Source organism: Flagellimonas sp. (assembly GCF_965215805.1).
Lineage (GTDB): Bacteria > Bacteroidota > Bacteroidia > Flavobacteriales > Flavobacteriaceae > Flagellimonas.
In genome coordinates this window covers 115343-230685 of the sequence record NZ_OZ244124.1, presented here as the reverse complement: position 1 = coordinate 230685, position 115343 = coordinate 115343, and the positions used below count along the sequence as shown (strand labels likewise).

Annotated in this window: 110 protein-coding genes, 2 tRNA genes and 1 other RNA gene (2 of these 113 running past the window's edge); 58 read left to right on the top strand and 55 right to left on the bottom strand. The window is 42.3% G+C overall.

Features of this window, described 5'->3' with window-relative positions:
• Together ACOOE0_RS01010 and ACOOE0_RS01005 are read left to right on the top strand one after the other, a co-directional pair.
• Positions 1–282: the 3' portion of a T9SS type B sorting domain-containing protein gene (locus ACOOE0_RS01010; protein WP_420400635.1), read on the top strand. 2226 nt of this gene lie to the left of the window's left edge; only the last 282 of its 2508 coding nucleotides appear in the window; its start codon lies off the left edge, out of view; the stop codon is at positions 280–282.
• Positions 283–337: 55 nt separating this feature from the next.
• Complete coding sequence (locus tag ACOOE0_RS01005; RefSeq protein ID WP_420400634.1) at positions 338–970, top strand: 7-carboxy-7-deazaguanine synthase QueE; 633 nt, start codon at positions 338–340, stop codon at positions 968–970.
• 23 nt (positions 971–993) lie between these two features.
• Here ACOOE0_RS01005 and ACOOE0_RS01000 read toward each other — a convergent pair whose 3' ends face one another.
• Together ACOOE0_RS01000 and ACOOE0_RS00995 are read right to left on the bottom strand one after the other, a co-directional pair.
• A complete protein-coding gene (locus ACOOE0_RS01000; protein ID WP_420400633.1) occupies positions 994–1794 on the bottom strand; it encodes a hypothetical protein in 801 nt (266 codons plus the stop codon).
• Positions 1795–1839: 45 nt separating this feature from the next.
• On the bottom strand, positions 1840–2547 hold the full coding sequence (locus ACOOE0_RS00995) for a class I SAM-dependent methyltransferase (protein WP_420400632.1): 708 nt from the start codon (positions 2545–2547) through the stop codon (positions 1840–1842).
• A gap of 77 nt (positions 2548–2624) precedes the next feature.
• On the opposite strand from ACOOE0_RS00995, the gene ACOOE0_RS00990 reads away from it, so the two are divergent.
• Positions 2625–3119, top strand: a complete 495-nt coding sequence (locus ACOOE0_RS00990) for a YkgJ family cysteine cluster protein (protein ID WP_420400631.1) — start codon at positions 2625–2627, stop codon at positions 3117–3119.
• A 21-nt stretch (positions 3120–3140) separates the two neighbouring features.
• Positions 3141–3971 carry a sterol desaturase family protein gene (locus tag ACOOE0_RS00985; RefSeq protein WP_420400630.1) on the top strand — a complete coding sequence of 277 codons (831 nt, stop codon included), beginning with the start codon at positions 3141–3143 and terminating at the stop codon, positions 3969–3971.
• Here the strand turns inward: ACOOE0_RS00985 and ACOOE0_RS00980 are convergent.
• A complete protein-coding gene (locus ACOOE0_RS00980; RefSeq protein ID WP_420400629.1) occupies positions 3968–5194 on the bottom strand; it encodes an exo-beta-N-acetylmuramidase NamZ domain-containing protein in 1227 nt (408 codons plus the stop codon). The two genes, ACOOE0_RS00985 and ACOOE0_RS00980, sit on opposite strands and share 4 nt — an antisense overlap.
• 3 nt (positions 5195–5197) lie before the next feature.
• Here ACOOE0_RS00980 and ACOOE0_RS00975 point away from each other — a divergent pair, with 3 nt between their 5' ends.
• From ACOOE0_RS00975 to ACOOE0_RS00960, 4 genes are all read left to right on the top strand, one after another.
• A complete protein-coding gene (locus tag ACOOE0_RS00975) occupies positions 5198–6439 on the top strand; it encodes an ABC transporter permease (RefSeq protein WP_420400628.1) in 1242 nt (413 codons plus the stop codon).
• Positions 6440–6679: 240 nt separating this feature from the next.
• Positions 6680–7660: a PLP-dependent cysteine synthase family protein gene (locus ACOOE0_RS00970; RefSeq protein WP_420402189.1), complete on the top strand. Its 981-nt coding sequence runs from the start codon at positions 6680–6682 to the stop codon at positions 7658–7660.
• A 31-nt stretch (positions 7661–7691) separates the two neighbouring features.
• On the top strand, positions 7692–8993 hold the full coding sequence (locus tag ACOOE0_RS00965; RefSeq protein WP_420400627.1) for a M20/M25/M40 family metallo-hydrolase: 1302 nt from the start codon (positions 7692–7694) through the stop codon (positions 8991–8993).
• Positions 8990–9763, top strand: coding sequence for an aldose 1-epimerase (locus ACOOE0_RS00960; protein ID WP_420400626.1), 774 nt, complete (start codon positions 8990–8992; stop codon positions 9761–9763). The genes ACOOE0_RS00965 and ACOOE0_RS00960 overlap by 4 nt, the downstream gene beginning before the upstream one ends.
• A 278-nt stretch (positions 9764–10041) precedes the next feature.
• Here ACOOE0_RS00960 and ACOOE0_RS00955 read toward each other — a convergent pair whose 3' ends face one another.
• The 3 genes from ACOOE0_RS00955 to ACOOE0_RS00945 all read right to left on the bottom strand — a co-directional run bounded on the left by ACOOE0_RS00955 (position 10042) and on the right by ACOOE0_RS00945 (position 13524).
• Positions 10042–11424, bottom strand: coding sequence for an exonuclease domain-containing protein (locus ACOOE0_RS00955; RefSeq protein ID WP_420400625.1), 1383 nt, complete (start codon positions 11422–11424; stop codon positions 10042–10044).
• Between the two features lie 58 nt (positions 11425–11482).
• A complete protein-coding gene (locus tag ACOOE0_RS00950) occupies positions 11483–12502 on the bottom strand; it encodes a LacI family DNA-binding transcriptional regulator (protein WP_420400624.1) in 1020 nt (339 codons plus the stop codon).
• 71 nt (positions 12503–12573) lie between these two features.
• Complete coding sequence (locus tag ACOOE0_RS00945) at positions 12574–13524, bottom strand: ThuA domain-containing protein (protein ID WP_420400623.1); 951 nt, start codon at positions 13522–13524, stop codon at positions 12574–12576.
• Between the two features lie 350 nt (positions 13525–13874).
• Here ACOOE0_RS00945 and ACOOE0_RS00940 point away from each other — a divergent pair, with 350 nt between their 5' ends.
• The 6 genes from ACOOE0_RS00940 (at position 13875) to ACOOE0_RS00915 (ending at position 20744) form a co-directional block, all read left to right on the top strand.
• The gene (locus ACOOE0_RS00940) at positions 13875–15122 is read left to right on the top strand and encodes a PmoA family protein (protein WP_420400622.1); all 1248 of its coding nucleotides are present in this window, start codon (positions 13875–13877) and stop codon (positions 15120–15122) included.
• A gap of 14 nt (positions 15123–15136) precedes the next feature.
• Positions 15137–16513, top strand: coding sequence for a Gfo/Idh/MocA family protein (locus ACOOE0_RS00935; protein WP_420400621.1), 1377 nt, complete (start codon positions 15137–15139; stop codon positions 16511–16513).
• A gap of 9 nt (positions 16514–16522) precedes the next feature.
• Complete coding sequence (locus tag ACOOE0_RS00930; RefSeq protein ID WP_420400620.1) at positions 16523–17341, top strand: SDR family oxidoreductase; 819 nt, start codon at positions 16523–16525, stop codon at positions 17339–17341.
• 3 nt (positions 17342–17344) lie between these two features.
• Positions 17345–18544 carry a mannonate dehydratase gene (gene uxuA, locus ACOOE0_RS00925; RefSeq protein WP_420400619.1) on the top strand — a complete coding sequence of 400 codons (1200 nt, stop codon included), beginning with the start codon at positions 17345–17347 and terminating at the stop codon, positions 18542–18544.
• A gap of 49 nt (positions 18545–18593) precedes the next feature.
• Positions 18594–20000 carry a putative oxidoreductase C-terminal domain-containing protein gene (locus tag ACOOE0_RS00920; protein WP_420400618.1) on the top strand — a complete coding sequence of 469 codons (1407 nt, stop codon included), beginning with the start codon at positions 18594–18596 and terminating at the stop codon, positions 19998–20000.
• Positions 20001–20084: 84 nt separating this feature from the next.
• Positions 20085–20744, top strand: a complete 660-nt coding sequence (locus ACOOE0_RS00915; protein ID WP_420400617.1) for a hypothetical protein — start codon at positions 20085–20087, stop codon at positions 20742–20744.
• A gap of 3 nt (positions 20745–20747) precedes the next feature.
• Here the strand turns inward: ACOOE0_RS00915 and ACOOE0_RS00910 are convergent, their stop codons facing one another.
• Positions 20748–21635, bottom strand: coding sequence for an FkbM family methyltransferase (locus ACOOE0_RS00910; RefSeq protein ID WP_420400616.1), 888 nt, complete (start codon positions 21633–21635; stop codon positions 20748–20750).
• A 127-nt stretch (positions 21636–21762) separates the two neighbouring features.
• Positions 21763–21897, bottom strand: a complete 135-nt coding sequence (locus tag ACOOE0_RS00905) for a hypothetical protein (RefSeq protein WP_420400615.1) — start codon at positions 21895–21897, stop codon at positions 21763–21765.
• Between the two features lie 506 nt (positions 21898–22403).
• Here ACOOE0_RS00905 and ACOOE0_RS00900 point away from each other — a divergent pair.
• The 3 genes from ACOOE0_RS00900 to ACOOE0_RS00890 are packed head-to-tail and all read left to right on the top strand — an operon-like array spanning position 22404 to position 25584.
• A complete protein-coding gene (locus ACOOE0_RS00900) occupies positions 22404–23117 on the top strand; it encodes a hypothetical protein (RefSeq protein WP_420400614.1) in 714 nt (237 codons plus the stop codon).
• Positions 23117–24973: a tetratricopeptide repeat-containing sensor histidine kinase gene (locus ACOOE0_RS00895; protein WP_420400613.1), complete on the top strand. Its 1857-nt coding sequence runs from the start codon at positions 23117–23119 to the stop codon at positions 24971–24973. The genes ACOOE0_RS00900 and ACOOE0_RS00895 overlap by 1 nt, the downstream gene beginning before the upstream one ends.
• The gene (locus ACOOE0_RS00890) at positions 24970–25584 is read left to right on the top strand and encodes a response regulator (RefSeq protein ID WP_420400612.1); all 615 of its coding nucleotides are present in this window, start codon (positions 24970–24972) and stop codon (positions 25582–25584) included. The genes ACOOE0_RS00895 and ACOOE0_RS00890 overlap by 4 nt, the downstream gene beginning before the upstream one ends.
• A gap of 297 nt (positions 25585–25881) precedes the next feature.
• Here the strand turns inward: ACOOE0_RS00890 and ACOOE0_RS00885 are convergent, their stop codons facing one another.
• From ACOOE0_RS00885 to ACOOE0_RS00865, 5 genes are all read right to left on the bottom strand, one after another.
• A complete protein-coding gene (locus tag ACOOE0_RS00885; protein ID WP_420400611.1) occupies positions 25882–26655 on the bottom strand; it encodes a hypothetical protein in 774 nt (257 codons plus the stop codon).
• Between the two features lie 33 nt (positions 26656–26688).
• Complete coding sequence (locus ACOOE0_RS00880; RefSeq protein ID WP_420400610.1) at positions 26689–27033, bottom strand: hypothetical protein; 345 nt, start codon at positions 27031–27033, stop codon at positions 26689–26691.
• 2 nt (positions 27034–27035) lie between these two features.
• Positions 27036–27314 carry a hypothetical protein gene (locus tag ACOOE0_RS00875; RefSeq protein ID WP_420400609.1) on the bottom strand — a complete coding sequence of 93 codons (279 nt, stop codon included), beginning with the start codon at positions 27312–27314 and terminating at the stop codon, positions 27036–27038.
• A 22-nt stretch (positions 27315–27336) separates the two neighbouring features.
• On the bottom strand, positions 27337–28383 hold the full coding sequence (locus ACOOE0_RS00870; protein WP_420400608.1) for a hypothetical protein: 1047 nt from the start codon (positions 28381–28383) through the stop codon (positions 27337–27339).
• Positions 28384–28555: 172 nt separating this feature from the next.
• A complete protein-coding gene (locus ACOOE0_RS00865) occupies positions 28556–28867 on the bottom strand; it encodes a hypothetical protein (protein WP_420400607.1) in 312 nt (103 codons plus the stop codon).
• Between the two features lie 125 nt (positions 28868–28992).
• Between ACOOE0_RS00865 and ACOOE0_RS00860 the strand changes: the two genes are divergently transcribed.
• Positions 28993–29208 carry a helix-turn-helix domain-containing protein gene (locus tag ACOOE0_RS00860; RefSeq protein ID WP_420400606.1) on the top strand — a complete coding sequence of 72 codons (216 nt, stop codon included), beginning with the start codon at positions 28993–28995 and terminating at the stop codon, positions 29206–29208.
• Between the two features lie 74 nt (positions 29209–29282).
• Here ACOOE0_RS00860 and ACOOE0_RS00855 read toward each other — a convergent pair whose 3' ends face one another.
• From ACOOE0_RS00855 to ssrA, 3 genes are all read right to left on the bottom strand, one after another.
• Entirely contained in the window at positions 29283–29567 is a 285-nt protein-coding gene (locus ACOOE0_RS00855; RefSeq protein ID WP_420400605.1) for a DUF2188 domain-containing protein, read from the bottom strand.
• Positions 29568–29625: 58 nt separating this feature from the next.
• Entirely contained in the window at positions 29626–30045 is a 420-nt protein-coding gene (locus ACOOE0_RS00850; protein ID WP_420400604.1) for a GIY-YIG nuclease family protein, read from the bottom strand.
• Positions 29998–30397: a transfer-messenger RNA gene (gene ssrA, locus ACOOE0_RS00845) on the bottom strand. The genes ACOOE0_RS00850 and ssrA overlap by 48 nt, the downstream gene beginning before the upstream one ends.
• A gap of 383 nt (positions 30398–30780) precedes the next feature.
• Between ssrA and ACOOE0_RS00840 the strand changes: the two genes are divergently transcribed.
• Positions 30781–31986, top strand: coding sequence for an NAD(P)-dependent oxidoreductase (locus ACOOE0_RS00840; protein ID WP_420400603.1), 1206 nt, complete (start codon positions 30781–30783; stop codon positions 31984–31986).
• 83 nt (positions 31987–32069) lie between these two features.
• Complete coding sequence (locus ACOOE0_RS00835) at positions 32070–32345, top strand: hypothetical protein (RefSeq protein WP_420400602.1); 276 nt, start codon at positions 32070–32072, stop codon at positions 32343–32345.
• Here ACOOE0_RS00835 and ACOOE0_RS00830 read toward each other — a convergent pair.
• The 4 genes from ACOOE0_RS00830 to ACOOE0_RS00815 form a co-directional block, all read right to left on the bottom strand.
• On the bottom strand, positions 32342–33457 hold the full coding sequence (locus ACOOE0_RS00830; RefSeq protein ID WP_420400601.1) for an Sb-PDE family phosphodiesterase: 1116 nt from the start codon (positions 33455–33457) through the stop codon (positions 32342–32344). The genes ACOOE0_RS00835 and ACOOE0_RS00830 overlap by 4 nt on opposite strands.
• A 139-nt stretch (positions 33458–33596) precedes the next feature.
• The gene (gene creD, locus ACOOE0_RS00825) at positions 33597–34946 is read right to left on the bottom strand and encodes a cell envelope integrity protein CreD (RefSeq protein WP_420400600.1); all 1350 of its coding nucleotides are present in this window, start codon (positions 34944–34946) and stop codon (positions 33597–33599) included.
• 52 nt (positions 34947–34998) lie between these two features.
• The gene (locus ACOOE0_RS00820) at positions 34999–35295 is read right to left on the bottom strand and encodes a winged helix-turn-helix domain-containing protein (protein WP_420400599.1); all 297 of its coding nucleotides are present in this window, start codon (positions 35293–35295) and stop codon (positions 34999–35001) included.
• Position 35296: 1 nt separating this feature from the next.
• Positions 35297–35902 (bottom strand): hypothetical protein, encoded by a 606-nt coding sequence (locus ACOOE0_RS00815; RefSeq protein ID WP_420400598.1) that lies wholly within the window; start codon positions 35900–35902, stop codon positions 35297–35299.
• 91 nt (positions 35903–35993) lie between these two features.
• On the opposite strand from ACOOE0_RS00815, the gene ACOOE0_RS00810 reads away from it, so the two are divergent.
• The gene (locus ACOOE0_RS00810) at positions 35994–36359 is read left to right on the top strand and encodes a DUF1801 domain-containing protein (RefSeq protein ID WP_420400597.1); all 366 of its coding nucleotides are present in this window, start codon (positions 35994–35996) and stop codon (positions 36357–36359) included.
• Between the two features lies 1 nt (position 36360).
• Here the strand turns inward: ACOOE0_RS00810 and kdsA are convergent, their stop codons facing one another.
• Positions 36361–37179, bottom strand: a complete 819-nt coding sequence (gene kdsA, locus ACOOE0_RS00805) for a 3-deoxy-8-phosphooctulonate synthase (protein ID WP_420400596.1) — start codon at positions 37177–37179, stop codon at positions 36361–36363.
• Between the two features lie 70 nt (positions 37180–37249).
• Here kdsA and ACOOE0_RS00800 point away from each other — a divergent pair, with 70 nt between their 5' ends.
• A complete protein-coding gene (locus ACOOE0_RS00800) occupies positions 37250–37807 on the top strand; it encodes a hypothetical protein (protein WP_420400595.1) in 558 nt (185 codons plus the stop codon).
• A 4-nt stretch (positions 37808–37811) separates the two neighbouring features.
• On the opposite strand, the gene ACOOE0_RS00795 is transcribed toward ACOOE0_RS00800, so the two are convergent.
• Positions 37812–38534: a LytR/AlgR family response regulator transcription factor gene (locus tag ACOOE0_RS00795; protein ID WP_420400594.1), complete on the bottom strand. Its 723-nt coding sequence runs from the start codon at positions 38532–38534 to the stop codon at positions 37812–37814.
• Positions 38531–39589: a sensor histidine kinase gene (locus ACOOE0_RS00790; RefSeq protein ID WP_420400593.1), complete on the bottom strand. Its 1059-nt coding sequence runs from the start codon at positions 39587–39589 to the stop codon at positions 38531–38533. Before ACOOE0_RS00790 ends, ACOOE0_RS00795 begins: the two co-directional genes overlap by 4 nt.
• A gap of 184 nt (positions 39590–39773) precedes the next feature.
• On the opposite strand from ACOOE0_RS00790, the gene ACOOE0_RS00785 reads away from it, so the two are divergent.
• From ACOOE0_RS00785 to typA, 3 genes are all read left to right on the top strand, one after another.
• Positions 39774–42173, top strand: a complete 2400-nt coding sequence (locus tag ACOOE0_RS00785) for a TonB-dependent receptor domain-containing protein (RefSeq protein WP_420400592.1) — start codon at positions 39774–39776, stop codon at positions 42171–42173.
• 60 nt (positions 42174–42233) lie between these two features.
• Entirely contained in the window at positions 42234–42776 is a 543-nt protein-coding gene (locus ACOOE0_RS00780) for a hypothetical protein (RefSeq protein ID WP_420400591.1), read from the top strand.
• A gap of 96 nt (positions 42777–42872) precedes the next feature.
• Positions 42873–44672, top strand: coding sequence for a translational GTPase TypA (typA, locus tag ACOOE0_RS00775; protein ID WP_420400590.1), 1800 nt, complete (start codon positions 42873–42875; stop codon positions 44670–44672).
• Here typA and ppgK read toward each other — a convergent pair.
• Together ppgK and ACOOE0_RS00765 are read right to left on the bottom strand one after the other, a co-directional pair.
• Positions 44669–45442: a polyphosphate--glucose phosphotransferase gene (ppgK, locus tag ACOOE0_RS00770; protein WP_420400589.1), complete on the bottom strand. Its 774-nt coding sequence runs from the start codon at positions 45440–45442 to the stop codon at positions 44669–44671. The genes typA and ppgK overlap by 4 nt on opposite strands.
• A gap of 208 nt (positions 45443–45650) precedes the next feature.
• Positions 45651–46334, bottom strand: a complete 684-nt coding sequence (locus ACOOE0_RS00765; protein ID WP_420400588.1) for a cell division ATP-binding protein FtsE — start codon at positions 46332–46334, stop codon at positions 45651–45653.
• Positions 46335–46543: 209 nt separating this feature from the next.
• On the opposite strand from ACOOE0_RS00765, the gene ACOOE0_RS00760 reads away from it, so the two are divergent.
• From ACOOE0_RS00760 to ACOOE0_RS00740, 5 genes are all read left to right on the top strand, one after another.
• Positions 46544–49564: a tetratricopeptide repeat protein gene (locus tag ACOOE0_RS00760; protein WP_420400587.1), complete on the top strand. Its 3021-nt coding sequence runs from the start codon at positions 46544–46546 to the stop codon at positions 49562–49564.
• Positions 49565–49575: 11 nt separating this feature from the next.
• A complete protein-coding gene (locus ACOOE0_RS00755; protein ID WP_420402245.1) occupies positions 49576–51327 on the top strand; it encodes a TonB-dependent receptor in 1752 nt (583 codons plus the stop codon).
• 67 nt (positions 51328–51394) lie between these two features.
• A complete protein-coding gene (locus ACOOE0_RS00750) occupies positions 51395–52192 on the top strand; it encodes a helix-turn-helix domain-containing protein (RefSeq protein ID WP_420400586.1) in 798 nt (265 codons plus the stop codon).
• A 62-nt stretch (positions 52193–52254) separates the two neighbouring features.
• A complete protein-coding gene (locus ACOOE0_RS00745; RefSeq protein WP_420400585.1) occupies positions 52255–54051 on the top strand; it encodes an alpha/beta hydrolase in 1797 nt (598 codons plus the stop codon).
• Positions 54052–54153: 102 nt separating this feature from the next.
• Entirely contained in the window at positions 54154–55245 is a 1092-nt protein-coding gene (locus tag ACOOE0_RS00740) for an OmpA family protein (RefSeq protein ID WP_420400584.1), read from the top strand.
• 27 nt (positions 55246–55272) lie between these two features.
• On the opposite strand, the gene ACOOE0_RS00735 is transcribed toward ACOOE0_RS00740, so the two are convergent.
• Positions 55273–55614: a carboxypeptidase-like regulatory domain-containing protein gene (locus ACOOE0_RS00735; protein ID WP_420400583.1), complete on the bottom strand. Its 342-nt coding sequence runs from the start codon at positions 55612–55614 to the stop codon at positions 55273–55275.
• A 149-nt stretch (positions 55615–55763) separates the two neighbouring features.
• Between ACOOE0_RS00735 and ACOOE0_RS00730 the strand changes: the two genes are divergently transcribed.
• Both ACOOE0_RS00730 and ACOOE0_RS00725 read left to right on the top strand, forming a co-directional pair.
• Complete coding sequence (locus tag ACOOE0_RS00730) at positions 55764–56852, top strand: OmpA family protein (RefSeq protein ID WP_420400582.1); 1089 nt, start codon at positions 55764–55766, stop codon at positions 56850–56852.
• A gap of 137 nt (positions 56853–56989) precedes the next feature.
• Positions 56990–58612, top strand: a complete 1623-nt coding sequence (locus tag ACOOE0_RS00725) for an amidohydrolase (RefSeq protein WP_420400581.1) — start codon at positions 56990–56992, stop codon at positions 58610–58612.
• 45 nt (positions 58613–58657) lie between these two features.
• On the opposite strand, the gene ACOOE0_RS00720 is transcribed toward ACOOE0_RS00725, so the two are convergent.
• A complete protein-coding gene (locus ACOOE0_RS00720; protein WP_420400580.1) occupies positions 58658–59200 on the bottom strand; it encodes a DUF2911 domain-containing protein in 543 nt (180 codons plus the stop codon).
• A 245-nt stretch (positions 59201–59445) separates the two neighbouring features.
• Here ACOOE0_RS00720 and asnB point away from each other — a divergent pair, with 245 nt between their 5' ends.
• Positions 59446–61116, top strand: a complete 1671-nt coding sequence (gene asnB, locus ACOOE0_RS00715) for an asparagine synthase B (protein ID WP_420400579.1) — start codon at positions 59446–59448, stop codon at positions 61114–61116.
• Positions 61117–61354: 238 nt separating this feature from the next.
• The gene (gyrB, locus tag ACOOE0_RS00710) at positions 61355–63295 is read left to right on the top strand and encodes a DNA topoisomerase (ATP-hydrolyzing) subunit B (RefSeq protein ID WP_420400578.1); all 1941 of its coding nucleotides are present in this window, start codon (positions 61355–61357) and stop codon (positions 63293–63295) included.
• A 72-nt stretch (positions 63296–63367) separates the two neighbouring features.
• On the opposite strand, the gene ACOOE0_RS00705 is transcribed toward gyrB, so the two are convergent.
• The gene (locus ACOOE0_RS00705; protein WP_420400577.1) at positions 63368–65944 is read right to left on the bottom strand and encodes an alpha/beta fold hydrolase; all 2577 of its coding nucleotides are present in this window, start codon (positions 65942–65944) and stop codon (positions 63368–63370) included.
• A gap of 268 nt (positions 65945–66212) precedes the next feature.
• Here ACOOE0_RS00705 and ACOOE0_RS00700 point away from each other — a divergent pair, with 268 nt between their 5' ends.
• On the top strand, positions 66213–67223 hold the full coding sequence (locus ACOOE0_RS00700; protein ID WP_420400576.1) for a DUF6588 family protein: 1011 nt from the start codon (positions 66213–66215) through the stop codon (positions 67221–67223).
• An 82-nt stretch (positions 67224–67305) separates the two neighbouring features.
• Here ACOOE0_RS00700 and ACOOE0_RS00695 read toward each other — a convergent pair whose 3' ends face one another.
• Positions 67306–67677: a hypothetical protein gene (locus ACOOE0_RS00695; protein WP_420400575.1), complete on the bottom strand. Its 372-nt coding sequence runs from the start codon at positions 67675–67677 to the stop codon at positions 67306–67308.
• Positions 67678–67924: 247 nt separating this feature from the next.
• Here ACOOE0_RS00695 and mdh point away from each other — a divergent pair, with 247 nt between their 5' ends.
• Positions 67925–68851: a malate dehydrogenase gene (gene mdh, locus ACOOE0_RS00690; RefSeq protein ID WP_420400574.1), complete on the top strand. Its 927-nt coding sequence runs from the start codon at positions 67925–67927 to the stop codon at positions 68849–68851.
• 214 nt (positions 68852–69065) lie between these two features.
• Positions 69066–72035, top strand: a complete 2970-nt coding sequence (secDF, locus tag ACOOE0_RS00685; protein ID WP_420400573.1) for a protein translocase subunit SecDF — start codon at positions 69066–69068, stop codon at positions 72033–72035.
• Positions 72036–72085: 50 nt separating this feature from the next.
• On the opposite strand, the gene ACOOE0_RS00680 is transcribed toward secDF, so the two are convergent.
• From ACOOE0_RS00680 to folE, 10 genes are all read right to left on the bottom strand, one after another.
• Positions 72086–72409, bottom strand: a complete 324-nt coding sequence (locus ACOOE0_RS00680; protein WP_420400572.1) for a hypothetical protein — start codon at positions 72407–72409, stop codon at positions 72086–72088.
• 10 nt (positions 72410–72419) lie between these two features.
• Positions 72420–72938 carry a GNAT family N-acetyltransferase gene (locus ACOOE0_RS00675; protein ID WP_420400571.1) on the bottom strand — a complete coding sequence of 173 codons (519 nt, stop codon included), beginning with the start codon at positions 72936–72938 and terminating at the stop codon, positions 72420–72422.
• Positions 72935–73474 carry a DinB family protein gene (locus ACOOE0_RS00670; protein WP_420400570.1) on the bottom strand — a complete coding sequence of 180 codons (540 nt, stop codon included), beginning with the start codon at positions 73472–73474 and terminating at the stop codon, positions 72935–72937. Before ACOOE0_RS00670 ends, ACOOE0_RS00675 begins: the two co-directional genes overlap by 4 nt.
• A 7-nt stretch (positions 73475–73481) precedes the next feature.
• Complete coding sequence (locus ACOOE0_RS00665) at positions 73482–74726, bottom strand: ATP-binding cassette domain-containing protein (protein ID WP_420400569.1); 1245 nt, start codon at positions 74724–74726, stop codon at positions 73482–73484.
• Positions 74727–74755: 29 nt separating this feature from the next.
• Positions 74756–75280: a GNAT family N-acetyltransferase gene (locus tag ACOOE0_RS00660; RefSeq protein ID WP_420400568.1), complete on the bottom strand. Its 525-nt coding sequence runs from the start codon at positions 75278–75280 to the stop codon at positions 74756–74758.
• Complete coding sequence (locus ACOOE0_RS00655; protein ID WP_420400567.1) at positions 75281–75772, bottom strand: DUF192 domain-containing protein; 492 nt, start codon at positions 75770–75772, stop codon at positions 75281–75283.
• Positions 75773–75784: 12 nt separating this feature from the next.
• Positions 75785–76717 (bottom strand): prolipoprotein diacylglyceryl transferase, encoded by a 933-nt coding sequence (lgt, locus tag ACOOE0_RS00650; protein ID WP_420400566.1) that lies wholly within the window; start codon positions 76715–76717, stop codon positions 75785–75787.
• A 256-nt stretch (positions 76718–76973) separates the two neighbouring features.
• On the bottom strand, positions 76974–77201 hold the full coding sequence (gene yidD / locus ACOOE0_RS00645; RefSeq protein ID WP_420400565.1) for a membrane protein insertion efficiency factor YidD: 228 nt from the start codon (positions 77199–77201) through the stop codon (positions 76974–76976).
• Positions 77202–77220: 19 nt separating this feature from the next.
• Positions 77221–78702 carry a cysteine--tRNA ligase gene (gene cysS, locus ACOOE0_RS00640; protein WP_420400564.1) on the bottom strand — a complete coding sequence of 494 codons (1482 nt, stop codon included), beginning with the start codon at positions 78700–78702 and terminating at the stop codon, positions 77221–77223.
• 14 nt (positions 78703–78716) lie between these two features.
• The gene (folE, locus tag ACOOE0_RS00635; RefSeq protein WP_138835436.1) at positions 78717–79397 is read right to left on the bottom strand and encodes a GTP cyclohydrolase I FolE; all 681 of its coding nucleotides are present in this window, start codon (positions 79395–79397) and stop codon (positions 78717–78719) included.
• A gap of 132 nt (positions 79398–79529) precedes the next feature.
• Between folE and ACOOE0_RS00630 the strand changes: the two genes are divergently transcribed.
• Together ACOOE0_RS00630 and ACOOE0_RS00625 are read left to right on the top strand one after the other, a co-directional pair.
• Positions 79530–81338 carry a T9SS type B sorting domain-containing protein gene (locus tag ACOOE0_RS00630; RefSeq protein WP_420400563.1) on the top strand — a complete coding sequence of 603 codons (1809 nt, stop codon included), beginning with the start codon at positions 79530–79532 and terminating at the stop codon, positions 81336–81338.
• Between the two features lie 114 nt (positions 81339–81452).
• Entirely contained in the window at positions 81453–82904 is a 1452-nt protein-coding gene (locus ACOOE0_RS00625) for a T9SS type B sorting domain-containing protein (protein ID WP_420400562.1), read from the top strand.
• 57 nt (positions 82905–82961) lie between these two features.
• Here ACOOE0_RS00625 and ACOOE0_RS00620 read toward each other — a convergent pair whose 3' ends face one another.
• Both ACOOE0_RS00620 and ACOOE0_RS00615 read right to left on the bottom strand, forming a co-directional pair.
• Entirely contained in the window at positions 82962–84461 is a 1500-nt protein-coding gene (locus ACOOE0_RS00620; protein ID WP_420400561.1) for an OmpP1/FadL family transporter, read from the bottom strand.
• A 38-nt stretch (positions 84462–84499) separates the two neighbouring features.
• Positions 84500–85879, bottom strand: coding sequence for a hypothetical protein (locus ACOOE0_RS00615; protein ID WP_420400560.1), 1380 nt, complete (start codon positions 85877–85879; stop codon positions 84500–84502).
• Between the two features lie 95 nt (positions 85880–85974).
• Here ACOOE0_RS00615 and proS point away from each other — a divergent pair, with 95 nt between their 5' ends.
• The 4 genes from proS (at position 85975) to rpsT (ending at position 88137) form a co-directional block, all read left to right on the top strand.
• A complete protein-coding gene (gene proS / locus ACOOE0_RS00610) occupies positions 85975–87450 on the top strand; it encodes a proline--tRNA ligase (RefSeq protein ID WP_420400559.1) in 1476 nt (491 codons plus the stop codon).
• A 118-nt stretch (positions 87451–87568) separates the two neighbouring features.
• Positions 87569–87640 (top strand) — tRNA-Glu (locus ACOOE0_RS00605).
• 87 nt (positions 87641–87727) lie between these two features.
• A tRNA-Glu gene (locus ACOOE0_RS00600) sits at positions 87728–87799 on the top strand.
• 86 nt (positions 87800–87885) lie between these two features.
• Entirely contained in the window at positions 87886–88137 is a 252-nt protein-coding gene (rpsT, locus tag ACOOE0_RS00595) for a 30S ribosomal protein S20 (RefSeq protein WP_073175882.1), read from the top strand.
• A gap of 56 nt (positions 88138–88193) precedes the next feature.
• On the opposite strand, the gene ACOOE0_RS00590 is transcribed toward rpsT, so the two are convergent.
• The 6 genes from ACOOE0_RS00590 to rho all read right to left on the bottom strand — a co-directional run bounded on the left by ACOOE0_RS00590 (position 88194) and on the right by rho (position 96409).
• A complete protein-coding gene (locus ACOOE0_RS00590; RefSeq protein ID WP_420400558.1) occupies positions 88194–90113 on the bottom strand; it encodes an LruC domain-containing protein in 1920 nt (639 codons plus the stop codon).
• Between the two features lie 202 nt (positions 90114–90315).
• Positions 90316–92364: an LruC domain-containing protein gene (locus ACOOE0_RS00585; protein ID WP_420400557.1), complete on the bottom strand. Its 2049-nt coding sequence runs from the start codon at positions 92362–92364 to the stop codon at positions 90316–90318.
• A gap of 246 nt (positions 92365–92610) precedes the next feature.
• Positions 92611–93300 (bottom strand): hypothetical protein, encoded by a 690-nt coding sequence (locus tag ACOOE0_RS00580; RefSeq protein WP_420400556.1) that lies wholly within the window; start codon positions 93298–93300, stop codon positions 92611–92613.
• Positions 93301–93322: 22 nt separating this feature from the next.
• Positions 93323–94012 (bottom strand): hypothetical protein, encoded by a 690-nt coding sequence (locus ACOOE0_RS00575; protein WP_420400555.1) that lies wholly within the window; start codon positions 94010–94012, stop codon positions 93323–93325.
• Positions 94013–94017: 5 nt separating this feature from the next.
• Positions 94018–94692, bottom strand: a complete 675-nt coding sequence (locus tag ACOOE0_RS00570; RefSeq protein ID WP_420400554.1) for a hypothetical protein — start codon at positions 94690–94692, stop codon at positions 94018–94020.
• Positions 94693–94834: 142 nt separating this feature from the next.
• Positions 94835–96409, bottom strand: a complete 1575-nt coding sequence (gene rho / locus ACOOE0_RS00565; RefSeq protein WP_420400553.1) for a transcription termination factor Rho — start codon at positions 96407–96409, stop codon at positions 94835–94837.
• Positions 96410–96602: 193 nt separating this feature from the next.
• Between rho and ACOOE0_RS00560 the strand changes: the two genes are divergently transcribed.
• Positions 96603–97013: a DUF4293 domain-containing protein gene (locus ACOOE0_RS00560; RefSeq protein WP_420400552.1), complete on the top strand. Its 411-nt coding sequence runs from the start codon at positions 96603–96605 to the stop codon at positions 97011–97013.
• Positions 97014–97095: 82 nt separating this feature from the next.
• On the opposite strand, the gene ACOOE0_RS00555 is transcribed toward ACOOE0_RS00560, so the two are convergent.
• The 3 genes from ACOOE0_RS00555 to ACOOE0_RS00545 form a co-directional block, all read right to left on the bottom strand.
• Entirely contained in the window at positions 97096–97953 is an 858-nt protein-coding gene (locus tag ACOOE0_RS00555; RefSeq protein ID WP_420400551.1) for a hypothetical protein, read from the bottom strand.
• Between the two features lie 69 nt (positions 97954–98022).
• A complete protein-coding gene (locus ACOOE0_RS00550) occupies positions 98023–98961 on the bottom strand; it encodes an MBL fold metallo-hydrolase (protein WP_420400550.1) in 939 nt (312 codons plus the stop codon).
• A gap of 2 nt (positions 98962–98963) precedes the next feature.
• Positions 98964–99458, bottom strand: coding sequence for a metallophosphoesterase family protein (locus ACOOE0_RS00545; protein WP_420400549.1), 495 nt, complete (start codon positions 99456–99458; stop codon positions 98964–98966).
• Between the two features lie 89 nt (positions 99459–99547).
• On the opposite strand from ACOOE0_RS00545, the gene truA reads away from it, so the two are divergent.
• Entirely contained in the window at positions 99548–100300 is a 753-nt protein-coding gene (gene truA, locus ACOOE0_RS00540) for a tRNA pseudouridine(38-40) synthase TruA (protein WP_420400548.1), read from the top strand.
• Complete coding sequence (locus ACOOE0_RS00535; RefSeq protein WP_420400547.1) at positions 100287–102062, top strand: ABC transporter ATP-binding protein; 1776 nt, start codon at positions 100287–100289, stop codon at positions 102060–102062. Before truA ends, ACOOE0_RS00535 begins: the two co-directional genes overlap by 14 nt.
• On the opposite strand, the gene ACOOE0_RS00530 is transcribed toward ACOOE0_RS00535, so the two are convergent.
• From ACOOE0_RS00530 to folP, 3 genes are read right to left on the bottom strand one after another with little or no spacing between them, the layout of a single operon-like run.
• Positions 102059–102796, bottom strand: coding sequence for a DUF3667 domain-containing protein (locus ACOOE0_RS00530; RefSeq protein WP_420400546.1), 738 nt, complete (start codon positions 102794–102796; stop codon positions 102059–102061). The two genes, ACOOE0_RS00535 and ACOOE0_RS00530, sit on opposite strands and share 4 nt — an antisense overlap.
• A gap of 30 nt (positions 102797–102826) precedes the next feature.
• Entirely contained in the window at positions 102827–103612 is a 786-nt protein-coding gene (cdaA, locus tag ACOOE0_RS00525) for a diadenylate cyclase CdaA (protein ID WP_420400545.1), read from the bottom strand.
• Positions 103613–103656: 44 nt separating this feature from the next.
• Positions 103657–104490, bottom strand: a complete 834-nt coding sequence (gene folP / locus ACOOE0_RS00520) for a dihydropteroate synthase (protein ID WP_420400544.1) — start codon at positions 104488–104490, stop codon at positions 103657–103659.
• 94 nt (positions 104491–104584) lie between these two features.
• Between folP and ACOOE0_RS00515 the strand changes: the two genes are divergently transcribed.
• From ACOOE0_RS00515 to ACOOE0_RS00480, 8 genes are all read left to right on the top strand, one after another.
• A complete protein-coding gene (locus tag ACOOE0_RS00515) occupies positions 104585–105130 on the top strand; it encodes a DUF1599 domain-containing protein (RefSeq protein WP_420400543.1) in 546 nt (181 codons plus the stop codon).
• Between the two features lie 24 nt (positions 105131–105154).
• Positions 105155–105508 (top strand): four helix bundle protein, encoded by a 354-nt coding sequence (locus ACOOE0_RS00510; protein WP_420400542.1) that lies wholly within the window; start codon positions 105155–105157, stop codon positions 105506–105508.
• A gap of 119 nt (positions 105509–105627) precedes the next feature.
• Positions 105628–106722, top strand: coding sequence for a BT_3928 family protein (locus ACOOE0_RS00505; RefSeq protein ID WP_420400541.1), 1095 nt, complete (start codon positions 105628–105630; stop codon positions 106720–106722).
• 30 nt (positions 106723–106752) lie between these two features.
• Positions 106753–107157: a four helix bundle protein gene (locus tag ACOOE0_RS00500; protein ID WP_420400540.1), complete on the top strand. Its 405-nt coding sequence runs from the start codon at positions 106753–106755 to the stop codon at positions 107155–107157.
• 41 nt (positions 107158–107198) lie between these two features.
• On the top strand, positions 107199–107948 hold the full coding sequence (gene tpiA, locus ACOOE0_RS00495) for a triose-phosphate isomerase (RefSeq protein WP_420400539.1): 750 nt from the start codon (positions 107199–107201) through the stop codon (positions 107946–107948).
• A gap of 9 nt (positions 107949–107957) precedes the next feature.
• Positions 107958–108788 carry a 50S ribosomal protein L11 methyltransferase gene (prmA, locus tag ACOOE0_RS00490; RefSeq protein ID WP_420400538.1) on the top strand — a complete coding sequence of 277 codons (831 nt, stop codon included), beginning with the start codon at positions 107958–107960 and terminating at the stop codon, positions 108786–108788.
• Positions 108789–108808: 20 nt separating this feature from the next.
• A complete protein-coding gene (locus ACOOE0_RS00485; RefSeq protein ID WP_420400537.1) occupies positions 108809–109084 on the top strand; it encodes an ATP-dependent Clp protease adaptor ClpS in 276 nt (91 codons plus the stop codon).
• A 154-nt stretch (positions 109085–109238) separates the two neighbouring features.
• Positions 109239–109844, top strand: coding sequence for a hypothetical protein (locus ACOOE0_RS00480; protein ID WP_420400536.1), 606 nt, complete (start codon positions 109239–109241; stop codon positions 109842–109844).
• A 14-nt stretch (positions 109845–109858) separates the two neighbouring features.
• Here ACOOE0_RS00480 and ACOOE0_RS00475 read toward each other — a convergent pair whose 3' ends face one another.
• The gene (locus tag ACOOE0_RS00475) at positions 109859–111061 is read right to left on the bottom strand and encodes a serine hydrolase domain-containing protein (protein ID WP_420400535.1); all 1203 of its coding nucleotides are present in this window, start codon (positions 111059–111061) and stop codon (positions 109859–109861) included.
• A 141-nt stretch (positions 111062–111202) separates the two neighbouring features.
• Between ACOOE0_RS00475 and ACOOE0_RS00470 the strand changes: the two genes are divergently transcribed.
• Positions 111203–111748 (top strand): PepSY-associated TM helix domain-containing protein, encoded by a 546-nt coding sequence (locus ACOOE0_RS00470; RefSeq protein ID WP_420400534.1) that lies wholly within the window; start codon positions 111203–111205, stop codon positions 111746–111748.
• Between the two features lie 251 nt (positions 111749–111999).
• Here ACOOE0_RS00470 and ACOOE0_RS00465 read toward each other — a convergent pair whose 3' ends face one another.
• Complete coding sequence (locus ACOOE0_RS00465; protein WP_420400533.1) at positions 112000–112644, bottom strand: HAD-IA family hydrolase; 645 nt, start codon at positions 112642–112644, stop codon at positions 112000–112002.
• Between the two features lie 111 nt (positions 112645–112755).
• On the opposite strand from ACOOE0_RS00465, the gene ACOOE0_RS00460 reads away from it, so the two are divergent.
• The 3 genes from ACOOE0_RS00460 to iolB all read left to right on the top strand — a co-directional run.
• Positions 112756–113787, top strand: a complete 1032-nt coding sequence (locus ACOOE0_RS00460; protein WP_420400532.1) for a LacI family DNA-binding transcriptional regulator — start codon at positions 112756–112758, stop codon at positions 113785–113787.
• Positions 113788–113930: 143 nt separating this feature from the next.
• Positions 113931–114884: a class II fructose-bisphosphate aldolase gene (locus ACOOE0_RS00455; protein ID WP_420400531.1), complete on the top strand. Its 954-nt coding sequence runs from the start codon at positions 113931–113933 to the stop codon at positions 114882–114884.
• Positions 114884–115343: the 5' portion of a 5-deoxy-glucuronate isomerase gene (iolB, locus tag ACOOE0_RS00450; RefSeq protein WP_420400530.1), read on the top strand. Its footprint extends 416 nt past the window's final position; 460 of the gene's 876 nt are visible here — the first part of the coding sequence; the start codon lies at positions 114884–114886; its stop codon lies off the right edge, out of view. Before ACOOE0_RS00455 ends, iolB begins: the two co-directional genes overlap by 1 nt.

The window sequence follows — 115343 nt, the reverse complement described above, 5'->3', positions numbered from 1 at the left end:
GGGGTGGTTGGCATTTCCAAATTTATCACGCCCAACAATGATGAAGTCAATGATACATTGGAAATTCTAGGAGTTACTCCGGACGCTTACCGCAGTGCCTCCTTGTTTATCATGGATAGATACGGCAAACTTTTGGCACAAATCAATGCACTTGATTCGGGATGGAATGGGAATTATGGAGGGAAACAACTACCAGCTTCGGATTATTGGTATGTTCTAAATCTGGTAGATTCGGAAGGAATTGCCCATCGAAGAACTGGCCATTTTAGCTTGAAACGATAGCTAAACACGCGATTTATAAAGACTTTTTTGAATAGGGAAACACTATCTTTGCGCCATGATTTCAGAAGAAGTGATGCAATTGGTAGATAAAGGCGTAATGCTTCCCTTAATGGAGGAATTCTATACCATTCAGGGTGAAGGGTACCACAAGGGGACTGCAGCATATTTTATCCGGATTGGGGGATGTGATGTAGGCTGTCACTGGTGTGATGTTAAGGAAAGCTGGAATGCAGGCACCCATCCGCCAACGGATATCGAAAGTATTGCGACTAACGCTGCGAAAAATTCGGATACTATTGTAGTTACGGGCGGAGAACCCCTAACTTGGGATATGGGTCCATTGACTAATTGTTTAAAAGCTAAAAACTTAAAGACCCATATTGAAACTTCGGGTGCTTATGCCTTATCAGGTGACTGGGATTGGATTTGCCTTTCCCCTAAAAAGAATAAGTTGCCCGTATCTGAAATCTATCCCCTAGCGGATGAGCTTAAGGTCATTGTTTACAATAAGCATGATTTTATCTTCGCGGAAGAACAGGCAGCACAGGTAGGGCCAAATTGTATCCTGTATTTACAGCCGGAATGGAGTGTTAGGGACAAAATGGTTCCTTTGATCGTGGATTTTGTCATGCAGAACCCAAAATGGAAAGTATCACTCCAGACCCACAAGTACCTGAATATCCCGTAGCAGGCAGCTACCGCTACTTTGAATTACCTACCTCCATTATTCTGAAGGTCCAATATACATTCGGCATCCAAGCCGGGAACAGGGGCAGCGCCTTTGGCAGCATTACTTTCCAAAACTTTCATGGTAGGAACACCAAATTCCAAAGCGGCCCGCATAAGGCAACCCGAAACGTTACAGTGATTGGCGGCTTCCGAGTCTTCATGATCGTTGACCGCATCAGTACCCAAGTTTACCAGCCCCATTAAATGGGCAAACTCATGGTTTAAAGTTGAAGTCTCCACATCACTTATTGTGATAAAATTGCTTTGTGATGCCAATTGTCTGATGGTGGATTCGTAGATGACCATAGACGTATTTCTATAAACGGCACCTAGTGTAAACAAACCTTCATCCTCCTCGTCACCATCAGATGGTGCATCAGCAAAATAAATATACATGGCCAGAGTAGTACCGTTGTTATATGCCGTTCTATTTTCCTCTTCCAAATCAGCCACCTGTTGGGTAGTCAATGTCTCTTCCCCTGAAGAGGGCAAGCTTAGGTAAGTGAACTCAATATTGGTCTTAAAGGTTCTTTCCCGTATAAAGTTTTCAAAACTGGTTATTGCGGTCGTAGTCGGCCTAAAACCTTCCACATATGCAATTTCTATTAGCAAAGCATCAAAGTTGGCATTGGATAAAATGTCATTGGCAGAAGAACCGGTTGCCTGAAGATTGGCTGTTTTGTCTACAGTATTGTCCGGTGGGGTCGAATCATCTGAATCCTTGGAACAGCTAATGATTATTCCCAAGCAAATAAGGGAGTAAATTGCAATTTTCTTTATCATGGCACAAGTGTATTTAAATAGAACGCTATACAGCAACATCTATTATTATTGCAGCAAAAGTTTTGCCAAATAGTCGTAATGATTCCCCTCGCTTACAAGTTCACACTTCAAATTATTGGCAAAACATGCATTTTGCAAGGTATTGAAATCCAAATAAAGCCATGGAAACGGGTTGCTTTTTTCTTTTTTATACTCCATGGTAAAGGTCACTTCCCCATAATAATTTCCGTTGTCCGGAATCCAATATCCGCCATCATCGTCTTGATCAAACATGTAAATAATATCGCTTGAATCCAACAAGATTTGACCGTTAGGGAGTAGCAAAGACTTGAGATGCGTCAAAAAAGTGCTCAAATTGTTCAATTTTCCGGCTAGACCAATGCCATTCATAAGCAACAAAAGCGTATCAAATTGCTTTCCGGTAAAATCCAAGAACTCGGTACGGACCGTAGAATCTAGTCCTCTGGATTGACATACTTTGATAGCGCCTTCGGATGCATCCAGACCTGTCACCTCATAACCTTTGTTTTGAAGGTACAGTGCATGGTTTCCGGCGCCACAGCCTATATCCAATACGGTTCCTTGAGCCAAAGCCAAGGCCTTTTGTTCCAGCATGGGCATCTTATCAAAATCCCGAAACAAATAGGGCAAGGGAATATAATCTTCCTCATCCAAAGAGGAATAAGTTTTTATGTCCTCGGAATAGTTTCCAAAGTGATAATCCAACAAGGCTTTTCCAAAAATGTCCGCCATAAAACAGTAACTGTGGCAAAAGTGGGACTTTATTTGTAAACAAAGGTTTAATGGATTGGGTTTTCTAAGTTTGTGAAATGCAAGAAGAATTGGAAGGGCTGCCCAAAAAGGCCCAGGAAAAACATAGTGCCAACAAAAAGTTTTTTTCAAAACTCAAAAAGCGACCTCCCAAAAACCTGGACTACCTTATGTTGGAACTGCATGAGGAAGAATTTCAACGGACGGATTGTTTGGGTTGTGCCAACTGTTGTAAAACAACGGGACCCTTGTTTACCAACGCGGATATTGAGCGTATTGCAAAACGTTTCAGGCTTAAGCCTTCCCAATTTATATCAGAATATCTACGGGTTGATGAAGAGAACGACTATGTTCTACAGCGGGTGCCTTGTACTTTTTTGGATGCGGATAATTACTGCTCCATTTATGATGTGCGACCCAAGGCTTGCAGGGAGTTTCCGCATACGGATCGAAAAAAATTTCACCAGATTGGCAATCTTACCTTGAAGAATGTGGCCATTTGTCCCGCCGCTTTCAATATTGTGGAAGAAATGAAGAAAAAAATAAAGCTGTAGCTATTTTTTATATTTGAAATTATGGAGCAGATCATCACCTATTTTGAAAACATTCCCGCACTTCACCGAAGTCTCATTTTGGTTGGGGGCATCACTTTTTTTTGGATTCTGGAGGGGATAGTCCCATTATTCAGCGTCCCGTATAAAAAATGGAGGCATTCCGTTCCCAATTTCTTTTTTACGTTAACTACGATCTTGGTCAATTTTCCCTTGGCCTTCCTTTTTCTGATGACTTCGGATTGGGCTGTGGACAACGACTTTGGTATCATCAATTGGTTGCCAGAGATGCCGTTATGGTTATATGTAGTTCTTGGGGTGCTGTTTTTGGACTTGATCGGGGCCTATACGGCCCATTGGGTGGAACACAAGGTAAAACCTTTGTGGATGGTGCATTTGGTACACCACTCCGATCATAATGTGGATACCACCACGGCAAACAGACATCATCCTTTGGAGAGCCTCATTCGCTACTCTTTTACCTTGTTGGGGATTTTTCTTGTGGGCGCGCCTATTGGAGTCATTATGCTATATCAAAGCATGTCTGTGGTATTGTCCCAATTCAACCACGCCAATATTCAGTTGCCTAAAAACTTGGATAAGGCCATCAGTTGGGTCATTGTAAGCCCGGATATGCACAAAGTGCACCATCACTACAAATTACCCTATACCGATTCCAATTACGGTAACATCTTTGCGATTTGGGATAGGCTTTTCGGAACGTATATGTATTTGGATACCGAAAAAATTGTGTACGGGGTGGACACCTTTCCCGATGAAAAGGAAAACAGCAGCATTATCGGCCTGCTAAAGCAACCTTTTCATAAATATCGAAGACCAACTACGGAAAACTAATCGTACATCAAGTATTTCTCCCGTATTTTTTTGAATCGTTCCAGATCAGCTGACCAGGTGGCTTTTATTTCAGCCTCAGACAATCCCGCTTCAATTTGTTGTTGAAGTAATGGGGTGCCAGCATGCTTGGTAAAGGAATTGGTCCTAAAGAATTTGGACTTATCCGGACAATTTTTGTAGGCGTCCAGAATCCATTTCAAGGAAACAGCATTCATCCGTTCGGATTTTGCCAAATCCTTTCCAAAGCACTTTTTAGCTTTTTCTTTGGGATGTTTGGATCCAAAATTAGGTTGTGGAATATAGTTGAAGTTGTATTGGGTGCTATCCAAAAATGAAGCACCATAACGCTGAAACTGAAATTCTGTCCCCCTTCCCGCATTGATATGGGTGCCTTCAAAAAGCCCCAAACTGGGATAAAGCGTTATAGAGGTATCATTGGGAAGGTTGGGTGAGGGACGAATGGGCAAATGATAGTCCGAGGCGTGCGTATAGTTTTTCAAGGGAATAACGGTCAAATCCACCTTATTGTCTGCCTTCAACCACTTTTCTTCATTGATCATTTGGGCATATTCCCCAATGGTTAAACCATAGACCAGGGGTATCTGGGTCATTCCCAAAAAACTGGTATGCTCCTTTAACATGGAAGGGCCATCAACATAATGTCCATTGGGATTGGGACGATCTAATACGATAACGGGCACGCCTACTTCTGCACAGGCCTCCATAACCAGTTGCAATGTGGCGATATAGGTATAGAACCTAACCCCAACATCCTGGATGTCAAACAGGACAACGTCCGCATCAGATAACTGTTCTTGGGATGGTTTTCTGTTTTTTCCATATAGCGAAACAATGGGCAGAGAGGTTTTGGTATCCACCCCATCCTTCACCAGTTCTCCTGCATCTGCCTTACCCCTAAAACCGTGTTCCGGGGCAAAGACGGTTTTAATATCCACTTGTCTGGATAGCAAGGAATCCACCAGATGGGTATATCCATTCGCTTGAAAAATAACGCTGGTTTGATTGGCCACCACGGCCACTCTTTTATCTTGAAGCAGGGGAAGGTAGTTCTGGGTTCTATTGGCGGCAACCGTAATTTCCGGAACCAAGGCGGGTTCTTCATTTTCTGATGCAGCGGCTTTTTTGCCTTCCTGTCCTTTGCAGGAAGAAAGCAACAAAACCAACAATAAAACTGTACTTTTGAAAGGAGATAAAATGGGCATTCGTTGAATTTAGAATTGTTTATTGCCAAACGCCTGATAACAGGGAAGGAGCATAAAATTAGCATTTCCGCTCCTATAATAAAAATTGCCATAGCAGCCATTGCCATTGGTATTGTGATGATGCTTATAGCCATTGCCACGGGTGTTGGCCTTAAACACAAGATTCGTGAAAAAGTATCCGCGTTTAATGGGCATATCCAAATTTCCAACTACGATAACAATACCTCCGAAGTTTCCGTGATTCCAGTTTCCCTGGAACAAGATTTTTACCCCAAGTTCAGCGATGTGGATGGTGTACGGCACATTCAAGCTGTTGCCACCAAAGGTGGAATTATCCGCACAGAGGAAACCTTTGAGGGGATGTTGGCCAAGGGGGTGGGCACGGATTACGATTGGAACGTTTTTGAGGAATACCTTGTAGAAGGCCGGATTCCGAATTATACAGGAAGGTTGAATGATGAGGTGTTGATTTCAAGGCTTATGGCCAACCGTCTCCAAATGAAATTGGGCGACACTTTTTTCTCGTTTTTTCTTAAGGATGGAGATGCTTCAAGAGTACCCAATAATAGACGATTTGAGATTGTTGGAATTTACGACAGTGGATTTGAGGAGTTTGATGCCACCTACGTTTTTGTGGATATCCGACACATCCAACGCATGAACAAATGGACCGAGAATGAAATTGGAAACTTTGAGGTCTTTTTGGACGATTTTGACCATTTGGAGGAAAAAAGCAATGAAATTTATGGCAAAACCCCATCCAATTTGGATGCCATCAATATCAAATCCAAATACTTCAGAATTTTTGAGTGGATCGGCCTGTTCGACTTTAATATTGCCCTCATCATTGGGATTATGATTATTGTTGGGGGGATCAACATGATTACAGCACTTCTGGTATTGATTTTGGAACGTACCCAAATGATCGGGGTACTAAAAGCTTTGGGCTCCGAAAATTGGAGCATTCGCAAGGTGTTTTTGTACAATGCCGCTTATTTGATTGGTATTGGGTTGTTATGGGGCAATGGACTTGGTTTGGGATTACTTTATCTTCAGGATAAATACCGGTGGTTTAAGTTTCCAAATCCAGAAGAATACTATATTGAATACATTCCAGTTCATATTGATGTTCCTTCGGTGATTCTCCTAAATCTTGGTGTAATGTTATTGTGTTTACTGATGTTGTTGGTTCCATCATACATCATCACCAAAATAAATCCGGTCAAAGCCATAAAATTTGAATAAAAGCTAAAGTTGATTGTTATAGGTGGACGAATAAGGTTTGTCTAAATAATGAGTTCATTTATTACCAAACACCAAACACCAAACACCAAACACCAAACACCAAACACCAAACACCAAACACCAAACACCAAAGATCCAGCAATCCAGCAATCCAACAATCCAACAATCCAAGTTTACCGGAATCAAAATTTAGTTTCCGTATAGAACCCCGACAACCTTATGGCTATCTTTGCAGCGACTATGGAATATGCAAACAATATACTGGAGACTATTGGGAATACCCCTTTGGTAAAACTCAACAAACTCACGGCAGAACTACCGTGTTTGATACTGGCAAAATATGAAACTTTTAACCCTGGAAATTCCGTTAAGGATCGCATGGCTTTGCAAATGGTGGAGGATGCGGAGAAGCAAGGTCTGCTAAAACCTGGTGGAACCATTATTGAAGGTACATCAGGCAATACGGGAATGGGATTGGCCTTGGCAGCAGTAGTCAAGGGGTATCGAATGATCTGCGTGATAAGTGATAAACAATCCAAGGAAAAAGTGGATATATTAAAGGCAATGGGAAGTGAGGTTTATGTCTGTCCAACGGATGTAGCGCCTGATGATCCCCAAAGTTACTACTCAACAGCAAGGCGATTGTCCACTGAAATTCCCAACTCTTGGTATGTCAATCAATATGATAATCCAAGTAACACCAAAGCCCATTATTTGAGCACGGGCCCTGAAATTTGGGAGCAAACCAAAGGAAAAGTCACCCATTTTGTAGTGGGAGTTGGTACGGGCGGAACCGTTTCTGGGGTAGGAGGTTATCTCAAGGAACAAAATCCCAATGTAAAGGTATGGGGAGTTGATACCTATGGCTCTGTTTTCAAAAAATATCACGAGACGGGAATTTTTGATGAGAACGAGATCTATCCCTATATCACAGAGGGAATAGGAGAAGATATTCTGCCCAAAAATGTCAACTTTGATATCATAGATGGTTTTACCAAAGTAACCGACAAGGATGCGGCGGTGTTTACACAACGTTTGGCCAAGGAAGAAGGAATGTTCTTGGGGAATTCAGCTGGAGCAGCCATTAAAGGGGTGTTGCAGTTGAAGGAACAATTTACCAAAGACGATGTGGTGGTAGTGCTGTTTCATGACCACGGCAGCCGATATGTGGGCAAAATGTTTAATGATGACTGGATGCGGGAAAAAGGATTTATTGATTAAAATTTGATAAATTCACCCAAAGCCAAAAACCATGTATTTCAGAATCTTTATTAGCGTGTTAAGCCTGTTTATGGCAGGAACGCTTACGGCCCAAAAACTTTCCAGAACCGAGAAAAAAATTGTCAAAACCATTGCCCAGAACAACACGGATGCCATCGCTTTTTTGGAGAAGGTGGTGAACATCAATAGTGGTACCCTAAATGCCAAAGGAGTGAAGGAAGTGGGAATGGTTTTCAAAGATGCCTTTGAGAACATCAATTTTGACTCCAGATGGATTGAAATGCCGTCGGAAATGGGTAGAGCAGGCCACTTTTTCGCGGAAACCAGTGGAAATAAAGGCAAAAAGCTTTTGTTGATAGGCCATTTGGACACGGTTTTTGAAGAAGACAGTCCATTTCAAAAATTCAAAATGGTCAACGATAGCATTGCGCATGCACCAGGTGGAAACGACATGAAAGGTGGAGATGTTATCGTTTTGTACGCACTAAAGGCTTTACATGAGAACGGTCTTCTGGGTGATGCACAGATAATAGTGGCTTTCACAGGGGATGAAGAGAGTACGGGAAAACCACTTTCCATTAGCAGGAAGGATTTGGTGGAAGCAGCAAAACGCAGTGACATTGCCCTGGGTTTTGAAACTTCAACAGGGTTCAATTATGCGACCGTGGCCCGAAGAGGAGCATCAGGTTGGGCTGTGGAAGTAGAAGGAAAGCGGGCCCATTCTTCAGGAGTTTTCAGTGAGCGAACTGGAGCAGGAGCCATTTTTGAAATGTCCAGAATCCTGCATCAATTTTATACGGATGTGAAGGGTGAGGATTTATTGACCTTCAATCCCGGTACGGTCTTGGGCGGAACCTTTGTCAGTTTTGATGCCTCGACCAGTAAAGGAGATGTCTTTGGGAAAAGCAACGTGGTGGCCCAAAAGGCCATGGCCAAAGGAGGACTTCGTTTTATTTCCGAAGATCAGAAAGAACGGGCCAGAAACAAAATGCGGGAAATAGTAGGCAATAACCTTCCAATGACTTCCGCCAGTATTTCATTTACGGATAGCTATCCTGCGATGGGACTCACAGAAGGCAATCATGCCCTGCTAGGGATTTTGAACCAGGTGAGTTTGGATTTGGGCCAAGGAGAGGTTTTGGCATATGACCCTGGAAAAAGAGGAGCTGCCGATGTATCTTTTGTAGCAGAATATGTGGATTGTCTGGACGGATTGGGCACCATGGGAACGGGAGCGCATACCCCTCAGGAGACCGTGAATTTGAATACCATTGAAGCATTGACCAAGCGAACCGCCATTTTGATTTATCGACTAATCAATTCCGAGAAATGACAGTATTACAACAGGGCAATACCACTGCCTCCATTGAAGCTGGAGAACTTGTGGGTTTTAAAAACCAAGGGCACGAGTTCATCCACCAAAAAGGAAGTCCCGGATGGCGAAGTTCGGATACTGAAATGTTCCCGATCATTGGCCCGGTAAATGAGGCGGGTTTTAGGGTAGAGGTGTCCAAAGGAAATGCCATTCAAGATCAGCATGGATTGCTACGTGAATTGGACTATGTTTTGGAATCGACTACCGCAACTACTGCATCCTTTGTCAAGCATTATAAAGCGGGTGCGCCAGTAAAAAATTCGAAATTTCCCAAAAAGTCTACCGAAGAATGGTTGGTTTGGCCCTACGATTTCCGATTTGAAAAGACCTTTCAGTTAAGGGGCGATCAATTGGAGATTGGTTTTAAGATTTCCGGGGAAGAAAATATGCCCTTTATGCTCGGGTATCATCCGGCTTTTAAACTGCATTCAGACAGCCCAATCATTGTTGCAGGTCAGCAAGAGATTTCCCTAGACCAGGTGTTGGAAGTGGGCAGCCGTGCGTTCCAAGTGAAAGACACCACCTCAATCCTACTTCGGGATAAAAGGGATATTACCATTTCAACAGAAGGTTTTGGGCATTTTATGTGCTGGACTGAGGTTCGGAATATGATCTGCATTGAGCCCATTTCATTTTACCCATATAACGTGTCACAGGATCAGCTTCATCAGGGCTTTCAACAGCTCAAAGGAGAAGAGGCCCTGTTCAAGGTGGTACTTTCAGTCTAATTTTCGATGAAGTGCAGCTTTGCACACAATTTCAGTGTTAGGCGTATTCCTTTTCTTACTAACTTAGGCTTATAGCGGAAATGTACTCGCTTGGCTAGATACTTTTTCGTTAGAAAATATGGAATTCCGCTATGAGAATTCCAGTATTGGGGCAAATCAAATTTTACTTTGTTTATGGATATCCTCTTGCCCTATATCGTATTTGTTGCCATTATTCTGGTAGTTTGGATTGCTTTCATGATTAAAATGTATCGGAGGATAAACAAATAACCCAGGATTTATATGACATAGGATTCCAAGCGCGGTAGCAGGGATTCCACAATACGCTGGGTCTCCACAGTATTTTTTTGCGGAATGATGAAGGCCTCGATGTCTTCCATGGAGGTAATTTCCACTTGGTGGTCAATGAACCCATACCCCTTGTAAACTCCTTCCGAAATCAATACCACGGCATTTTCATTGGGCTCCCTTCCTTTTTCCTTGATGATGCGCACCTCGTTTTGGGCCAGTTTTACACTGGAAATGGCATGCTCCACTTTTTTGTTGTAATCAGATACGCTTTCCTCACCCGAGCAAATGCCTTCGCAGGTGGTAATTTCATGATGGGAGCAAACGGTGTTGGTTTGTTGCAGATGGCAGTATTTTGGGCAAAGCGCAAAGGTTTTGCACAGTTGTTCCAGAAAAGCCCGGCAATCCGTTTGGTTGTAGAAAACCTTGATGGGGTTGGGTGCACCCTTAAGGGCATTATAGGCCAAATGAAGAATACCTTTGCGGTCTTCGTAGGCAAACAGGGCATATTGTTTCCCAATTCGTTTTTGGGCACTATTGTAGGGAGGAAAAAGGCGTTTGATTTCAGCGGACTCCATAAGCAAGGCCACAAGTTCACTGCCGGATAGTTTGAAATCTATGGAAGCCGTTTCACTGCACATTCGGGTTTCCTTGGTGCTTTTATCATAAAAATGGCCCAACACCCGTTTTTTTAGGTTGATAGCCTTGCCCACATAAATGATTTCACCCTTTTGGTTTTTGAAATAATAAATCCCTGGTTTTTGTGGGATTCCATCAAAAATGGATTTGGGCAAATGCGGTGGAAGGGTGGCCTCTTGGCTTCGTGCGTTCAAAAACTTTTGGATGATTCCTTCGGCACTTGGATGATTCACCAATTTATGGAACAACAGAGTGGTGGCATGGGCATCCCCTCGGGCGCGGTGGCGATCGGTCAACGGAATCTGAACCGCCGAACATAGCTTTCCCAAGCTGTAGGACTGCAACCCAGGAATCAATTTTCGGGAGAGCCTGACCGTGCAGAGTTTTTTTCGAACAAAATCAACGCCCAACTGCCTAAATTCTTCCTTGATTACCCCATAATCAAAATTAACGGCATGGGCCACAAAAATGCAATCCTTGGTCATTTGTTGCACCCGCTCTGCTATCTCGGAAAAAATTGGGGCATCTTGTACCATCTGGTCATCAATCCCCGTAAGTCCCGTTATAAAACTTGGGATGGGGCTTTGCGGATTCACCAGCGTGGAGTATTCCTCAACAATTTCGACTCCATCAAATTTAAAAATGGCGATTTCGGTAATCTTGTTGCCTTTGATGCCGTTTCCGGTGGTCTCTATGTCGATTATGGTATACAATGCCTGAAAACAAATGGGCATTGAAGTTAGGAATTATGGAAAAAGATGGCAAATAAAGGAGATGGGTAAGAAGTTATAATCAATCATTGGAGGTGGATTCCCTAACTACCAACCTGTGCCTAAGGCTAATGGAATTGGCAGGAAGCAAATCAATATTTCCGTTTAGATGGCTGATCACCCCTTGGGCCGCCAAAACGCCCATTTGGTATCCAGGATAATCTATAGTGCTTAAGGTTGGGGTCATTAACTTGCAGATGGAATCGTTATTGAAACCGATTACCTTGATATCTTCTGGAATCTTATAATGTAGTTTTTGAAGTTCCTTGATGCAGGTTGCAGCAAATCGATCATTGGAAACAAAAATCCCGTCAACTCTCTCATTGACATGTTGCAGGTGGTTTATGAGTTCACCCACGCTATTGGGATCAAGGTCGCTCTCCAGCACGTTGGCATCCGTAAATTCCATCTGATGCTGCGCCATGGCATTTTTAAACCCCTGCAGTCGCTCTGCATAAATGCTACGGTTTAAGTGTCCCGAAACATGCAAAAGATTTTTGCAACCTTGTTGTATAAGGTGCTCCGTTGCATCGTAACCAGCTTGTTGGTTATCAATTACAATGGTGGAGCAGTTTTCCATGGGATATACCCTATCTACAAACAGTACTGGAATCCCAACTTTGGTGAAATTGCTAAAATGATCGTAGGTTGAGGTGTCGTAAGCCAGAGAAACGATGAGTGCATCCACTCCGCTTTGAAACAGGGCATGGGCATTCATCTTTTCCTTCTCCATCGATTCCAAAGATTGACTGATGACAAGATTGTACCCTGCTTCGTTCGCAATTTTTTCCACCCCGGCAAGGATGGTGGACATGAAAGCGGAATTCAGCTTTGGAACGATTACCCCAATGGTGTTGGATTTTTGCTTGCTGAGATTGGCCGCAAATTTATTCACCTTGTATCCGGCTTCCTGTGCCGCCCTTACCACTTTGGTCTTGGTTTCCGTGCTAATGGACGGATGGTTGTTCAAGGACCGGCTAACCGTTGCCGGGGAAACATGCAACTGCTCCGCTAAATCGTAAATTGTTATTTTTTTTCCCATGCTAAATAGTGTAGCACTAACCGTTGGCAATATTACTTAATATTAATGAGTCGTCGCTGTAACCTTGGGTTTTAGCGGGAGCTTTTGGCTGTTTTTGACCCACTGTGATTGCGCCTAATGGGAGAATCGTCACAGTCTAAACTTCCCGTGATATAGTGTAACCCATTTAAATAATACTGGAGCAAATCTGGATTTTCCAAACTTTGTGCATTATGTGAAGGGGAGGAATAAAATACCCTTCCCTTACCATATTTTTTGATCCAGGAAACATATTTGATATTGTCTGGAACTTCTTTCTTGAGTCCATCGAGCTTGTCGGCTTCTAGATACAATAGCGGTCTAAAATTGTAATCGAAATAGGCATTTTTGAAAAAGTACGGTTCATCTATATGCTCAAACCCAGAGGGATCAAAACACTGAACCATGGGATGTTCTATATCTACCAGCTTAATTTGTATGGCCTGTTGTTTGGGATGATAATCAAAACTGCCTCCTACCATTTCGCTGAAAGCCTTGGAGTTGTTTTGCATGACAATGCCCCCGTGGACAACCATTAGACCATGCCCTTTTTTTACATAATTAAGCAAGTTGTTCTCCAGCTGTTTTGCTTTTTTAGTCTTTGCTTTTTCGCTCAACGAGCGGTCTTTCTCAAGCGCATCCCAGAAAAGGTCCCGTCTGGGTCCAATGGAGCAATTGTTGTTCAACACAACCGCATCGTACTTTTTTAGGTTGCTTTTCTCGAATACCGAAATGTCCTTGCTGGTGAATACCTTAAACCCCTTGGATTTTTCGGCTATTATTTGAACCACGGCTTCGGTATGGGGAATGGTCCAATGCTCAAAGCCCGTGTGCAGGGAAAATATGAGCAAGTTCTTAACCTCTGAATCTTGGTTGCTGGAAGGGGCAGGAGCCAGAGATTGAATTTTGGACAGCCAATCTTCAGTCATGACAAAAGGTTCTGCTTCTTGGGCCCTGATCGGGGCGACCAAAAGGAGAGCAAATAGAACAAACGTTTTCTTCATCGGTGGTTTTGTGGTTTGAAAATCAATTTGTGCAATTTACGCAACAAATTAATTGATTCGACATTCTTACATTAATTTTCCTCATTTTCCTGTTACTGTAATCAGATTTTGAGCAAATATGGATGATAAATTCTTGGTTTGTGATAAAAATTGAATGCAATCGGTTGCGTAATAAAATGCAAATGCATAGTTTTATTCCACCATATTGGCCAAGATCGATTTTTCCAGCATACGCATGGTTTTGAATTTGAACAATGCTGGCCAATTAATCGTAAGCCTTTGATGGCAATGAAGTTGCCTACAAATTGAGTTAGTTTTTAGTTAAATTAAAGCCATTCAACCTAGACCTCATGAAACCTGTATTTCTCTTTTTTGTTTTTACAATGTTATGCTCCTGTATTACCAAGAATGTAAACAGTTTTGAGGTTAAGGTGGATGGCTCTTTGCAACAGGAATTGTCAATTTCGGTGAACTTGGATCAGTTGGACTTGGATTTCACTGGATCAAACCAAAAAATTGCCCTATTGAAAGAAACTGAAGAGGGAATGGTCGACGTTCCATTTCAATGGGATGCTGTTAAGGAAGGAAGGCTATGGTTCGTCCATAATCCCACTGAAGCTTCTAAGTATCGCATCGAATTTCAAGATGAATTGCGCAATGCCAAAACAGCTGCAGGATATCAAAAAAAAGAGGGAAAAATACAATTGTTGCTAGGTGAAAATCCTGTTGCCAGCTACCAATTCAAAATCAAATATCCGCCAACAGGTGTGGATTCCATATACGGTAAATCGGGCCATGTCCATCCCTTGATAACCCCCAAAGGTGATACCTTGACAAGAATTCAGCCGCCAGACCATTATCACCATTATGGTGTTTGGGGTCCTTGGACGAGGACTCGGATTGGAGATAGATCGGTGGATTTTTGGAATTTAGGGGATGGGCAAGGCACTGTTCGGTTTAAGGAATTTGGTCCGATGGACGCAGGAGATGTTTATGCATCCTTGGTTGCTCATCAGGAACATGTGGATTTTGGTGCGGATGCGGAAAACAGCATCGCCCTGAATGAAAAATTGGAACTGCGATTATGGAGTTTGGAACCCAAAAACCGATATGTACTGGATTATACATCAACCTTTAGTTCCCCATTGGAATCCGGATTGCTGTTTGAGGCCTATAGATATGGCGGTGGAATAGGTATGCGGTTTACGGAACGATGGCACAAGGATAATTGTGAAGTACTTACCTCGGAAGGAAAAGACCGACTCACTGCTGACGGCTCAAATGCAAGGTGGTGTATCGTCAGTGGAGAGTCTGCGGACGGCAGTGGAACCAGCGGTATCTTGTTTTTAAGCCATCCTGAAAATCGCATGCACCCAGAACCTATGAGGGTGTGGCCCATAGACGGCAATGGTGGTAGGGGCGACATGTTTTTTGAATTTTGCCCGATCCGCCATGAACCCTGGCAAATTGAATCAAAGAAAGAGTATCAACTGAAATATAGAATGATTGTTTTTGATGGAGAACTCGGCCCGGATGAAGCTGAGTCCTATTGGCAACTGTTTGCCAATCAACCTTGGACAATTGTTGTGAACGATTAAAATTTAACTGAACCATGCAAAGAAGAACATTTATTAACAAATCGGCTTTGGCAACCGCTGCAATGGTGGGCTTCCCAAGTATAGTTCCCTCCCATGTGCTGGGTAAGGATGCGCCGAGCAACAAAATCAATATTGGGCAGATTGGCTGCGGAAGAATTGCACGGAGCCATGATATCCATGACACCATTCGGTTTGACCAGACCCGGTTCATTGGGGTTTGCGATGTGGACACAAAAAGGATGAATGACGCCAAGACCCTTGTGGATTCATACTACAAAGAAAAGACAGGGAAAGCGAAGTATGTGGATGTCAAAACCTATGTGGACTATCGGGAAATGCTTTTGAACAAGGACATAGATGCCGTTGTCATAAGCACACCAGATCATTGGCATGCCCAACCTGCCATGGAAGCGGCATTAGCAGGTAAGGATATCTATTTGCAAAAACCGACTTCCCTAACCGTAAAGGAAGGACAACAGCTTCGGGATGCGGTTCAAAAGAAAAAAGTGATTCTTCAAGTTGGCACACAGCAGCGCGCCATGGAGCAGTTTCGAATTGCAGCGGAATTGGTTCGAAACGGCAGGATTGGGGATGTGCACACGGTCAAAATTGGACTTCCTGGAGACCCTGCTGGGCCTGAAGCCCCAGAAATGCCCATTCCCAAAAACCTAAACTTTGATATGTGGTTGGGATCAACACCCATGGTGCCCTATACCGAAATTGGGGTTCATCCGCAGCAAGATTATAGCAGACCGGGTTGGTTACGGATACGTAATTATGGAGCTGGAATGATCACCGGGTGGGGTCAACACCACTACGATTCTGCGGCTTGGGGCATGAATACGGAACTATCTGGGCCAACTTCTGTGGAAGCCTTGGCAGAGTTCCCTAAATCAGGAATCTGGAACGTGCATGGGGATTTTCTGGTGAAGCAGGAATATAGCAACGGCATTACCGTATACACCAGTGGTGGGTATACCAATGGTATCCGCTATGAGGGTACGGACGGTTGGATTTTTGTGTCCAGAGGAAATTACAGTGCCTCCGCCTCAGACCCAGTATCCAAAAAACAAAGTAATAAGGCCTTGGCTGCTTCGGATCCAAAAATCCTAACCTCAACAATTGGGGAAAATGAGACCCGTCTCTATAAGATTGATGATCAGCATGGGAACTGGTTGGAGTGCATCAAGAGTAGAAAAGCGCCCATCTCTCCAATTGAAATTGGACATAAGGCATGTGTGGTCTGTTTGATCAGTGATATTGCCATGCAGCTGCCGCGCAAATTGAAGTGGGATAATGAAAAGGAGGAATTTATAAATGATGATGAAGCCAATGCGATGTTGGGAAGGTCTCAGCGAAATCCGTATGGGACAGATAATGTGAAAGCCTAATAGGATTAAATGGATTCACTTTTTTCGATAAAAGACAAGCATTATTTACTATCAGGGGCTACCGGTGCGTTGGGAGGATCCATTGCGGCCTATTTGGTAGGGCAAGGAGCCAAGGTAATTCTTTTGGGAAGATCAGAAGCGAAGCTTGCGGGTAAACAAAAAGAACTGGATGAAATTCAAATTGGTCATGCCCACACCTTTGTTGTGGATTTACTGGATGAGGTGGAATTGGGTTCATTGAGGCAAAAAATAAGCGAGGAATTCGAACAATTGGATGGCATCGTCAATCTAGCCGGGGGTAATATTCCTGGAGCCACCCTACAAGAAGGCCAGACCATTTATGACATGAAAATAGAGGATACCAAAGAGGTGGTGGATTTAAACCTGTTTGGAACAGTAACTCCTACCATAATTTTAAGCGAGTTGATGGCCAAGCAAGGATTTGGGTCTATCATAAATATTTCTTCGATGGCTGCCCGGCAAAGTATATCCAGGGTTTTGGGATATTCCATGGCCAAAGCGGGAGTGGACGCCTTTACCAAATGGATGGCCCAAGAGCTGGCATCCAAATTCAGTGATCGGATACGGGTGAATGCCATTGCCCCTGGTTTTTTTGTAGGGAATCAGAACCGGGCCATTTTGATCAATGAAGATGGGACGTATACGGAAAGAGGCAAGAAAATCTTGGCCAATACTCCTATGGGTCGTTTTGGGGATACTTCGGAACTTAATGGTATGGTCCATTATTTGCTGAGTGATGCTTCAAGCTTTGTCACAGGATCCATCTTTGAAGTTGATGGGGGATTTAGTTCATTTTCAGGGGTATAGCCAATGGATTTTCTTAAAAAAACATTTCGCTGGTTTGGCCCTTCCTTTGGAGTTTCACTTCGGGAAATAAAGCAGTTGGGGGTTGAGGGCATTGTCACCTCTTGTTTACAAATACCCATAGGCGAAGTATGGCCGGAGGAGAACATTTTGGCGGTAAAAAAAGAGATAGAACGGCATGGGATGGAATGGTCCGTTGTAGAGAGTGTAAATGTGCACAGTGCTATTAAGTATGGCCTGCAGGAAAGGGACAAATACATTGAAAATTACATTCAAACCCTAAAACACCTTGCAGCTAACGGAATTTTTACCGTCTGCTATAATTTTATGGCCTTGTTTGATTGGACACGAACCCAGCTTCATTTCAAACTTCCAACAGGGGCTATCAGCATGCTATATGATCCAATCGCCATTATGGCCTTTGACCTGCACATCTTGAAAAGGGAAAAGGCCCATTCCCTATATAGCGATGAAGAAAAAAATAAGGCAACCCTATATTTTCAAAATTTGGATGATGATGGGCAGCAAAAATTGGCGCAGGCTATTCTAGTTGGAATGCCAGGTACCAAAGACTCCCTTGGTTTGGAACATTTCAAGAGGAATCTTCAGGCGCTGGAAGAGTTGGATAAACCAGCCTTGCAAGAAAATTTAGCCTATTTCCTTAATGCCGTTATTCCAGAAGCCGAGGATTTGGGGGTAAAGATGGCCATACATCCAGACGACCCGCCGTTTCCGGTGTTTGGAATTCCTCGTGTGGTTTCCACCTATGAGGATGTACAATACATACTGCATTCTTGTGCTTCACCTAGCAATGGACTCACCTTTTGTTCGGGTTCCTTCGGCGCATCCGAAAACAATAAGCTAATAAAGATAATCCAGGATTTTGGGGATAAAATACACTTCGTCCATCTTAGAAATGTGGAGCGGGAAGGTGGGGGTCGCTTTTACGAAAGTTCGCATTTGCAAGGGTCGGTCCCAATGGCAGAAGTAATGCGGGAGCTTGTTCAGGAACAACAAAGACGACTGGTGAATGGAAACCAAGTGGTAGCTATTCCAATGAGACCTGACCATGGTCATGTTGTGTTGGACGACAAGTACCGGGAAGCAGAATTTTATCCAGGCTATTCCCTAATAGGAAGAGCAATGGGATTGGCTGAGCTCAATGGTTTGGAGGTGGGAGTTAGGAATGGGCTTGGCTTATCATAACAAATGGGCTCAAAACAAATAGAACAAAACAAGTAATAACAACATCATCATGAAAAGCAACCTGAATCTACTTTGTTTAGCAATTGCACTACTCGCGGTTTCTTGCAAGCAGGACCAAAGAGCATCGGATAAAAAAGAGACTGTGACCCAACAATTTTCGGGGAGTAAAGGGGAAGTAAAACTAATAACCTTGGATCCAGGGCATTTCCATGCTGGATTGATTTTAAAGACGATGTATGATCAAATGAATCCTGAAGTGTACGTATATGCACCTGAGGGAGCCGATTTGGATCAACATCTCCAAAGAATAGAAGGATTCAACAACCGTGAGCAAGACCCAACCTCTTGGAATTTAAAAGTGTATCGGGGAGAGGACTTTTTTGAGCGGATGCTTTCAGAAAAAGCAGGCAACGTGATGAATGCATCGGGAAATAACGCCAAGAAAACAGAATACATCCTCAAATCTGTAGAAGCTGGGATCAACGTGTTTGCGGACAAACCCATGGTCATTAATGCAGATGACTATCCATCTTTGGAAAAAGCATTCGGTCTAGCCGAAGAAAAAGGTTTGTTGATTTATGATATTATGACGGAACGCTATGAGATTACAACCATGCTTCAGCGGGAATTGTCCCAAATGCCAGGGGTATTTGGGGAGTTATTACCTGGAACCCCTGATGAACCTGCCATCACCAAGGAAAGTGTACATCATTTTTCCAAGTTGGTTGCAGGCCAACCATTGATCAGGCCAGCGTGGTTCTTTGATACCGAACAGCAAGGGGAGGGACTAGTGGACGTGAACACCCATTTGGTGGATTTGATTCAATGGGAAACTTTTCCAGAGCAAACACTGTCCAAGGAGGATGTTGAACTAATCTCGGCCAGACGTTGGACCACGGACCTGACCCCAGAGATGTTTCAAAATGTGACCCAATTGGAGGAATACCCCGAATATCTTAAAAAAGATGTTCAAGGTGATACCCTTAAAGTGCATAGTAATGGAGAGCTTGTATACAAGTTGAAAGGGATTCATGCCAAAGCATCGGTCATCTGGAACTTTAAAGCTCCTGAAGGTGCCAAAGACACACATTATTCCATTATGCGGGGCTCAAAAAGTAATTTGATTATCCAGCAAGGTGAAAAGGAAGCTTATAAACCCACTTTGTACATTCAAACTAAAAATCAACAACCGACGGCTGAGATTTTACAGCATGCCATATCGGAACTCTCTAAAGCGTATCCTGGCCTTGCCTTGGAAAAGGTTGGTGATGAATTATGGAAAGTGGGTATCCCTGACAGGTATAAGGTAGGACATGAAGCCCATTTTGGACAGGTGACCGAAAAATATTTGCAGTTTTTAAAGGACGGTCAGCTCCCGGAATGGGAAATTCCCAATATGCTTGTCAAATATTATACCACTACGGAAGCCTTAAAATTGGCTGCACAACAGCCTTGACTTTTCCTTTTTTGTAATAATTGGCTCCAATTAAAAAGGGAAGACATAGATTTGCAGCGTATCACCAATCGATATTGAAAACTGTTGAATCCGTTACAGCGCTTTATCCATTACATTTTTAGTCTAACTGGTTTTGGGCGGTTACTTTTGGCCAATTATCTTCTTCAGAAGAAATTTCTGTTTCCCATGGGATGGAGCAAAAGTGTGAGAACCGGCAAACCTGTACAAAAAAATGGGAATGAACTCCCTTGGTTCACCTATGCTTTCATAGCTTTTTTGGAAAAACGAATCCATAACCAAATGTCCATTTTTGAATATGGGAGTGGGAATTCAACCCTTTGGTTTAACAAAAAAGGCTGCACCTTGGTATCGGTGGAACACGATGAAAACTGGTATAGGCAAATGAAGTCGCGTTTAGATTCAGCTCCTAAAATAGAATACCTGTGGCGAGACTTGGAATCCAAGGCTTATGCCCAGGAGATTTTGAATTATTCCAAGGAGTTTGACATCATTGTATTGGATGGCAGGGATAGGGTAAATTGTTGTTTGAATGCATTAAATGCATTGAAGGAAGAAGGTGTTGTTATCTGGGACAATTCAGACAGGGAGGAGTATTTGGAGGGCTATCAGTTTTTGGAATCGAATAATTTCAAGCGATTGGATTTCCATGGTTTGGGTCCCATTAATTCTGGAAAGTGGTGCACTTCCGTCTTCTATAGAAAGGATAACTGCTTAAATATATAGCTGTTAAGCCAAAAATTCCTGGATGAGGGAAACTTTTGCAGGGGGTACGCAGAAACAATCCCGGACACCGTTATCTTCATTTCTTTTCAAAGTTTCCACTTTTTGAAGTCCTTCCGGGGTATGGTTGAAAAATTCGTAGCCCAATGCACTTAAAATAGCTTCTATTTCCGCTTCATTTTTGTTAAATAAGGTTTCGCAGATAATAATGGGCTGATGTTTTTTTATGGTTTCCAACCCTCCTTTTAGGATTTCAACCTCTGCTCCTTCGGTATCAATTTTCATCAGGTCAATGCTTTCAATGTCGGAAGCATAGTCGTCCATGCGTAGGGTTTTTACCCTGACTTTCTTGGATGGTAAATTTGTTTTGGTTCCGATATTATGTTCCCCTGAAAGGTTGGCGATATTGGGGAATTTTGGATTTACAATTTGGTGGAACTCTATTTCACCCTTAAAATTGGACAAAGCCAAAGGCTCAACCTTAACTTGGCTATCCAATTGATTCTGTTCAACATTGGCTTGTAAATAGGTTTTGGCACCATCGGATGGTTCAAAAGCCCGAACCTTTAAGCTGGGATTGGATTTGCACCCCAGAACACTGTAGTAACCAATATTGGCACCAATATCCCAAAAAGTCTTGACCTTCTTAACCAAATCTTTAAAAATTGGGGTGTATTCAAAAGCCATGGGACCATTCCAAAAGAGTTGACGGGTTATATAACTGGTCTGGTTGGTCTTTAGTTGGAATGAGGAGATACCTTCAATATTGATTTTGACCAATCCTGAAGCTGGCAATTTCCACCCTTCCGGCAAAATGGAGGAAAACAGTTTGCAAGCATTTCTTATTAGAAAATTTATTTGGGGCTGGTATATTACCGAACGCAACCAGTTCATTGGTCAATTTGAATTTTAAAAGACCAAAAATACCCAAATAACAAAAGCGAGCTAAAACTTAAAGAACATTTAAGCGAGCTTGTTGTCAAAACATGATGACCTCAGTCAAAAAAGAGGCAAAGAATCACTATAGCAATACCTCCCTGTTCAGTACAGCCATAATAAAGAACACGGTAATGGCAATGATCAAACAGCTAATTCCTGCTGTTAGGTTTTCTGGGATGGAAAATTCCTTTTTAATGTTGTGTAGAATAGCTTTCATAGGTTAAATCTTTGAGGTAAAGTTTTGAATACCTATGAAGTGTCCCCAAACTATTGGTTAAATGAGATAAAGACCGGACAAATGGGATGAAAATATTGGTTAATCGAATAAAAACACCTTTGGCCTAGTTTTTTGGTCGATGGAAACCAACCGGAAAACGGTGTTTGGGTAGATTTTTTAGGGAAGAAAAAGGGAGCCCTTCATTTTCAGTCGTTCTCGTTTCCCCCAAAATTTGAATGACCTACCCATGAAGGGCAACAAATTAGGTTAGGGAAATTAGAAGGGTGTAAAGTCAAAAAAAATACCCATTTATAGGGATTTTGCGGAAAAGCCCCAGTTTTTTTAAGGGAAATCTGCAATGGTTTTAGAGGTCAAATGTCTAATTTTCAGGGCCTCACAATTGTTTCCGTAAACTTTTTGCTTGGTTTTGGTAGAAATCCCCAAGAATGGGGATGTTGGTTCAATCTATTAGAAATTACTTTTAACCAAATAAAAAACGGGAAATTATGACCAATACTTTACAAAGCAATTTAAGGGCCACAATCGATTTAAGATGCAACGATGATGGAGATCACCCTGTGCATCATTTTATTTATGGTTCCCAGTTGTATGGAACTGTCTTTGCCATATATGGGAAATTCAATATTGAACCTGAGGCCGATGGAAATAAATGTATAGTATTGTCCATAGAATTAAAACTGATAAACTATAAAGGTCTGATCAATATTGGTTTTACCAAAAGAAAACCGATTCTTCACCGTGATAGGAAAAGTATATTTTTTGGTGTACAAGGAGCAAGTAAAATAACCACGCAGACAATATGTTTTCGTGATCCTTTAGTGGTGGGGTCTGCCCCGTATGACCTAATATTTAAGAGATTACTTTATCCTTTGAAGGGATTTAAATTTAGTTTGCGTGAACGGTTGTGTCATGGAAACATTGAAAAACCTTTGGGTAAACCAATACCACATAAAAAATACTTTGATTCTGAATTCTATTACCGTAATGGAGATGAATACTTTTATAGGGCACTTCGTCCTGGAATGTATGGATTTGAAGGGGTAACTCTAAAAAAAATTGCCAAAAAGAACAAAGAGGAGCAAATGGCGGAAAATAGTTACAACGGCAATGATATTGAAGATTTGAACTCGGATAAAGAAATTAACTTGGTTTTTGCCTCCCCAAGATGTCACCAAAGTAATACTGTCATGACTTTTTAATGAATTCCGGTTGGGTATTTTGTTTTTTGTGGTTGCCAGGAGTGGTTTTTTCTTTTGAAAGCCAAATTCCAAAGGAATATTTCATTCATCTTAAAGCACTGGAATATGACAAGGCTAAAGTTGTGGCCAACAATACGGAAAATGCTCAATTAAAACATGAATTATGGCAGTTGGCGGATATTCTTTACTTCGAAGGTGAGCAGGAAGAGACCTCCGAAATACTGCAAAATGATGGCGATGAAGATACACTTAACTCGGAAATCAAGATACTCCGTGGGTTAAACAAAGGGTACATTGATCTTTTTACCCGGAATACTGGGGAGAATCCTTATGAAAGTTTTTATAAGGCCTATGTGATGGCTAAATCTTTGGGGAATAAAGAATTACTCAAAATTTGTCTTTTGGCATTTTTCAAATATCATAATTATGAAATTGCTCAAAATAGTGAGGGCCATCTGGTGTTCTTGGAGTCTTTTAAGGACCTAAGAGAAGATTTAATGGATGAGGTCTGGGCCACGATATACAGTATGATATTCTATTCCAAGACTTTGGATGGGTTACCGAGCGATTATTTTGTTTGGGCAGCTCGATTGGATGAGTTGGAAGGCCAATTGAATGAAGATAGCAGGGCACTAGCTTTTGTTTTCTATGAAAAAGCTCTGAAATACGACATTGAGGGGGATACGGAGATGGCAAGAACCTACTATAAGAAAACCATTGATGCGTCGAAAAACTACCCTTTTGCTAAGTATACCAGGTTTTTTGCCAATATGCAGTTATTAAGATTGGAAACAGGAGAGAAAAATTTCAAGGAAGCAAGAACTTATCTGGACCATATCAGGAGAATTTCATTTAAGGACACGCTAAGGGCCAAATACTATATTGGATTTCCCGCTTCTGAATTTTACGGGGCTCAAAGCGACTACGACAAGGCGTACAGATATCTCAAGGAGACTTATCTTAAGGGGTTTGCCATGGATTATAGAAAAAACACATTGGAAATGAACCGAATGAATGTGGAGCTTCAAACGGAAGAAAAAGAAAAGCAGCTTCTAATTCAAACTCAAAAAAATAAGGCAAACAGAAACTGGCTCATAGCTGTAAGTCTAACGCTAATACTAGGTATGGGAATTGCCATCCTCCTCCAAAAAAACACCACTAAAAAACGCTTGTTGGCCGAGCAAGAATCACAGCTCAAGCAACAGCGGGTAGAGAATCTTCTCAAAGAACAAGAATTGGTGAGTATAGATGCCATGATCGAGGGCCAGGAAAAAGAACGTCAAAAAGTGGCCAATGAGCTTCATGATGATTTAGGGAGTCTTATGGCCACTATCAAGCTCCATTTTGATAATGCCAAGGTGAGCGAAAAAGATCCTGCCATGCAGAATGCCCAAAAGTTATTGGAAGAAGCCTATCAAAAGATTCGGGGCATGGCCCATAGCAAAAATTCTGGGGTAATGAGCGACCAGGGATTGTTGCCAGCTATCAAAAAAATGGCTAGGACCATTTCAGAAACCAATGCACTAAACGTAACAGTGGAGGATTTTGGTCTTGGGGAACGACTGGAAAACTCCTTGGAGCTCACCATTTTTAGAATGGTACAAGAGCTTGTGGCCAATGCCATTAAACATGCCAATGCCACAAAAGTTGGCATTCATCTAACACAGCATGAGGACCAACTTAACATCATAGTGGAAGATAATGGGTCGGGTTTTGATAGCACCAAAGTCAGCAAGGTTCATAACGGAATGGGACTGACCACAATTGAAAAAAGAGTGGAACATTTGGAAGGGAACTTTACCATAGACAGTGTCCTGGGAAAAGGCACCTCCATATTAATCGATATACCGGTATGATTACCGTAGCCATAGCTGAAGACCACCAAGCCCTTATCGATGGCATACGATCGTATGTGCGTTATGAGGAGGACCTCAAAGTCATAGGCCATGCCAATAATGGGGAAGAATTGCTAAAAATTGTCCGGTTAAAACAGCCCAAGGTAGTTCTCTGTGATATTCGAATGCCCAAATTGGATGGTATAGAAGCCACAAAAATTATCCTAAAGGAATTGCCCTATACCAAGATTGTGGCCTTTACCATGTTTGATCAGGATGAAGCGGTACGGCAGATGTTGGAGGCGGGTGCCCATGGATATATTCTTAAAAACAGTAGCTTGGATGTGGTTTTGGAGGCCATTAGGGCCGTTGCAGCTGGGAAAACCTTTTATGATAGGAAACTACATCTCCCCAACACGGAAAAAAATAGCTCCAAAAGCGTACTGTCTTCCCGGGAGCGGGAAATTTTACAGCTGATTGCCAAAGGTCGCACTTCGCACCAAATTTCGGAAGAACTTTTCATTGGCAAGAGCACCGTGGACACCCATCGCAAAAATATGATACGCAAGCTTGGATTGAGTGGGGCAGGGGAACTGCTACGTTATGCTGTGGAGAAGAAATACGAGTTTTAAGTGACTTGTTTTTAGTTAGTTAGATTAAAAATCCCCATTTTATGGGGATTTTTTATTGGGGTGGCAAAAAATATATTTAATCCGCTTGGGGATCCAGTGATTGATGGGATTACAGCCCATTTAAACAAGGAAAAAAAATTCTATGGCCTACTTGGGATGCTTATCATCAAAGATTGGGCATAAAATCCAACGTGTTCGTATCGATCCAAACGGACCTCCTTCCAGTTTCTGGAAGTGCATGGAAGCATAGGATTATGGATGGATTGACCTATATTTTCGACTCAAGCTGAAATTCACCTAATCTTCAGGGGAAATCTCATCCAGTTTGGCACTGATCTGATTTTTGGCAGCATCTCCAGAAATCCCTCCATCTTGAAATTTGTCAACCAAAGCTCCAATTTCTTTCAGGACTGTCAAAAAACCTGAGGTATCGTCTTTTAACAGAGATGTACATTCAACATATGTATTCTCGATTACATCTGGGGTCGTTCTACCTTCCAAGGCGTTGCAATACAGGACAAACTTAGCTTCTTTGCATATAGTCTCCATACGGTTGCAATAATCCAATGTTCTTGAGTGTTCAATCTGGATTAGAACGTTCAGTCTGGTAATTTCGTTTTTTATCACTTCTATACCGGGAGTGGTCAACGCACCTTCTGTGGCCGATATATGTCCTGATCCTATTGCTTTTACAAGCTGCTTTGCAAACTTAATTTTTGGCACGCTGCACTTTGTGTTTTTATAAAGTTTCCAAGCTGTTTTACATTTTTGCTCTTTGGTAGGAGAAAACAAGTCGCTTTGCGGAGCCTTCTCAACATATTCATAAGCAGATTTTAAACTTGTGAAGTAAACATCATTTGCATCCACAGTTTGGGCGAGCTCATCTTCATACATTAACATGGATGGTTGATAAGGATGGTCTTTCGTATCGGTTATTCCATCACCATCTGAATGTTCTTCCCTATCTTCTTTTGGTTCTTTGTCCTTTGGACTTTCTTGGGAATACGTTGTGTTGATTACCGACAGTAAAATGATAGCCGCTAATGCAAATTTTAAGCTAGAGGTTTTCATATCTCAATATTTAGTTAACAAAAAGCTAGTATTCTATATAATTTGTGAGATTAAAAAACAGATCATTGCTCCGATGGCAAAAATAAAAGAGAAGTTCTGCAACATGCCAAATACTCTAACGTCATTCCTGTCCAATACTTTAATACTTGGTTTCACTACATAATATGCAATGCTCAAAAGAACAAAAACCCCACAAAGGATATTTACGCCCAAAGGAATCAAAATCCAGGGTAGTACCACCCATAGATCAGGTGCCTCCGTCTTAATCAATTCAGTAAAGGCAAATGTGGCCGTAACAATTGTGGCAGAGAGCGTGAGTTGCTGCTTTACCGCGGTTAATGCAATATCAATTTGTTTTTCTTCGCGATCAAAAGCCATTTTTATTCCGTTTTACACCAAAAGATTAAACCACATTCATCACGGGCCGAGGCAATGGATTCCAAAGTGATGAGTTGTTGGTCCTGTCTTTGACTATGGTTGGATACTCTTTGAATAAACTTCTCAAAATCTACAATACCATCTCTCCTTTTAGTTCCACTTTTATAGGTGGAGGCAAAAATGTCTATTTGGGATTCAATTTCTTTAAGGGCCACCTTATCTATTCCCAGATTGTGGTTTCGGATTACTGCAAACAATATGGTAAATAACCTTTCTCTCATAGATGATCATTAATAAAATGTATTATGCGTTTCCATCCATAATCACGGATACAGGTCTGTGGTCACTGGTCCTGGTGTCATTGTTGGAGCCAAGATTGCCCCTATCAAATGCGCGGTGCTCCACAAGCCCGTTCCCTGCATTCACCTGAAGCGAATGACTTCCGTTGACCAGGCCTTGACTAACAAGGATATGGTCTATCAGCAACGGGTTTTGACTGGCTGGAATTCCCAAAATGGCATCCCTGAACCTGGCTGTCCACCTACGGTCTGCTGGAAAATCAAACAGGACATGGTTAAAGAATCGCTCGGCCAACAGCACTTCTCCCTGCAAATTCTGTATAAGGTCAAAAAATAGATATCGGGTCTCAAAAAAGTCGTGGCCGGGACCGTCGTTACAATCCCCAAGTATTACAATACCGGGATGGATGTGGTTGACATATTTTGCCTCAATATACCTTCTTATGTCCCTGGCTTCCGTGGCCAATTTTACCCGCGATTTCAAAGCGGATTCCAGATAGGCTCCCGTTAGATTGCCATTGGCGTTCCTGGTAATTCTTTCCCTGTTTATAGGGGATTTTAAATGAACGCCAATAAACTCAATTTCCATACCTCCGGGTAAGGTATATAACATAACCTGTGGCATGCGGTAGTGGTCATGGAATTCAGGGTCTATCTGGCCCCAATAGTTCACCTCCCATCTGTCTGAAGTGATATTGTGCCAATCCACAGCAGGTTGGATTCGGCAGTTGTTCGCCAAGCCTGGTTTTACCACATACCACATCCATTGGGTACCCCTCATGTCGTGGCCATAATCCCTGTCTCTACTGCCAACGGGTGCACCGGCCCCATCCAACAAAACGGGAACCCATTGATTGTTAAATACAGTTTGGCAAAAGTCAATGATCTGTTGTTCGCCCTTGGGCCCTTCCACAATGAGGAGAACGTCTGGGTCAATTTCATTTAGTGTGGACAATACTCTTGCCCTCCGATCAAGAATCTCCGGTGAAGGATTTTGATTTAAGAGCCGCGAGGTGTGTTCAATATTCCAAGTTGTTACTTTTAGGGACATGCTAAGTTTATTTAATGAATAAAAAACAGCACAGCAAAGTCATCGAATGGGATTCGGGTCTAATCGATAATAAATCAAAGGGGGAATACTAGTTCTGGAGAAACCTCTCTAATGTAAGAAAATTATCTGACAATTGTAGCTCTAAAAATATAAAATGGACAAAGAAATAGGCTTATTTGATTTGTGCCTTTACAACATCCAAAAACTCACCCTCCTCAAAAGGGATCATTTGAGCGGCCAACTCCAAAACCGACTTAATGTGCGTATCGGGTTCCAGGATATGTTCGTGATTACCTGAGTTGGCATTGTCCAAGGCCAAGATGCACACGTTTAGAAGCGATTCCAACTTAAAAAGCAGCTCTACATAACTCCTAACCTGTAGATTGGGAATGCTAAAACCTCTTTTTTGGGATTGTAAAGTGCCAAAGTAGGCTTCAATGGGGAGGTCAAGATGGTTTAGGTTAAGTTTTTTCTTGTTTTTCATGGAAAATGATTTGGGTTTGTACTCATATAGATTGTCAACTTACTGTATGACAAATGTAGTAATTTAAATCTCTTGTCAGCTAATAGTATGACAAAAATGTCACTTTATCTGTTGACATTTGTTTTGTGACCAAGGAAGAATTAAAACAACGGATAGGAAAACGCATCATAGAATTGCGTTCACAAAAAGGTTGGAATCAGTCTGATTTAGCTAGGGCTTGTAAAAAGGACCGACAGACCTTGGAGAAACTTGAAAATGGGAAGGTTAACCCCACTTTATTCACCTTACATGAGGTTGCGAAGGCATTGGACGTGCCACTTTCCAAACTGATAAACTTTTAGGTAACTCGCGATGGCCGAAAGACGTTGACGGAAGTCTATGCTTGAGCTGAGATTCAACCTAACAAACGCTTGGGTTAGTCGTTGTAACTGATTCGCTCCCGAATACCTCCGCTGGCTCTATGGATAATAACATCGGCCTTATATTTTTTGGCCAGACTTTTGGCTTTTCGAATCGCCGTACTTTGTTTTCTGTGTTTGCTTGTTACCCGTTTGTTGCCCTCGCGACGCACGGCCCAACCTTCTTCATGCGGGACAACATGCTGGTGCCAAGTACGACCCCTTTTGTTGCTCGTCTTACTGTTTATAAAAACCTCAATAAGGTCGATTAGGATTCGTAACCAAGATTTGCCTTTGGACATGGGAGTAATTGATAATCTCGAAGATAATGGTAATCAACGAAAGTGCGTTATCGATTTTTTAAATCAAACGTTTGTTCCTGAACGCGATACCAGAACCGGATTTGAGGTACCGCTCAAAATCATATGCCTTTAGCTTGTTGGAAAAAGTGGAAACATGGATTAATTCTATAGGTAACTTGTCTTTTGTAAAGGATATCTCGCCCTTTGCATGGGCCTTCAAACGCTGCTTTAAGCTAGCTGAGAATCCAGTATAAAACTGACCATTAGAGCATTTCAGAATGTAAACGGAATAAGGGAGTGCCATAAGATTTGGGTATAAATTGGACAGTGTCCACCGTGGCTCACCGCTTGGGAACGCCAGAATTTGAAGACCAGAAAGATATACATTTAAAGAAAAAAGCTCCCCTTCGCATAAAGCTTCGGGGAGCGTAGGTGGAGCCGGGGAGAATCGAACTCCCGTCCAAACAAGCAAAGTCAATGCTTTCTACATGCTTAGTCCTTGTTCAATTTTCGTGGCATGGCTGACCAAAGACCGCCTACCATACCCTTAGCTTCTTAAGTTTTACACTACTGCCGAAGCCGCAACAGTGCTATGTTGACTTTTATGGTGCCCCTAAAAAGGTCGCCATCAACAAGGGCTACCAAGGGACATTTAGCTTTCGCGCCTGGCGCGACTAGGCTAGGACTTACTATAATTCAGTCGATTAAGCAGCTAAAGCGTAGTTATTATCGCCATTTAAAAAGTTGAAATAAGAGATTTACGAGCATTAATTTCATAGCTCGGCATGCTTACATTGCCAGTGGTCTCGCTGTCAAAACCAGTCGGCCCCGTAATGAGTTAGGTAAGCTTTGCTTACCGTAAACGAATTACGTCCCGAACTAGCTTCGGGACAAAACCATTTAAATCTCATTTTTTTATCAAAGAACTATCGTCACTTCGAGTGTCCCGAACGTCTTTGGGATGTATCTAGAAGTGGGCGTTTACTCTTTCGCAAAAGCTTCAGAGTACCGGGCTATTGGCTGTACGCACCTTTGGCGGGTACCTGCCGCTATCCCTAACGCAAAATCATACAAATTCCGTACGTTTGCCATGCCTTTAAAACAGGGCAAGGCCTGCAAAGGTACCCCAAAAAGCATTCCAAAAAAAGTTTTGAAATCCTGCTTTCAATAAGTTATGTTTGTAACAATAGCAAAACAAAAAGTTATATAATTAATGAAATTCGGCCTAATCCAAGAGCGAAAGAACCCACCAGATCGCAGGGTGGTGTTATCCCCAACCGAATGTAAAAACGTATTGTCCAACTTCCCACAGGCAGAAATCCAGGTGGAAACTTCACCCATCAGGGTTTTTTCAGATCAGGAATATGCCGATGTCGATATCCCGGTAGTTCAGGATATAAGTCAATGTGATGTACTACTAGGTGTAAAGGAAGTTCCGATTGATGACTTGATTCCGAATAAAAAATACTTTTTCTTTTCCCATACCATCAAGAAACAGCCTTATAACCGAAAACTGTTGCAGGCTATCTTGAATAAAAATATCGAGCTCTATGATCATGAGGTGATTACCAACCCAAAGGGGCAACGTTTGGTGGCCTTTGGCCGATATGCAGGTATTGTGGGCGCCTACAATGGTATTAGAGCTTTTGGATTAAAATATGATTCGTTTCAATTACCCAAGGCGGAAACCCTGAAAGACCAACAGGCGTTGATCGATGAGCTGAACAAAATAAAACTACCCAATATCAAAATCTTGCTTACTGGCAGGGGAAGGGTAGGCAATGGGTCTCGTGAGATGTTGGACGCTATGGGCCTGAAAAGGGTCAATGTGGCCGAATACCTAAAAGAGGAGTTTGATGAACCGGTGTATTGCCAGATAGACGCTTCGGAATACAACAAAAGAAAAGACGGGGTTCGTGGCAACAAGGCTGACTTTTTTGCGAATCCAGAGGAATACAAGTCCAATTTTTTCCGTTTTGCGGAGGTAACGGACTTCTATATAGCCGGTCATTTTTATGGGGATGGTGCTCCCTATCTCTACACCAGGGAAGATGCCAAACATCCCGATTTTAAGATTAAGGTAGTGGCGGATATCAGCTGTGATATTGATGGACCTGTGGCTACCACCATTCGCCCATCTGAAGTAGCGGACCCCATCTACGGATATAATCCGCAAACCGAATCCGAGGTGGATTTTAAAAATCCCGATGCTGTAGCTGTGATGGCCGTGGATAATTTGCCTTGTGAACTTCCACGTGATGCCAGTACCGGGTTTGGGGAAGCCTTCTCCAAATATGTGATTCCTGCTTTTTTCAATGGCGATGAGGATGGCATTTTGGAACGCTCCCGAATGACCCAAAATGGAAAGCTTACCAAACACTATTCGTATTTGCAGGATTACGTGGATGGTCTGGAATAATTACTGCTTGGTCGAACAGTATGAGCGCCCTAGTACCTAGTTGAAACTTTTTACTATCTTGTTCATTCCTTTAAGATTAAGTAGTGAAATTCAACTGGCTAATATCTGGAACCCCTGATCCAGCAACAAAGAAGGTCTGTATTGACTTGGAATACAGACTGAGACCAAGAATCACCAAATTTCTTCTATCCCAGTTTGATGGGGATTACCTATTGGATTTTTCCAAATTCCATTTTGATGTGGACCTAAAAAACGAGTGGGTTTGGATTTCAGAGGAAACCCCTTATGACATCATAGAAAAGATCAAATCAGATTTTGACCGTGATATCAATGGCTCCGCTTTGTTCTCAGTAGCTTAGTTTTCCACCGTTAGTTCCCATTCAATAATGGGATGCTGTTTGGGAACCACGTAGGCTCCAACGGCTTCCAAAGAAAGTGTGATTTGCTCTTTTTGCTCCAGTGTTTTTATCTGTAACGTAACAGAACCTTGGGCTGGAAGTGTAAATAAGGGCGGATTGGAATAGAAATTATACGGCATCTTGTTTTGCAACAAGAGATTACTGCTCGAGTTATTCTTCAATTCCACTTTAACAATGGAAGTGTTGTTGATATAACAGGCCTTGCCAATTTCAATACATGATTTTATAAGGGGTTTCAAATTCTCTTCCTTGCCCACCAATAACTCGTTAAAAACAGCCACCGTACGACCGGCAAACAAGGCCTCCTTTAGGGATGCAGGTGTTTTCTCCTTGGCAAAAACCAGGGTAATGGGGCGGGCATGTCCTTTTTCCTTAAAGCGCCAATCCACCAATCCATGGATATCGCTCGTTCCCATGATGGTCAGGTTGTTTTCCAAGGCCATGGCCAAGGATTCCTCGGCATAATCCCTGTCATTAATAACCTCAATACCGTGGAGTTCCCCATTTTTGATCCGGTTTTTCTGGAAATCGCTCAGTTTGGGATTTCCGGTTGGATTTTGAGGATGCCAAGCGGGATGGTTCCAAAACACAAATGCCCCTTGTTTTTTGGCCGCAGCAAAAGCGTCTTCAGCCTTGTCCACAAGCAGCTTGTTTGCATCCGAAATGAATATGGCATTACTGTGGCCCATAGGTGCGTCCCTGGTAATTTCAGAGCCCGCAATTACCATCAGGTCATGGTCTTTGGCCTCTTGCAAGGCTATCTCATAAGCTCTGTTTCTATCTGGATGTGGAATGTCCGCGGAATGGGGCTGATATTCCAAATGTTCGGTCAATGAAACTGCATCCAAATTATCACGGAGGGCCTCCATTATCCGAATGGTAGGCCAAACATTTCCATCGGAAAAAACGGTATGTTGGTGAAAATCGGTTTTTAAGGTAACGTACCCTGGAACATCAGGATATGTTAATTCTCCCAAACTTTTATGGGAATGTTCTTGCGCAAATAATGTGGCGGATGCCAACAGGGAGAAAAATAGTGCATGGGCTTTCATAAGGTTGGTTTTTACCAAAGGTATAAAACCATGGAAACCAATGATTTGAAAAAGGAGTTTTCTCGTTTAAAAAATGGTTATCCTAGTGAAAAACATACCGTCCTGAATTTTCAGGACGGTTTTGCAAAAGCCATGAGGACTATTGAGCCCCGGACCAATCAATTTTTCTGGAAGTGAACATGATGGTTCCCAAAATAACAAAGAGTCCAATACTGCCCACCAACAAGGCGTAGTCTTCCAGTTGGATAATCACAAAAATGAACGTATACAAACTGAACATGGAACCCAAAACCAACAGGGTAAATTTGGAATTTTTGAGAATGGAACGGGAGTAAGTGGTGATCAATGCAACCACCGCCGCTCCTGATATCAAATAGGCGAACAAATAATTTTGGTGTTCTGAAATGGAAATTAGCAGGGTATAGAACATGATCAAGGCCAAACCGATCATCAGGTATTGAAACGGATGGATGGCAATTTTACTGCTGATTTGTATCAATAAAAACACCAGTAGCGTCAACCCTATGATCATAAGCCCATATTTACTGGTGCGTTCCGTTTTTTGATAATCGTCCACAGGAACCATGAATTCCGTCCCAAATGAAAAGTCGGAAAGGTTGGGTAAATTGTCAAAAAAATACTGCCCAAACCTTCGGTTGGTTTCCAATACCTTCCATTGGGCCTCAAATCCCAACGGGCTAATTTTTTTGCCCTCGGTTTCAGGTAAAAAGTTACCGTTAAAGCTAGGCGAATGCCAGTTAGATTTCATGAAGACCTGGGTTTCTTTCCCGATGGGAATAAACTGAAGGGAACTACTCCCATTAATATCAATCGTTGATGAAAATGAAAGGGGTTCATTTTGAATGGACGCAATTTCATTAAGAAATCCGGATTCAAGCGTGTTCATATAGGTGTTGTCAAACTTGGGTTTCAGAGCGTATTCTTCTTTCCCAATTTTTACTTTTACCGTGTTCCTTATGCCTTTGAGATTGCTGGTTTTGAACAATACGGTTGCTTTGTCCCAAAGGATGTTCTCGTCCGCAATTTCCTTTACGGAAAAGTTAAGCTTCGCGAATTTACCTTTGATTTGGGTCTTGGCGTTATAGACCACAGATTCGTAAATACCCCGTTCCAGAGGCTGTGTTTTTACGTTGGAATTAATCTCTAGGTCCCAGGGAAAAAAGTAGGCAACATGTCTTTCCGGTTTTTGGGAGGTCAAAAAGGTTTTTGTCTTTTCGTCGAACACTTTTTCCTCTACATAAACATGGTAGGGGACTTTTAAGATGGGACCATTGAGAACCACTTGGTTTCCCCATTTGGTGTTTATTTCCTCAATAACCTCCGTTTGTCTAAAGCCTCTTTCCCTTATCAGGTCCTTAACAAATCCCAAGGGGATCAAAAGAATAAGGATGAGGAAGCCTACCATCAACATTTTGGCCGAAATGGAGTTTCTAAACCAGTTTCCGATTTTCTGTTTTTGCGATGTCATTTTTTATATGTTTTAAAAGTACTTTGAATTACAAAGTATATAGTTAAAAAAATTATGTTTGTTTTCTAATGAGTTGTTCCAGCGCCCCTATATGTTTTTTGAACGCCATTTTACCCAAGGATGTAGCGGAATATCGGGTGTTAGGTTTCTTCCCGATAAAGGACTTTTCAATTTTTATGTACTCCGCTTTTTCCAAGGTTTTGGTATGGCTGGCCAGATTGCCATCAGTGACCTCCAATAGCTCTTTTAACCTATTGAAATCCACTTCCTCGTTGACCATTAGAATGGACATGATACCCAACCGTATACGATGGTCAAAGAGTTTGTTTATGTTATCAATTAGCCCCATGTTATGCCTTTTCTTCCTTGAAATAGATTAAGCTGCCATATATGATATGGAGCAAGCCAAAACCTATGACCCAAAACCAAAAACCGTAGCCGGGAAGGGCAGCGCAGATCAATCCAAGAATAATTTGAAGATAGCCTAAATATCTAACGTTGCCAATGGTGTATTTGGCTGCATTGACAAGGGCTAGCCCATAAAAGATAAGCATTAGGGAGGCGGTTAATCCGTAATGTTGACTGTTGAGTTTGATCAAGATATAGATGCCACCCGTAATCAAGGGAACCAAAAAATTGATTAGGAGTCTTTTGGTGGTTTCATCCCATACCTTTTCATTGTTTTTTTTAGCCTTTTTGGAGGTCAACAGGTAAGCTGTGACTGCACTCAGCACGGCCACTGCGATTAAAATTCCAGCAATCATTTTAAAGTTCCAACTGTGCAAAACAACATAATCGCCCTTGGGTAAAAAGAACATATAGGCAACAAATGCGCCTGTTATGGCATAGAGGCCAGCTAATATCCCTGATAGGCCGCTAAGGGAAATAAATCGGGAGGAGCGATTCATCAAATCCTTGATCTGGGAGATGTCTTCCAAGTATTTTTTTGATTCCATTTTAAAGTACTTTGAAATTCAAAGTTAACTAAATTTCCCACTCCTCCAAGATTTTTGGTTTTTTTTGGGAACATCAACTTATTTTTAGCCTATGAATCCGGCCGAAGATTATATTCTTGACCAAAAAGAACCTTTTAAATCCATATTGCTACAATTGCAGGTTCTTATAGAGACCACCATTCCGGAAGTGGAGCTGAAGTTCAAATACAGGATTCCATTTTACTATTTGGATGGAAAACCCTTTTGTTATCTAAATGTTCCAAAAAAGAAAGCTTATGTAGATGTAGGGTTTTGGAGCTCTGCCCATTTGACCGTCCATCAGGACAAAATGGTTACCGAAGGAAGAAAGGTGATGAAATCCTTGAGATACCCAAGTTTGGATCATTTGGATGCCGAAGTATTGATTGAAGTGCTCCAGAATGCGCTGGAAGTCAATCACAAAGGGTTTTGGAAGTAATCTAAAGTCCGTTGATGGTTCTTCGAATCGCGACCAAATCCGTAAGCAACTTTTCCAGCAAACTAAGATCCAACATATTGGCGCCATCACTTTTAGCATTGGCAGGATCAAAATGGGTTTCCATAAAAAGTCCATCCACACCTGCTGCAATACCGGCACGGGCCATGGTGCCAATCAATGCTGGTCTACCACCGGTAACCCCTGAAGATTGATTGGGTTGTTGTAGACTGTGGGTCACGTCCAAGACCACAGGAGCGTACTGTTTCATGGTGGGAATGCCCCTAAAGTCAACCACCATGTCTTGATAACCGAACATGGTGCCACGATCGGTTATCCAAGCTTTGTCACTTCCAGAATCCGAAACTTTTCTAACCGCATGTTGCATGCTTTCCGGGCTCATAAATTGCCCTTTTTTTAGGTTGACCACTTTTCCTGTTTTGGCCGCCGCTACCACCAAATCGGTTTGACGTACCAAAAAGGCAGGGATTTGAAGCACGTCCACATATTCAGCTGCTTTGGCGGCATCAGAAACTTCATGAATGTCTGTTACGGTGGGCACTTTAAAGGTTTCCGAAACTTTTCTCAGGATTTTAAGTGCTTTTTTATCCCCAATACCAGTAAAGGAATCAATTCTACTTCGGTTGGCTTTTTTAAAACTCCCTTTGAACACATAGGGTATTTCCAGCTTATTGGTGATTTCCACCACGCGCTCCGCAATGCGAAGGGCCATGTCTTCACCTTCAATGGCGCAAGGACCCGCCAAAAGGAAAAAATTATCGCTTTTTGTATGTTTTATCTGGGGAATTACGTCTAACTGCATGCACAAAGAGTTTGTGCAAAAATACTATTTTGAACAAGGAATAGTTTTAATAGTGCCAAATTAACCTACAATGTTTAGAATTCATGTGATTACAGTGCTGTTCTTCTCCATTTTGGGGTATGGCCAGTATGGGAAAAATTGCGAGGTAAGGCAGTTCAAGCTCAATGTTGCCAATCCTGGTTTGGAGTACGAAATGGGATTGGGGGTCAACAGTACGTTGGATGTTCGCATTGCTTGGCAGGCAGCGTTGGAGCCCGCAAGTTCAGAACCCTTGGAAAACTATGACTTTTTTCCAGCCATAACTGTCCAAAACAGATATTACCACAATTTTAATGGCAGGCAAAGACGCGGCCGGGATATCTATGGAAATTCCGGTAATTATTTGGCGCCAACAGTTGCCTTATTTTCTCCGGACGCCCGAGTGGTTGAGGGAAGAACGATAGACGGAGTACACGGCTATGGTGGTTTGGTATATGGGGTTCAACGCAGTTTTGATGCCGGCCTAAGCTTCTCCATTGATGCTGGAGCAGGATATTATTTAGGTCCTTTTGAAGGCGGTATCCACCCCGTGGTAAACCTGAGCATTGGATGGATCATTAGTGAAAAACGTTGGTGTGTGGGGCGATAGTGATTTAAATCAATAGACGCTTTATGGCATCCATATACCCACGGCTGACTCTTACAACGTCACCATTTTCAAGGGTAACATCGTAGCTTTTTCCGTATTTGTTCAGTTCTTGAACCTTGTCCAAATTGATCATGGAGGATCGGTGTACCCTTAAAAACAATTGCGGATTCAATTTTTTTTCCAAATCCGAAATCCCAAAGTTGCTCAAATATACTTGTCCCACCGTATGAATTCTGGAATAGTCCCCATAAGCTTCGATCCAAAGAATCTCCTCACACTTTATTGTAATGAGCTTTTTGTTGAATTGAACCAATACCCGTGTGGGATAAGTGGTATCTTCCATAAAAATACTCTGGGCCAACGCACCTAACTTTTCGTTTTCCCCATTTAAGCGTTCCACGGCAATTTTAAATCGCTCCTTGGTATAAGGTTTGAGCAAATAATCGACAGCGTGGACCTCAAAAGCCTTGAGGGCATATTCATCATAGGCGGTTGAGAAGATGATTTTGGGAATTTCCTCCAAATGGTTGAGCACCTCGAAGCCAGTTTTGCCTGGCATTTGGATATCCAAAAAAACGAGGTCAGGTTTGAATTTATTGATTTCGGCTATGGCATCCACTCCGTTGTTCACTTCCGCAATCAGCACAAGATCGGGGTAATCCTGGAGGTACTCTTTAATCAAGACCCTTCCGGCATTCTCATCATCCGCAATAATGACCTTCTTCATAAGGCAAAACTAATTTTAAGGCCTTGGGGCTCATTGTCCAAAATTTCCATCTGGGATTGATACATTTTCTGGAGACGTATCCTTGTGTTGGTAAGTCCCACCCCTTTGTCAAACAGATTCGCTTTGTCCTTTATCCCAATGCCTGTGTCCGCTATTTCAAACTTCAATTTACCATCTTCCTTAAAAATGGAAATGGCAATGGTTCCGCCTTTCAAGGTGTTGGATATGCCATGTTTCACCGAATTTTCAACCAATGGTTGTAGCAACATAGGTGGAATTTGCTCTTGATATAGATTTTTGGGCACATTGATTTCTATGGTCAAGCGCTCTTCAAAGCGAGCTTTTTCCAGTTGCAGGTACTTTTTAACAAAATCCAACTCCTCTTCCAAGGTGACCAGCTCTTTTTTGGAAGCCTTAAGCTGGTAGCGGAACAAGTCGGACAAGGTAGCTATAAGTTGTCTTGTCTTTTCCTGTTTGGGGGGTACGGAAGCGTTAATGGTATTAAACACATTATAGAGAAAATGGGGATTGAGCTGAGCTTTGATTGCAGCTAATTCGCTTTTCAGGGCCGCCTGCTTCAATTCCCCTTCGAGCTTCAGTTTTTTCTGGTTTTCCTGATAATGCTCATACCCATGGTAAATTCCAAATTGAATCAGGTAGAACATGGCAGGAATGTAGAGATCCCATACTTCTGCGGAACCTGTAAGATGAAACCATTCCAATGCTTCGCAGACATTATAATAGATAATTCTGGAAACGTAAATGAATACTGGAAGGAAAATCACGTGCAGCGAAAGTCGCAACCATAACTCCTTATGTTTTAGCTTAACAAAAAGCAACCACCAGATAGGAATGGTAAACAATAAAAAGATACCATACTGGAGTCCGCCGCCGTCCACAAAGGCCTTGATTCCCAGCAAAGTCACATTCACATCCGCATGGTCAGCTGCACTTAGCCATACCGTTAAGTGGTAAAAAAAGGAGGACACCACATAAAAGGCCAATACCATAAGAATTTCTTTCACGGAAATGCCCCACAAGATTTTTCTGCGCATAATCAAATCTTTTTTGGAAGATACTAACAAAATGAAGTTGGTTAAAGCTTATTCTGACGAGATGCCGTATAGAACGACGGATGGTCCGGGCCATTTAACCGGAAATGGGCCAACTCATCAGATTCTACTTTCATAGGTGTAACCAATGGAGAAATTTTGAGTATTTAATTTTAAATCCGAAATCATGAAGCTTTACATCGCACTCCTTTTCCTTCTTACTGTTGGTACCACCTCGGCCCAATCCATAAAAGGTAATGTGCAATCCGAAACGGGTATTCCCATTCCTTATGCGGCTGTAACCCTTAACTCTGTCTTGGATGGAAGTTTGGTCAAAGCTACCATCAGTGCTGAGGATGGAACCTTTGAACTCAAAGGGATTTTATCTGGGGAATATCAATTCAAGGTTTCCAGTATTGGCTATGCTGATAATGACAGAAAATTGAATTTCCAAGGGGGCACTCGGAACTTGGGACCGGTAATCTTGTTGGAAACAGCAGAAAATCTGGAAGAGGTAACCGTAGTTGCCGAGAAACCCATGGTTCAGGTCTTGGCGGATAAAACAGTGTTCAATGTGGAAAATACCATCAATGCCACAGGAACCAGCGCCTTTGAACTGTTACGCAAAGCACCAGGAGTGATTGTGGACAACAACGGGAGCATTATTGTGGAAGGTAAAACTGGGGTTCAAATTTTCATAGACGGAAAACCTTCTGTTTTGCAAGGGGAGGACCTGACCAATTACTTGGAGAGTCTTCAGGCAACCGATGTTGAGGCCGTTGAGATAATTACCCAGCCTTCCTCAAAGTATGATGCTGCGGGAAACGCTGGAATCATCAACATCAAGCTAAAAAAAGACAAAAGTCTGGGAACCAATGGCACCTATACCTCAGGATTGACCAATGGGGATTTTGCAAGGTTCAATTCCAGCCTAAATTTTAATAACAGGGGGAAAAAGGGAAATTTTTATGGAACCTATAGTAACAGGTTTGGGAAAAGCACGAGGTTCATCAATCTGTACCGAACCCAGGTCAATACCCAATTTGATGCCGAAACCAATAGTGTATATGATCGTAACAGCAACAATGTTAAACTGGGCTACGATTATTACATTGATGATAAAAATACCATTGGGGCCATATTTAATGGAAATTTCAACAACGGATTTAACACTGATAATTCCAGAACACCCATAAGACCTGTGGAGACGATTCAGGTGGACAGTATTTTGGTGGCATTGAACCAAATAGACAATACTTCATATAACATTAACGCTAATCTGAACTATCGATATTCCGATACTTTGGGATACAGTTTTAATGTGGATTTGGATTTCGGGAAATACAATAGTGATAGAAATGCATACCAGCCCAACCGATATTTTGATGCAACTGAAACACAAATATTTGCAGAACGGGTGACGCTCCAGGAAACCCCAATTGACATAGATATTGCAACGGTAAAAGCAGATTATGAACAGAATTTTCTGAAAGGAAAATTAGGGGTGGGTTTTAAATTCTCCCATGTGAATACCGACAATACCTTCGACTTTTTTAATCAGGTTGGTGACCAGAATGTCCTGGACCCCACCCAAAGCAATCAGTTCAGCTATAAGGAAAACATAAATGCGGCTTATTTCAATTACAACAAAAAATGGGGAAAATGGAACATGCAAATGGGCTTGCGAATGGAAAACACTATATCGGATGGTAAACTCGAAAGTACCCAGGACAATGCTGATGAGCGGGTAGAACGAAATTATGTGGATTATTTCCCTTCTGGCGGATTGACATTTCAAATGAACCGCAAAAACCAGTTTGCCTTGACCTACAGCAAACGGATTCAAAGGCCCAATTATCAATCCTTAAATCCTTTTGAATACAAATTGAATGAGCTTTCCTTTGGAAAGGGCAATCCATTTTTGCAACCCCAGTATACGGATAACGTCAAACTTTCCCACACCTTCAATTATCGGTTGACCACCTCCCTGAGCTATTCCTACATTTCTGATTTTTTTGCCAAGGTAACTGTTGCAGAAGGGGAGAGCACCAACTTTTTGACCACCTTGAACGTGGCTGATCAGGAGGTGATCAATCTGGGAGTTTCGTATCCAAAGAAGATTTATGAGTGGTGGAACCTTTATTTTAGTTTGAATGCCTACATCAGTGACTACAAACCAACAAGTCCCGAATTTTTAGCGGTGAAACAAGAAACATTAAGTTTCTATGCCCAGAATACATTCACCTTATCCAAGGGTTTTAAGATGGAAGTTTCAGGTTGGTTTAGTTCCCCGTCCATTTGGGGCGGAACCTATGCCACCAAATCCTTGGGGTCTTTGAATTTGGCTTTTCAGAAGAAATTTTTTGATGATAAGGTCACTGGAAGATTGTCGTTTAACGATATTTTATACACAGTTCCTTGGCGTGGCACCACGCAGTTTGGCAATCTATTTATAGATGGTAATGGCGGTAGCGATTCCAGGCAGATGGCCTTTAGTTTTACCTACGATTTTGGAAGAAACGAGATAAAAAAGGCTAGAAAGCGCAAGACAGGATTGGAGGACGAAAACAAACGTATTGGAAGTTAGGGGTTTAGATTTTTGGTTCGGTCTTTGATAAAAAAACCGCATAACCAAAAATTAAACAAAATGAAGATTTCCAACTTTTGTGCTTTTCTCTTTTTTCTTCCTGCACTGCTTTGTTCCCAAACAAATAAAAATGTCGAAGATCATCAATTTACGGTGAATGTATTGTTGCCGGGAGTGGTGTATGAACACGGAATTTCGCAGAATTCAACCTTAACCGCTGAAGCTACAATTGGCTTTGCGTACCGGGATTCCGATTTTTTCGGCTCTGGTTTTGGGGTTTATCCCATTGGAAAATTGCAGTATCGGCACTACTACAATTTTCAACAACGCTTGGATTTGGACAAGAAAATATCCGAAAACACGGGAAATTACATCGCCCCAACTATAGGATTGCAAGGTGGGAATGCCGTCTTGGGAGATTTGGATTATTCGTCAGACTTCTTTGCGGTTGTAGGCGCAGTGTATGGTTTGCAGCGGGTTGGAAACAAAGGACTCAGTTTTCGATTTGAGGTGGGACCAGCCTATTTCTTTGACGAATTCGATGATGATTTTGGATTGTTCGTAGCCATTAAATTAGGTTGGGTTATTCGCAAAAATCGATAAGAGCAAACTTCCTCATAATCAATAAGATAAAAATAACAATTCTTAAGGGGCGCAAGTAAAAAATAGCAGTATCTTTGCGGGCTTAAAATTCAGCTTATGTCCAAGATTAAGAACATTGCAATCATAGCGCACGTGGACCATGGTAAAACTACCTTGGTGGACAAGATTATGTACCACTGCCGTTTGTTTCGGGATAACGAAAACAAAGGAGACCTGATTTTGGATAACAACGATTTGGAACGCGAGCGTGGGATCACGATTGTATCCAAGAACGTTTCCGTAGTCTATAAAGACACCAAAATCAACATTATTGACACTCCTGGTCACGCAGATTTTGGGGGAGAAGTTGAAAGGGTACTGAATATGGCAGATGGCGTTTTATTGTTGGTGGATGCCTTTGAAGGACCCATGCCACAAACGCGTTTTGTGTTGCAAAAGGCCATTGATTTGGGCTTGAAACCTTGCGTTGTAATCAACAAGGTGGACAAGGAAAACTGTACTCCTGAAGAAGTACACGAAAAGGTTTTTGATCTCATGTTTGAGCTTGGAGCGGAAGAGTGGCAGCTGGATTTTCCAACGGTGTATGGTTCTGCCAAGCAAAATTGGATGAGTGAGGATTGGCAGAAACCAACGGACAACATAGAACCACTTTTGGATATGGTCATTGACCATGTGCCGGAGTTTAAACCGGAAGAAGGTTCAACCCAAATGCTGATAACTTCCTTGGATTTTTCTTCGTTTACTGGTCGAATTGCCATTGGTCGTTTGCAACGAGGTACACTGAAAGAGGGACAGCAAATTTCTTTGGTTAAAAGAGATGGAAGCGTTGTCAAAACCAAAGTCAAGGAGCTATTCACTTTTGAAGGGCTTGGACGTCAGAAGGTTGCAGAAGTAGTTGCTGGGGATATTTGCGCCATTGTTGGTGTTGAAGGTTTTGAGATAGGTGATACGGTTGCGGATTTTGAAAATCCAGAAAAATTAAAGACCATCGCCATTGATGAACCCACCATGAGTATGCTGTTCACCATTAATGATAGTCCATTTTTTGGTAAGGATGGTAAGTTTGTGACTTCAAGACATATTAAGGAACGTTTGGAGAAAGAACTGGAGAAAAACCTGGCCTTAAGGGTGGAGGAGACGGATAGTGCCGACAAGTTCATGGTTTTTGGAAGAGGTGTCTTGCATCTTTCGGTTTTAATTGAGACTATGCGTAGGGAAGGCTACGAACTTCAGATTGGACAGCCCCAAGTAATCATCAAGGAAATTGATGGGCAAAAATGCGAACCTGTAGAGCATTTGACCATAGACCTCCCAGAAGAAGTTTCAGGAAAAGCTGTGGAGATGGTTTCCATCCGAAAAGGGGAGATGACCAGTATGGAGGCCAAAGGTTCCCGTATGCTTTGTGAATTTGTGATTCCATCAAGGGGAATAATAGGTCTGCGTAACCAATTGTTGACGGCCACTGCCGGGGAGGCCATTATGGCACATCGATTTTTGGAATACCAACCCTTAAAGGGAGAGATTGCCCAGCGTATAAATGGATCGTTGGTTTCCATGGAAAATGGTACCGCCATTCCGTACTCTATAGATAAACTTCAAGAGCGGGGTAAGTTTTTTATTGATCCGGGAGAGGATATTTATGAGGGACAGGTAATTGGTGAAAACTCGCGAGGAGATGATATGACCATTAATGTTACCAAAACCAAAAAGCTATCCAACGTGCGATCGGCTGGTGCCGATGATAAGGCCAAAATTGTTCCAGCCATCAAGTTTTCATTGGAGGAGGCTTTGGAATACATCCAGAAGGACGAGTATGTGGAGGTAACCCCCAATCACCTACGTCTTAGAAAGATCTATCTGAAAGAGGTGGATAGAAAAAGGAACAAAATCGATTAATGTTTCGTACTAAGATTCAAGTGTCCGTGGTGTTGTTCCCGTAAACAGGCAACAGCAGGACCGATGATTCCTGCATGATTCATTAATTCCGCTTTGACCACCTCGGTTTCAATAGTGATCAAATGACTGAATTCCTTCCACTTTTTGGAAGTTCCACCACCCACAATGATCAAGTCAGGAGCAGTGATCAATTCCACATAATGAAGGAACTTATTGAAACGCTTGCCCCATTTTTCATAGCTTAGATTTTCCCGTTCCTTGGCCGAGGCGGCTGCCCATTGCTCAATTTTCTTGTACTTTTTATAGGGAATTTGACCCAATTCAAAATTGGGGAGTAGAATACCATTGTAAAACGCACCACTACCCAATCCTGTTCCGATGGTAATCATAAGAACCAAGCCTTTTCTGCCTTTGCCCACCCCATAGTTCATAGAGGCATAGCCCGCGGCATCGGCATCATTGAGTACCGTAAATTCATGGCCGGTTGCCTGGGTAAAAAGTTCGTCGATATTGACACCTACCCAGCTTGAATCCAGATTTCCAGCAGAGGTGCAAACACCTTTTTTGACTATGGTCGGGAAGCCGCAGCCCACTGGACCTTCATAATTGAAGTGATCCACAATTTGCTTGACAACTTCTGCCATATCATTGGGTTTGCGTCCTTCAGGTGTAGGAATTCGAAATCGTTCAGAAACCATTTCACCGGTTTCGGCGTTCACCAGGGCACCCTTAATGCCTGATCCGCCAATATCAATACCAAGAATTTCCATGAATGGAGTGTAGATTTAATTTTGACAAAGAAACAAAAATCTTTTTGCCATCAAAGTGTTGATTTGTTGGATTTTCCAATTGTTATCAACGACCAAAATACTATGGAGTAAACCCAAATTTTCCAATGAATTTGGTTTGTTCTTGAGTTCAGTAAGTTCGAAATGGTAACCTGTGAATTGTGTTAGGTCTTAATCCTTGAGCAAATGTTTAGACAGCTTTTTGGATGACTTCAAAAACCTTACTGCCATCGCATTTGAGTGTTTTGTGCGGATATTTCAATATCAGGGCATAGTCGTGAGTGGCCATGATAATGGTTCTGCCTGTTTGGTTGATATCCTGCAAAACCTTCATGACCTCTACGCTGGTTTGCGGGTCAAGGTTCCCGGTAGGCTCATCGGCCAAAATAATTTCGGGATCGTTCAGGAGTGCTCGCGCTATGGCAATACGTTGTTGCTCTCCCCCTGAAAGTTCATGAGGAAACTTAAAACCTTTGGTTTTCATTCCCACCTTATCCAAAACTTCCTCAATTTTTGCATCCATTTTGGAGTCGTCCGTCCATCCAGTGGCCTTGAGCACAAATCTGAGGTTGTTGTTTACATTTCGGTCGGGGAGCAGTTTAAAATCTTGAAATACGATGCCAAGTTTGCGTCGTAAATAAGGAATTTCCTTCTCCTCCAGATTTTTCAGGTCAAAATCTACAATGGTACCCGTTCCTTGCTTCAAGGGTAAATCGGCGTAAAGCGTTTTCATGAAACTGCTCTTCCCACTCCCAGTTTTACCGATTACGTAAACGAATTCCCCTTTTTTTACTTGTAGGGTGATGTGGTTTAGGATAAGATTTTCACTTTGAAAGACGGCGACATCCTGTAATTTTAGTATCGTTTCAGACATTTAAGGCAAAGGTTTATAAGGTTAAGCATTTGTTTTGCTCCTTGGGAACCAAGATTTTAACTCAAAAAAGTGGTCAAAACCTATTCCAAAGTTACCATGTTTAAAATTAATTTGGACAGGACAATGGCTCTTTTCGATTTATTAAAAATATACTTTGGCTTGAATTTTGACGTTATGGTAACAGTCAATCGAGAACAGCGTAGAACACTATGAGTCGAAAAAGCTTCCTTTTAGTTCCCATTTTTCTGGGAACTGTTTCAATTCTTTTTGCCCAAGAGACCCAGGTATTTTCCCATGAAGACAAGGCCTTTCAAGATGCTTTGGCCTTGTACAACAATCAACAGTACCAAGCCGCCCAGACTATTTTTGAAAAGGTAAAGACCACCACTTCCGATGGTGAGACAGAAGCCAATAGTGCTTACTATGCGGCCAATGCAGCTATTCGATTGAACCAACGAGGAGCGGATAAAATGATGGAGGATTTTGTGGAGCGCTATCCCACATCCACCAAGCGAAATTCGGCTTTCTTGGATGTGGCCGATTATTATTTTGAGACGGGTAAATACCCATATTCCCTTAAATGGTATAAAAAGGTAGACCAGTCCGCCATGTCCAATGCGGATAAGGAACGCTTCAATTTCAACAACGGCTATGCATTGTACGCCTCCAGAAGACCAAAGGAGGCCGAACGCTACTTGAGCAGGGTGAGTACTTCCCAAAAATATGGCTCCCAGGCCAAGTACTATCTTGGATATATTGCCTATGAACAGGATGACTACGATGAGGCCAGTGCCCGATTTGATCAAATCACAGACCCTGAGTTACTTAACGAAAAGCTCTCCTATTATCAAGCAGACCTAAATTTCAAGTTGGGCAATTTTGAGGAAGCTATCGCCATGGCCAAAAAGCAACTACCCAAATCAGACCGTAAGGAAGTCTCGGAACTGAACAAGATTATTGGGGAAAGCTATTTCAACCTAAAAAAATATGATCAGGCCCTCCCGTATCTTAAGAAGTACAGGGGACGAAGAGGTAAGCTCAGCAATACGGACTACTACCTGATGGGTTATAGCCATTATATGCAAGGTGATTTTGAAGGAGCCATACAGCAGTTCAATAAGATTATTGGAGGAACCAATAGCGTTTCCCAAAACGCCTATTACCATCTGGCAGAATGTTATCTCAAACTCGATAAAAAATCGGAAGCTTTAAATGCATTCAGAAATGCTTCCCAAATGGACTTTAGTCCAGAAATAGCGAAGGATGCATTGCTCAACTATGCGCGTTTGAGTTACGAAATTGGAAATGCCTACGAGCCCGTTCCCCAGGTCATGAGCTCCTATTTGGAAAAATATCCAAAGGATGAACACCAACAAGAAATACAGGAACTTTTGGTGGATTCCTATATTACTTCCAAGAATTTTGAGGGAGCCATGGAGCTTTTGGAAAAAAACAAGGGTTATGCCAGCAAGGAGACCTATCAGAAGGTTGCTTTCTATCGCGGGGTTGAATTGTTTTTGGATGGCGATTATGAGGATGCCGTTGAGCGTTTTTCCAAGTCCATAAAAAGTGCGGAAAACCCAACGTTTGAGGCGAGGGCTCAATACTGGATGGCGGAGAGCAACTATAGGTTAAATCGATTTGAAGAGGCTTTATCTGATTTTGGTAAGTTTGAAGGCAATCCTGCCGCAAGGAGGAATTTAGAGGAGTATCAGGATTTGGATTACAATCTGGGGTATTGCCATTTTAAATTGAAGGATTACAATAAGGCCGTTTCGCATTTTAAAAAAGTGACAACCGCTGGCGGGACGAATGAAAAGACCAACGACAGTTATGTGCGTCTGGGGGATAGTTACTTTGTGACCAGTAAATACAATTCAGCGCTCTCTGCCTACAATGAGGCTTCAAAAATGAATGGCCCAGAAAGAGATTATGCGGCTTTTCAAAAGACCCTCTGTCATGGATTTATGGGGAAGAATTCCACAAAAATTGAAGGGATCAACCAATTTTTGACCCGTTATCCCAAATCTTCCTTACGGGACGATGCGTTATTCGAGTTGGGGAATTCCTATATCAAATCGGATAATGAAAGTTTGGGATTGCAGAGCTATGATCGTTTGATTGAAGAGTTTTCCAGGAGTAAGTTTGCACCCCGCGCCATGTTACGCCAGGGATTGGTGCACTACAATGCCAACAGAAATGGTCAAGCACTGACCAAATTAAAAGCGGTGGTTCAGAAATACCCGAATACCCAAGAGGCCAAACAGGCCGTGGCCACGGCAAAATTGGTGTATGTAGATGAGGGTAGGGTAAGCGAATATGCCGCTTGGGTAAGAAATCTCGATTTTGTGGAAGTAACCGATGCTGAGTTGGACAATGCCAGTTTTGAGGCAGCGGACAGAAAATATGCTGAGCGAAAAACGGATGCCGCCATCCGTGCTTTTGAAGATTATTTAAAGGAGTTTCCAGCTGGAATCCATTCCCTACAGGCAAATTTTAATCTGGCACAGCTGTATTTTGGGAAGGAGATGAAAGACCAAGCATTGGAAAAATACTTGGTAGTGGCCAATAGCGGAAGTGGCGAATACACCGAACAGGCACTAACCAGGGTGTGCGAGATTTACGTGGGAAAACAGGACTACCAAAAGGCCATTCCTTATTTGGAGCAATTGGAAAATACTGCGGAAATAGCCCAAAACAGGACTTTTGCCCAATCCAATTTGATGAAGGGTTATTATGGGCAAAACAATTACAGCAAGACCATTGCGTATGCAGAAAAGGTGTTGAAAGCGCCTAAAATTGACAACCGAATAAAAAGTGATGCCCAGATCATGATTGCCCGATCCGCGATAGCTACTGAGGATGAAGCCTTGGCGGAGACGGCATATAGCGAGGTCAAAAAAATTGCCACTGGTGAGTTGGCGGCCGAAGCTTGGTATTATGATGCGCTCTTTAAGCATAAAAACCAGGATTTTGAAAGTTCCAATACCGCGGTGCAAAAATTGGCCAAGGATTATTCCGCCTATAAAGAATGGGGCGGTAAAGGTTTGATCATAATGGCTAAGAACTTTTATGCGTTGCAGGATGCCTTCCAGGCCACCTATATTTTGGAAAGCGTGATTTCCAATTTTTCGGAGTATGATGAAATTGTGGCGGAGGCCAAAGGGGAACTGGCATTGATCAAATCCAGGGAGGCCCAAAGCAATTCATCCGTTGATCCAGGCAATTAATACGAGACATGATGCAAAGGAAAAACTATATATTTTCGATTCTATTTTTGAGCCTTTGGGGAGCAGTTTTTGCTCAGGAAACCGATGACATAGGTACAGAAACGGTTACGGTGGTAAAACCGTATTCCCCCACCGTTTCGGATGCCTTTAAAATCAAATCGGCACCTAATCTGAACGATTCCATTGTACTCCAAAAAAAGAATATTGACTATAGCATATTCTCGGTGCCCGTGGCTTCTACCTTCACGCCTGCAAAAGGAAAGGCCTCCAAGGTGAAGCGCACTCCACCACCTACCTTGTATAATTCCTACGCTTCGGTAGGTCTTGGGAACTACAACAATGCTTTGGTGGAATTGTATACCAGTCGCGAATTCAATCGTGGGGAGGATCTTTTGGATTTTGGATTAAACCATCACTCCTCAAGGGGAGCCATAGAAACCACTCCTTTGGATGCGGATTTTTACAATACAAAGTTTGATGCTTCCTATGCCAAAAAGGATAGGGATATGGATTGGGGTGCCAGTGTTGGTCTTCAACATCAATTATACAATTGGTATGGAATTGAAAACGGGGCTTTTGATGAAGCCACTGTGGCTGGAATTGACGAGACACAGAACTATTTCAATGCCCAGGCCAAGGCACATTTGAATTTGGAAGATTCCTATTTTAAAAGTGGCAAGGTGCTGTTGCGAAGGTTTTGGGATACTACAAAATCCGGGGAGAATCGTGTGGTTTTGGAACCATCTGTGGAATTGCCCATAACAGAGGAATTGGTGACCATCAATGCCAAATTGGACTTTGTGAATGGGAATTTTAAAAATGCTTCCTTGAACAATACCCTCAATGATGGGGAAATCAATTATAGCCAATTTCAAGTGGGAATTAATCCCAGTCTACTGGTATTGCGTGATGATTTGACCTTGAACTTGGGCGCCAATTTTGTTTATGGCCTGGACACGGAAAACAGTGATTCCAATTTCTATATTTACCCCGCAATTACCGCTTCCTATCGTTTAGTGGATGAAACGGTTATCGCCTATGGTGGAATTGAAGGGCAACTGGAACAAAATTCCTATTACGACTTTGTTCAAGACAATCCTTATGTATCCCCAACTTTGGACATCCAGCCCACTGACAAACAATACGAGGGCCATGTCGGTATAAAAGGGCAGTTGATGTCCAATGTGGGGTACAATATCAAGGGATCCTACACGGCGGAAAACAGAAAACCCTTGTTCTTTCTGAATCCACAGAACCTGTTCCGTACCGATGATAAAGGCTACTATTATGGGAATTCATTTCAGGTGTTTTATGATGATGTAAAGACTTTGGGCATTTTTGGGGAACTGAACATTGATGTAAATAGAAATTTCACCTTAGGTGTCAATGCGGAGTTCTTTGATTATGATACCGAAACAGATAATCCAGCATGGAACCTTCCAAGCATTAAGGGCTCTGTGTTCATGGATTATCAAATCAACAAGCAATGGTATTTGGGTGCCAATTTGTTCTATGTTGGGGAGCGGGAAGATTTGATGGCGCAGGCTATTCAAAATGCGACACCATCAGAATTTCCTGCCACCATTGTGACCTTGGATAGCTTTTTTGATGCCAATGCCCATGCAGGCTATCGATTTAACGAACAGCTTTCCATATTTGTAAAAGCCTCCAACATTGCCAACAACAATTACCAACGTTGGGCCAATTTTAGAGTACAGGGCTTTCAGGCCTTGGCCGGGGTTTCGTATAAGTTCGATTTTTAAAGTTATCCCAAAATTCTAGCCATTCAACAGCTTTATATCTATCTTCCATGGTTAGGAGCATGTAAACTTGGTACATCAAATAAGACATAAGGAAGGCGATATTTTTGGGGTAAAGGGTAAAAAAGTGGATGGTAAAATACTTTTTTCCCAACTGCAAAAGTATGATGCAGCATCCTTGACTACGGACTACTCCATAAAGTTGGTTCTGAAAGGCATGGAGAAATATGTCTTTAACGGACTTACAAAAACGGTGAAACCTGGTCAGTTTTTGTTGGTACCTCCAGGAGTTGAGCTTCAAACTCAGGTGATGGAGGACCAGGGAGCTACTGGTATATGTATCTATTTGTCCAAGGACAGTTTTGAGGAAAGGTGTCACGACCTAACCGAAAAACCCATGAAAATGCCAACATTCCCGTTGGCCGTCAGCACTACAGGGCGAGATGTACTTCAAAAAGTAGCTGGAGGAGGTTACAGAATTTCTCCCGACCACCACTTAAATGAAATTTTGGATTTCATGCCACAGTTCTTAACCCGTTATTCAAAAAAAGTGCAGGGAATCAAAGTCAAAAAATGGGAAACCAAGCTCCATTTAAGTGAAAACTTGGAAAAGGCACGGGCTTTTATGGACGAAAACTTTTCCCATAAAATGAATCTTGATAAAATTGCCCAGATTGCTTGTCTTTCCCCTTTTCATTTCCAAAGAAATTTTAAGACGGTTCATGGGGTAACCCCAACCCAGTACTTAATGAACCTTCGAATCCAGCATGCTAGAAATTTGATTTCTACAGGGATGCCATTAGATCAAGTGACCATGAAATCCGGTTTCCGGGATGTGAGATACCTAAGAAAGTGCCTACTGGATTGAATCCAGAACAAAATTCGCAAGATTTTTGCAGGGCTGATATAGATCTAGAGTAATTTCCCTCTATGTTTTTATTTAATTTGATTGTAAACAGCAGGGATTTGAAGGAGAACGTACTAAAAAGGTATGCCTTAATGTACGTTATGTTGGGTGCAAGCTTACTGTTTAGTTTGAGCTGCGCTGGCTTTCAAAAAGAGCCGAAACACGTAATCAAGGAGTTTTTTGATTTACCCTATTATCGAGGGGAAGATGCCGATAGCATAAAACACAAACTAAATTTGTTTGTGCCACAGGGCGTCCAAAATCCACCCTTACTATTGTGGATACATGGTGGTGCCTGGGCATTTGGGGGAAGGAAGTTTGAAAGCAATCTAGCCAGGAAGTTTGCAGGGGAAGGAGTGGCCGTGGCGGCCATAAGCTATCGGCTCAGTCCCGGTACTTGGAGAGATCCAAGATTTAAGGAAGGAGTTCAACATCCGGAGCATATCAAAGATGTAGCCAGGGCTTTTGCTTGGGTTCATAATCATGGAAACGAATACGGGTATGATTCCCGTTCCATATTTGTAAGTGGCTATTCCGCAGGGGGGCATTTGGCTGCCCTTCTTTCCATGGACCCGAATTATTTAAATGATGTGGGCAAATCGGTAAAGGATATCAGAGGGGCAATACCTGTTGCCGGGGCCTTTGACATTTCGGCTTATCACCAAAGCCATTTAAGATACAATGGAAAAGAAATGGCTGAAAAACATGTGCAAGCCGTTTTTGGAAAGACAGAAGACGCTTTTAAAAATGCCTCGCCTACCCATTTTATCAATAATCAGTGGGTGCCCATGTTGGTGATATCTGAAAGGGGGACCTACGATTATACAAGATTATTAGAAAATGCTGCAAAACAAGCCGATTATGATCGCATGCAATTCCATCATATTCACAATGAAGACCATGAATCGCTATTGGATGATTTGGCAAAGTCCGACCAAAGTCCATACAGAAAAATAATCTTGGATTACATTATGGAAAACAAGGTGCAATACAAAACCCTCAATACAAATGGGGTAGAGTTGGCATATCGGGTGTTTGGTACTGGTGACCCACTGTTTGTTTTGAATGGGGGACCTGGTTTTTCCAGTCATAATTTCCAAGGTCTGGCAAAAAAATTTGCCAAAACCCACCAAGTTGTTCTTTTTGATCAAAGGGGTACGGGCTTTTCCGAATTGAATTCCGAAACTATTTCCATGAAAGCCATGGTAGAGGATTTGGAGGCTCTCAGGAAACATTTGGGATGTGACCAGATAAGTTTGTTTGGGCAATCCTTTGGTGGAATGTATGCCATGAGCTATGCCGAAGCCTATCCTACTTGTGTAAAATCCATGATTTTATCCCATTCCGGGGGAATGGACCTTCAGTTTTTGGAGGATACCAATGAACGGTTGATGCGTGGTTTAACACCCGAGGATCATGAATCCCTGAGGGAAGTGTCAAGTATCAAAAATCCGGAATTACAAATGTTACATCGACATAAAGCTTTGGCAGCAGGTTACGTTTATGATAAAACTTTACGGAACCGTGTTTTTAAGGGACTTGCCTTTAATTCTCGTTTTTATCCGGAAGTGAATCAACAAGTTTGGTCCGATTTAAGGAAAAATGGTTATGACGTGTCCAAGGCAATGGAACAGTTTAAAAACCCTGTGCTGATCCTGCATGGGGACCACGATGTTGTTCATCCCCAGGTTGCGACAAGGGCACACCAGACCTTTCCCAATTCCAAACTCACTATTCTAGAGAATTGTGTCCATTACGGATGGCTTGATGCTCCCAAAACGTACTTCGCAACCATTGAAGATTTTCTTCGCAACCTTTAGGTTTGTAGGAAAAACACAATAAAGTGCTAAGAAAATCGTTATTACATGCACGCCTATCAGTTCGTAAGAGACAGATAGGCTACCCCACATGGATTGGAAATCATGCGATTACGATTCAGCAACATATTGACCAACCTCACAATTTCCCTGTGTATTACATCGGGGATTGCCCAAAATCTCGTCCACAATGGTGGATTCGAGGATTTTGTGGAATGCCCTGTTAAAATGAGCAATCTTAACGGTGATACCGAGTATTGGAGCGCTCCAACCCTGGGTACCACGGATTATTTTAACGAGTGCAGCAAGACCAAGTTGGGAATTCCCATGAATTTTAAAGGAAAGCAAGAAGCATACGAAGGAAATGCCTATGCAGGCCTGTATCTTTTTGCACCCAAGGACTACCGCGAGTATATTCAAGTGGAACTTACGGAAACCCTGAAAAAAGGGCACAGATACAGATTGAGCTTGTCTATGAGTCTTTCTGAAAAATCAGATGGGGCCGTGATGGATTTGGGTGCTGTTTTTGCCCAGAAACCGCTCTCCATACATACCAAAAGACAACTTTCCAATGCGGTTTTGGCATCAAGCCAGACCCGTACAACCCACGCCAAGCAATTTTCGGCTACCGGCTTTTACGATGATAAAAAGGAATGGATGCAGGTGAGTTTGGATATTGTGGCTAAAGGATTTGAAAGGCATTTGGTGTTGGGCAATTTTAAAAGCAATGGCGGAACGCACTACCTGGATTTTGGTAAACGAACCGCTGGAGCAGAGGGTTACTCCTACTACTATTTGGACGATGTTGCCCTGATATACTTGGGTCCTGATTACCAACCCAATCAAAGTTATGTGCTCAATCATGTCAATTTCGACTTTGACCGTTTTGAGTTGGAGCCAAAGGCCAAACAGAGTTTAAAGGATGTCTATGACTATTTGGAAAAGAACCCTCAACTCAAGGTTTCCATTAGCGGTCATACGGACGATCAAGGTTCTGATGACTACAACGATGTGCTCTCCAAACAAAGAGCTACCACGGTTGCCAGATATTTGATGAGATTGGGATTAAAACCACATCGAATTTCTTCCAAAGGGTATGGCAATAAACTGCCTTTGGACAGTGCCCTTACCGATAAGGCCAGACGCAAAAACCGTCGTGTGGAGTTTGTGATGACGGAGTTTGTGGACGACGAGTAATTCGCTGATTTCCTTGCTAATCTAGATTTAATGCTGCGCGCTTGAAGTGCCACTCAGTAGTTCCTTCATTTCAGCATCATACTCCAAGACAATACTCTCCGTACTTCCACCATCCAAAACAAAGAATGATTCAGGTCGGTACCCCTTGGATTTGATATTGATTTTCCAATGAAAAGCCTTTTCGCTAGCAAGCACAAAGGAGCCATCGTAGTCCGTGTAAGCGATACTGTTGGTACCACTTATTTCAACAGAAGCTCGGTAAATGGGAAAGCCAAGCTCGTCTACAATTTTGCCCGTTATCTGATTTTGACCAAAACCAAAACAGGGCACAAGGCTCATCATTAGCATAAAGGTCACTATGCGCATCATAGTAAGATTTGGACTATAGTAACGTATTTTATTGAAAGTTAGTATCATATGCTGCGCTAAACTGAAGCAACAAAATTGAAAAGTTAGACAATACGGGCCTAAATCCAGCGTTTATATAGGCAGTACGAGAACCTAAAAACATAATTTCTATGATTTATAAGGTTACTCGTATTTTTTTTCTTCCTGTATTAGCCCTTTTGTTGAACCAAGCGATGGTTGGGCAAAACCTAATACTGAATCCCAGCTTTGAAAGGCATAATGCTTGCCCTGTCAATATTACGGCGTTTGACTCTTTGCTTGAGGACATTTCAATTCCTTCATCAAGTTCTGGAGATTATTTTCATGAGTGTGGTTCCAATGACTTTGGCGTACCTGCCAATTTTAAAGGTAGTCAAAAGGCAATGGATGGCTCTGGCTACGTAGGGTTATATTTCTATGCCCTTAACGATTATCGGGAGTATGTTCAGTTGAATACCAGTAAAACCCTTCGTGAAAAACATCCTTATAAACTGTCGTTGCAAGTAAGTCTTGCCGAAGCTTCAACTTTGTCCTTGAAAAATATTTCGGTGATGCTGGTCAACAAAAAGATCAAGTTGCCCAATAGCTCGGCACTTACAACTTCCCGTTTGGATTTCCAAGAAGATGTCATATTCCAAGAGGTAAAGCTAAAACCTAATAAATCCATGGCCAATACGGATGAATGGATAACCCTTACCGCAGAATTTGAAGCCAAGGGTTTTGAAAATCATATCATCGTTGGAAATTTTTCCAGCAATACGGATACAGCCCTTTTGGAAAAAACCACTCCGGTTTTATCAAGTGACTTCTCCTATTATTATGTGGATAATTTTGCCCTGGAAGAGTTGCCAAGGGTCAATTATGAAAAAGACAAGATCTATGTACTGGAGCGCAATCCTTTTGAACCCAAGGGATACGAGCTGGATGCGGAGGCCATTGCCAATGTCAAGAAAATATTCAAATACCTTAAGGAGAATGCTGAAGTCCAGATGAAGATAACGGGACACTCAGACAATGCTGGAAAACCGGGTTATGACAAGTTCATTTCCTCCCTAAGAGCTAGGGCGGTGGCGCTCTATCTTACAAAAATGGGAATTGACGACAGCAGGATTGTATGGGAAGGTGTAGGGAGTACAAGACCGCTGGGCAATGGAAAACTCAAGGATGATCATTTGTCCAATAGAAGAGTTGAATTCGTAATGACCGATGTGAAGGATTAAAAGCGCTTAAATAACCAACTACAACTGTTAATTGAAATCACCTCTTTAGAGGTGATTTTTTTATATCCCATGGATAAACAAGTTGATCCCAATAGTACTGCTACATTTTTCTATTTTTGATGGAAACCTTCAGATTCATGAAAAAATATCATTTGGGATTCTTTTTGATTTGCGTACTTGTCGCCTGCACTCCAAAGGAAGAGGTAGATTTATTGGTCCATAATGCCAATATCTACACTGTTGATGACGAGTTTTCCAAAGCCGCTGCCTTGGTGGTAAAGGACGGATTGATTGTTTCCGTGGGGAGTTCCGAAGAATTACAACAAAAATATAATGCCAAAGAAAACCTGGATGCCCAGTCAAAGACAATTGTTCCAGGTTTAATTGATGCCCATTGCCATTTTTACAATCTCGGATTGGATCAACAGATAGTAGATCTGGTTGGAACGAAGAGTTTTGATGAGGTCATCGAGAAGGTAATCGACTTCCAAAAAGAACGTCCTTCCAATTTTATCCAAGGTAGGGGATGGGATCAAAATGACTGGGACGTCAAGCAGTTTCCAACCAAAAAACAATTGGACGAATTATTCCCTGATACCCCTGTGGTCTTACAACGAGTGGATGGCCATGCCTATTTGGTGAATCAGAAAGCATTGGATTTGGCTGGAATTGACGAGCACACCAAAATGGATGGGGGAGAAGTAATTCTAGAGGGGGGTAAACCAAGTGGGGTATTGGTGGACAATCCCATGGCCTTAATCGATAACATAATTCCACAACCTCAAAGGGCTGAGCAAATTCAGGCGCTGAAGGATGCCGAAAGCCTGTGCTTCAATTACGGACTAACTACGGTGAACGATGCAGGACTTCATAAATCCACCATTGAACTTATAGATAGCCTGCACCAAACGGGGGACTTGTCTATGCGGATCTATGCCATGATCAGCAACACCCAAGAAAATATAGATCACTATTTACAGGCTGGGATTTTGAAGACCGATAGACTTAACGTGCGATCGGTAAAGGTATATGGTGACGGTGCTTTGGGCTCCAGGGGAGCAGCGCTTAAAGCACCTTATTCGGATCAACATGGACATTTTGGTGCCATGGTCACCCCTGTAGACCAAATTGAGGCCTTGGCAGCCCGTATTGCGGCTTCGGATTATCAAATGAATACACATGCCATTGGTGATTCTGCCAATATAGTGGTCCTAAGAGCTTACAAAAAATCGCTTGATGGTACCAAGGATAGAAGATGGAAAGTAGAGCATGCCCAAGTTGTTTCGGAAGAAGACTTTGAATATTTTGCGGAAGGTGTAATCCCGTCCGTACAACCCACACATGCCACAAGCGATATGTACTGGGCGGAAGATCGATTGGGGCCAGAGCGGGTCCAAGGAGCTTACGCCTTTAAAAAGCTGTTGGAGAAGGCGGGTATTGTAGCCTTGGGCACCGACTTTCCCGTGGAAAGGGTGAGCCCTTTCTTGACCTTCTATGCAGCGGTGGCCCGTCAAGATTTAGATCAGTATCCCGAAGGAGGATTTCAAATGAAGGATGCCTTGTCCCGTGAAGAAACACTTAGGGGAATGACCATCTGGGCAGCATATTCCAATTTTGAGGAAAACGAAAAAGGAAGTTTGGAACCAGGGAAATTTGCTGATTTTGTCATCCTCAGCAATGATATCATGACCATTTCTGCGGAGGAGATTCCCAACTTGCAGGCCGAACAAGTGTTTTTAGGGGGAAAACGGGTAAAATAAAAACGGGCCCTTAGGCCCGCTTTACATATTCGTTTAGGAGTTGTTTTATAGACTGATATCCAGTGAAACCCTGGTGTTTCCCCAACCCATGACCATATCTCCATCGTCTGCAAAGGCAATGGAAAAAACATCTAAGGATTCGTTGGCCGTGCTAGCTTTGGCTGAAACTCTTATCACGTCAGCTGCACTATCATAGGAATAGGCACCCCATTGGTTAAGGTTGCTGTTCAATATAATCGTCCACTCGTCTTCTCCAGGAATGGTAAATAAGGAGTAGCTACCAGCCTTTACTGATTTTCCACCAACAGTGGCATCCTTGTAAAAGGTAATTTCGCTGGCCTCATTGGCTCCGGTTCTCCATACTTTGCCCACCGGGGCCAAGTCTGCAAGATCTCTTTTAACCCCATCTTTTTTCAGTTTGGGTCGGCTATAAACCACCTTTATGGCTTTGTCCGATACCCTATAACTGGAAGGATATGTGGCAATATCTGCAGGGCTTATATCTAGACCGCTAAACTTTTGGGCGGCAAGCTCCGTAGAAAAAGTAAGTGTTAACATTAAAATGGTAAGTGAGAGAAATTTTTTCATGATGATGATTTTAGTTGATCCCAAAACTAGGATGTTAATGGATGATGATTTTATAAAAAGACGTTAAAATTTAACAAGACTTACAAAGTGATAGGGAATCAAGAGATAATCTCTGATAACCTAACATAATTTTTAATAAAGCTCAATCTAAATACAAATATGTAAGCAATAATTCCAATAATGTTTTATAATTGACGTTATTCAATAATATTTGTATCAGAAATTGTTACTAATTTATTAGAGATATGTGCGGAATAGTATGCGCGTTTGACGTGAAAGAAAGTACAGAGAGCCTTAGGCCCCAATTATTGGAAATGTCTAAGAAAGTAAGGCATAGAGGTCCAGATTGGAGTGGAATTTATTCGGACGATAAAGCCATTTTGGCCCATGAGCGATTAGCGATTGTGGATCCTGTGTCGGGGAAACAACCGTTGTTCAGCGAAGATGGAAAATTGGTATTGGCAGCCAACGGTGAAATATATAACCACAAAGAGCTTAGAGCCCAATTTGAAGGAAAATATCAGTTTAAGACGCAATCGGACTGCGAGATCATTCTGGCCCTTTATAAAGAAAAAGGGGTGGATTTTGTGGATGACCTTAATGGGATATTTGGTTTTGCCATTTATGATAGCGAAAAGGATGAGTATTTTATCGCCCGAGACCATATGGGAATCATTCCGCTATATATAGGATGGGATAAACAAGGGACTTTTTATGTGGCCTCTGAGTTGAAAGCTTTGGAGGGTACTTGCTCCAAAATCGAATTGTTCCCTCCAGGACACTATTTACATAGTTCGGATGGGGAATTCAAAAGATGGTACAAAAGGGACTGGATGGAGTATGAAGCCGTAAAAGAAAATGAGACCAGCATTGCAGCGCTAAAAGAGGCCCTGGAAGCTGCGGTTCACCGTCAATTGATGTCGGATGTGCCTTATGGGGTGCTACTTTCCGGTGGATTGGACTCCTCAGTAACATCCGCCGTTGCCAAAAAATATTCCCAAATGCGGATAGAGTCCGGCGACACCAAAGAAGCATGGTGGCCACAACTGCACTCGTTTTCAGTTGGCTTGGAAGGATCTCCCGATTTGGCTGCTGCACAAAAGGTGGCTGATCATATTGGAACCATCCATCACGAAATCAAATTTACCATCCAGGAAGGATTGGATGCCATCAAAGACGTGATTTACAATCTTGAAACCTATGATATCACAACTATTAGGGCTTCAACGCCTATGTATCTTATGGCAAGGGTCATCAAATCCATGGGAATAAAAATGGTGTTATCTGGAGAAGGAGCGGACGAGCTTTTTGGTGGTTACTTATATTTTCACAAAGCACCAAGTGCAAAGGATTTTCATGAAGAAACCGTAAGAAAACTGGATAAGCTTCACATGTACGATTGCCTTAGAGCCAACAAATCATTGGCTGCATGGGGAATTGAAGGCCGTGTACCTTTCTTGGATAAAGAATTTATGGATGTGGCCATGAGAATCAACCCCAAGGACAAGATGATCAACGGGGAACGTATGGAAAAATGGGTAATCAGAAAAGCATTTGAATCCTATTTGCCTGAAAGCGTTGCTTGGAGACAAAAAGAACAATTCTCTGACGGAGTTGGATACAGTTGGATAGACACCTTGAAAGAGTTGGTGGAAGAAGAGGTAACGGACCAACAATTGGCCAATGCCCACTTTAAGTTCCCTATCCAAACGCCAACCACTAAAGAGGAATATTATTACCGTTCCATTTTTGAAGGGCATTTCCCTTCGGATGCGGCGGCAATGAGCGTACCACAGGAGCCTTCAGTGGCCTGTAGTACCAAGATTGCCCTGGAGTGGGACGAGGCCTTCAAGAACATGAATGACCCTTCAGGAAGGGCCGTGGCCAATGTTCATGAAGATGCATACGTAAAATAGCCGACCCATTATATTTTATGTAGTAGGAAGATGCTGTTTTGTTTCATTTTCAATTAGTCAGAAAAGCCCCTTTTTTAAGGGGCTTTTTGGTTGAAAAATTCCTAGAAATTCCGCTTCTCTTTTTCCACAATTATTTGTTGATAACTTGAGGGGTCAAATTGACCTGAAACGCCTATTTACATAGGGTATTCGTTATATTTGTAAGATTTGAAATTTTCAAGGCAAATAAAGCAGATGTATGAGCGAAGAAGCTAAAAAAAATCAATATTCCGCGGATAGTATCCAGGCCCTTGAGGGTATGGAGCACGTGCGTATGAGACCCTCTATGTATATTGGAGATGTAGGGACAAGGGGGTTACATCATTTGGTATATGAGGTGGTTGATAATTCCATTGATGAAGCCATGGGTGGCTATTGCGATACCATTGAGGTCATTATCAATGAAGACAATTCAATCACTACAAAAGATAACGGTAGGGGTATTCCTGTTGGCCTTCATAAAAAGGAGGGAGTTTCAGCCCTGGAGGTTGTAATGACCAAGATTGGGGCCGGAGGTAAATTCGACAAGGATTCCTATAAGGTTTCCGGGGGTCTTCACGGTGTTGGGGTGTCCTGTGTGAATGCCCTGTCCAGCCATCTAAAAGCGGTGGTACATCGGGAAGGTAAAATTTGGGAGCAGGAGTACGAAAGAGGAAAAACCCTGTATCCTGTAAAGAGTACTGGAACCACAAAGGAGACGGGAACCATAGTGACCTTTGTTCCCGATGATACCATTTTTACCCAGACTACGGAATACAGCTATGATACCTTGGCCAACAGAATGCGCGAGTTGTCATATTTGAACAAGGGAGTCACCATTACCCTTACAGATAAGAGAAACAAGGACGAAAAAGGAGAATTTATCTCCGAAACCTTCTTTTCTGAGGAAGGTCTCAAGGAATTCATCAAGTTTTTGGACGAAACCCGCGAGCCGCTCATTCAAAGTGTGATTTCCATGGAGGGTGAGAAGAATGGAATCCCTGTGGAAGTGGCCATGATCTACAATACGGGTTTTTCCGAAAACCTTCATTCCTATGTAAATAACATCAATACCCACGAAGGGGGTACCCATTTATCTGGATTTAGAAGGGGATTGACCACCACTCTCAAAAAATATGCGGATAACTCAGGATTGCTGGATAAAGTAAAGTTTGAAATTTCAGGGGATGATTTCAGGGAAGGATTGACCGCTATTGTTTCGGTAAAAGTAGCCGAGCCACAGTTTGAAGGGCAGACCAAGACCAAGTTGGGTAACAGGGAGGTCACCAGCGCTGTCAGCCAGGCGGTATCAGAAATGCTTACGGATTATCTAGAGGAACACCCGGATGATGCCAAGCAGATCGTAGAAAAGGTAAAATTGGCGGCCCAGGCACGTCACGCAGCTGCCAAGGCGCGTGAAATGGTCCAACGTAAAAACCCAATGAGTGTTGGGGGACTTCCTGGAAAACTTTCCGATTGCTCAGAGCAAGATCCTACCAAGTGCGAGGTATTCTTGGTTGAGGGTGATTCTGCGGGAGGAACGGCCAAACAGGGTAGGGATAGAAACTTCCAGGCCATTTTGCCATTACGTGGTAAGATTTTGAACGTGGAGAAAGCCATGCAGCACAAGGTTTTTGAAAACGAGGAAATCAAGAACATTTATACAGCCCTTGGGGTTACCATCGGTACCGAAGAGGACAGCAAAGCGCTTAATCTGGAAAAACTTCGATACCACAAAGTGGTAATCATGTGTGATGCCGATGTGGACGGTAGCCATATTGAGACTTTGATTCTTACCTTCTTCTTCCGTTACATGCGGGAATTGATTGAGAATGGACATGTCTACATCGCTACCCCACCATTATACTTGGTGAAAAAAGGTTCCAAAAAGCGATACGCTTGGGACGACAAGGAACGCGATGAGATTGTGGATTCCATGAAGGGAGGAGCAAGCATCCAACGTTACAAAGGTCTTGGGGAGATGAACGCAGAGCAACTTTGGGATACCACCATGAATCCAGAGTTTAGAACCCTCCGTCAGGTGAGCATTGAAAATGCCACGGAGACAGACCGAATCTTTTCCATGTTGATGGGGGATGAGGTTCCACCAAGACGTGAATTCATAGAGAAAAATGCGGTTTATGCGAACATAGACGCATAATAGTGTTCAATCGATAAACAAAAAATCCCAGGTTGCCCTGGGATTTTTTTATGGTTGGATATTTGTGGTTGGTTAGTTCCATGTAAACTCGCCCCGCTCAAAAGACCAGTCATTGCCAAAAAATCCAGCGCATTTTACAGCATCAGTTCCATAATCCATAATTCCATTGCTAAACAAGAGCAAATCGGGGTATGAGGTTCCGTTCAATAGATAATGGTTGCTATAAATGGCCTTCATCCCATTTGCCCCTGTTGCGCTGACTACCCCAATACTTGCTGTGTCGCTATCCTGTCTAGGGGCAATAAAATAGAGCCCCCATTGGTTCCCTTTTACTTCTTTTCCGTCAAGCGTAACTTGATTGTTTTTGACCTGAACCGGAAAGTGCTTCATGAGTTTGCTCCAAGCCGAGTTGTTGTCGCTATTTCCATAAATGACAATATTTCTATTCGGATAGGCCTTTCCGCTAAAATCCACATCCGCCACCAATTCCACAGATCCATTGGCTCTATAATAAAATGTTTCAGCATCCAGTCGTGCCTTGTTAAAATACCATTCATTTTCTTGGGCGGTTCCTTTTGTGGCATAAACAAAGACCATTTCATTTCTAAAGGCATCCTTGAAACCACCATTTCTATGTGGCCCTTTTTCCTTGGATGATGGCGCGTTTCCTACCCTCCATGATCCATTGGTGTGGTGTAAATAGATTTTACCGACTGACGGGATTTCCAAGGTGTCCTTATCAATTTGGAGCGTACCATTGCTCGTCCCCATGGCATCCAAATCCAGCTTGAGAACAGAGATATTTTCCGTATCTATTTTGACCCCATCTTCTTTGTTGAAATCAATGGAACTAATCTCCAAGGGTTTTTGCTGTTGGATTATGGTTGCAAAATGGGAAGTGGCTGAAACTCCAGGAGAGGCCGTGTAAAATTCCATCTTTTGGATGGTGGAATCTATGGGAATAGTTCGCTGTTTGAACAAGTCAAAAATAGGCGGCCAATCCATACTGTGATCTCCATACCAGTGGGTTCCCCCAGGATATTCGTAATAGGTGAAATCAGAATGGAACGTACCCAATACTTCCCGCATTTCCCGAGCAATGAAAGTGGGCACTACGTTGTCTTTTTCTCCGTGCAATACATAAATTCCCTGCTGCAGGTAATTTCGTTTCAATTTTAAGGTTCTACTCGGATTTCCTGCACGCAAAATCATTTGATCCATATCCGTGAGTTGTGGCTTCTTTTGCATTTCCTCCAACATTTTGGGCGTAATACCCCAGCGTTTAAGCTCCTCTTCACTGGCACTTAAGGCCCTTTTTACAAAACTGTCCCGATAGCCCAGTAGATCAGGATAGCCTGCACAAGGCGCAATGGCCGCAAATTTATCCGGATAAGTGGCTCCTAAGTACCAGGTGCCATGACCTCCCATAGAGTGACCTGTCAAATATATTTTTTGTGGATTTGGTTGGTAGATTCTCTTGCCTTCTTTCAATACTTCCAAGGCATCCAAACGCCCCCAGTCCTCCCAAGCAAAACCGAAAGGCCTTCTATTGGTAGGTGCTACCACATGGCCCCAATCCTTTTGTTTATAGGCGTTGGCTTGGTTTACTGCCTCTACAGATGCACCGTGAACCGAAAGGAACAAAGCCCCATCTTCCAAATCATGTTTAGATGAGGGTGCTACACTAAAATATTGCGCACTGCCATCAATTTGACTTATAAAAGTGCGTTTGTGCTTATCGTGTTTGGATTTGATGTGTATCGCTATTTCCTGATCATCCAGAGCCTGTTGCGAACCGCTGATTAGCCTTAATTCAAGAGTTGAATTCTGGGTGGTGGCATTTCCTTCCACGGCTGGAATTTCAAAAGCCACCTTTCTTACACTCATAGGGGGAATTGTCGGAATTTTGGAGATTGATTCCCTTCCTTGATGCGCAACCTGAATCTGATGCTTTTTCACCCAGGTATCAGAAGCGTTGATGACTCTAATAGCTCCTTTATACTTAGTCTCTTCACCAATCAAAAGATCAGGTAAAGTCATGTCCCGTTGGGTCATAAGCACGGGTGATTTTGGTTTGATCAATCGTGCGCGCACGCGAGGGAAGCGCCCCGATTTCAATACAAACACATTGATGCCCTTTTTCAGTTTGATGGGAATCAGGCTGTAACCAAAATCATAATAATCCCCCTCATGCGGAAACCCATTGATGATAGCCTGGGTATGGCCCGAAGCTTCAAAAAGAACAATGTCCTCCTTATTGGATTTATAGCTGAGGTAAACGTAGGATCCTCGTAGTACAGGACTATTGAAGGTGCTGCTGCTATCCACTTTAATTTTGGTCCATCGCTGTGCAGTTCCTGAATGATCCACTAGCCCAATCTCACCTTCATAAACCGTTTTATGGGTCATCAAAAAATCCTTGAATACTTTGTCCTTGGGAAACGAAATGGAATTGAGAGCGTTTCGCTTCGTGGGCAGATAGAGTGCCTCTTTGAACACATGGGCTACCTTGCCCTCTTTGACTTCGTTTACTTTTTCCTTGCCAAAATATTCAACAATGTTGCCTTGTCTTTTTTGTGCATGCAAGAGTGAGCCGCAAACAAAACAGACAACAAACAATAGCAATCTCGAATTCCAGAATTTTACCATGAAGTGATTTTTAGTCAAAAAGTAAAGATTTGACCCATGGGCTGCAAAAAGAATAGATTACTTATAAAGCAGGGGCGACAGACAACATAAATAAGCCAACCAACTGATTTTTTCAGTGTTGGGGAGCCATCAAAATACGCGCGATTTCGACCCTGTTTTATTGTATTGCCATCACGGTAATACCCCTAAATATATAGATAAGGGCATTTCACAACAAAAAGTCGGCATCCCAAGCCCAGTTTCATAGTTTTGGGAAAAACCTCACAAGATGAAAAAGATAGTTCTTTTACTTACTTTGTTCAGTGCTACCATGGGAATGGCGCAATCCAACCTCAATGATATTTTGGCTGCTGGACTTAATGATGCGGAGCGATTTACCACAGCATGGATGGCTCCAGTTACCGAAGCGAGTGTTTACAGTATCTCCAATGGGTGGTATAACTCTGCCGATGCCAAACCTTTAGGTGGATTTGAAATTTCCATCGTGGGTAATATTACTGGCTTCAAAAACAAAGACGATAAAAAATCCTTTACCCTAAATACCGCAGATTACGAAAATCTTACGTTTGTCGATGGTAGTACATCCAAGGAAGTAGCTACAGCCTTAGGGGATATTGAAGGTGTGGATGTGGCCATTAATGCATTGGTGCAAGGGCAACCTGTTAGTGCAACCTTTGAGCTGCCTTCGGGTCTGTCTTCCGAAGATTTGAATTTTGTGCCTTCCGGATATATTCAGGCTAGCGTTGGATTGATCAAGGGAACCGAGATTAAAGCTAGGTTCTTGCCAAAAATCAACACCGACGATGTTAAAATTGGGTTATACGGATTTGGTGTACAACACGATTTTACCAAACATCTGCCTGCAGACAAATTATTGCCTGTGGCCATTTCAGCAGTTGTTGGTTACACCAACTTAAGCGGGGAGTACGATTTTACCAATACTGATGTAATTAATGGGGAAAACCAACGAATTGATGCTAAATTCAGCTCTTGGAATTTCAGTGCAGTGGTATCCACAAGATTGCCCGTGATCAACTTCTATGGAGGATTGAACTACATCACTGGAAAAGCGGATACGAACATATTGGGTAGATACGAAATTGAAACCGTTGCCCAACCCATTGTTTACAATGATCCGTTCAATATTAGTAATAAGGTTAGTGGCGTTTCCGGAAACATTGGGACCAAACTTAAGCTAGGGTTCTTTAGAATCAATGCAGACTATAACATTGCGGAATTCAGCACCTTGACCTTTGGTATCAACTTCGGATTTAGATAGAAAACAAGCTATTCCAACTCAAAACATAAAGAAAGCCCCAACAATTGTTGGGGCTTCCTATTTTCATATGGTGTGCCTTCAATTATTCCCTGGTGGCGAAGACAGAACCGTTCTCCAAGGCTAATATTTCAGGGTCACTGGTCTCTTCCAGGCTCACAATAACATCTGTGACCTGTTCATCCGAATAGGTAATGGTGTATTTACCATTTTCCTCGGACCATTTAAAATCGGTATAAAAAGTAAGGCTAGAGTTGGAGTAGCTTTGATATCGACCTAGGTATACGTCGTTGAATATCCACTCCTCTCGCGAAGTACTTCCATTTTTGTTTTCGTCTCCATTGACATCGTCCCTTACCCAAATCCCGAGAATGGGATCGTTGTTTTCAGGAATACTGGTACAATTGCTAACAGCAATTATGGATGCAATGGCCAACAATGAAAAGAACTTTTTCATAGGTTAAGTAGGTTAAATGTAATTTGGGACTAATACAACGGGTTTTTTGACCCAAGTATTGTTGGAAATTCGATGTATGGTAAGGGTCTTTGCCATTTCTTCGGTGAACTGCACAATTTGTTAACATTGTACATACTTTACCTACAAATTGTTGGAGGATTCCAATCCAATTTAAAATGGTAAAATGTCAGGTTTTATCTGCCGTAAATGCCTTATTTTTGAACGTTTAAAATAAAATCTTATAAAAATGAAAGTTACCGTAGTTGGAGCAGGTGCAGTTGGGGCTAGCTGTGCCGAATATATTGCCATGAAAAATTTTGCCGCTGAAGTGGTTTTGTTGGATATCAAAGAGGGCTATGCCGAAGGTAAGGCCATGGATTTGATGCAAACGGCCTCTTTGAATGGTTTTGATACCAAAATCACTGGTACCACAGGTGATTATTCCAAAACTGCAGGTAGCGATATTGCTGTAATTACCTCTGGAATTCCACGTAAACCTGGAATGACCCGCGAAGAATTGATTGGAATCAATGCGGGAATTGTAAAGTCTGTTGCTTCCAGCTTGTTGGAGCATTCGCCCAATACCATCATTATTGTGGTGAGCAACCCTATGGACACCATGACCTATTTGGTACACAAAACCACTGATCTTCCCAAAAACAAGATTATCGGAATGGGCGGAGCCTTGGACAGTGCCCGTTTCAAATATAGATTAGCTGAGGCTTTGGGATCTCCCATTTCTGATGTGGATGGTATGGTTATCGGCGGACATAGCGATAAAGGGATGGTACCACTTATTGGACATGCTACCCGAAACAGCGTTAAAGTTTCCGAATTTCTTGAAGAAGACAAAATGCAATGGGTGGTGGAAGAAACCAAGGTTGGTGGCGCTACATTGACCAAATTGTTGGGTACCAGTGCTTGGTATGCTCCTGGAGCAGCTGTTTCCGGATTGGTGCAGGCCATAGCATGCGACCAAAAGAAAATGTTCCCTTGCTCTGCCTTGTTGGAAGGAGAGTATGGATTGGATGATTTGAGCATTGGGGTGCCTGTAATTTTAGGTAAAAATGGTATCGAGAAAATTGTGGAAATTGATTTGAGCGATGCTGAAAAAGCCAAAATGCAGGAAAGTGCCGAAGGCGTGAAAAAAACCAACGGATTGCTTCAGCTCTAAGCTGAATTTCCACTCTATAAAATGTCATTTCGAGCGTGAGCGAGAAATCTGTCTGTTGTGGATGGATTTTGACCAGCGTCGAAATGACATTTTTGTTTTAACAGTATTCCCGCCAGTTGCTTATTGCAATTCCCATAATTTCTATTGGCAAATCTTATGGGAAATGATATATTTGCACGCTGTTTAGCAAAACATCATAAAAATTTAATAATCAATGCAAAATAAAGGACTTATAAAGCTTTTCGCACTCCTTTTTGGTTTGGTGAGCGTTTATCAGCTTTCCTATACTTTCATTACAAGCAAGTTGGAAGGGGATGCCGAAACCTACGCTATCAGCCAGATTTCGGAAGATGAAGAAGGTTATGTGGCAAAGCGTGAGGCTTTAGAGGCATCGTATCTGGATTCCATTGGGACCAACCCAATTTTGGGATTTACCAGTTATGATGATGCCAAAAAGAAAGAACTTAACAAGGGATTGGACCTTAAAGGGGGTATCAACGTAACCCTCCAGATTTCCGTTAGGGATATCTTGCAAGGTTTGGCAAATAATTCCAAAAATCCCGTTTTCAATAAGGCTTTGGATGATGCGGATACTGCATCCAAGAGTAGCCCTGATACCTATTTGGAACTGTTTTTTGATGCATTTGATGCTATCAAGGGGGATACCAAATTGGCTTCTCCTGATATTTTCGCCAATAAGGGGCTAAGCGATGTGGTCAACTTCCAGATGACAGATGACCAGGTGAAGCCCATTATCCGAACCAAAATTGATGAGGCCATTGTTTCTGCATTTGAGGTATTGCGTGAGCGTATCGATGGTTTTGGGGTAACCCAACCCAACATCCAGCGGGAAGGGAATTCCGGTCGTATTCTGGTTGAACTGCCTGGAGCAAGGGACATTGCCAGAGCACAGGAACTACTTTCCAGTACAGCACAATTGGAATTCTGGGAAACCTATCAGCAAAGCAATCAAAGTTTGGGTGCGTTTTTTGTGAACGCCAACGAACGTTTAAAAGAGATTTTGGAGCCCGTTGAGGAAGAAGTGGAAGCGCAGGCTACTCCGGAATCAGAGATTGATTCCTTGTTGTCCGATGTAGCCCAAGATTCCTTGGACTTGACCCCTCAGGTAAATCCATTGCTGGGCAAACTGATTCCAGGTAATCCTGGCAGCCATGCCATTGCAAGAGCATTGGTTTCTGATACCGCTGAGATTGGTGGATATCTTAGAATGAGAGAAATTAGAAGGTTGTTACCTGCTGATGTCCAGTTCACCAAATTTTTATGGGAGCGTCCTGCAAAGGATTCGGAGATTGCTGAGTTATACGCGCTTAAATCCAACAGGGATAACGTTCCTAGAATTAGTGGGGATGTAGTATCTGATGCACAGGATACTTTTGACCAGTACAACAAGCCTGCGGTAAGCATGACCATGAATACCAAAGGGGCCAAGGATTGGGAAAAGTTAACAGGGGATGCTTACAACAACCAAACAGGTATTGCCATTGTATTGGACGGTAAAGTATATACGGCACCAGGAGTTACCAACGGACCCATATCTGGCGGACGTTCTGAAATCACTGGAACCTTTACGGTCAACGAGACTAAGGATATTGCCAACGTATTGAGAGCTGGAAAGCTTCCTGCTCAAGCGGAAATTATCCAATCGGAAGTAGTTGGGCCATCTTTGGGTCAAGAGGCTATCGATAGCGGTTTCATGTCCTTCTTGATCGCCATGGCCTTTGTGTTGCTATGGATGATATTCTATTACGGTAAAGCTGGAATCTTTGCTGACATCGCATTGATTTTGAACATAGTCCTAATTTTTGGGGTATTGACCAGTCTTGGAGCTGTTTTGACACTCCCTGGAATTGCAGGTATCGTATTGACCATTGGTATGTCTGTGGATGCGAACGTACTGATCTTTGAACGAATCAAGGAAGAATTGGCGCGCGGCAAGGGCAAGGGTCAAGCCGTGGCGGATGGTTTCAGCAATGCATTGTCTTCCATCTTGGATGCCAACATCACTACCGGTTTAACGGCGATTATCCTATTCATTTTCGGTTCAGGTCCCATTAAAGGATTTGCAACAACCCTTTTGATTGGTATTGTAACTTCCCTGTTCACCGCTATCTTCATCACTAGATTGATGGTAGATACCTATATCGCCAAAAAAGGCAGAAGCTTGGATTTCTCTACGGCGATGACCAAGGGCTTGTTTACCAATATGAAGATCAACTTCTTGGGCAAACGTAAAATTGCCTATGTAGTTTCTGTGATATTAGTTGGTATTGGAGCGTTCTCTTTGTTTACCACGGGCTTGCAGCAAGGTGTGGACTTTGTGGGGGGAAGATCGTATCAAGTTCGTTTTGAAAAAGCAGTAAATCCATCTGAAATTGCATCAGAATTGAACGATGTCTTTGGAAGTGGCACTAATGTGAAAACTTTTGGGGAGGCTAATCAGATTATGATCACTACTCCTTATAAGGTGGATGTCGAGGGGATTGAAGTGGATAATGAGATTCAGGACAAACTATACACCTCGCTTCAAAAATACTTGCCAGATGGCACTTCTTATGATGAGTTTACATTGAGTGCTGCATCTGACAAGGCACTTGGAATTGTCCAATCCAAAAAAGTGGGGCCAACCATTGCGGATGATATCAAGAACAATGCGTTCTTGGCCATTATCGGTTCTTTGGCAGTGGTGTTCCTCTACATTCTTTTACGATTTAGAAAATGGCAATTCTCTTTGGGTGCTGTGATAGCGGTATTCCACGATGTAATGATTGTATTGGGGATATTCTCATTGACCGGTAAGATCATGCCGTTCAACATGGAGATTGACCAAGCCTTTATTGCGGCGATCCTAACCGTAATTGGGTACTCCCTGAACGATACAGTGGTCGTGTTCGACCGTATTCGGGAAATTGTGAACCTCAAAGGATGGAATAATGGGCAGAATATCAACCAAGCGTTGAACAGTACCTTGAGCCGTACGTTGAATACCTCACTTACGACTTTGATCGTGCTTTTGGCTATCTTTGTTTTTGGCGGAGAGAGTTTAAGAGGATTTATGTTCGCTATGATTGTAGGGGTTTTGGTAGGTACCTATTCCTCTGTTTTCATTGCAACACCGATTATGTTTGATGCCTTGAAAAGGAAAATTGGCTCAGCTAGAGAGTAGTTGAGAATTTATATTTGGTCGAAAAAGCCGTCTGTTTTCAGATGGCTTTTTCATTTGGGAGGTAGGGAACAAACATATTCGTAGCCCTTTTGAATATAAGCTCCAAGTTGGGTCTTGTCTTTCAATACCGATTCGGGAATCAGAACATATTCCCGCATGGTGGCTCCGTGGGATTTGAATGGACGCGCCCCATAATCTTGGTCAAAGGTTTGAATATCCTCTTTGGAAAGTCTAATACCTAATTCCCCATCCTTATTCAGTAGCGAAAACATATATCCGTTGGCGGAGGTATAGGGCATGGTTTTACCCTTTCGCTCAAAATTGGGATTGGTGGCTACCACTTCATCATAAATTTTTAAGACCTCTTCCCGCATACTATCAAATTTAAGATAAATCCTTGGCCATCACCTGAAATTCAAAATCTTCCTGACCTATACTGAAATCATGGTCACCAAAGGTGTCAAAACCATTTTTGGCGTAAAATCGAATAGCCCGTTCGTTTTCTTTGAGTACCGAGAGCCAAATTTTTTGAAAACCTTCTTCTTGTGCTCTATTCAGGAGAATTTCTTGGAGTGCCAACCCGACTTTTTGGGATAAAAAATCCTTCAATACATAGATTTTCTGCAGTTGACAAACCTTATTCGAGTTCAAAAAAGGGGAAGGGGAGTGGCGTTTTAGTTTGGCATATCCAACAGGGAGCTCATCCATATAGGCCAGCCAAAACACATTATTGGGCTTGGATAGGCTAGTTCGCAATTTAGTAACCCCAAAAGTTTGGTTAAGATATTGATCCAAATCGCTTGGATCCCTAAAGTAATGCCCAAAGGTTTCGGTAAAGGTTACTCTGGCCAACAAGGCAATAACAGCTGCATCCTTTGTATGCGCCTCCCTCAATTGAATCATGCTGGGTATTTTTCTAGATTCTCCAATATTTGATGGTCATGATGGGTTACATGGTATATGGTAAAGTACAGCATTTCCCGTAAGGTTAACTTCCCCATGGCGGGATGGACAATCCTTTGCGAATCCAAAACCGCTTCGTCAAAGAGCTGAAGTCCTTGATTTAGGGATTCTATTGCTGCTAGCAATTCTGAAAGCGTTTGGCCTCGATTTTCAATGGTGATTTTAGTGGGGACGAATCGCTCGGGTAACACAAAATCCTTCAAATTTTCCAGAACTTTCAGATAGTCATCCACCAATGTTTGGTAGCTACGACTTGGGTTTTGGGCCAATCCAAATTTTTCCTCCAGGACCTTGGGCGGGGTATTGAAAATTTTTGCTGAGGGAACTACAGATTTCAGAATGTGGTCCAATTGTTGGCCTGCAGTCCATTTAGGGCCCGGAATTCGGATAAAATCCTCATTACTCAGACTTTCCAATTTTTTTGCAAAAGCTTGATGGTTCTGCTTTAGTTGTTGAATGATTTCTTCCTTTTTCATTCTTGGCTTATTTGACGCTTCCGGTGGAACCGGATTCGCCCATTTCCAAAATGTAATCAAATTGGGGTTCCAATCCAACCTCTTTTCTATGGGATACAAAAACTATGGTGGTATTGCTCTCATTGGAAATCTTGTTCACCAAGGCTATGAATAGGGCCGCATTGGCGTCATCCAATCCAGCGGTTGGTTCGTCCAGAATGAGCAAAGGAGGATGTTTTACCATGGCACGGGCTGTCATTACCAATCGTTTTTGACCTTGTGTCAGTTCCAAAAACTGGATGTCTTTTTTGTGTTCTAAGCCCAGTAGTTTCAGCCATTCCTTGGCCACTCTCTTTTCATGGTCAGACGGTCTTATATACAACCCCACTGAATCATGAAATCCGGAAACCAGCATATTTTCCACACTGTGGTATCCATTAAACTTATCGGTCATGGCAGGAGTAAAATAGCCAATCTTGCTTTTAAGGTCCCATACACTTTCCCCGCTTCCCTTTTTTTGTCCAAACAAGGTTAAATCTTTACCATACCCTTTATGACTGTCTCCTGTAACCATGGACAAAAGGGTGGTCTTGCCACTGCCATTGGGGCCTATAAGTTGCCAAAATTCCCCCTGCTTTATGGTCCAACAGATGTCTTTCAATACTTGCCGTCCATCAAAACTGACGGACACATTTTTGAATACCACCAAGGTTTCTGACTCCACATTGATTTGCTGGATAGGGGGCGGAATGGGGAGTTGGAAACCCAAAGTTCCAGTTTGGTTGGCCTTAAAAAATGCTTCTGAATCAGCATACCTGCTTAAACTGCCATTTTCCAGTTTGAAATAGTTGGAGGTAATGGGGAGGACATCCTCCAGTCTGCTTACCATCTGCACCAAAACCGTGGTTTTTGATATGGTGAGGAGCTGCTCCTTAAGACTTGCCTGGGTAGCAACATCCAAGTTGTCAAAGGGGTTCACCAGGACCAAAAAATCGGGACTTTGGGAGAGCAAATAGCGGAGTAAAGCTTTCTTTTGCTCGCCACTGCTCATGGTCTTTAGGGGTTGTTGGGTGTCCTGAGTGATGATTTTTACATCATGCCGTTCTTCCTCATCCATAAAACGGTGGATTTCCGAACGTGAAAAAAGCAAGCCGGCTTTATTCTCCAATGCTTCAAACCCATTGGGTATTGGACCATTTAATAAGCTGTGGACCAAATTCTTGGTCTTGGAGGTGTTGTTAGTGAGTACGGCGTAGTTTTTAGGTTGGTTCATCCCTCAAATAAAGGATTTTAAGTTAGAAATTATCCTTGATTTACCCTATAAATGTGTACGGGATTATCTTTATAAGTAGTGGTCTTGTCCAGAACCATTCCATTTTTTTGAGCCACTTTTTGAGAAGGGATGTTGTCCACATGAATAATGGAAATCAAGGTATTGGTCAACTGGTTTTGAAAAGCATATTGCTTGCACTTCTCGGCAGCTTCAATAGCGAAACCCTGAAGCCAAAATTCAGGTAGAACCGAGTATCCTATTTCCAACTCTTCAATTCCATCCACAGTTTGAACCAAAAGGCCACAAATACCAACCAATTGCCCAGTGGATTTTAGCACAAGCGCATTCATACCGCCCAACTCATGCTCGTATCGTTCAAAAATACGGTCAAACTGTTGTTGACAAGCTTGAATTGGATTGGATGGTAGTCCATCCCAAAATTCCGTGGATTTTGGATTGTTGTAAAATGGTAGCCAGGCATCAAAATCCGAGAGCTGAACCTTTCTAAAAAGTAGTCGCTCGCTACTTTGGTTTTCAAGAATTCGTTTGTCCATCTAATTTCGGGAATAAGCAACCGTATCGCCCACTTCAAGACCCCATTGGTCTGATAAACCCGCATTGATTTCCAATACAAATTTCACAGGTCCTTCCGAAGGAAGTCCACTTTCGTCAAATGGCTTTGCATTTTTTTGAAAACTGGCAATTTTCAAGTTTTCATCGATATAGATGATATCCAATGGAAATTGGGTATTCTTCATGTAGAAGGAATGATGAGTCACATCTGGGAAAATAAACAACATTCCCTGTTTTTGCCCCATGGATTCCCGATACATTAATCCGGTCTGGGTTTCATAATCGGTTTCCGCAATTTCGATATCCAAATGGGCTATTATGGAATCCGTTCCAGATTTGGAAATGGTCAATTCCCCTTCCTTGGTAAATGTAATGGTCTTGGTTTGGATCTCCTTTTTGGATTCCGTCTTACATGCGCCAAGGAACAGCATGGAACCTACCAACACAAAAAGTACGTTACGCCAATTGTTCATTCTAATGGATTATTATTTAGCCGAATTGGGTCTGAACATAAAATACAACCCTATCAGGATCATAGGGATACTCAGCCATTGTCCGGTGGACAAAAGCCCAAGGGTTTCCTCGATTCCGCCTTGTTCCCTTTTGAATCTCTCCACAATAAATCTAACCGTCCAAAGGCATACCATAAACAAGCCAAAGAGATATCCTGGCTTGTCTTTTTTATCTGTTTTCCAATACAAAAGATACAAGAGCACAAAAATGAGGGCATAGCCAATGGCTTCATACAATTGGGCGGGATATCTATAGGGGATGGATTCCAGAATGCTGGCAAATTGGGGGTCATTTTCAATGGCTTTATAGGCGGCATTGACGGTTTTTTCCCCAGTAACCCGCATAGCTTCACTCTCCGGCATGTCTTGACTGTCCCGAATAAATCGGGTGGCCATAAAAGAGGAGGTATCAGTTTCCTTCCCGTTGATTTCGGAATTGAAGAAATTCCCCAAACGAACAAAACAAGCCCCAATGGCAGATACGACTGCCATCCTATCCAGCAACCATAACATCTTAATGTCCTTCCATTTACGGGTATATAGCCACATACCTATGATGGCTGCAATAGTAGCCCCATGGCTGGCCAAACCAGCAAAACCGGTAAATCTAAACTCGGGAACTGTACTTATGGGCAATAAAATGGACAAGGGGTCTTTGGTAAACAAATCGCTCTGGTAAAAAATCACGTGTCCAAGGCGCGCGCCCAACATAATGGATACGATTCCATAAATGAATAGTGAATCCAATTTCTCCATGGACTTGTTTTCATTTTGGAAGATGCGTTTCATCAGAAACCATCCAACCACAAAAGCCGCTATCCAAAGTAGGTTATAGTACTTGATCTGAACAAAACCCAGTTGAAACAAAGTGCCATCCGGATTCCAGTTAAAGCCTAAAAAGTACATAAGGTAAAATTTTGGACTAATATACTTAAAGAAGTTAGACTGCTGCGCTTTTAGATGTTAGAATTGAGATAAATCATTGATAGGTGTTTTTTGGTGAATAGCATGCAGTTTAATTTGAAATTTGGATGCTATAATTTAACAACGTGTGAATTGGGTTACTACTTGTTGGGTTTAAGGGTAAAGGGTGAAAGGTAAAGGTACTAGCCACTGTCGACTGTTCCTTGAACTTGAACTTGATTTTTGAACTTGAACTTGCTTACGGAACAGGGTCATGCCCTTTGCCACCCCAGGGATGGCAACTGAAAATACGCTTTATAGAGAGCCATCCGCCTTTAAAAAGACCATGTTTTTTCAAAGCTTCCAAGGTATAGGCCGAACAGGTGGGGGTATATCTGCAGGTAGCTGGGGTCAACGGAGAGATGAGCAATTGGTAAAGTCGTACCAAAAGCACAAAGGGGGCAATAAGAATTTTCTTTAAAGACATTCCCTAAATGGGTATGTAGTTACTTCAGACTAAATGTTGTGCCATCCTTGCCATCTTTCAATTGGATACCCAAGGCAATAAGTTCATCCCTGATTTTATCCGAAGTGGCAAAATCCTTATTGGCACGCGCCTCATTCCGCAGACCAATTAACAGTTCCACAACACCGGACAGGGTTTGGGAATTATCTTCTGCTACTGTTTGGTTCTCTATTCCCAAAACATCATAAACAAAAGTTGCCATGACCTGTTGAAGCAAATTCTTGTCGGCTTCAGTGATACTTTCCTTGCCTTCCTTGATCAGATTGATGTGTTTTACGGCTTCGAACAATTGTGAGATCAAAATTGGAGTATTGAAATCATCGTTCATGGCATCGTAACATTTCTGCTGCCAAGATTTTACGTCAAAATCCGTGGAAGTGCCCGTGTTCAACTTTGAAATATTGTCCATGGCTTCCATTAAACGGTAATATCCCTTTTCGGAAGCCAAAAGGGCATCATCACTTAAATCCAAAATACTGGTGTAATGGGCCTGCATCATAAAAAAGCGGACCACTGATGGCGCGTAGGCCTTGCTCAAAATATCATTCTCCCCACTAAAAATCTCTGATGGATAGATATTGTTACCCGTGGATTTGGACATTTTTTTTCCATTAAGGGTAAGCATGTTGGCATGCATCCAATATTTCACAGGCGATTTTCCGCAGCAGGCCTCAGATTGGGCAATTTCACATTCATGATGCGGAAATTTTAAATCCATTCCACCCCCATGAATATCAAAGGTCTCACCCAAGTATTTGGTGCTCATGGCCGTACATTCCAAATGCCAGCCAGGAAATCCATCTCCCCATGGGGAAGGCCATCTCATGATATGTTGCGGCTCTGCCTTTTTCCAAAGGGCAAAATCCTGTGGATTGCGCTTTTCACTTTGGGCCGTCAATTCCCGAGTGTTGGCAATCATGTCTTCCAGCTTTCTTCCGCTAAGCTTACCGTAAGTGTTGGTTTCATTGAAGGTAACCACATCAAAATACACAGACCCATTGACTTCATAAGCATATCCATTGGCGATGATATCCTTAATGATTTCAATCTGTTCAATGATATGCCCAGTGGCAGTAGGTTCTATGCTGGGAGGCAAAAAGTTGAATTGTTGGAGGGTATTGTGAAAATCCACAGTATACCGCTGTACCACCTCCATGGGCTCAATCTGTTCCAGCTTTGCTTTTTTGGCGATTTTGTCCTCCCCTTCATCTGCATCGTTCTCCAAATGCCCAGCATCCGTAATATTTCGGACATAGCGAACTTTAAAGCCCAAATGCTTGAAATACCGGAAAATCATGTCAAAAGACATAAAGGTTCGGCAGTTCCCCAAATGCACATTGCTATACACTGTTGGTCCGCAGACATACATGCCTATATGACCCTCGTTGATAGGTTCAAACAGTTCTTTTTTTCCCGAAAGTGAATTGGTTACTTTGAGTTGCTGGCTTTTGTAAAGTTGCATGAATGTGTTGAATGTTAAAAGTCGGTATCTAGGTTGATGTAGTCCAAAAACTCCCTTCTAACCGCCTCATCCTTGAATTTTCCCCCGTATTCCGCAGTAACGGTGCTGCTTTCAATATCACGAATACCCCTGGAATTAACGCAAAGGTGTTTGGCATCGATCACGCAGGCCACATCCTCTGTTCCCAAAACCCGCTGAAGTTCCTTCACAATTTGGATATTCATCCGTTCCTGCACCTGTGGGCGCTTGGCGTAGTAATCCACAATACGGTTCATTTTGGAAAGTCCCACCACCGTTCCGTTGGAAACATAGGCGATATGGGCCCTACCAATAATAGGAAGCAAATGGTGTTCGCAGGTAGAATACACCACGATGTTCTTCTCCACCAACATCTCACCATATTTGTACTTGTTTTTGAAGGTGGAGGATTTTGGTTTTCTTTTGGGATGAAGTCCGCTAAAAATCTCTTTTACGAACATTTTGGCCACCCTTTTAGGGGTGCCGTTCAAGCTGTCATCATCCAGGTCCAAACCTAGGGTTAACATGATTTCACGAACGCTTTTTTGGATGCGTTCAATCTTTTCATCATCGCTCAACACAAAAGCATCGTCCCTAATTGGGGTTTCCGTTGATGAGCCAACATGGTCGTTGCCTCTTTCTTCATATTGCTCTTCCAAAGCCTGCTCTAGTTTCATTTGCTCTTTCTTCAAGAAAGCAAAGATATACATTAATGCCCTATTTAACATCTGCTAGCCTTGGTTTGACAACATAAATTATTGTTAAGGGAAAAGCCCATTTATTTTTATAGTGCCCAAAATCTATGGCAAATGATATTGAAATCGGCGATGACGCTTATAGCTGTTGCGATTTTCAGTCAAATGACTTACACCCAGGTCATTCCCGACTGCGGGAATGCTGTGCCCATTTGTAGCAACACTCCTGTGAACGGGGGTACCAACGGTTATGGAGTTGACGATTTTAGTGGGGTTACGGTCAGCGGATGTTTGGAACAGACCACTTCGGGCAGTATTGAGTCCAATTCCGCATGGTATCGGTTTAGAACCAATGCGTCTGGTCAATTGGGATTTAATATAGGGCACGACAACAGTGAGGATTGGGATTTCGCTTTGTATAGGACTAGCGACTGCAACAACCTGGGAGATCCAATTCGCTGTAATTTCTTTGACAACAGTGACGCCAAAAGTTTTATAGGGGTAGGAGAGGATCCTACGGGGGATCCCAACTCTGTGCATTATGAGGACTGGTTGCAGGTTATGCCAGGAGAGGATTATATGCTGTTTATCAATAATTTTAGCAACTCCAATTCCGGTTTTTCCGTTCAATTTACTGGAGATATATGGACAACCAACCCAACGGATGCCCTGGACTGTTCCATTATCAACAATCTATTGGGGTCTCCTATCGCGGCTTGTGAGGGAGATACGGTTACTCTGGATGCTACCACTGCGGGTGCTTTAAGTTATACGTGGTATAATGATACAGGAAGCGGCTATGCTCCCATATCAGGAGAGACCAACCCAACTTTGATGGTATCAACATCAGCGATGTATCGCGTGGTTGTTGCCACTTCTTCAGGCTCCATTATTAGTGATGTACAGGCCTTTTTTAGCGCTATTCCTGTTGCTCAGCCGGTTATGGACGAAGGTTTTTGCCATACCCCAGATATGGTTTTTGATTTGCAAACAAAGGATTCGGAAGTGCTGGGAACCCAAAATCCGAGTGAGTATATCGTAAGTTTTCATGCTAGTGCGGGGGATGCAGCTTCAGGCGCAAATCCGTTGAGCAAACAGTATGCAAAGGCTCCTGGATCGGAAAATATTTATGTACGATTGACGTCCAGTACCAACCCTGACTGCTACGATGATTCACAACATTTTATCCTTAACGCGGTAGAAACCCCAGAACCCACATTTCCGATTGAAGCTACACTTTGTGATGGATCGCCGGGGATTGTTATTGGGGAAACCCTTCCCAACCCCAGCTATAGCTATGTATGGAGTACGGGAGAAACTACACCCAATATTACCGTTTCCCAAGCTGGGGATTATACGGTCACGATTACCCATTCCCAAGGCGGAGTGGATTGCGGAGTAGACAGAACGGTAAGTACGGCTATTTCCAATACCCCTGTTATTTCTGTTGATATTGATTTTGAAGACATAAAACCCAGCAACACGGTGACCATCCAGAATGATGCAGAAGGAAGTTTTGAATACAGATTGGATGACGGCCCCTATCAAACCAACCCGGTTTTTGATGAAGTACTGCCTGGAGCCCACACGGTTACCGCTCGGGACATACATGGTTGTTCCGAGGTGACGGAAAACTTTGTGGTGGTTGGCTTTTCGCCTAGTTTTTCACCCAATGGCGACGTACTTAATGAAACTTGGCAGATTGAAGGTCTTTCGGTGCTGGATTCCCCAGTGGTCACTATCTATGACCGATATGGAAAACTGCTTTGGGAAATGACTGAGTTTAGCCCGGGATGGGATGGAAGTTTCCAAGGAATGCCCCTACCTTCAACAGATTACTGGTTTAAATTGTCCTATTTGGACACTGACGGAAATCGCATATATGCCAAACATTTACAAAGCCATTTTTCATTGAGAAGATAGTCAAGATTGCATTTTATCGATTAACTGTACAATTTTTCCGTTGAAGCATACTAAAACATGCTTTTTTGGAGTTATAGAGGTTATTATAGAATAACCCTATAGCCCCAAAATTCTATGAGAGCCCTATTTTGTGCTATTTGCTGTTTTTTTCTTAGTTCCAGCATAGCTTTTTCCCAAAATTCTCCGGATTGTAGAACCGCCATACCCGTGTGTGCCGATATGCCCATCAATTCAGCTACGGATGGCAGCGGGGATATCGATGATTTTGACCCCATGGTCATTACGCAATCGGGTTGTTTAGAGAAGGGGAGTGTAGCCTCGGCCAATATAGAAAACAACACCTCTTGGTATGTTTTTAGGGCTGGGACAGATGGGCAAATTGGGTTTGATATTGAGGCTTTACCTGCCTCTGGAACAATTGTGACTTCGGAGTTGGATTTTGCGTTATACGGTCCTTTTGATCAGACAACCGGACAGAATTTTTGCTCTTTGGTAGGAAATGGATCTGCGCAGCCCATTCGTTGCAATTATGAAGTGAACGACACCAACTTCACTGGAATTGGGGTTAATCCTGTAGACGGAAGGGTAGGGGCGCCTTTTGTTGTGGGGAGTCAGAATACCTATGATGAATATATCGATGTAATTGCTGGAGAGGTTTATTATCTGTTTATCAACAATTACAACACCAACTTTAATGGAGATCCAGAGCCTTTTCAACTCACATTTACTGGAAGTTCGGTGGATGCCGATCAGAATACTGCTTTGGACTGTACATTGAGGGACGAGTTTTTGGGCTTGGATATTATTGCTTGCGAAGGAGACCCAGATATCGTATTAAGCGCTTTGAACTCACCAGCGGGACCAAATATTGCCAATATTACCTGGGAGTTGGATGCGGATGATGATGGTACCTATGAAACCGTTTTGGCCACAGGGGCTGGACAAACGGAATGGACGGTAACCAGTCCAAATTCAGGGCGATACCGGGTAACCATTGAAACTACTTTTGCCACTGTGATTACGGATGATATTCTCATTACCTTTTATGCAACGCCCACACCAGCTGATATCGATATTGTAGTGTTGGACGATTTGGTCAATAGTGATCAAACCGACCCCTATAACGTGGAGTTTGTCCCAGTAGGCAATGGAAACTATGAATATGCCTTAAATGGAGGGGATTTTCAAACCGATCCAGTCTTTTTGGATGTTCCTCCTGGATTGAATTCTGTTGTTATTAATGATGTAAATGGCTGTGGAACCTCGGAACCCATAGAATTTTTGGTTGTGGGTTATCCAAAGTTTTTTACTCCCAACGGCGATACTTTTCATGATTTTTGGAATGTTCAAGGAGTTGAGCAATTGGACAATCCCAGAATCTTCATATTTGACCGATTTGGAAAACTTATAAAGGAGTTCCCTACAGATACCGCAGGTTGGGATGGTACTTTTAACGGAAGGGATATGCCCTCTTCAGATTATTGGTTCCGATTGGATTACGATCGCGATGACAACGGAGTTGTGGTGGCACGTTCGGTAAGAAGGCATTTCTCTCTGGTCCGCTAATAAAAAAAGCTGGATTTCTCCAGCCCTATTTGTGTTCTTCTATTCTTATGCTTATGGTTAGAATTTAACCGTATAACCCAAGGTAACGTTGGTGTTTATTCTGTTGACCATGGCAGAATTGTTGATGCCGGCATCGAAGAAGAATTCATTGACATCTTGTTCGGATCGGCTAAAGGCCAAATCCAATCTGCTTCCACCAAAATTATATCCAATACCACCTGAATATCCAGTTAAATCCCCGATAGTATCCGCATTTTCATAAGGGCTTTGCTCAAATCGGTATCCAGCTCTTAGGCTCACCTGCTCTATGCGATATTCCCCACCAACCCTATAGCTGTTGACTACGCCCAGTTCATTGGCGATGACATCATTTTGGGATGCAAAATTGGGGTCTGTAGTAGGTCTAAGCTCGGCTTGGGACATGTCCTGATATCCGTAGTCCAAACTCAAAAGACCATCCTTACCAAAAATTACTGCAACACTTCCAGTTAGCTTGGAAGGTGTTTTGATGCGATACTCTTCGAAAGCATTGACAATGTTGAAATTGATAAAATCGATATCAGAAACCGCCAATGAGGAATTGATCCGTTGGGAAATGTCATCGGTCAGTTCATACCAAGTGGGCGACTGATAACTTCCGCCAACCCTTATGTTCTCGTTTAATTTGGCAATGGCTCCAACACTAAATGAAAACCCATATCCCTCCGTATGAAGGAAATTGTCAAAAGTGGTGAATTGAACAGGAGAATCTTGATCATAGCCATTTTCATCCAAGAGGGTTAATCGGTCATAAATGACATTGTGAAAATTCAGTGCTGCGCCCAGGTACAGATTTTCTTGGTATTGACCCGCAAAGTTCAAGGTGAATTTGCTGTTGTATCCTGTAGTGCTCTGCAGGTATTCTTGATTTACACTATTGTATTCGGCGTTGGAAAAGTAAGACGTATTGGCGTCATCGTCCACAGTGGGTTCAATAAGACCTGCCTGAAAGCCCAGAAAAGCTTGCTGTGCCCCATAACCCAAACTGGAACCGATATCTAAATAGGCATCTTCTATAAACTCCCCTTCCTGCACCCTTAAAGGGCCTAAAGCCTGTCCTTGGGCAAACTCCAAAAAGTAGTTATCGACACCTTGGGTTGTATTTCCTGCTGCAAAAAATTCGTTGTCAAAATTTTGAACCATGTCATAGTTGACAGCAAAGGCGATTTTTTTCCATGGACTGTCGGAAGATTTGAAAACAAATACCCCACCAGCCTGGTTCAACTCCACGGAATTAATATCCCTGTTTTGAACGCTACTGCCAAAAAAGGCATCATTATTTCTGTTGTAATTGGATCCGTTGACCGAGAATTGGCTGTAGTTGAACACTGCAGAACCTGCCGGGTTCACATTGATAGCGGATAGATCTCCACCTAAGGCGCCAAACGCTCCGCCCATGGCCTGAAATCTTGCAGTTCCAAGGGTATTTTCCGTACTATAACGAACTACATCGTCAATAATTTGACCACTGGCAACAAAGCATGCCAATACCATGATGAAAGTTAAGAATCGTTTCATTTCTTTGATTTAGTTAATACAATAAGTGCAATGGGATTTTAGTGTCTTCCGCCACTTCTACCTCTTCCTCCCGATGAACGGGACGCCCCAGAAGATCGGCTTCCGCCAGAACTTCTATAGCTACCTCCCCTAGATCCGCTGCTTCTGTAGCTGGAACTTCGGGAACTTCCTGAGCTTCTATAGCTACTACTTCTGGAACTTCTGCTAGGAGCACTGCTTCTGTAGCTACCGGAACTTCTTCTGGTGCTGCTGGATCTACTATAATTGCTAGACCTCGGTGCCGTTCTACCAGATGATTGATAGCTTCGGGTGCTTCTTCCTTGGGTTCTGTATCCTGATGAGCCTCTGTTTACGCCCCCACTCCTATAAGTTCCACTTCTATTGGCTCCACTTCTGTAGGTTCCGCTACTTCTGTAGGTTCCGCTACTTCTGGTAGAGGGTGATGTGCCATAAGAACGATAGGTTCTTGAGCTTCTATAATTGGGTGTGGTACGGGTACTTCGGCTTGTTCTATAGCTTCGGTTCCTTGCAACTGCATCTGACCCAACGGACCTTCGTGCTGTGGATCCACTTCTATAGGTTCTGGAGCTTCTTCCAGTTGCAGCACTTCTGCTCACATTGGAACGTCCTGCACTAGACCTGTATCTGGAGGCATAACCACTTCGCCTTGCAGCAAGATTAGATCTGCCTCGTAAGGTTGTACCTGGAATTGCAGAACTGGTATAACCTCTTCTGCCTCTGTTATAGGCGTAACCATATCCACGGTTGTATCCTCTATTGTAATAAGGTCTTCCGTAGCCATAATAGCCACCCCAACCCCAACGGTTCCATCCCCACGGGTTGTTCCAGCCCCAGCCCCAGGCGTATCCGCCCCAGCCCCAACGATTCCATCTCCAAGGGTTGTTCCAACCCCAGCCCCAGCCGTAGCCTCCCCAGCCCCAGCCATTCCAGAGCCATGGGTCGTTCCAGCCCCAACCCCAACCAAGGCCGCCCCAGGCCCAGCTGTTGTCGTAGACATTGATGGATACACTGGTTGGGTTGTCTCCCCAACCGGGATTACCATTATAGGTGTTGTTATTTGCAAAATATGTGGTCTGTTCCCCTAAAGGAATACTGTCGTTACTAATTTGACTGCTGTAGCTGTCTATATCCGTGAAGATTTCGTCCTCCAGGATTTCATCGTACTCTTGCGCCTTTTGCCCAAAATAATCTCCGTAAATATCACTTTCCTGCTTTTCCAACCGGACGGCTTCCGCATTCCTCTTCTCAACTCCTACCACTCGATTGTTGCTGGAATAAATACCATCATCCTCATAATAGGAAGATTGCTGATAAGTACCACAAGAGATTAAAAAAAGTGCTGCCAGTAGAGATGTGGCAAGCATTTGAATTTTGGGGCGGGGTAAAGACTTTTTCATCGTACAATTTTTATTGTTGAACATACTAAAATTAGTTAGTTTTACCGAACTATTTTTGAAGATTAAGTCACAAGTTTTGTGCCAAACTACTGTAGATGGGTAAAAAATTAACGAGTCGGAGCGAGGATTATTCCAAATGGTATAATGAACTTGTTGTAAAGGCGGATTTAGCCGAAAATTCAGGTGTAAGGGGATGTATGGTCATAAAACCCTATGGATTTGCCATTTGGGAGAAAATGCAGGCCCAGCTGGATAAAATGTTTAAAGAGACGGGTCATGAGAATGCCTATTTCCCGCTGTTTATTCCAAAATCTTACTTGAGCAAAGAGGCCAGCCATGTAGAAGGCTTCGCTAAGGAGTGTGCGGTGGTCACCCATTACCGATTGAAAAACGCTGAGGATGGAAGCGGGATTATTGTAGATGAAGATGCCAAATTGGAAGAGGAACTTATTGTAAGGCCCACTTCTGAAACCATTATTTGGGATACCTACAGAAAATGGATACAATCGTATAGGGATCTTCCCATTTTGGTAAACCAATGGGCCAATGTGGTGCGTTGGGAAATGCGTACTAGACTGTTTCTCCGTACTGCAGAATTCTTGTGGCAAGAAGGACATACTGCACATGCCACTCGCCAAGAAGCAGTTGATGAAGCAGAGCAAATGATGCATGTCTATGCGGATTTTGTTGAGAATTATATGGGTGTTCCTGTGATTAAAGGAACAAAAACGGAAAGCGAACGCTTTGCAGGAGCGGAAGAAACGTATTGCATTGAGGCACTCATGCAGGATGGAAAAGCATTGCAAGCAGGGACTTCCCATTTTCTGGGACAAAATTTTGCCAAGGCATTCGATGTGAAATTTGCCAATAAGGAAGGCAAGCAGGAATATGTATGGGCCACTTCATGGGGTGTCTCTACTCGATTGATGGGAGCATTGGTCATGACCCATAGTGATGACAATGGATTGGTGTTGCCTCCAAATTTGGCGCCGATTCAAGTGGTTATCGTACCTATTTATAAAGGATTGGAACAACTGGATGCCATTTCCGAAAAAGTGGAGCCTTTGGTGAAGGAACTAAGGGCAAAGGGTATTTCCGTTAAGTATGATAAAAGGGACACGCACAAACCTGGTTTTAAATTCAACGAATACGAATTGAAAGGGGTGCCTGTGCGTTTGGCTGTTGGGCAACGCGATTTGGAAAATGGGACCTTTGAGGTTGCGCGAAGGGATACATTGCAAAAGGAAATAGTGCAAGCAGATGCTGTCATCGATAAAATTGAGTCCTTGATGACGGAAATCCAAGATAATATCTTTAAGAAGGCATTGGATTTTAGGGAAGAACGCATCACAGCTGTGGATTCCTATGAGGATTTCAAGAAAATAATTGAGGAAAAAGGAGGTTTTGTATCCGCCCATTGGGATGGTACAACAGCCACCGAGGACAAAATTAAAGAAGAGACCAAAGCCACTATAAGATGCATTCCGTTAAACCCTGTTCAGGAAGATGGGAAGTGCATGGTAACAGGCGAGCCATCAACACAAAGGGTATTATTTGCCAAGGCCTATTAAAAGGTTTAAAAAATAGAAATTTACTGTTGCAAGACTTAAAAATAGTTGTATTTTTGCACCCGCCTGAATGACATTTGGTTACATATTTCTGAAAGGCAAACGTTCATAACAATAAATTGGCCCGTTCGTCTAGGGGTTAGGACGCCAGGTTTTCATCCTGGTAACAGGGGTTCGATTCCCCTACGGGCTACAAGTTCAATGGAAAATTGAAAATGGTAAATTGTGAATCTTGTAGGGTTCAACCAAGAATTTTTCATTGTTAATTTTAAATTTAATTGGCCCGTTCGTCTAGGGGTTAGGACGCCAGGTTTTCATCCTGGTAACAGGGGTTCGATTCCCCTACGGGCTACTATTGAAAACTGTAAATTATAAATGGAAAATGAAAAACGGGTATGCCAATTTTCAATTTTTCATTATTCATTTTAAATTAAAATAATGGCAAACCATAAGTCAGCATTAAAGAGAATCAGAAGAAACGAAGCAGTTCGCTTGCGTAACAGATACCAGCACAAAACGGTTCGTAACGCAATCAAAAAGCTGAGAAATGAAGAGGACAAAAAAGCAGCTGAAACACTTCTTCCTACTGTAGTTGGTATGATTGATAAGTTGGCAAAGCGCAACATTATCCATAACAACAAGGCAGCTAACTTAAAGAGCAAATTGATGAGCAAGGTTGCAGCAATGTAAGCTTACTTCCCACTAAGATATAGCAACGCCCCTTTTTAGGGGCGTTTTTTTATGGATTAATTCTGCTGTAGCTTGGAAGTGTTCCTATAGCCAGGAAGGTTTTTGTACCAATCCTTTCTACTTTGACCCCCAGATATTCCCCATTCCTCAAAAAATAGATACCCTTCATTAATAGGCTCCTTTTCCAATAATAGTGGGAAGGATTCCACCACATTGATAACCCATGGCAGACCATTGTCTGTTGCATAGTTACCATCGGTATCGGCATTATTGCCCTCTACCTCAGGTTGTGCATCTCCCAATGCTGTTGGTTGGTGATTGGAAAGATGAATTTCTTTGTCCCGCTCCCCGTTAGCCACCAAAAACGGATTGAATGGCGCAGGATCCAATGCAGATTCCGATATGGGATCGATAAGCGTAATAGTCACCGTGTTTTCCTGGTTTACAATAATGGAGTGGTCATCAAAAAGCGGAATTACGGCATGGGTCTGTCCCAGTTCTGTTCCATTATTATCCAAACTGAACACGTCGCGGTCTAAAAGTTGACCTGTTATGGTAGAAATATTATTGGGGTTGAGTCCTTTGATCTCAAATGCAAAGCTGTTCACAAAACCAGCTCCATCAGAAGTAACACTATAATCAATGTCTATGGCAACCACTTGATTGCTGGCATTGAAAATTCTGGTAATGGAATAATCAATGGAAGTATCGTTAAAATCCCAATCCCCCCTAAACGGCCATAAATCCTCAAAAACCAGAGAAGCTTTGGAACTAGCCGAAGGATAGGTTACTGTATAGGCCTTGGAAGCATCGTTGGGAAATTCGTCCACGGAATCCACGACACCGTCCCCATCCTGATCATTGCACAACTCTACCTCAGTAAAAGTGAACCAGTTGGAGTCGTTTTGGGTATTGGTTTCTGGATCGTCCGTTCTGCGCCAAACAATCTTGTCAAAGGAACCTGAGGTTGCAGAGATAAGGATGGTACCGTAACCATCACGGTAGTAGTGTGATCGAGTTCTAGGGTTGTTGTCCCTTAAAACTCTATCAGCCTCATCGTAAACTAGTTCACTGCCCCCAGATAAAAGCGTTTCAGTGTGTTGGGAGCCAACAAATTCATATCTGGAGGCATCCACACTTCTCACATGCATCAATACATGTTGGATGGGTGTGTCAAAATCCATTTCGAACTCTACGTAACCGTCAGAATCATTGTTGGTATCAATTTTGGAGCTGATCCAAAAGTTGAAACCATAAAAAGTAAAAATAGGTGTGGAAAATCCACCTCCTGCCAGGGAAAATCTGTTTTTAAACTCCATTCCATCAACATCCGTAGCCGTGATAATGGCCGTTGCATTGTTCTTTGGAAACTGGATGTTGGATAATGTATGTATTCCAGAACCATTCGTATCTACCGTATTTCCAAGGTCAACGTAAAACTTTTGACCATAGACGTTGGAACAGTCCGTATTCATTTTAGAAGAGATGGCTTGCGACTTGGACTTTCCATTTTTTCCTATAATGCCGTTGAATGTAAAGGACGCCGAGTTTTCTATAATCTGGATGGTTATGTCATCCACAGAGCTATTGGATTTTCTGACCATGAACAATTCATCCACATAGGAGGGAACGGTTAGATTTTCCAAAATAGTGCCATTGAAAGGTTCCCTTTCCAATAACTTTTGGGGTAGGGGGCCGGTAATACTATCCAGGCTTTCCGTTAATTCGTCACTTAGCGGATAAACTTCATAAACAACATTGGGGGTGTTGTCCGAAATACTTACAGCCACTACTTTTTCCGTCTTAAAATCGAAGTTGTCCGGAAACTTTAGCTCAGCCAATACAGGATCTTCTACCAAGGTAGAATCCCTAGCTAGGGCTTCCAGGTATTTGTCGTATTTCTGCCTTAGACAACTTTGGTTCAACAAAACTGCTAAACAGATGATAATAATATTGAGAAATTTAGACCTTTTCATCCATCATAACATTCTTTAAATGAACGAAAAAACCTACAAAATCATTGATTTAATCGATGAATGACATTACGAAGTTGTAAAACCCGTTAAAGCTGTTGTGTAGCTAATTTCCTATCCCAAATTAGAAAGCGATGGATAGCAGACATTGCATCAAAAAACGCCCAAAAAGAGGGCGTTTATATGTTGTTTTTAACTGTAAGCATTAATCCTGAAGTTGGGATTCGTTTCGGTATCCCGTGGAATCTTTGTACCAGTCCTGAAAGAGCGTTCCACCAGAATTTGCCCATTGATTAAAGTAATTGTAGGCTTGATTGACCGGAACATTTTCTTTGGGGGGCTTAAAGTTGTGCACAATGTTTATGGCCCAAGGTAAACCTGTATCGGTTTTGTAATTGCCATCCAAATCAAGATTTACACCTTCCACTGTAGTATCATTAACTCCCAAACTGGTTCGAAATCTGTTGGGCAAATGGATTTCCTGCCCTCGATTCCCGTCCACAATTAAAAAGGGATTAAAAGGTGCTATTCCCAGTTGGTTGGTGGTAATAGGGGTGGTAAAATTGATGGTTACCTTGCTTGGGATATTGAGCATGGTCTCATGATTATCAAATAGGATGACAACCGCTCTGTCCTGCCCTTGTTCCAAACCATTTGCATCTACGTTTATAAAACCTTCGTTCAGAACCGTTCCCGTAACGGATTCAACCAAGCTTGGTGGAATACTTTCAAACTCGATTCCAAAGGCGTTGGTCAAACCAGCTCCGTCTGAGCTTACCTCAAAATGAATGTCCAACTGTACCACCATATTATCCGAATTCAAAACAGCAACAAACCTGTAGTTTACGGCGGTGTCGTTGAAATCATAATCCCCGAGATAAGGCCAAAGGTCTTCAAACGCTACTGTACCCCATCCATACTTACTGGGTGTAAATTGCTCGAAAGCTTTTTCCGCATCCTCGGGAAAATCATCATTGCTATCTGTAATTCCATCACCATCCGTATCAGGATCTACGGCAACTTCATCAAATACCCTAAAAGTTGTTAGGTCATTGATGGTTCGGTCAAAACTTACACCCGAGGTGGAAGCAGGGCCATATCGGTATTCCCATCCTCCCGTTTGGGTATCCATTACAATAAGGTTACTGCTACCTCCATTGTCCGCCAACCACAATTCGTCATTGGAGTCAAAGGTCATGGAAGTGGGTGAAAATGGAAGATCTTCCCCGCTAATCCGAATAGCATCGTAATTTCCATTTCCGTTTTCATCCAGTCTATAAAGTCCTGAAAAAGAGCATAAGAAAATGGTTCCATCTGCAGCAAAAGCAAGATCACCGCCGTTTTTCTTGTGAAGGCCTATAATGTTCCAATTGGATAGGATATTGGCGTTTTGAGGGTCAACAGTGTAGAGCTTATCCCGAGTGGAAAAATACAATAGGCCATCGTTTTTGTTATAGTCGAGTCGTGGCCCGCCCAAGCCTAAGTCGCCCACCGTGGTCCAAGTATCGGCGGCAATGTCATATTTCATTAATGGATATGGTTTACTGCGACCAATGGAATATACAAGTTGGTTTTCTTGATCTATGGCAGCGGTCCAACTCCCCATGGGCATATCCGAGATAAATGTATAGGCTCCTGTAAGGGGATCCACTTGAAACATTTCTCCACCTCCATTGACACAGTAAAGATAATCCTCCACCATAGCCTTATTGGCCGATGCACCTTTCCCAGTATCCGGGATATAATTGTACGTTAAGGTGTTGCCCGTAATATTTATAATGGCCGAAGAAAATTTAAAGCCTTCCTTTCGTTTAAGGTAGAGTTTTTCATAATAGGCGGGAATCACAAAAGTTTGCTCCAAGCTTCCACCGGACGGAATGCCGCTTAAAATTAAATGATTGAGATTGTCCACAGACACCTCTACACCCGTTTCTTCCTCTTCTTCTTCATTTAGAAACACAAATTCCTCTCCCAAAACTACTTGGTCATTATATGCATATACATAGTATTTTGCATTTGGAGTGTTGTCTTTGATGGTCAGGGTTACTTCTTTTTCCGTATCGAAGTCAAAATTGGCGGGAATCTTAAGTTCCGTAATTTCAAGTTCATCTATGGGAACTTCAACTTCAGGCGTTGGGGGTGTTCCTTCAGGTGTTGGATTGGTGGGAGTGTCCAAGCTATCCTTAACACATGAAGTTAAGCTCAAAGCCAAAAGAACACATACAGAGGACAAATTAATTTGGGGCAGTCTCATCTTATTTTTATTTGGTGGATCTTCAGTCCAATTATGGTAAAACTAATTTTTGATAAACCATCTTTTGGATGGCCTTAGGCTTCCAGCGATTTTGTGTCGACCAACGGTTTAATGATATCGATGAATCGCTGATGGAATCCATTAATTCAATTTTGAACGAAAAAACTTACAAAATCATATAAAAAAATCGATGAACGGAATATGGAAGTTGTGAAAACCGTTTGAAACAATGGGAAATTTTGAATCTTACCTAAAGGCTTTTCGTTGCCCGATCAAGAATCCAACCATAAAAAGGAAGTACATTAATGCAATTAAAACAAGCAAGAGTTGATGCAGGTGAAAGGCGAAGTAAAATTCAGGCATCTCGTAAGCTGCAATAAATATGAGGGGAAAGAAGATATGGAAAATAACCAGTCCCAAACTTACCCAATACAATAGGCTGCGATACAGGGGATAGGAGCTTTCCTCATTGCGTTTTTCCTTAAAGTACATCCAAACACAGAGAATCAGGACGATGGATGCTATCAGGTCTGCATAATAGAGATTGGAGTGCAGTGGATCTTGAAAGAAAACACTGATCAAATACCCCGATAAACTTACAAAAGCCCCTTTTTTGACTGTGTCCCTATGTTTGGGTTGCTTAAGAACCGTCCAATAGATGTAGTAGAAAAAAGAGAAAGAGATAACGGAATATATGTTGTAAATAATTACGTTGTGCCATGAATATTCCGGTTCGGAAAAAAATTGATATTCTTCATGGTATTTGATGAAATAGCCCAGGAGTTCGGTCAAAAACGTATACATGATGAAGATGGGAAAAAACCGCATCACCGTATCAAAATATCTACGATACCTATACATGGCCACAATCCAAGTAGCCAGATATATTGGAATGAAATAGCTTTCGGCAAGAAAGTTTTGAATTTCTTCAATCATCTACCTTCTAAGTTAGGAAGATTTATCTGAAAGCTTTTCGCTTGGCCAAAAGGAAGCCTATATTGAAGCAAGCATACATCATTATGATACATGCCATCAAAATGTTTCTGTAGTAGAACTGGGTGTAAATGTCAAATTTGGTATGACTTACGATAAGGATTATCGGGAATAGCACATAAAAACCAACCAGGCCCAAACTGACCCAAAACATAAGGTTTCTCCATTTGGGATATGGATTTTCCACTTCCGTTTTTTGCCTAAAATACACTGCAATGATGGCAATCAAAATAAAGGATCCAACAACATGGCCAAATGCCAGTTGATTGTGCAAGGGGTTTTTAAAAATGGAATTGCCAATATAAGCCAATACACATGCATAACTGCCATACTTGATCCATGTTCTTATTTGGTTGCTGACAATTACTTTGGAATAGACCTTAAAGAAAAACAGGAAAAAAATGAGCTGATAAACATTATAAATGATCACATTATGCCACGCATATCGAGATTCGGAAAAAAACTGAAATTGATAATTCTCTTTAATTAGAAAACCTAAGAGCTCGGTAAAAAAGGTATAGGCTATCAGTATGGGAAGGTACTTCAATGCGGTATCAAAGTACCTTCTATATGCGTATACTGATATCAACCACGTTAGCAGATATAGTGGAATATAAAAATGTTCCAAAAGAAAGTTCAATAAAGCTTGGGGCATGGGACCTAAAAATCGTTGTTGGGCGGTGGGCCGGAACTTCCATGATTCATGTTAAGACTTCCCCCTCTTTGAAATACGGGATTTGGAGCACTAGGGACAAAACCAGCATAGGCTCTATCTTTCTTGGCTTCATTGGACCCCATTCCTTTGTTCGCACCAACGGCATCCTTTATTAGCTTCGCTTGCCCATCCTCACCAATGTAAAATCCATAGTCCTCTCCATCAACCTTCATAGTGGGGACCATAAAGATGGAATTCTGCCTTGGATGTACAATTTTGTCGCCGTCAGGAAATTTTTCCTCATTTGGATAGTTGGCAAAATAGAACCTGATGGATGAAATATCCACCTTGGCACCTTTGGCTTCCTGTTCTATGTATGCCATATATTGTTTGATGGTCGCATAGTCAAATGAGGTGTACCTGGCCGGATCGAACTTTTCCTCTGGACTTCTTTGTGCTTCAAATTCTTGGATTAATCCTACCCTATTCTTCGAATAATTGTCATATAGGGATTTTGACTCTTCCAGGGAAATTATCCCTTTTGGAGGTTTTACGGGTTCTGCCTCCTCTTGATGCTTTTCTTCGGGAGCCTCCGATGGTTTGGTTTGTTGCTTGCAAGATGCCATAAATAGGAAAATCGCTGCCAAAAGTACATGGCCTACTTTTCTTGTGTTTTTCATTTGTAAGGATTTTTAGTATTCATAGTATGGGGAAACTTTACTAAAGATATGTCTTTTCTTTAAAATGTATTAACAAAAAAACCTTTGGGAATGCCCCAAAGGTTTTCTATATGATTATGGAATATGCTGTATGGAACGAACCTTACTCGTTCATGGTCAACAAAAATTCCTCGTTGTTTTTGGTTTGCTTAATGCGCTGTTCCATAAATTCCATGGCTTCCACCGGATTCATATCCGCAAGGTACTTACGCATGATCCACATACGCTGAATGGTGGTTTCATCCAACAAAAGATCATCACGACGTGTTGAGGAAGTGACTAAATCAATGGCAGGGAATATTCTACGGTTGGATATTCTTCTATCCAACTGCAGCTCCATATTACCGGTACCCTTGAATTCCTCAAAAATAACCTCGTCCATTTTGGAACCTGTCTCCGTCAAAGCGGTAGCTATGATGGAAAGGGAACCTCCATTTTCAATGTTCCTGGCGGCACCAAAGAACCTCTTGGGTTTGTGAAGGGCGTTGGCGTCAACACCACCACTCAATACCTTACCGGAAGCAGGTTGAACGGTGTTATAGGCTCTGGCTAATCGTGTAATGGAATCCAATAAGATAACCACATCATGGCCGCATTCTACCAAACGCTTTGCTTTTTCAAGTACAATATTGGCGACACGCACATGCTCGGTGGCTTCTTTGTCAAAGGTTGAAGCGACAACTTCGCCACGAACATTACGCTGCATATCCGTAACCTCCTCAGGACGTTCGTCAATCAAAAGAATGATTTGGTATACCTCTGGGTGGTTGGCGGCAATGGCGTTGGCAATGTCCTTGAGCAACATGGTCTTACCCGTTTTGGGTTGGGAAACAATCATTCCCCTTTGTCCTTTTCCAATGGGAGAGAACAAATCCATGATACGTGTTGATAAGGTGCTTTGTCTTTCGGCTAACTTGAATTTTTCCTTGGGGAACAAGGGGGTCAAGTGCTCAAAAGAAACACGATCTCGTACTACTTGTGGATCCAGTCCGTTAATTTTGGTCACCTTGATCAAAGGGAAATATTTTTCACCTTCCTTTGGAGGTCTAACATTCCCAAGGACGGTATCCCCAGTTTTTAGACCAAACAATCTAATCTGGGATTGGGAAACATAAATATCGTCAGGGGAAGAAAGGTAGTTGTAATCCGAAGAGCGCAAGAACCCATATCCATCCTGCATAATGTCCAGGACACCTTCGCTTTCAATGATGCTGTCAAATTCAAACTCTGGCTCTTTGTACCTGTTTTTTAAATCCTTGTCAAAGTTGCTGCTCTTTTTTTCCTGCCCATTTCTATGGTGCTGGTTATGCTTTTTGTTGTGCTGGTTTTTTTGGTGTTGGTGCTGTTTCTGCTGGTCTTTTTTCTGAGCGGGGTTTTCTGTTTTTTCTGACCCTTCTTTGGCGTCATTTTCAACAGCGGTTTCTTTAGGTGCAACAGCTACCTCCTTTTGATCTTTTTGAGGTCGTGGTAATCTGGCCCTTTTAGGTTTTTGGGGCTTATTTTCTTTGGTTTCGGCAGTATTTCCTTGAACCGCCTTGGGGTTGGATGCCTGAACATCCAGTATCTGGTAGACCAAGTCCAGTTTTTTTAAGGTCTTAAATTTAGGAACACTTAGTCCCTTTGCAATTTCTTGCAATTCAGGAAGCTTTTTAGCCTTTAGATCTGAAATCTCGAACATTAAATAATGAATAAATTAAACTTGTCTAACGTAAATAATCTCGAAGTAAAAGTTATTGGGGTACTACGATAGGAAAGAATCCTGAGGTGAGTGCTTTGCTAATAACGTCACAATAATACAAATTATTTTTCAACATTACAGGGTCATTTAACGAAAAGACACCTATTTTTGCCTTCCGAAATCGATTTTGGCAATGATTCAAAGAATTCAAACAATTTTCTTAGCCTTGGTGGCACTAATTGCGGGAGCTCTACCGTTTATAGTACACCTATGGACCGACGAAACCGGCGCTGAGATTTTTGCTAAGGATTCCTTGGGATATAGCTTGGCCTTTTACGCCTCTGCGCTATTGGCCTTGATTGCAATTTTTATGTTTAAAAACCGGCAAAATCAATTTGTGTTGAACAGATTGAATATGATATTGAACCTTTTTTTACTAGGATTTTTCGTTTACCGGTCGCTAAGTTTATCCGGAGAAACCTCGGTTTCTGAGAAGGGTATTGGGATGCTGATTCCTGTATTTTCTATCGTTTTTCTGGTTCTGGCCAACAGAGCCATCAAAAAGGATGAAGATCTTGTAAAATCTGTTGATCGCTTACGTTAAACCTAACATCTTAGTAGTATTAGTGCGAGAAAACCCCGGCCAAGGCCGGGGTTTTTGTTTTATCCTGGATAACCATCAAGCCCTATTGCCTTAGATTTTCCTTCGTAAATCCGTTATTGAACTTCACGTTGGTCAACGTCTGAACAACTCCAGGTTCCTCAGCATAGTTGCCATCAGGACCTGGCATAAAGTAGGTACGTTTTGTGGACACCAATTGACCATCAATGTCCTCGTACTCATAATTGGCAACAATAACGGGTTCTTCAACACCAAAAAAGGGTAGGGAGAAATAGAAACGATCTACCAATTTCGTTTCTGGGTTCACCAGTACGATGTACACATCGTTTTGCTCTTTTCCAGTCATCTCAGCGTTATAGGAAACTTCAATTTTATCATAGGTCGTTCCATTGTATTCTTCTGTTCCCAAATACTTGGCGGTTACAGCCTTGTCATTGATCTTATAGGGCATGGCAAACCAATAATAATTGGTTCTTCTCAAAAAGTCGGCCATGGCCAAATGCTCCGCATCTTCAACTTTGTTGCCATTCAGTTGCAGAACGGTTTTGTCCCCATCAAAATACTGGGTCAACTCCCCTTCCGCATTGGGCATGTTGTTGATCTCATGTTTGCTGTATTTTCCATAGGATTCCTCCGAACCAAAAATGTAACGCTCCAAGGAGAGGTCTGTTTTTCCAGTTGAAGGATAGTGGTACGTATAGGTGTACTCTACATCCCCTTTTTTCCATAGATCGTTCCAACCCCCATGCGCATTGGCTACGGCTGCTAGAATGGTTTTGGGGTTGTCAGTGTCATAAACTGGCTCGGAAACCTTCTCAACAGAGGTTTCAACTTCCACTTTTTGTTGTTTTGTTTTTTCTCCACAGGAAAGTAAAAAAGCAAGTCCACCAAGGGCAACAAGCTTCCAAATAGGTATTTTCATTTTCTAAATGGTCTAATAGTTTGATGCCTTAGACGAATTTACATTGGAATACTTACCTAACGAATATGCTTATAAACCAATTTTTTGATGAAATTGGGCCACCTTATAACCAGCATCACGAACAGATTGGCTGGCATCACTGGTTTTATCCAAAAGCGGATTGGTATGGTTGAGGTGGATAAAATGGATTTTTTCTTTTTCAGAGGGAGGTAGTGACGCAAATAGTTCCATACTTTCAATTACAAATGGATGTGGGATTTCTGCAATATCCCGATTGTTGATTTCCTTGCCGTCAAAAAATGAAGCATCCAAAAAAGCCAAATCCACTTTGCGTATTTCTTCGGCAATGCTTTCTTCCCATTTATGCCATTTATCGATATCAGGAATAAAAAGGACACTTTTGGTTGGCCCAAAAATTTTGAAGCCAACAGTTTCGGAAAATTCATCCCTATGGGGCACCTTAAATGGAGTTACGGTCAAGTGGGGAGTAAGTTCCACACTTCGCTTGTCCGACATCTCTATTAAATCCATGTTTCCCAAAGCAACCAGTTGACTCCAAGGGCCATTGTTTTCTAAAAAAGCTTTCATTTTGGGCATGGCATAGACAGGAACTTGATGGGCGCCCAAGGCTTCCCGACCCAAATACATAAGTCCGGTATAATGTCCAATATGGGCATGGGTCAAGAAAATCCCTTCGGGTGTTTCCGCTTCCAGACCTGCATATGATTTTAAGGCTTTGAGTTGGGTGGACATGTCTGGAGTGGCTTCAAACAAATAGGTTTTCTGGTTTATATGATCCACAACTCCCAAGGAAACCACTTTCCGTTCAGGATCGGGGTTTTTAAACAATTCCGCACAACAGTTCCGTTTACATCCAATATGTGGACTGCCACCATCTTGTACGGTGCCTAGCACAATTAACGAAACCGGACTTTGGGTTTCCTGTTGTTGTGCCTTGGTTTCACAAGACAACATTAAAAGTGCCGTTAAAGCCAACAAATACCTCATACCTATCTTTTTCCTAGTTCAACTACTTCCAAATCTGATATTTTATCCCCATCTATCGCAAACCGTAATAGCGTTCTGACTTGATGGAATCCATACTTGCCGCAAGCCCCTGGATTCATATGCAATAAGTTCAACTTTTTGTCATGCATGACCTTTAAAATATGGGAATGTCCACTGATGAAAAGTTTGGGCGGACGTTTTTTGATTTCGTCCTTTATCCTTCGATCGTATCGGTTGGGATATCCTCCTATGTGGGTAATCCAAACATCCACTTGTTCGCAATGAAATCGCTGGTGTTCTGGAAATTCCTGTTGAATCACATGGTTGTCAATATTGCCGTGTACGGCCCTTAAGGGTTTCAGTTTTTGAATGCTGTCCGTTACGGATAAGCTCCCAATATCGCCTGCATGCCAAACTTCATCCGCTTGCGCAACATACTTTAAAATGGTATCATCCATATGTCCATGGGTGTCAGACAGCAACAGGATTTTGGTCATAACGCTAAAAATATGCTAAAAAAATAAACGCAGAATTTCTAATGGATGGGATTCAAGTATCTTTAACATTTTAAAAGTAGGGAATCCCATTGAGATATTTCATCCGATTTGCTTATTTCGGAAAGGCTTACCATGGCTGGCAAAACCAACCCAACGCCATTACCGTCCAGGAGGTTTTGGAGAAGGCACTGTCTACCCTTTTGCGCCAACCCGTTGAGGTAGTGGGAGCTGGCAGGACAGATGCCGGGGTGCACGCCAAGGAAATGTATGCCCATTTTGATATGGATCAGGTGGCCAATCATGAGGAACTGGTCTATAGACTGAATGCCTACCTTCCCGAAGCCATTGCTATACAGGATTTGGTTGCCGTTAAGTCGGATGCCCATGCCCGATTTGATGCTACAGAACGTACCTACGAATATTGGTTGGTGCAGGATAAAAACCCATTTTATTCTGATTTTGCACATTGCATTCTTCAGCCTTTGGATATAAAAGCAATGAACAAGGCCGCCAATTACTTATTGTCCCACACGGATTTTGAGAGTTTTTCCAAATCCAATTCAGATGTCAAGACTTTTAATTGTGATGTCCGCAGGGCAATTTGGGAAAAGAAAGAGGATAAGTTGGTTTTTACCATTGTTGCAGATCGTTTTCTTCGGAATATGGTTAGGGCCGTAGTAGGAACTTTACTGGATGTAGGACTGGGAAAAATGAAACCTGAAAAAATAAACGATATTATCGAGAGTAGGAACAGGAGCAAAGCGGGGGTTTCCGTACCGGCAAAAGGCCTATATTTGACAGCCATCTCCTACCCAAAAAATATTTTTGATGAGCAAAACTGAGGAAATAGGAAAAGCATTTGATTTTGGCTTGTTCAAGCGCGTTTTTGGACACACCAAACCCTACAGGGGTATCTTTTGGTTGGTGGCCATAATGGCTGTTTTGTCGGCCGCTTTTGCCGTGCTCGTCCCTATTTTGGTGAAGTTGATCATAGATGAGCCGTTGACGAAAAAGGATAGCGAGCAGTTGCTTTTTGTAGTCTTGGTCATGCTGGGAACCTTGATTGCCCAGGTAATCAGTCAGCTATTGTTCAACTATTATGCTAACCTTTTGGGTGAATCCGTGATCAAGGATATCCGTGTGAAGCTTTTTAAAAGAATGGTGGGTTTTAAGATGACCTATTTTGACAATTCCTCCATTGGGGTTTTGGTCACAAGGGCGGTAGCGGATATGCAGCGGATTGGTGAGATTTTTAGTCAAGGGTTTTTTGTGATTGTTGCCGATATCCTGAAAATGCTATGTGCGGCTTGTGTGATGCTCATAATGAATTGGAGATTGGCCTTGATCGTGTTTGCGATCCTACCCATAATCTTAATTGCCACCCGCCTTTTTCAGCAGGCAATGAAAGTCGCCTTCATAGATGTTAGGGCACAAGTGGCCAATTTAAATTCCTTTGTGCAGGAGCGGATTGCGGGGATGAAGATTGTACAGCTATTCAATAGGGAGCAGATTGAAAAGGAAAAGTTCAGAAAAATCAATGAAAAGCATCAAAATGCATGGTTGAGGACAGTATGGTACAACTCAATCTTTTTTCCCATAGCTGAAATCTCCAATTCTGTGGGGGTAGGTTTGGTTGTTTATTTTGGTATCATCCAAAACATTGATAGCGTAAGCTTAGATAACAAAGGTTCCATTATTGCTTTCTTTTTCCTGATGGATTTATTGTTCAGGCCGCTTCGGCAGATTGCGGATAAGTTCAATACCCTGCAAATGGGAATGGTGGCGGCAAACAGGGTTTTTGGAATTTTGGATACCGACAGCCGTATTGCCGACAATGGTAGTTTGGAGAAAGCAGATGTCAAAGGCAACATTCAATTTTCCAATGTCCATTTTGGATATCTGGAGGATGAGGAGGTGCTACATGGTATTTCCTTTGAGGTTGAAGCAGGGGAGACCGTTGCCATTGTGGGTGCCACTGGAGCTGGAAAATCCACGATCATCAACCTGCTCAATCGTTTTTATGAAATCAACTCAGGGGAGATCTTGGTGGATGGTCATAACATTAGGGATTATACCCTAAAATCCTTACGCTCCCATATTGCCATTGTGCTTCAGGATGTATTTCTGTTTGCGGACTCCATTGCCAATAACATTTCCCTACGGGATGAAACGGTGACTTTGGAACAGATTGAAAACGCTGCTAAACAAATAGGCGTACATGATTTTATTTCCAGTCTACCCGAAGGCTATTTGTACAATGTGAAGGAACGAGGCACCATGCTCTCAAGCGGACAGCGACAGCTCATCGCATTTTTAAGGGCCTATGTAAGTAACCCCAGCATTTTGATTTTGGATGAAGCCACCTCTTCCGTGGATACCTATTCCGAGCAGTTGATCCAACAAGCCACGGACAAGATTACCGAAGGTAGAACTTCCATCATCATTGCGCACCGATTGGCCACCATCAAAAAAGCGGATAAGATCATTGTGATGGATGCCGGACAAATTGTGGAAGTTGGGAACCATCAGGAATTGTTGAAAAAAGGTGGTTACTACAGCGACCTTTATGAGGCCCAGTTTATGGCCGAAGAGGAAGTAGCTTAAGATTTGGGAGCAAAGTCTTCCAAGTTTACCATTCCAGTTGATAAACTGATCAGGAAAATGACGACGCCTATTCCCATCATGACTATGATCAATAGGAAAAAGTAGATCAAGGCTCTCCAAAATGTACTCCAAAAACCTAAGTAGTGCAATCTTCCCAAGGCATAGAATTGGTAAACTACTATAACGATAAGGAATGCAAAATTGAATATGTCAAATTTGATTGGGAAAAGGCCCAAAAAGAATATATAAGTAAAGACTTGGACATAAGATGTTTGACCAATAATGTAGGCGTTGGCTACCAAGTGTTCCGTATAATTAAATTTCTTGGTGGCACTAAAGAGCATCCAGGTCATTAGGGCATATAACGGCATGCTCAGATAGGCCAGAAGTGCTTGGAAATCGAACACATAATTCAGTTGTGGTGCCGTTTCATTGTTAAAGCTACTCTCTGTGAGATTTAGGTCGTAGATATCGCGGAGCACAAAAAACATAAGCCCAGAAAGGGTAATGGCAATGGCAAAATAGCTTATGGGGTTCATGTACCTTTTGCGTGTTCCTGCAATATAGGTGGCAACAACCACTTCGGGTTTTGTAAAAAGTTCCCTAAAAGTCCTGAGAAAGGTATTGTCCAGATTAAAGACTTGCTGACCAAGGTCATGCCACACATTTTTTAGGGTAAGTCTGTTTTGGATAACTTTTGCACCGCAATTACGGCAGTAGCGATCCTCAGGCAAAAGGGCTTGATTACAATTTTTACAAACCATTTATTCCAAATCCTTTTTGATCATGGCGATCAACGCATCCAGACCTTTGTACGGAACAAATTCCCCATTTTTAATGTAGGAGATGGAACCGGTTTCTTCACTCACCACTAAACAAACGGCATCTGTTTTTTCCGTGATTCCCACTGCAGCTCTATGTCGCAATCCAAATCGTAAAGGAATGTTCCTATCATTGGAAACAGGAAGTATAACACGTGTGGCGGTGATATAGTTATCTTGAATAATGGCCGCGCCGTCATGGAGCGGGCTGTTTTTGAAAAAGATACTCTCCAAAATGGGTTGGGTAATCTCAATATTCATGGAATCCCCAGAGGACTTAAAAAAGTCGAGTGAATTGGTACGCTCCATCACTAAAATAGCACCGGTTTTGGACATCCCCATTTTTTCACAGGCACCCACTACGGCATCAACATTGGTATCCGTGGGCAGGGCCTCTTGTTTCAGGAACTTGAAATGACGGGTGAAATTTCTTTTGGAAGCAAAATTGGTAGACCCGATCATGAGCAAAAACTTTCGTATTTCTTGCTGAAACACAATGATCAAGGCAATCAGTCCAATGTTCATAAAACCACCTACCATGCTACTGATCATTTTCATTTGCAACAGCTCTGTAAGTTTCCAAAGCGCCCAAACAATCACAATTCCGATAAAGATATTGATGGCCACGGTGCCCTTGACCAACTTGTAGATATAGTAGAGTAGTGCGGCCACAAGCACGATGTCTATGACATCGGTAATCTTAAATTCAATAAAATTTAGAAAATCCAACCGCGGTGTTTTTGTAAAATTAGCAAAAATCGCAGAACATCAAATTAGAGCGAATTGGCTTTAAGTTCCTCAATCAGGGTAACACATTCCATAGCCTCTTTCACATCGTGGACACGTAGAATATTGGCGCCCTTTAGTAAAGCCACTGTATGCAGTGCAGTAGTTCCGTTCAAAGCCTCTTTGGAAGAAGATTCCAGAACTTTATAGATCATGGATTTTCGGCTAAGCCCGATCAAAAGAGGCAAACCAAAGGTTTGAAACAGATCCAAATGACTGAGCAAAGTGTAGTTCTGGGCCGTGGTTTTGGCAAATCCAAAACCGGGATCAATAATGATGTCGTTGATTTTTAAGCTTGTGGCTTTTTCAATTTTTTGTGCGAAATACAGCCTCAAATCCTGGATCAAATCATCATAGGTAGCCAATTTTTGCATGGATTGGGGAGTTCCTTTCAAATGCATCATAACATACGGAACCTGGTAGTCCGCTACAGTTTGAAACATCCCATCATCCAAATTTCCTGCAGAAATGTCATTGATTATAGCGGCTCCTGACTCAATGCAGTGTTTGGCAACCTTGCTGCTAAAGGTATCTATGGAAATGAAAGTTTCAGGGTAGTGTTTCAGAATCAACTCCAAAATGGGGAGCATTCTTTGAAGTTCCTGGTCTTCGGGAACATGTTCAGCACCTGGTCGCGAACTATAAGCTCCCATGTCGATAAAGGTCGCCCCGTTCGCCAACATTTGTTCCACTTGAAGCAAAATGGTTTTTTCATCATTGTATTTCCCTCCATCATAAAATGAGTCGGGGGTAAGGTTTAGAATTCCCATGACCTTGGGTTGGCTGAGATCAATAAGCTCTCCCTTGCAGTTTATCGTCATAAAAAATAGGTGCTTTGTTGGGTTTGATTATCTTTGGCAAGGCTTCATGAGAGCCCAAAGTTTGGACGAAATTTACGCAAATTAGCAAGAATAGATGCAGCAGACTTCCCAACAATTCGATGCGGTAATCACCACCTGTCGTGACCTCTTCTTAAAAAAGACCAAAGATTACGGAACCGCATGGCGCATATTGCGGCTCCCATCGCTCACGGATCAAATATTTATTAAGGCACAGCGCATTCGCAGTTTACAGCAAAATGAGGTGCGCAAAGTGGATGAGGGGGAGCAATCGGAATTTGTGGGAATCATCAACTATGCCATTATGGCCCTGATACAGCTGAAAAAGGGCGTGGCCGAGCAACCCGATTTGGACAAAGATTCGGCCATTGCTTTATATGATGAAGAGGTGTTGATTACAAAATCCTTAATGGAAAACAAAAATCATGATTATGGAGAGGCCTGGCGCGATATGCGGGTGAGTTCCCTAACGGATTTAATTTTGCAAAAACTGCTTCGAGTCAAGCAAATTGAGGACAATCAAGGAGAGACTTTGGTAAGTGAAGGGATTGATGCCAACTATCAGGACATTATCAATTATGCGGTTTTTGCATTGATACACTTAAATCAAAGCTCCAAATAACAAATCCCAAATCACAACTTATGCATGGTAAAAGACAAGATTTATGATTTAGAAGAACGGACATTTAAATTTGCAATGGCCTGTAGAAAATTTGTACAATCGCTCAAATACTCCATTGGAAATATAGAGGATGGAAAGCAATTAGTACGTTCGTCCGGATCAGTTGGAGCTAATTATATTGAAGCAAATGAAAAGCTTGGGGACAAAGATTTCTATTTCAGGTTAAAAATTGCCAGGAAAGAAGCCAAGGAATCTGGATATTGGCTGAGGCTTTTACAAGATGCCAATCCTGAAAATGAAATTACAATAGAGGAATTGATTAATGAGTCCATGGAATTGAGGAAGATTTTGTCTTCAATTATCAATAAAGCCAAATAATCCATTTCTACCATAAAATTTGGAATTTGGAATTTGGAATTTGGAATTTGGAGATTGGAATTTGGATTTTGGTGCTTGAAATTTAGAACCTAGGGTTTGGATTTTTATTTTAAAGAAATATGAAATATTTGGTTTGGATTTCCAGGATTGTTGTCGGGGTCTTATTTGTAATAAGCGGACTCATTAAGCTAAACGACCCTGTCGGTTTTTCCTTTAAGCTGGAAGAGTATTTTAGCCAAGGGGTGTTAGATCTGCCTTTTTTAATGCCTTTGGCATTGGCAATTTCAATTTTTGTGGTCATTGTTGAGGTGCTGCTCGGAATCCTCCTATTGATCGGTTTCAAACCAAAATTTACTGTTTGGAGCCTGCTGTTGATGATTGTGTTTTTTACATTTCTGACCTTCTATTCGGCCTATTTCAACAAAGTGACGGATTGCGGTTGCTTCGGGGATGCTATCAAACTAACCCCGTGGGAATCGTTTACCAAGGATGTGATTTTATTGGGATTGATTCTGATATTGTTCGTGGGCAGAAATTTTATCAAACCTTTGTTCAATACCAAAGTGAATTGGATTTTAGGTGGAGTATCGCTGATTGCTTGTGCGCTGTTTGCAAATCAGGTGTTGAATCACCTCCCATCGGTTGACTTCAGACCTTATAAGATTGGGGCCAATATCCAAGAAGGAATGTCGGTTCCTGAAGACGCTCCCAAACCACTTTATGAATATGCATGGAGGTTTAAGGTGAACGGCGAGGATAAAATTGTGGTGACCAATGGGGAATACCCTTCTGTTGATGGGGAATTTGTGGATGTAGAGACCACAGAAATCCAAAAGGGCTATGAACCTCCCATTCACGATTTCACCATTGAACAACATGGAACAGATTTTGCGGCGGAACTCTTGGAAAAGGACAAATTGGTCATGGTTATTGCCTATGATTTGGCCAAAAGCAACACGGATTATTTTGAAAAGGTTGCGGAGGTTACTGGCGAAGCCATATCCAATGGATATAAAGTAATTGGAATGTCGGCCTCAAGTGATGCCCAAACCAAGGCACTTAAATCCAAATTTGGACTTAACTTTGACTTTTATTTTACGGATGAAACAACCTTAAAAACCATAGTACGGTCCAATCCAGCCATATTGGTGTTAAATCGAGGCACCATACTCCAAAAGGTACATTATAACGACTTTGATGAGCTAAAGTTTTAAGTTTAGAGTTTTTCTGTTTGGAGATTTGTGATGGGGAGGATAGATAATTTTGAGGATTTGGAGGTTTGGAAGTTGGCCAGGGAAATTTGTCAATACGTTGAGGAATTGTTTCAAACGACAAAACTAGGTTCTAATTTTGCTTTGAGGAATCAAATGGAACGAAGTTCCGGTTCGGTAATGGACAATATAGCCGAAGGTTTTGGAAGAGGCGGGAATAAAGAGTTCCACAACTTTTTAAGTTTTTCGAAGGGTTCTTGTGCTGAACTTAAGTCCCAGTTTTACAGAGCATATGACAAGGAGATGATTTCTCGTGCGGAGTTTGACAAGGGAATATCACTTATAGAACGGGAAATGAACAAAATTGGAGCTTTCATGTACTATCTTCGCAATTCAAAAATCAAAGGGCTTAAATTCAAGGAAAACCCTAAACAATAAACACCAAACAAAATAGATTAAAACCAACAAACGAAAACACGATGAGAAAGAAAATAGTAGCAGGAAACTGGAAAATGAACAATAATCTGGAGCAAACCGAAGCTTTGCTTTCAGAACTCTCGGCCAAATTACCGGACACCCATGCTGAGGTGGTGGTGGCACCGACCTTTGTAAACTTGACCACCGCACAAAGAAATTTGCAGTCCTCCGCCATAAAAGTTGCGGCTCAGAACATGCATTTTGCTGAAAATGGAGCGTACACTGGTGAAATCTCTGCCGATATGTTATTGAACATCCATGTGGACACGGTCATCTTGGGACATTCTGAAAGACGTGCCTACTTTGGCGAGGATGATGCATTGTTGTCCAAAAAAGTTCAGGCTGCCTTGAAAAAGGATATGACCATTATTTTTTGCTTTGGAGAAGAATTGGAAGAGCGTAAATCAGGTAACCATTTTTCTGTAGTGGAAAGTCAACTGAAGAACGCTTTGTTTGATTTGGATGCCGCAGCTTGGAAGCATATTGTTTTGGCATACGAACCGGTTTGGGCCATTGGAACAGGAGAAACTGCCAGCCCCGAGCAAGCCCAAGAGATGCACGCATTTATCCGAAAAACCATTACAGATTCCTATGGCGCTGAAATTGCGAATGAGGTATCCATCCTTTATGGAGGTAGCGTGAAACCAGGAAATGCTGGGGATATCTTTGGCAAACCCGACGTAGATGGTGGACTCATAGGCGGTGCCTCCTTAAAAGCAGACGATTTCATTGCCATTATCAAGGCTATTTAATCCCACAAAGTGTCATCGATTTATATCGAATATCAATTTAAGATCCAGCCTGCAACTCCGTGGACCGAGATTTTGATTGCAGAATTAGGTGAAGCGGGTTTTGAAAGTTTTGTGGAGGAAGATGGACTTTTATTGGGCTATATCCTTAAAAGCGATTGGAGGGAAAACATTTTGGATGCTATTTCTACCCTCAATAATGACGAGGTGAACATTTCCTGGAAATCCAAGGAGATAGCACAGCAAAACTGGAATGCTGAATGGGAAAGGAACTTTCATCCCATCAAGGTAGGGGACCAATGCATGGTTCGGGCACCTTTCCATCCATCCGAAAATGTGGAATTTGATATTGTAATAGAACCCAAAATGAGCTTTGGGACAGGACATCACGAAACCACCCACATGATGCTTCAACATATTTTGGAGAACCCATTTGAAGGGAAGTCCGTTCTTGATATGGGTTGTGGTACCGGGGTTTTGGCCATTCTGGCTAAAATGAAGGCCGCTTCCCAGGTGGATGCCATTGATATTGACGAGTGGTGTTTTTTGAACTCCAAGGAAAATGTGGAACGCAATAATTGTAAAGTTGAGGTCTATCAAGGAGACAGTTCCATTTTACCGGGTAAGAAATACGATATTATCCTGGCCAACATTAACAGAAACATACTTTTGTCCGATATTCCCATTTACAGTGAATGTTTGAATCCGGAAGGCGAACTTTACTTAAGTGGCTTTTATATGGAGGATTTGGATGTAATATCCTCAAAATGTGATGGCTATGGCTTGGAATTCGTTAAAAATTTAGAAAAGAACAACTGGGTTTCAGCAAAATATGTAAATTAGGATATAGTAATAGCAGACTCATGGGAATCAAGGAAAAAGTTTCGGAAGAACTGCTTCTGGAAGAAGATGTGCTAAAGCAGAGTGAGATTGTCCTGTTCAATGATGATGTGAACACCTTTGATCATGTCATTGAAACTTTAATTGCCGTGTGTGAACATACGCCCGAGCAAGCCGAACAGTGTTCCCTGATTGTGCACTACAATGGCAAATGCACCGTCAAAACCGGAGAATACAACGACCTTAAACCGAGATGTACCCGATTGCTTGAAGCAGGTTTAAGTGCCGAAATCGTTTAAGTGTTAGCAATTCACTTAGCAAGCATTCCACTTTGGTGTTCTAAGGGATAAAATATCACCTATTCTTTACATTGTAACTATTGTCCGCCATTGGGCTATGCCTTAAATTTACTCCAAGGATTAATTCACCAAACCTTTAACCCCTGTACCGGATATGGGCGAATTTTTCAAAGCCGAACTAAAGGACCGTTTTTTGGAGTATGCCCTGAAGCGAAGGGATTACTTTGAAGTCAGGGTGCTTTATGATGAATTCCTTCGCCCCAACTACAGCCAGGATTTTGTACATAAACTGATTAAGGAAATCCAGGAATACGACAATGGATTATTGGATATTATGGCCGGGAATGGGGTGGCCATGTTTATGTTGGCCTCTACCTCCAAAACCCAGAACTTCTTGGACGAGGGTGGGTTTATGGACATGCACGTAGTTGAAGAGGAAAAATGGGATACTTTTCTGACCCAATTATCCCGTGATAAAAAAGGTTCCAAAGGGGAAAAATTTCTCGGAAAAGAAAAATCCCCGGCACTGAAAAAGGAGAAAACGCTATTGATATTACTTATTTCCGCGGTTGTGGTGAGTTTTTTGTTCACGCTGTTCAGTCTGGTCAACAATGCATTTTTAAAACCTGATTATGTTCCCGTAGATGAATTTGAGCGCAAAATGGAAGCGCTTCGTTCCCATTACCAAGAAGAAAACCAACGGCTGGAGCGGGCCTTGGAACAAGCTCAGAAAACCTTGGATTCCATAGGCGGGAAATAAGATATGCTCTCTAATTAAATATTGAAATGGGCAAAGACCTCTTCCAATAGCTCATTCACCAACTCGTATCTCAACAAGGGCCCATCATCGGATCGGCTTTGGTTGTTTAACATGGCTATACTGACTTTGCTAATGGGGTCAAAAAACATGTAAGCTCCATAACCGCGCATGCCTCCGGTATGCCCATAGGTAGACCTGCCATGGAATATCACCTCGCGGGTTCCGAGTCCATAGCTCACAAACACGGCATCAGGGATGGCGTAATGGTCTGTCATCATATTGGTTCTGGATGCTTGGGAAACGGCATCACCATTATACAGGTGTTGCGCCCATTGCGATAAGTCGGAAGCGGTGGAGAACACACCAGCGGCACAATAGAAAATACTGTGAAATGCTGGACCAAAGTCAGCTTCAATGTCTTCCAGAATACCATCGTCATCGCTATCCCGCCAAGGAGTGGCCCAAGTTCCTTCTATGGGTTCATTGGTTCCAAAATAGATTGCATTTAGGTTTAGGGGAGTCCAAAACTTCTCTCGCATTACCTCTCCAACTGTCTTTTCGGTTGCAGCTTCAATAATCAAACCCAAAATAAGATAATTGGAATTGGAATAACTGTGACCAATCCCTGGTTCAGCATCTGGAGGACCGATAAACCCAAAAAGCGTAGCCTGTGGAATAGGAGTTTCCAAATCCGCCTCTGCCATGGCCCAAAGATCATTATACATATAGCCCGTTAAGCCTGAGGAATGCGTAAGGAGCTGATAAATGGTAATGGAACTATCCACATTGTCTGAAGTGAGTGTCAGCCAATCCGCAATAGTGTCCTCCAAAGTCAGTAAGCCTTCATCCACAAGTTTCATAACCGTGGCCGCAACAACGGTTTTGGTGATACTGCCCACACCAAATCGCATGTTTTCCGTAACAGGAACCCCCAGTTTGGAAATTCCGCCGGTCAAGCTCAAATGTTCTTGGTCACCAATTCTAATGGAAACCGAGACACCAACAAGTTTATCCGCGTCTGTACCCACTTTTTCATCAATGATGGTTTGAAGTTTTTCCTCAATGGTCAATTCCGGAGTTGGATTGGGGTTGGGATTCGGGTCAGGATTGGAATTCGGGTCAGGGGAGGTATCATCTCCTCCCGAGGAACAAGAAATTATTCCCAAAAACAATATAAAAGTAGACCAACGAATTAATCTTTTAACCGTCAATAACATAGGATATGGGTTTTAATGAAAATCGATGCGTTTCAATATACAGAATATTAAATAATTACGGTGTGGAGTATGAATGGCTAAGTTTTCTTTGATGGTTTATTGCTTACTTTGCGTTCGATTCAACTTAAAAGACAATAGTTCATGTACAAGTTTACCAATAGAAATTTACATAGGGATTTTGCCTACTTCTATGTGGGGTTGATTATTGCATTTTCCTTCTCAGGCATCATATTGAATCATAGACAGGATTGGTATCCCATGGATTACACCTATGAAAGTGAAGAAGTTTCCATCGCTTTGGAAGCCAATACAGCAGATATTTCCCAGGAATATATTGAAGCTTTCTCCACGGAATGGGATGTGGAATACGACGGGCATCGAGTGCGGGATAATACCCTCCGCGTGTACTATAAGGACAATGTGATTTTGGATGTGGACACAAAAACGGGCCAGGGGGTTTTGGAGTATAAGCGAAAGGTGCCCTTTATTGGACATACCATGTTCCTCCACAAGTCCACCAATTCCTTTTGGATTTGGTATTCAGATATTTTTGGGGCCGCAATGTTGCTTATCGCCATTACCGGCATCTTGATTCCCAATGGGAAAAATGGCTTTAAAAGTAGAGGTTGGAAATTTGCGGTTGCCGGAATTTTATTTCCGCTGTTGTTTTTGATATTGTACGCTTAGTTATTTGCTGACACTTTTAGTCAATGAACAATGAACAATGAACAATTGACAATTAGCAATGACCAAGGTTGAACAGGTCGTTTTCCATTTTCCATTTTTAATTCAGACTGACTCAAGACCAAAAATCGAATAATCCTAGCATCCAATTATCCAACTTCGAGCACCCCACATCCAGCTCAATACCGTTTTCCATTTTCTATTTAGATAGGACCTGGACTAAATCGAACAATCCATCAATCGAACCATCCAAACTAATTTTCATCCGACCATAAAGATAGCAGCTGATCCATATGCGTAAAGGGTGTTACCTTGTCATACTTGGAGAATTGATCCTTGCTATTGTGCGAATATCTAAAAACATCAAATCCTCCAGCCAAGGCAGCTTGCACTCCCACGGAACTGTCCTCCACAACCACACATTCACTGGGCTTAAACCCCATGGTTTTGGCGGCATGTAAAAAAATGTCAGGCTCGGGTTTCCAACTGTTGATCTCATAACAACTGAACATCCGATTGGTGAACTTATCTGCCAACTGGGTAATCATCAAATTGGTCTTGATCTTGTTTAATGGTCCGCTGGAAGCTACACAAAAGGGAACATCAAGTTGTGCAATTAAGTCCTGCACCCCTTCAATAGGCTGTAATTCCTCTTCAAATTTGGTAAAGGTTCTAGCTCTGTAATCTTTTTCAAAATTAGAGGGCAGAGGAACATCAAGTTGGGTATCTAGGTATTCCATAATGTGTTTCAATGATTTTCCCATGAAGTTTTTCACGGTAAAGCCCAAATCGATATCAAGACCTAATTCCCCAGCCATGGTCACCAGTACTTTGCAGGTAATGATTTCACTGTCAACCAGCACCCCATCGCAATCAAAAATGACACATTTGTATTTCATGAAACGAAATTATTGGCCAAAACTAGGGAATTGTAGGAGATCAACATGGGCATTTGGAGATTGTCACAATTCTATGGTATCTTGTATTTTGGTCGGCGATTTTAAACCATCATGAAAAAAAGTAGGGTTACCTTAACGGATATTGCAAAAGCGCTCAACATCTCCGCGTCTACGGTATCCAGGGCCTTAAAGGATCATCCGGCCATAAACAAGGAGACCAAACGGGCCGTGGTTAAACTGGCCAAAAAACTAAAATACCAACCCAACTTACTGGCCTTGGGACTCTTGCAAAAGAAAACGTATACCGTTGGTGTCATTGTTCCAGAGATAACGGGGCATTTTTTTTCCACGGTTATTACGGGAATTCGGGATGTACTTTCTCCTGCAGGCTACAACATTGCCATATGTCTCTCCAACGAGTCTTTTCAAGAAGAAATAGCAATAGCCGAGAAAATGGCAAAGACACAGATAGACGGGGTATTGGTATCCCCGGCCTCCTCTACCAAAACATATAATCACTTTAAGGCGCTCCAAAAAAATGGCATTCCCTTAGTTGTTTTTGATCGGGATTGCCCGGGATTGGACGCCGACAAGGTCTTGGTTGACGATTATGATGGTGCTTTTCAGGCAGTGGAGTATCTAATAAAGTCTGGTTGTAAAAACATCGCGCATTTGAGTGGTCCGATGGATTTGTCCATTACCAAACACAGATTGCAGGGATATCTTGATGCTCTTGAGAAACATAAATTCCCTGTTAAACAGGAAAATATTATACATGTTTCTGGGTTTACGTATGAGGATGGGATAAAACCAGCTCAAAAATTATTAAATCTAAAAGACAGGCCCGATGCCATTTTTGCCATGAACGACTGTATTGCCATCTCTGCCATGTATGTTGCGAAAAAGATGGGCTTGCAGATACCTGGGGATGTTTCCATAATAGGTTTTGATGATGAACCTCACTCCAGTTACTTCACACCCGCACTATCTACAATTTGGCAACCGGTTTATAGCATGGGAATGTTATCCGCACGCATATTGCTAAGCAAACTTCAGGAGGGGGAAGAAGAACAAGAACCAGAACTTAGATGTGAGGTGTTTAAACCTGAGTTGATTATCAGGGCGTCTTCCAAAGAGATTTAGGCAGTTTTTATCCCGTTAAAAAGGTGATTTTTATGCAAACCTTTGCATAGTATTTATCGGCTAAATCCTTCACATTACCAATAATTTATTGTTGCTTTGAGTAAGACGATTACAGCTTTTTTGCTGTCTAAATGCCTGATAACATGCTTGTTTCACCTAAGATATTTTATAGAAACTGTTATGGAAAATATGCCATTGCAGCCGTTAATGTCTTTACCATGGAACAGGTACACGGCTTGTTCAGGGCAGGACAAAAAGCTAATGCCCCGTTCATTGTGCAAATGACCCCTGTAGCCCGAAATTATGCCCATCCGGAAATGTTATTGGCCATGATTTCAGCTGCGGCCAAAATATATCCCAGGGCTACCTATGCCATCCATCTGGATCACGGAACGGAGGCCCATGTCTTTGATGCCATAGCGTCAAACCAATTTAACTCGGTGATGATTGATGCCTCCCATGATCATTTTGAAACCAATGTCCAAAGAACAAAGGCCGTGGTGGAAAAGGCCCATAAATACAATGTGGTTGTCGAGGCTGAACTTGGGGTGCTTAGTGGGGTAGAGGACGATGTTTCCGTGGATGAAAAACACGCCAAGTATACCCAGCCTGAGGAGGTGGTGGAATTTGTAAACAGAACACAATGTGATAGTCTGGCCGTTGCTGTAGGTACAAGCCATGGGGCTTATAAGTTTTCTGGAGGACAAGGAATTCAATTTGAAATATTGAAGGAAATCCAAAATAGAATCCCCAACTTTCCCATAGTTCTTCACGGCGGATCAGCCGTTAACATTGCAGAAATAGATAGGATCAACAAAAGTGGAGGGCAACTTAAAGCGGGCGCAGCCGGTGTTGATTCCAATGAGATTGTGAAATCCATAGAGTATGGGGTATGCAAAATAAACATTGCTACGGATACCCGCCTATTATGGACTCGCGTGCACCGTGAGTTCTTTCAAGATTCGCCGGATCTTTTTGATCCGATCATTCCTGGCCAGACCTATATTGAAGAGCAGGAAAAGTTCATGCTGGAGAAGTTTGATCTATTGGGCGCCACGGGAAAGGCAAGTCAAATCAAATCATTAAAAACCATATAATGAGTACAACATCACCCTTATTGGTAAAACCGAGAGAAGATTCCAAGGTATACCATCATATCACCCCGGAAACGGCTCATTGGGAATACCTGAGCTTTGAAGCTAGACAAATGAATTTGGGCGACACATGGGAATGGGACACCGCCGAAAATGAACTCGTGATCGTATTGCTAAGTGGAAATTTTAAAGTAAGCAGCAACAAGGGAAGCTGGGAGACGATCAATGGACGCAAAGATGTTTTTAGCGGGGTGGCCCATACGCTTTATCTGCCCAGAAACACCGAATTTACCTTGGAAGCCACCAGTGATCATCTGGATATTGGTTATGGCTGGTGCACTGTATATGAAGACTTTCCGCCCAAATTTGTAACTCCGGAAGATACCCCAGTGGTCATTTTTGGAGGCGACAACGCTACCAGACAATTCAATGATCTGGTACCACCAGGATTTGGATGCAGCA

Bases quoted from the DNA above. Each gene is read 5' to 3' on its own strand.
- ACOOE0_RS01005 (WP_420400634.1), top strand. From the start codon at position 338: ATGATTTCAGAAGAAGTGATGCAATTGGTAGATAAAGGCGTAATGCTT.
- ACOOE0_RS01000 (WP_420400633.1), bottom strand. From the start codon at position 1,794: ATGATAAAGAAAATTGCAATTTACTCCCTTATTTGCTTGGGAATAATC.
- ACOOE0_RS00995 (WP_420400632.1), bottom strand. From the start codon at position 2,547: ATGGCGGACATTTTTGGAAAAGCCTTGTTGGATTATCACTTTGGAAAC.
- ACOOE0_RS00990 (WP_420400631.1), top strand. From the start codon at position 2,625: ATGCAAGAAGAATTGGAAGGGCTGCCCAAAAAGGCCCAGGAAAAACAT.
- ACOOE0_RS00985 (WP_420400630.1), top strand. From the start codon at position 3,141: ATGGAGCAGATCATCACCTATTTTGAAAACATTCCCGCACTTCACCGA.
- ACOOE0_RS00980 (WP_420400629.1), bottom strand. From the start codon at position 5,194: ATGCCCATTTTATCTCCTTTCAAAAGTACAGTTTTATTGTTGGTTTTG.
- ACOOE0_RS00970 (WP_420402189.1), top strand. From the start codon at position 6,680: ATGGAATATGCAAACAATATACTGGAGACTATTGGGAATACCCCTTTG.
- ACOOE0_RS00965 (WP_420400627.1), top strand. From the start codon at position 7,692: ATGTATTTCAGAATCTTTATTAGCGTGTTAAGCCTGTTTATGGCAGGA.
- ACOOE0_RS00960 (WP_420400626.1), top strand. From the start codon at position 8,990: ATGACAGTATTACAACAGGGCAATACCACTGCCTCCATTGAAGCTGGA.
- ACOOE0_RS00955 (WP_420400625.1), bottom strand. From the start codon at position 11,424: ATGCCCATTTGTTTTCAGGCATTGTATACCATAATCGACATAGAGACC.
- ACOOE0_RS00950 (WP_420400624.1), bottom strand. From the start codon at position 12,502: ATGGGAAAAAAAATAACAATTTACGATTTAGCGGAGCAGTTGCATGTT.
- ACOOE0_RS00945 (WP_420400623.1), bottom strand. From the start codon at position 13,524: ATGAAGAAAACGTTTGTTCTATTTGCTCTCCTTTTGGTCGCCCCGATC.
- ACOOE0_RS00940 (WP_420400622.1), top strand. From the start codon at position 13,875: ATGAAACCTGTATTTCTCTTTTTTGTTTTTACAATGTTATGCTCCTGT.
- ACOOE0_RS00935 (WP_420400621.1), top strand. From the start codon at position 15,137: ATGCAAAGAAGAACATTTATTAACAAATCGGCTTTGGCAACCGCTGCA.
- ACOOE0_RS00930 (WP_420400620.1), top strand. From the start codon at position 16,523: ATGGATTCACTTTTTTCGATAAAAGACAAGCATTATTTACTATCAGGG.
- uxuA (WP_420400619.1), top strand. From the start codon at position 17,345: ATGGATTTTCTTAAAAAAACATTTCGCTGGTTTGGCCCTTCCTTTGGA.
- ACOOE0_RS00920 (WP_420400618.1), top strand. From the start codon at position 18,594: ATGAAAAGCAACCTGAATCTACTTTGTTTAGCAATTGCACTACTCGCG.
- ACOOE0_RS00910 (WP_420400616.1), bottom strand. From the start codon at position 21,635: ATGAACTGGTTGCGTTCGGTAATATACCAGCCCCAAATAAATTTTCTA.
- ACOOE0_RS00905 (WP_420400615.1), bottom strand. From the start codon at position 21,897: ATGAAAGCTATTCTACACAACATTAAAAAGGAATTTTCCATCCCAGAA.
- ACOOE0_RS00900 (WP_420400614.1), top strand. From the start codon at position 22,404: ATGACCAATACTTTACAAAGCAATTTAAGGGCCACAATCGATTTAAGA.
- ACOOE0_RS00895 (WP_420400613.1), top strand. From the start codon at position 23,117: ATGAATTCCGGTTGGGTATTTTGTTTTTTGTGGTTGCCAGGAGTGGTT.
- ACOOE0_RS00890 (WP_420400612.1), top strand. From the start codon at position 24,970: ATGATTACCGTAGCCATAGCTGAAGACCACCAAGCCCTTATCGATGGC.
- ACOOE0_RS00885 (WP_420400611.1), bottom strand. From the start codon at position 26,655: ATGAAAACCTCTAGCTTAAAATTTGCATTAGCGGCTATCATTTTACTG.
- ACOOE0_RS00880 (WP_420400610.1), bottom strand. From the start codon at position 27,033: ATGGCTTTTGATCGCGAAGAAAAACAAATTGATATTGCATTAACCGCG.
- ACOOE0_RS00875 (WP_420400609.1), bottom strand. From the start codon at position 27,314: ATGAGAGAAAGGTTATTTACCATATTGTTTGCAGTAATCCGAAACCAC.
- ACOOE0_RS00870 (WP_420400608.1), bottom strand. From the start codon at position 28,383: ATGTCCCTAAAAGTAACAACTTGGAATATTGAACACACCTCGCGGCTC.
- ACOOE0_RS00865 (WP_420400607.1), bottom strand. From the start codon at position 28,867: ATGAAAAACAAGAAAAAACTTAACCTAAACCATCTTGACCTCCCCATT.
- ACOOE0_RS00855 (WP_420400605.1), bottom strand. From the start codon at position 29,567: ATGTCCAAAGGCAAATCTTGGTTACGAATCCTAATCGACCTTATTGAG.
- ACOOE0_RS00840 (WP_420400603.1), top strand. From the start codon at position 30,781: ATGAAATTCGGCCTAATCCAAGAGCGAAAGAACCCACCAGATCGCAGG.
- ACOOE0_RS00830 (WP_420400601.1), bottom strand. From the start codon at position 33,457: ATGAAAGCCCATGCACTATTTTTCTCCCTGTTGGCATCCGCCACATTA.
- creD (WP_420400600.1), bottom strand. From the start codon at position 34,946: ATGACATCGCAAAAACAGAAAATCGGAAACTGGTTTAGAAACTCCATT.
- ACOOE0_RS00820 (WP_420400599.1), bottom strand. From the start codon at position 35,295: ATGGGGCTAATTGATAACATAAACAAACTCTTTGACCATCGTATACGG.
- ACOOE0_RS00815 (WP_420400598.1), bottom strand. From the start codon at position 35,902: ATGGAATCAAAAAAATACTTGGAAGACATCTCCCAGATCAAGGATTTG.
- ACOOE0_RS00810 (WP_420400597.1), top strand. From the start codon at position 35,994: ATGAATCCGGCCGAAGATTATATTCTTGACCAAAAAGAACCTTTTAAA.
- kdsA (WP_420400596.1), bottom strand. From the start codon at position 37,179: ATGCAGTTAGACGTAATTCCCCAGATAAAACATACAAAAAGCGATAAT.
- ACOOE0_RS00800 (WP_420400595.1), top strand. From the start codon at position 37,250: ATGTTTAGAATTCATGTGATTACAGTGCTGTTCTTCTCCATTTTGGGG.
- ACOOE0_RS00795 (WP_420400594.1), bottom strand. From the start codon at position 38,534: ATGAAGAAGGTCATTATTGCGGATGATGAGAATGCCGGAAGGGTCTTG.
- ACOOE0_RS00790 (WP_420400593.1), bottom strand. From the start codon at position 39,589: ATGCGCAGAAAAATCTTGTGGGGCATTTCCGTGAAAGAAATTCTTATG.
- ACOOE0_RS00785 (WP_420400592.1), top strand. From the start codon at position 39,774: ATGAAGCTTTACATCGCACTCCTTTTCCTTCTTACTGTTGGTACCACC.
- ACOOE0_RS00780 (WP_420400591.1), top strand. From the start codon at position 42,234: ATGAAGATTTCCAACTTTTGTGCTTTTCTCTTTTTTCTTCCTGCACTG.
- typA (WP_420400590.1), top strand. From the start codon at position 42,873: ATGTCCAAGATTAAGAACATTGCAATCATAGCGCACGTGGACCATGGT.
- ppgK (WP_420400589.1), bottom strand. From the start codon at position 45,442: ATGGAAATTCTTGGTATTGATATTGGCGGATCAGGCATTAAGGGTGCC.
- ACOOE0_RS00765 (WP_420400588.1), bottom strand. From the start codon at position 46,334: ATGTCTGAAACGATACTAAAATTACAGGATGTCGCCGTCTTTCAAAGT.
- ACOOE0_RS00760 (WP_420400587.1), top strand. From the start codon at position 46,544: ATGAGTCGAAAAAGCTTCCTTTTAGTTCCCATTTTTCTGGGAACTGTT.
- ACOOE0_RS00755 (WP_420402245.1), top strand. From the start codon at position 49,576: ATGCAAAGGAAAAACTATATATTTTCGATTCTATTTTTGAGCCTTTGG.
- ACOOE0_RS00745 (WP_420400585.1), top strand. From the start codon at position 52,255: ATGTTTTTATTTAATTTGATTGTAAACAGCAGGGATTTGAAGGAGAAC.
- ACOOE0_RS00740 (WP_420400584.1), top strand. From the start codon at position 54,154: ATGCGATTACGATTCAGCAACATATTGACCAACCTCACAATTTCCCTG.
- ACOOE0_RS00735 (WP_420400583.1), bottom strand. From the start codon at position 55,614: ATGATGCGCATAGTGACCTTTATGCTAATGATGAGCCTTGTGCCCTGT.
- ACOOE0_RS00730 (WP_420400582.1), top strand. From the start codon at position 55,764: ATGATTTATAAGGTTACTCGTATTTTTTTTCTTCCTGTATTAGCCCTT.
- ACOOE0_RS00725 (WP_420400581.1), top strand. From the start codon at position 56,990: ATGAAAAAATATCATTTGGGATTCTTTTTGATTTGCGTACTTGTCGCC.
- ACOOE0_RS00720 (WP_420400580.1), bottom strand. From the start codon at position 59,200: ATGAAAAAATTTCTCTCACTTACCATTTTAATGTTAACACTTACTTTT.
- asnB (WP_420400579.1), top strand. From the start codon at position 59,446: ATGTGCGGAATAGTATGCGCGTTTGACGTGAAAGAAAGTACAGAGAGC.
- gyrB (WP_420400578.1), top strand. From the start codon at position 61,355: ATGAGCGAAGAAGCTAAAAAAAATCAATATTCCGCGGATAGTATCCAG.
- ACOOE0_RS00705 (WP_420400577.1), bottom strand. From the start codon at position 65,944: ATGGTAAAATTCTGGAATTCGAGATTGCTATTGTTTGTTGTCTGTTTT.
- ACOOE0_RS00700 (WP_420400576.1), top strand. From the start codon at position 66,213: ATGAAAAAGATAGTTCTTTTACTTACTTTGTTCAGTGCTACCATGGGA.
- ACOOE0_RS00695 (WP_420400575.1), bottom strand. From the start codon at position 67,677: ATGAAAAAGTTCTTTTCATTGTTGGCCATTGCATCCATAATTGCTGTT.
- mdh (WP_420400574.1), top strand. From the start codon at position 67,925: ATGAAAGTTACCGTAGTTGGAGCAGGTGCAGTTGGGGCTAGCTGTGCC.
- secDF (WP_420400573.1), top strand. From the start codon at position 69,066: ATGCAAAATAAAGGACTTATAAAGCTTTTCGCACTCCTTTTTGGTTTG.
- ACOOE0_RS00680 (WP_420400572.1), bottom strand. From the start codon at position 72,409: ATGCGGGAAGAGGTCTTAAAAATTTATGATGAAGTGGTAGCCACCAAT.
- ACOOE0_RS00675 (WP_420400571.1), bottom strand. From the start codon at position 72,938: ATGATTCAATTGAGGGAGGCGCATACAAAGGATGCAGCTGTTATTGCC.
- ACOOE0_RS00670 (WP_420400570.1), bottom strand. From the start codon at position 73,474: ATGAAAAAGGAAGAAATCATTCAACAACTAAAGCAGAACCATCAAGCT.
- ACOOE0_RS00665 (WP_420400569.1), bottom strand. From the start codon at position 74,726: ATGAACCAACCTAAAAACTACGCCGTACTCACTAACAACACCTCCAAG.
- ACOOE0_RS00660 (WP_420400568.1), bottom strand. From the start codon at position 75,280: ATGGACAAACGAATTCTTGAAAACCAAAGTAGCGAGCGACTACTTTTT.
- ACOOE0_RS00655 (WP_420400567.1), bottom strand. From the start codon at position 75,772: ATGAACAATTGGCGTAACGTACTTTTTGTGTTGGTAGGTTCCATGCTG.
- lgt (WP_420400566.1), bottom strand. From the start codon at position 76,717: ATGTACTTTTTAGGCTTTAACTGGAATCCGGATGGCACTTTGTTTCAA.
- yidD (WP_420400565.1), bottom strand. From the start codon at position 77,201: ATGTCTTTAAAGAAAATTCTTATTGCCCCCTTTGTGCTTTTGGTACGA.
- cysS (WP_420400564.1), bottom strand. From the start codon at position 78,702: ATGCAACTTTACAAAAGCCAGCAACTCAAAGTAACCAATTCACTTTCG.
- folE (WP_138835436.1), bottom strand. From the start codon at position 79,397: ATGAAACTAGAGCAGGCTTTGGAAGAGCAATATGAAGAAAGAGGCAAC.
- ACOOE0_RS00630 (WP_420400563.1), top strand. From the start codon at position 79,530: ATGATATTGAAATCGGCGATGACGCTTATAGCTGTTGCGATTTTCAGT.
- ACOOE0_RS00625 (WP_420400562.1), top strand. From the start codon at position 81,453: ATGAGAGCCCTATTTTGTGCTATTTGCTGTTTTTTTCTTAGTTCCAGC.
- ACOOE0_RS00620 (WP_420400561.1), bottom strand. From the start codon at position 84,461: ATGAAACGATTCTTAACTTTCATCATGGTATTGGCATGCTTTGTTGCC.
- ACOOE0_RS00615 (WP_420400560.1), bottom strand. From the start codon at position 85,879: ATGAAAAAGTCTTTACCCCGCCCCAAAATTCAAATGCTTGCCACATCT.
- proS (WP_420400559.1), top strand. From the start codon at position 85,975: ATGGGTAAAAAATTAACGAGTCGGAGCGAGGATTATTCCAAATGGTAT.
- rpsT (WP_073175882.1), top strand. From the start codon at position 87,886: ATGGCAAACCATAAGTCAGCATTAAAGAGAATCAGAAGAAACGAAGCA.
- ACOOE0_RS00590 (WP_420400558.1), bottom strand. From the start codon at position 90,113: ATGAAAAGGTCTAAATTTCTCAATATTATTATCATCTGTTTAGCAGTT.
- ACOOE0_RS00585 (WP_420400557.1), bottom strand. From the start codon at position 92,364: ATGAGACTGCCCCAAATTAATTTGTCCTCTGTATGTGTTCTTTTGGCT.
- ACOOE0_RS00580 (WP_420400556.1), bottom strand. From the start codon at position 93,300: ATGATTGAAGAAATTCAAAACTTTCTTGCCGAAAGCTATTTCATTCCA.
- ACOOE0_RS00575 (WP_420400555.1), bottom strand. From the start codon at position 94,012: ATGCCCCAAGCTTTATTGAACTTTCTTTTGGAACATTTTTATATTCCA.
- ACOOE0_RS00570 (WP_420400554.1), bottom strand. From the start codon at position 94,692: ATGAAAAACACAAGAAAAGTAGGCCATGTACTTTTGGCAGCGATTTTC.
- rho (WP_420400553.1), bottom strand. From the start codon at position 96,409: ATGTTCGAGATTTCAGATCTAAAGGCTAAAAAGCTTCCTGAATTGCAA.
- ACOOE0_RS00560 (WP_420400552.1), top strand. From the start codon at position 96,603: ATGATTCAAAGAATTCAAACAATTTTCTTAGCCTTGGTGGCACTAATT.
- ACOOE0_RS00555 (WP_420400551.1), bottom strand. From the start codon at position 97,953: ATGAAAATACCTATTTGGAAGCTTGTTGCCCTTGGTGGACTTGCTTTT.
- ACOOE0_RS00550 (WP_420400550.1), bottom strand. From the start codon at position 98,961: ATGAGGTATTTGTTGGCTTTAACGGCACTTTTAATGTTGTCTTGTGAA.
- ACOOE0_RS00545 (WP_420400549.1), bottom strand. From the start codon at position 99,458: ATGACCAAAATCCTGTTGCTGTCTGACACCCATGGACATATGGATGAT.
- ACOOE0_RS00535 (WP_420400547.1), top strand. From the start codon at position 100,287: ATGAGCAAAACTGAGGAAATAGGAAAAGCATTTGATTTTGGCTTGTTC.
- folP (WP_420400544.1), bottom strand. From the start codon at position 104,490: ATGACGATAAACTGCAAGGGAGAGCTTATTGATCTCAGCCAACCCAAG.
- ACOOE0_RS00515 (WP_420400543.1), top strand. From the start codon at position 104,585: ATGCAGCAGACTTCCCAACAATTCGATGCGGTAATCACCACCTGTCGT.
- ACOOE0_RS00510 (WP_420400542.1), top strand. From the start codon at position 105,155: ATGGTAAAAGACAAGATTTATGATTTAGAAGAACGGACATTTAAATTT.
- ACOOE0_RS00505 (WP_420400541.1), top strand. From the start codon at position 105,628: ATGAAATATTTGGTTTGGATTTCCAGGATTGTTGTCGGGGTCTTATTT.
- ACOOE0_RS00500 (WP_420400540.1), top strand. From the start codon at position 106,753: ATGGGGAGGATAGATAATTTTGAGGATTTGGAGGTTTGGAAGTTGGCC.
- tpiA (WP_420400539.1), top strand. From the start codon at position 107,199: ATGAGAAAGAAAATAGTAGCAGGAAACTGGAAAATGAACAATAATCTG.
- ACOOE0_RS00485 (WP_420400537.1), top strand. From the start codon at position 108,809: ATGGGAATCAAGGAAAAAGTTTCGGAAGAACTGCTTCTGGAAGAAGAT.
- ACOOE0_RS00480 (WP_420400536.1), top strand. From the start codon at position 109,239: ATGGGCGAATTTTTCAAAGCCGAACTAAAGGACCGTTTTTTGGAGTAT.
- ACOOE0_RS00475 (WP_420400535.1), bottom strand. From the start codon at position 111,061: ATGTTATTGACGGTTAAAAGATTAATTCGTTGGTCTACTTTTATATTG.
- ACOOE0_RS00470 (WP_420400534.1), top strand. From the start codon at position 111,203: ATGTACAAGTTTACCAATAGAAATTTACATAGGGATTTTGCCTACTTC.
- ACOOE0_RS00465 (WP_420400533.1), bottom strand. From the start codon at position 112,644: ATGAAATACAAATGTGTCATTTTTGATTGCGATGGGGTGCTGGTTGAC.
- ACOOE0_RS00460 (WP_420400532.1), top strand. From the start codon at position 112,756: ATGAAAAAAAGTAGGGTTACCTTAACGGATATTGCAAAAGCGCTCAAC.
- ACOOE0_RS00455 (WP_420400531.1), top strand. From the start codon at position 113,931: ATGCTTGTTTCACCTAAGATATTTTATAGAAACTGTTATGGAAAATAT.